Here is a 115,343-nt window from a genome sequence, read left to right as displayed (position 1 = left end):
AGCGCCTTCATCACCTGGTCGGTGATGAGGCCGAGCACACCCAGGAGCAGGATGTAGCCGATGATGGTGTTTGTCTGGAAATAGCGCTGCGACACGGTGATGCGATAGCCGAGCCCCGATGTCGCCGCGACGAGTTCGGCCAGCACCAGCCACGTCCATGCCCAACCCAGGCTGATGCGCAGCGTATCCCAGATACCCGGCAAGGCGCTGGGTACGACGATGCGCGTCAGGATCTTGCGATCCGACAGGCCGAGCGTGCGCCCGAGGCCGATGAAATCTGTGGGAACCCGTTTTACGTTGTCCATGATCATCAGCACCTGCTGGAAAAAGGTACCGATGAAGATGATCAGGAACTTCTGCGTATCGCCGGTCCCGGCCCACAGGATGGAGAGCGGCACGAAGGCGACCACCGGCATGTAGCGGATGAAATCCACCAGCGGCTCGATACCCGCTTCCCAGGAACGGAAACTGCCGATCAGCACGCCGATCGGTATGGACAGTGCCGAGGCGATGAGGAAGCCGATGGAAATCCGGTACATCGAGGCCTTGAGGTCCAGCCACAACGTGCCGTCGGCAGCGAGCTTGGCGATCTGGGTCGCGACGCTGCCCGGCGACGGCAGGAAGATGGGTTTCACCCACTCCAGTCCGGTCGCCGCCCACCAGGCCAGGCCAAGCCCGACAAAGACAGCCACCGCGATCATCAGGAAACGCGACCTGGCGATCGGCACGCCGATCCCGGAGGATGGGCGGCGCCTCGCCTGTTTGGTGACCGGGCCCGGTGCGGCACGAGCCGGGACCGTTTTCGCGGAGGGCTCCCCGGACATCTGTGTCACCACCGCGATCCGGCCTTCGTCATTCCGCCGCCTTGACGAAGGACGGGTCGATCATCTGCTCCGGCGTCACGTCGGCCTGCAGCAGCTTGGCGTTCTTGGCCGCCGCTTCGACATCGGCGAATGTCTTGGTGGTGAAATCGCCGGTGAGCGCGGTCTTGTTTTCGGCGAGAGAGTAGTAGCGCACGCCGTCGAAAGCGGTGTTGAGGTCCTTGACGTCCGAACCGACGGCCTTGGCGATGATGGCGCGGCCACCGGGCGTGTCGGCTTTGTAATCCTTGAGCGCCGCGTCCCAGCTCTTGATCATGGCCAGCACCTGGCCGGGCCGCGACTTGATCACCTCGTCGCGCACCACCAGCACGTCGCTGATCAGGCCGGGATCCTCGCCGGCGGTGAACAGCAGCTTGACGTCCTTGTTCTGCGCCATGGCGACGGTGAGGTACGGCTCGTAGGTGACCGCGACCGGCACGCGGCCCGCGATCAAGGCGCCGCCGGCATCCGCGGCCGGCATCGGAACCGGCTTCACATCGTCGATCGACATGCCGTTCTTGGCGAGCGCGTATTTGAGCAGGATGTCGCTCGTCGTGCCTTCCTCGAAGGCGACCTCCTTGCCCTTGAGGTCCTTGATCGAGGTGATGTCCTTGCCGGCGATCATGGCGTCGGCCGTCATGCTGACGTCGAGCAGCAGCACGATCTTCACCGGCAGGCCGGCCGCGACCATGCCCATCGCCGTGTGGGTGGCGATGTTGGCGGCGTCGAGCTGGCCGCTGGCCAGCGCCGCGTTGATGTCCTTGTCCTCGGCGAAGTTGACGATCTGAACGTCCGTCAGCCCGTTTGCCTTGAACAGCGCCTTGGCGTCGGCGACATGCCATTGGCCATATCCAAGCCAGGGCTCGATGCCGATCTTGAACGCTCCGGCTTCGGGCGTGGTGGGAATGGCCGCATCGGCGGCATAGGCGGCCGGGGCGGCGGCGAGCCCGATGGCGGCAGCCATCACGAGCGCACGAAATTGTCCTGTTAGGTTACGCATCATCCTGTTCCCCTTGATGATCAGACCGCTTTTTTTCAACCAAGCATCCGGTCTGGTGAGACTGCGGGCTTCTGCTCTTGCGGCACTGTGCCTCGGCGTCATACCTGCCACTTCATGGTGAAGTGCAAGGATATTTCAGCGTCAGCGGCAGCGGATGTCAAGGCTAAAATACATACATGCATATACAAGTTGGATTGACTCAATTTTCTGCCTCGATCGGGCCCATCCGACGGCCTTTCCGCGACGATCATTCATGCTCTGTCAGGATCGATCCGGTCGAGGAAATCGGTCACCCGATCGGCCCCTGCATCGGGCTCGCTGCCGACCATGACCGCGACTGAAAAGGCAATGAGCGAGGAGACCGGCGTGTGGCTGCGCGCGCCGGCGCGCAGGTTCATGACCAGCGTCGGCGACAGGAAGAGCCCTAAGCGCAGCACCGCGCGCCAATCCGCCGGCAGCATGCCGCGCCGCTTGAGGTCCAGCAGCAATGGCCGCCACAGCGCCGTCGCCTTGACCTCCAGCAGGTCGCGACGCACCGGGCTCAGGTCCCAGTCCGTGTCGACATGGAGCAGGTTTCCGTCCAGCCGCGCCCGCGCGCGAAAAGCCTCGGTCGCCGTGGCCGGATCGTAGAGCCAGAACGGATGGGCGAAGATGTTGTGGAACGTCGCCTTGACCTCCGCCAGCAGCGTCGGGATATGCGAGCCGGCAAAGGCGGGATCGAAGAAGGACAGTTCAGCCCTCCCCGCCTTCGCCGTGTACCAGACATTGGCGTTGTGGGCGTCGCCATGCGCGACCACGCCGCCGGCATCGGCAAGCCTGTCCGGCCGCAGGCGCACTGCCGCGGCATCGAAAAGCTCGCCGACGCTGTTGCCATAGCGCTGGCCGTTGATGACGAATTTCAGCCGGGAAAACCGATCCCAGCCCAGTTCCACGCCAGGAAAGACGAACGGCTTGCCGACATAGAAATCGGCCAGCCGCCCACCTGGAAACGAGCGTGTATCGGCATCGACCAGGCGCTCGTAGAAGAGCCGGTGGATCGGCTCCGCCTCCACCTGCGCGACGGTGACGGGATGCAGCGTCGCGAGATAGACCTCGAGCAGCCTGGCTGACAGGTCGCGCTCGGCAAGAACGGCCTCGCGCCGTTTGCCGGTATCGTCCTGCGCGTCCAGTGCGAACAGCACATCCGAAAATCTCGGATCGGTGCGGCGGCGATAGACGAGGATCTGCTCGCCGGGCTGGGCGGACATATGCACGGGTTGGTCGACCGGCAGGCCGGCGCGGGACAGGATCTCGGCCCGATAATACTCGCCCGTCATCACCTCTTCCCGTTCCTCCTGATGGAACTTGAAGAAGTAAGCCTTGCCGTCATCCTCGAAGAAGCCGTTCAACGAATTGAGGCTGTATTTGTCGAAATTGATGCGGACATTGGAAGGGCTTATCTCGAACAGGTCCCCCAGCAATGCCGACAGCGCGCGCTGCGCCTCGGCGACATCGTGTTGCGCGAGGGCCCGGATCCGCGCCGTGCGGCTCGGTGTCGGCGTCATCTGTCGTTCCTTCTGGCCAGGCCGTTGCCGTCAGTTGGTCCTGGAAGGGGAATAGCGGCTGCCGAGCGAGTAGCGGCTGCCGGCATAGGTCAGCTTGCTGATCGTGGCGACGACCGCGCCCGTCCACGTCCGGCGGTGCAGAAGCAGGCAGCAGCTGCCGACATCGATGCCCAGATGCCGCGCCGTCTCCTTGTCGGCCGGGATGGCCGAGATGATATGCTCGACCTCGGTCACCGGGGTTTTCTGCATCAGGTAGTCGTAGGTCGCCGTCTTGGTGAAGTCCTGCTTGTCATAGTCGGGTATCAGGCTTGGATTGACGAAACGCTCTTCCAGCTGCACCGGCAGGTCGTTCTCGAAATTGACGACGACGGAATGATAGATCGGGACACGCTTTGCGAACTCGAACGACAGCGCGAGCTCCTTTGTCGGCATGATCGTTTCAAGGACGAGGACTTCGGAGCGATGCCTGTTGCCGCGCTCGACGATCTCCGCCGCGATGTTGTTGATCTCGATCAGCGTCGATTGCGGCCGGGGCGGCGCGATGAATGTACCCACGCCTTGCAGGCGGATCAGGAAGCCCGCCGCGGTCAGTTCCCGCAAAGCCCGGTGAACCGTCATCCGCGACACGCCCAGCGAAGCCACCAACTCATTCTCGGACGGCAGCTTGCGATCCTTGCCCCACCGGCCCGTTCCGATGTTGGTCAGGATGTAATCCTTCACCTTCTCGTAGAGAGGGCTGGCCGTATCGGGCAAATCGATCATCTCAAAAGTCCTTTCCGGCGATTTATCGGAAGTCACCCATGCTCGACAGGTTGCAGCATGCGGATGATTGTTTTCAAGCCGTCGCTCTGTCCCGCCAGCAGCCGCTCATAGGCAGCGGGAACCTCATCCAGGCCGATCTCGCGGTCGATCAGGGCCAGCAGCGGCTCGCTGAGTTCACCCAGCATCCGCACGGCGTCGGGCAGCTCGTCGGCGAAGGCATGGCATCCCAGCAATGCGATTTCGCGTTCGACCAATGTGTTGGGGTCGATGTCGAGGCGGCCGTGGAAGATGCCGACCATCGCCACCGTGCCGCCGGAATCGAGAACGCCGAGCAACTGATTGAATGCCGCGATGCTGCCGGTCGCCTCGACGGCCGACAGCAACGGGGCATTGGCGGTCGCGGCGGCAATGGTATCGCGGTTGAGATCGACGATCGTCGCACCCGTCACCCGCGCCACGCGGGCACAGCGGGCCTGGTTGCGGTCGGCGACGAGCAAGGTGCCGGCGAAGGTTCGGGAGAGCAGCAGCGCGGCAAGACCGCCGATGGGCCCGCAGCCGACGACAAGCACCGAGCCCGCCGTTTTCGGCAGCCGCCGCACCGCGTGCAGCGCCACGGCGAGCGGCTCGGCCATCGCCGCGACCCGCTCGTCGAGCGCGGCATCGATCACATGCAGCAGGCGTGCGGGCAACACCGCCTGTTCGGCAAATCCGCCGTCGCAGATTTCTCCCACGAACCCCAGCGAGCCGCAGAGATGCCGCCTTCCGGCACGGCATTGCGCGCAGTCTCCGCACCAGAAACGGGAATCGGCGACCACCCTGTCGCCGACGCCGACGGTGTCGACGCCCTCGCCGATGGCGGTGACCGTGCCGGTCAGTTCGTGACCCGCCGTCGAAGGCGACCGGCTTATCCATTGACCGGTACGGAAATTGTGCAGGTCCGAACCGCAGATACCGGCGGCATCGACCCTGAGCTTCACCCACCCCGCATCCGGCGCGCCTGGCGCGGCGATATCCTCGACGCGCAGATCGCCGGGTCCATAGAGTCGTGCCGCCTTCATCGCGATCGCTTCCGCTCAGCCGGCGAGATAGCGGTCGCGGATCTCCGAGACCGCGTTCTCATGCGAGCTGAACCCTTCGTAACGGGCGAGCCTGCGGGCATGCAGCGCCAGTTCCGGATAGGCGGCCGACGTGACATAGCCGACCGACGAGCGCTTGACGAAATCCGTCACCGAGAGCGGCCCGTAGGTCCGCGCCCAGCGGCTGGTCGGCAGCACCGCGTTTGGCCCGAGGACGAAGTTGGCAAGGGTCACCGGCGTGTGCGGACCCATCAGGATTTCGGCCGCCTCGGTGATGTGTCCGAGATGCGCGAACGGCTCCTTCGACAGGATCTCGAGGTGTTCGGGCGCATAGTCGTTGATGAAGCGGTAGCTGTCTTCCAGCGACGCGGTCAGCACGATGCCGCCGCGCTTTCCCGTCAGCACCGCGCGCGAAAACTCCACACGCTGTTCGGTCATCCGCGCCCAGTGCTCGGGAAGTGCCGCGAGCGCCTCTTCGGCGACCTTGCGGCTGTGCGTCACCAGATAGGCCGAGGAATCCGGGCCGTGTTCGGCTTCGATCAGGAGGTCGAGCGCGGCAAGGCCGCCGTCGACGCTGTCATCGGCGAAGATGATCGCTTCCGACGGGCCGGCAGGCAGGCCTGTGTTGATGATCGACGACAGCACGCTCTTGGCCGCCACCACCCACGGGCTGCCGGGGCCGACGATCTTGAGCGCCGGCTTCACCGTCTCGGTGCCGTAGGCGACGGCGGCGACGGCTTGCGCACCACCGCATTTGTACACGGTTCCCACACCGGCGAGACGAGCAGCGACGAGGGTGGCCGCGTCCACGGAACCATCCGATGTCGGCGGCGTCACGATGGCGATCTGTGGCACGCCGGCAATCACCGCCGGAACCGACGTCATCATCGTCACCGACGGGAAGGCGCCCTTGCCGCGCGGCACGTAGAGCGCGACGGAAGCGATCGGCGTGTACCGGTCGCCGGCATAGGCGCCCGGCCGGACTTCCTTGAGCCACATCGTTTCCGGCTTCTGCTCTTCATGGAAGCGCCGGATGTTGTCGATGCCGAACTTGATGCTCTCCACGACATCCTTTTCGACCTTGTCGAATGCCGCGTCGAACTCCCGCTCCGACACCTTCAGTTCGCCCTCGGCCACATCGGCCTTGTCGAGTTCCCGCGCGAAGCGGATCAAGGCGGCGTCGCCCTCGTCCTTGACGGCCTGGATGATCGGACGGACTTTTTCGATGAAGACCGTCAGATCGCCCTCGGCGCGCTTCAGCAGGCTGGCGCGCTGGTCGGCGCCGATGGATGACAGGTCGTGGAAGCTGATGTCGGACATGGCTGCTCCTTCTCTTGGAACTCTTGGAAAGCGATGTTGGTTGGCGCTGGTCGGCCACTCTTCTGGAGGTCGACAGGTCGACCGGGACAGGGATCACAGCCATCTCGAGGCTTCTCACGGCCAAAAGTATATACATGTATGTATAATGATCGCCAGCGATTTTTCCGTCATCCTTTCAGCCGAAACTGTCCAGGCAGACCCGCGCATCAGATCGAGGCGAGAAAGCCGCCATCGACCGGAATGGACTGGCCGGTGATGTAGGCCGCCGCATCCGAAGCGAGGAACACCGCGATGCCGTGCAGGTCGCTGAGATCGCCGAAACGGCGCTGCGGGATCTTGGCCAGCATGGATTGCTGCCATGCCTCGCTGCTGTAGAAGACATCCGTCATCGCCGTCCTGAAATAGCCCGGGGCGATGGCGTTGACCCGGATGCCGAGCTCCGCCCACTCCGCCGCGAGCGCCCGGGTCATCCCGAGCAGGCCCGACTTCGACGAGCCATACGGCACCGCCGTGGGAATGCCGACTTCGGATGTCAGCGAACACAGATTGATGATAGCGCCGGGCCGGCCGGCGTCCCGCATTTGCCGCGCGGCGGCCTGGGCGCAGAAGAACGCTCCCTTGAGGTTCGTGTCGACGATCCTGTCCCACAGCGCCTCGTCGACATCGAGCGAGGGCCGAACCTCTTCCATCCCGGCATTGTTGACGAGAACGTCGAGACCGCCAAGCAGGCTGGCGGCCTCGGCAGTCGCCGTCCGGCACCGCTCGACATCGGTGACATCAAGCGCGATGGCGTGCGCCACGCCGCCGGCCGCGCGGATGACTGCCGTGGTCTCCTCCAGCGAGGTCAGCGTGCGCGCGGTGACCGCGACGTCGGCGCCGGCCGCACTCAACGCCTCGGCGATACTGCGCCCGATGCCGCGGCTTGCGCCGGTGACGAGCGCCTTCCTGCCGGAGAGATCGAAGAGAGAAGCGTTGCGCATATGATCCTCCTTGCCGGCGTCGTCTTCGGCGCCGGTTTCGAGATTACCAGATCAAGTTCCATATACAAGCATATACAAACTATTTTGGCTGCGGTAGTGATGACAAATTCCGCCGCACGGACGCGCCCGTCCCGGCCCGCCCCGGGAAAATGCCGCGAAACCCGGTGTTTGAGAACCCGGCCGATGACCTTGTCGGCCCGCCGCAGAGGAGCCCACTTGTGTCGAAAGCCTCGAATATGGTCCGAGCCGAAGTCACGCGTCTGTCACCTTACAATTCCGGGCTGACCATTGACGAGGTCATGCTGCGATACGCGCCAGCCAGGATCGCCAAACTGGGCTCGAACGAAAGCCCGCTCGGTCCGAGCCCAACACTGGCCACGCTGATGCATGCCGGCTCCGAGATGTTCCGGCTCTATCCGGACCCCGCCGGACGCAAGCTCCGCCAGGCGATCGGCGACAGATATGCCGTCGCCGAGGATCAAATCATCCTGGGCAACGGTTCCGAAGACCTGCTCTCAGTCATCAGCCGCGCCGTGTTGCGGCCGGGCGACGCGATCGTCACGCTCTATCCATCGTTCCCGCTGCATGAAGACTACGCGACCTTGATGGGCGCGACCGTCAAGCGCGTTGCCGTCAACGGCGATCTCACCATCAACGTCGGCGCGCTGGTCGAGGCGGTGCGCGAACGGCCCCGCATGCTGTTGTTCTCGAACCCGATGAACCCGGTCGGCAGCTGGCTCTCCGGCGGCGATCTGTCTCGGGTCCTGGATGCGGCGGGCGACGAGACGCTGATCGTCATCGATGAAGCCTATGCAGAGTACGCCGAGGGCGACGGCTATGCGTCGTCCCTGCCCTGCCTCGGCAGCCTCGACCGGTCCTGGATTGTGCTTCGGACATTTTCCAAGGCGTTCGGCCTTGCCGGGTTGCGCATCGGCTTCGGCATCGTCGGCGACCCGGAACTGCGCGCGCTGCTCGACCGTGTCCGCACGCCTTTCAACGCCAACGGCATGGCGCAGGCCGCCGCGCTGGCGGCCCTCGCCGATGAAAAGCACCTCGCCAGGGTCGTCGCGCTGGCCAGGGCGGAGAGAGCGCGTGTCGAGAATTTCCTCGCCAGCAAGGGCCTCGAAGTCGCTCCCTCCAGAGGCAACTTCCTGTTCTTCAACTGCCTGCAAAATGCCTCCGCATTCGCCGAAAGCCTGCTGCGCGAAGGCGTCATCGTCAAACCGTGGAAGCAGGAGGGCTTCGACACCTATGTGCGCGTCAGCATCGGTTCGGCTTCGGAGAACGACCACTTCATGGCCGTTCTGTCCAACCTGCTATGAGCGCACGCCTGCCGGCGCCGAGCCGAGCCACGACGCCGCGTCAGCCAACGAACCGAACTTCCTAGGCTTTCTTCAGGAATTCCGTCCTGAGAACCAGATCCTTGACCTTTTCGGCCCGACACTCGACCTCGTCCTCGTTGCCCGTGAGGCGGATGTTCTTGATCAGCGTTCCACGTTTCAGGGTAACGGAGGTGCCCTTGACTTTGAGATCCTTGATGAGCGTGACGGAATCGCCTTCGTTCAGTGGCGTGCCATTGCTGTCTTTGACCTTCATGATCCTGTTTCCCGCCTTTGTGCGTCGAGTTTGCTGAGAAGATCGGCGATCTCCTCGGCATCCTGCTGATTCATCCCAACGATGGTTCGGCTGCCCATCTCGGCGGGCCGCCCGGTGAGAGCATCGTTGACGGCCCAGGTGCCAGTCGGCTCCCGACAGAGTTTATAGCGTTGAGTCATGCCGGCACCATAATCTCGGGGTCTCGCCATGCCAAGGGAGGATGAATATTTTTTCGGTCTGTATTGATGTTTTGTACATCAATGATACCATCGAGATTATCATTTCTCATACTCAGACACTGATGCCTCGATGATCACAGCCCTCCAGCTTCGTGCCGCCCGCGCCCTCCTCGACATCGACCAGAAGACCCTGGCGGAAATGGCGGGCGTCTCCGTGCCAACCATCCAGCGAATGGAGGCCAGCCGCGGCAATGTGCGAGGCGTTGTCGACAGTCTGATGAAAGTGATCAACGCGCTCAACCGGGCCGGCGTCGAACTGATCAGCGAGCGTGTGCGCAGCGACGACGGCGGCCGCGGCGTCAGGTTCCGGCATCCCGATGCGCTGACAGACACACCAAACTAAGCCGCAAACGCCCACCTTCGCTCACGCCAGCACCAAGCGTTGGCCGATCCCTTGTTTTCGCTTGCAGAACCTGTTGATGAACCCGCCCCGGCACCCCCACTCCTGGTCACGACTTGCCGCATCAAAAGGCAGGATTCGCTCATGATCGTGTATCTGCGCCGGCTGACCGGAAAGGAACGAAGCGAAAGAACCGACCGGCACCTCGCTCGTTTTCTGACGTTCATCGCAGGAGCCGCCAACGCTGGCGGCTTTCTGGCGGTTCAGCAGTACACATCCCACATGTCCGGCATCGTTTCCTCGATGGCCGACCACGTGGCACTCGGCAATATCGGGCTGGCGCTTTCCGGATTGGGGGCCTTGCTGTCATTTGTCGCGGGCGCGGCCTGTTCGGCGGTCCTGGTCAACTGGGGAAGGCGGCAGGGCCTGCAGAGCGAATACGCGTTCCCGCTTGTCCTGGAAGCGGTTTTGCTGATCTGTTTCGGTCTGCTCGGCAGCCATCTCGCACGTCACGAAGCGCTGTTCGTGCCGATGACGGTGATGCTGCTTTGCTTCATCATGGGGTTGCAGAACGCCATCATCACCAAGCTGTCGGAAGCCAGAATCCGGACAACGCATGTCACTGGCCTGGTGACCGACATGGGCATCGAACTCGGCAAGCTGCTTTATTGGAACATCTCGGGGAGTGACTCGGACGAACTGTTCGTGAAGGCGGATCGAAGGAAGCTGAGGCTGCTTGCGTCGCTTGTTGCATTGTTCTTTGTCGGCGGCGTCATCGGCGCCATGGGTTTCAAACATGTCGGCTTTGCGGTGACGTTGTTTCTCGCGGCCATTCTCCTCGTGCTGGCCTCCATGCCGGTCCTGGAGGATGTCTCCGTTCGCATGAGGCGGCTCTGGCAGTAGCCCATGGAGCTGTGATTCTTGCCGCCCGACCACCCGATACGGCGGAAAAATGCCGCCGCGTTCAACAGACCGATCGCATCGGCAGGATCGGGAATTGACTCGCTAACCGACTGCCGGAAGCGTACAATTCCTTGGTCGCCGGCCATGGTTCGGGCGCTTGGGCTTGGAAGAGCCAATTACGCTTTCGCCCATGAGGGAAAAGCAATGTCTTTCGACCATCCAATCAACTCCAGGCAGCTCTCCATGCTCGCCAAGGTTCTCAACGACTACTGTACCGAGGCGGGAATTCCCAAAGGCCACCCGGCGAGAGAACATTTTGGGCGGCGGCTCATGGATCTGTTTCAATCCGGGGTGGATCAGCCGCAGGAGCTAATGTCAAAAATGAACGCCGGCTATGAAGAGTGGCTGGGCGAGACCGGCGCCATCGATCATTTCATACCGCCCAAACTGTCGTCCGAAGACCGTCTTGTGGGCGACGATATCTTGCCAGGATCGGATCGCAGAGGCAGACCAGCCGCCCGCAAGAACAGTGGCGGATAACGACCACTTCCATGTCCCCATGGACAAGTTGAGAATCCATGCCTTTCCGGCAATGAACGTGCCGGCTGCATGAACGCTCCAGGACAAGCCGACGAAGCATTGATTGCTATCTCGGCTTCTCGTGGATGCCGAAGGTCCGCCCCAAGACCAGCTCCCGCGTCCGCAGTTCGCTTGATCGAAATCAAGGACAACTGGTGCATTGCTCATAACTTTATCAAGCAGAAGAGAAGTTGGAGGAATGGATGATGGACAAAGACAGGGTAGTCGGGTCTGCGAAGGTCGTAAAAGGGAAAATAAAGGAAGCCCTTGGCAAAGCAATCGGTGACGCCAAGTTGGAGTCCGAGGGCAAGGCCGACAAATTCGAAGGCAAGATCCAGAACGCCGTCGGCGGCATCAAAGACGTCATCAAGGAGAAATAAGAACTGTTGCTGGCAATTCTCCAGATTGCCAGATCGACAGCGATAAGGCGGGCATCAGCTGCCTGAAGCGATAAAAAGAAGAAGAACCCATGTCGCTTGGAGCCATACTTATCATCTTGCTTATCATTTTCCTGCTCGGCGGATTTAGTGGCCGCTTCGGTGGATACGGCTACGGGTTCGGTCACGGCGGCGTTGGTATTCTTGGCGTGATCCTGATCGTCGTCATCGTCTTGGTTCTCATGGGACGAGTTTGAGCCCATTTCTCAACGAATTTAACACAGGCACAGGCATACCCACTTAATCGCTCACACACACAAGGGGTAACCATCCCCTCCAGGAGAAGATCATGAACAGGATCATGTCGGGCATACTGGCCGGCGTATTGTCGGCGTCGTTCGCGGCTTCCGCCGCCTTGCCGGCGAATGCCATGCAGATGTTCGTACCGCAGGCACCGTCAGCTTCAAGCGACGTTCAAACTGTGGAAGCCCGCAACGGCGACCCGCGCTGGATACCTCGCCACGGCAACCGCCACATTGGCAATCGGGTGCATCGCGGTGTCATACACAACGACGGCATGTACTGGAACGGCCACCGCGGCTACCGCGAGTACCATCGCGGCTATCGCCGGCACGGCGACTTCTGGTTCCCGCTTGCTGCCTTCACCGCCGGCGCACTGATCGGCAGCGCAATCGTCAACAGCGAGAACAACCGTGTCTATTCGGGCAACGCCCATGTGCAGTGGTGCTACGACCACTACAGGTCGTATCGGGCGTCGGACAATACCTTCCAGCCTTACAACGGCCCGCGTCGGCAGTGTCATTCGCCCTACTGAAGTTCCGCCGCCTGCTATTCGTTGGGCTGGTCCTGAAGCACACGAAAGGACCAGCCTCTAACTGGTGCCCCGCCCTGCGCTTTGCGCTGCTCGGCGTGGCACATGCCAGGGCCTGAACGCCAGGAGGCTCAGCTCATGCGCGATCTCGTCAGCGCCAACCGACGGCGGTACCAGCAACGTCGGCTGGACGAGATCACGCACCTTGCCTGCCATGACGAGCGCGTTGCGGTCCGAGGCGCCGCGAGTATCGAGCAGTCTGACATTCGCCCAGATATTGCTGAGTTTCGCGGCAACCCGATCCGGCATGGTGTCAAGGTCGTGGCGAGCATGAACATTCCCGATCAGCATGCCGGATGAGTTTTTGAGACGTGTCTGCGCCAGACCGAAGAATGTCTCGGCGCACAGGTGGTCCGGAATGCGCCGCCCGGAATATGCGTCCAGGACGATGGCGTCGTAGCGATGACGGTCGGCGCGCAAGAAATCCCGCCCGTCGGAAGTGCAGCAGTGAACGCCCCGAGGCAGCCCAAAATATTGCTGGGCGATCTGGAAGGCCTTCGGGTTGATGTCGACGATCGTGACACACACGCCAACCCTGTCCAGCATCGTGCCCAGGCTGCCGCCGCCACAACCTATCATCAGGACGTCGGACACTTCCGCTTGCGCGAGAAGACCAAAGATCGCGTGTATATAGGGCACGACGCTGATGCCATTGGGGTCGCACTCGCTTTGGTAGCAACCGCCTTGGCGATAAATGAACGAGCCGGAATCCTTGGTCCGCAGAACCTCGATGTTGCCGAAATCGGTATGATATTTCGCAACCCGGATCATGACCTGGTCACCACAGCCAAATTCCTAAATCCACCGCTCAACTCGTCTCTCGAACGGCCTTTTGCCAGGGCGTTTCGCGGCCTCCGTCATTGCGGGCCCGCCTTGCACTTGCCGGGCGCCGGGGAGCGTCCAAGGCAATCCCGGCACATGCCGCGCGGTTTCCCATGGCGCATGGATAGATGTGTCACGCATCATTTGTTGAATGCACCGCATTTTAATATATGCTGCAACCGGCAGAGACAATATCTCAAAGTTGACAATGAGGGATGCAACCCGTGATAACTGCTCCACAGTTGCGTGCCGCGAGGGCGCTCCTTGGCGTTGACCAGCGCAGGCTGGCCGAATTGTCCGGCCTTTCGGTGCCGACCATTCAGCGCATGGAAGCCAGCGAGTCGATTATCCGGGGCAACGTCGATTCCCTGATGAAGTTGATCGGGGCCCTTGACCTTGCCGGCGTCGAGCTGATCGCCGAGGGCGCCTCCAGCCAGACCGGTGGACGTGGCGTGCGGCTCAAGGCGGATTTCGACCCCGCCAAGGTTCTGGGCGGGGAGGATGCGGGCACCAAACTCGCTGCGAGGAGCGTGGCGTGATTTCGGACGCCGCGGTCTTTCTGTGGGGCGTTGCTTCGCTCCTGGGGACAGCGGTGCTTGCGATTGCGGTGAGCCGCACGCCGGGCTCGGGAACACGCCTCGTCTACGGCTTGACGCTCGGTATTTCGGCCGCCGCGCTCCTGGTTCTCGCCGGCCGCATCCTCGAAGACCCCGTCACGCCGTCGACTGCCGTATTGCCGGTCGGGCTGCCCTGGATCGGGGCTCATTTCCGCCTGGATGCGCTCTCGACCTTCTTCCTCGTCGTCATCAATTTCGGCGGCGCCATGGCCAGCCTCTACGGTCTCGGCTATGGCAGCCACGAGCCCTCGCCGCACCGGGTGCTGCCGTTCTTCCCCGCCTTCCTCGCCGGAATGAATCTGGTCGTGCTCGCGGATGACGCCTTCACCTTCCTGCTCTCCTGGGAATTCATGTCGCTCTCTTCCTGGGCGCTGGTCATCGTCCACCATCGCGAACGGGAAAACGCGCGGGCCGGTTACATTTATCTGGTGATGGCGAGCTTCGGCACGCTCGCGCTGCTGCTTGCGTTCGGCTTGTTGTCCGGGCCGGGCGGAAATTACACGTTCGAAGCGATGCGTGCCGCGGGGGCCACTCCGCTCGTCGCCACTTTCGTCCTGGCTCTCATGTTGCTGGGCGCCGGCTCCAAGGCTGGTCTCGTTCCGCTGCACGTTTGGCTTCCACTCGCTCACCCGGCCGCGCCAAGCCACGTTTCGGCTCTCATGAGCGGCGTCATGACCAAGGTCGCCGTGTATGGCTTCATCCGCGTTATCTTCGACCTGCTCGGTGAGCCGACGTGGTGGTCGAGCGTCATCGTCCTTTTCTTCGGAGGCCTCACCGCTGTCTTGGGGATCCTTTACGCGTTGATGGAAAAGGACCTCAAGCGGCTGCTTGCCTATAGCACCATCGAGAACATCGGCGTCATCTTCGTAAGCCTCGGTCTCGCGCTCGCCTTCAAGGCGAACGCCATGCCATCGGCCGCGGCGCTGGCGCTTACCGCCGCGCTGTTCCACGCTCTCAACCATTCATTCTTCAAAAGCCTGCTTTTTTTCGGCGCGGGCGCCGTGCTCACGGCAACCGGCGAGCGGGACATGGAGAAGCTGGGCGGTCTTATCCACCGGATGCCGCTGACCAGCTTCGTCTTTCTCGTTGGCTGCGTGGCGATCTCCTCGCTTCCGCCGTTCAACGGCTTCGTCTCCGAATGGCTGGCTTTCCAGGCTGTCCTGCAGAGCCCGGATCTGCCGCAATGGGGCCTGAAGGTGATGGTGCCCGCCGTCGGCGGCCTGCTGGCGCTGTCGGCGGCGCTGGCCGCGGCCTGCTTCGTGAAGGCCTTTGGAATTACGTTCCTGGGCCGACCACGGACCTCGGCGGTGGAACACGCGCACGAAGCCGACCGCTACTCGTTGGCGGCAATGTTCATCCTTGCCGCGCTCTGTCTGCTTGCCGGCATTCTGCCAGGCTTTGTCATAGATGGCCTTTCACCCGTGACGCTTTCGCTCATCGGCAGCCGCATGCCGGTGCAGATGGCCCAGCCTTGGCTTTCGATCGTGCCGATCGCCGAGAGTCGCAGTTCCTACAACGGCCTGCTGGTGTTTGTATTCATCGCCATTTCCGCATCCGCCGCGGTCTATGTCATCCATCGCTTCGCGTCGCACGCACTGCGTCGCGGTCCCGCCTGGGGTTGCGGCTTCGCGGATGTCGTCCCGGGCTCGCAATACACGGGCGTCAGCTTCGCACAGCCTATCCGCCGGGTCTTCGGCACATTCGTGTTCCGCGCGACTGAAAGGGTCGAAATGCCGGCACCCGGCGATACCGGTCCGGCTCGTTTCAATCTGGAAATCCATGATGTGATCTGGGAGGCGCTGTATCTGCCCATCGGCAAGGCCCTCGACTTTGCGACCGACCACCTGAACCATCTGCAGTTCCTGACGATCAGGCGCTACCTGACCCTTGTCTTTCTCTTCCTCATCGTCTTGCTCCTGGTGCTCGCACTATGGCCCTGATCCTCGAGCTGACGGTCCAGGGCGCGCAGATGATGCTGGTGCTTTTGCTGGCACCGCTCCTGACTGGCTTCATCCGCAAGGTGAAGGCAAGACTGTTGCGCCGCCAGGGCCCTCCTCTCGTCCAGCCCTATCGCGATCTCTTGCGGCTCATGCGCAAGGAGGTCGTTCTGGCCGACAATGCATCCTGGCTGTTTCGCGTCATACCGTATCTGATCTTCGCCGCCACATGGGTCGCCGCCGCGCTCGTCCCGACATTCGCCACCGGCCTCAAGTTCAGTTGGACCGCCGATCTCATAGCGATCGTCGCGCTGCTTGGAAGCGCACGCTTCTTCCTGGCGCTGGCGGCGATGGACGTCGGCACGAGCTTTGGCGGCATCGGCGCCAGCCGCGAGGTGATGATTGCCTCTCTGGCCGAGCCCGCCATGCTCCTGATCGTGTTCAGCCTGGCACTCGTTGCCGGAGCGACGCAACTGTCCACGGTGGCGGCTTTCATGGGTTCGCCGCAGGTTGGCCTGCGGGTATCGCTCGGAATGTCGCTGATCGCTCTCGTCATGGTGGCGATCGCGGAAAATGCCCGCGTGCCGGTGGATAACCCGGCGACGCATCTGGAGCTGACCATGATCCACGAGGCGATGGTCCTGGAATATTCCGGTCGCCATCTGGCGATGATCGATTTCGCGGCCTTCCTGAAGCTTCTGCTCTACGTCTCGCTGATTTCCTGTGTTTTCGTTCCCTGGGGGCTCGTGACCGCCGGGGCCGGGCCCTGGTCTTATGTTCTGGGCGTCGTTTTCTACATCTGCAAACTTGCCGCGAGCGGCGTTCTCCTCGCTTTGTTCGAGACTGCCATCGCCAAGATGCGTGTCTTCCGCGTCCCGGATTTCCTCGGAGCAGCGCTCATGCTGGCCCTGCTCGGCACGCTGCTGCTGTTCGTCTCACGGAGCCTCTGATGAACGGCCTCACCTTCGACATCGCTCATTTGCTCGCCGGCGGCTTGGTGCTGGTCAGTTTCATGATGCTGTACCAGGATCGCCTCTTTGCGCTGATCAACGTTTTTGCGGTTCATGCCATCGTGCTCGCCCTGTCGGTGGCCTGGCAGGCCTATATCCAGGACGCGCATCATCTCTACGTCACGGCGGCGATTGCCCTCATTTTCAAGGCGATTGTCATTCCCGTCGGGCTTCATCGCATCATTCAGCGGCTCGGCATCCATCGCGATATCGAGACCGCCGTCGGGATCGGTCCGACCATGCTCGCGGGAATTGGTCTGGTGACCCTGTCCATGGTCCTGATGCTGCGGGTGACTTCCGGCGCCGACCCCCTCGCCCGCGAGGACCTGGCCTTCGCGCTGTCCATCATACTGCTGGGGCTCCTGGTGATGGTCACCCGGCGCAATGCCGTCAGCCAGGTGGTGGGATTCATGTCGCTCGAGAACGGCCTGGTCCTTGCCGCCACCGGGGCCAAGGGCATGCCGCTGGTCGTCGAGATCAGTGTCGCCTTCTCGATCCTCATCGCTTTCATCGTCATCGGAGTGTTCCTGTTCCGCATCCGCGAGAGGTTCGACTCGGTGGATGTCGGCGCGCTCGACGACTACAGGGGAGAACATCGTTGACCGCGTTTTCCCTCGATGCGGTGGCCGCCATTTTGCTGATACCAGTCGTCGCGGCCGCGCTTCTGGCGGCGCTGCCGAATTACCGGCTGGCGGCGGGCCTCAATGTCGCGGCGAGCTTGCTGACCTTGCTCGCCGCACTGTCGCTTTTCGTCACCGAACGGCCACAGCCCGGTCAATACCTGCTCGTCGACGATCTCAACATCGTCTTCATCGTGCTCAATGCATTTGTCGGCTTCACGACCAGCGTCTTCAGCGCCTCCTACATCGCGCACGAACTGGATACCGGACGGCTGACCGCGTCGAACCTGCGGTTCTACCATGCGATGTACCAGATCATGATGTTCGGCATGAACCTGGCGTTCGTGTCGAACAATATCGGCTTGATGTGGGTGGCGGTGGAGCTTGCCACGCTGACCACCGTGCTCATGGTTGGCATCTATCGCACGCATGAAGCGCTGGAAGCCGCCTGGAAATATTTCATCCTGGGCAGCGTCGGCATCGCGCTGGCCCTGTTCGGCACCATCCTCGTCTACATGGCCGCGCAACCAGTTGTTGGCGAGGGCACGAATGCCATGGTGTGGACAGTGCTCATCGCACACGCGGCGCATTTCGACCCGGCTTTGCTGAATGTCGCCTTCGTCTTCCTGCTGCTCGGCTACGGCACGAAGGTTGGCCTTGCGCCCTTGCATGCCTGGCTGCCCGACGCGCACGCGGAGGGCCCGACGCCGATTTCCGCGGTGCTGTCGGGCTTGCTGTTGAACGTCGCGCTCTATGCCGTGCTGCGTTTCAAGATGTTGCTCGCGGCAAGCCCAGAAGCGATCGCGACGGGGCCATTGATGATCACGATGGGGCTGACGTCACTCGTTTTCGCGGCCTTCATGCTCTACCGCCGCCGCGACATCAAACGTCTGTTCGCGTATTCCTCCATCGAGCACATGGGCATCATCGTGTTCGCTTTCGGCATGGGTGGCCCGCTCGCCAACTTTGCCGGCCTGCTGCACATGGTGATGCACAGCCTGACCAAGTCGGCGATCTTCTTCACGGTCGGACACATTGCTCAGGTCAAGGGAACACAGAACATAACCGAGATCAGGGGGCTGACGGAGACGCATCCGGCGCTTGGCTGGGCGCTCGTCATCGGCGTCGTCGCCATTGCCGGCCTCCCTCCATCCGGCATCTTCATGAGCGAATTCCTGGTTGTGAGTTCGACATTTGCAAGGCACCCCTTTCTGGCGGTACCGCTGGTATTCGGGATTCTGCTCGCTTTCGGCGCCCTGCTGCTTCGGCTGACCGGCGTCGCTTTCGGCGAACCGCGCGGCAGCACCGCGCCCGCCGAGGCGTCCTACATTCCGATGTATTCCCACCTGGCGCTGGTGTTTGCCGCCGGCATCTATCTGCCGCCACCACTGGTCACATGGTTCCAGCATGTCGCCAACCTTCTGGGATGAAGGAAGGGAGAAAGAAGCATGCCCGCTCTGATCGACCTCATCCTTGCTGGCCAACGTGTCGACAACCATTTTCCGTGGCCGCGCGCCGTGGTGGCTCCCAAGATATGGAGCTTTGCCGTTGACCAGCTGGTCGAGGGCCACTGGGGCCTGCTCGGTCTCTGGGGTGAGCCGGGCGTCGTCCACATGGCGCTCCTCGATGAAAACGCCAGTGAGATCGGCGTTGTCAGCCTGGTATGTCCGGACGGCCGCTACCCATCGGTCGGCCGGCTGCATCCGCCCGCATTGCGCCTCGAACGTGCGGCCGCCGATTTGTTCGGTCTCTTGCCGCAGGGCGCGCCCGATACACGACGGTGGCTCGATCATGGCCAGTGGGGGCTCAGCTATCCGCTGGGAACCCAGCAGACATCGTCTCCGACGGCGTCCCCCTATCATTTCCTGCCTGCCGAGGGGGAAGGCCTGCACCAGATTCCGGTCGGACCTGTGCATGCCGGCATCATCGAGCCGGGGCATTTTCGATTTACGGCGAGCGGCGAAACGGTTGTCCGGCTGGAAGAGCGCCTCGGATACACGCACAAGGGCATAGAAGGTTTGATGGCTGGATCCGATATCGATCGTGCCGCCAGGCTGGCAGCCAGAACCTCAGGCGACAGCACCGTGGCGTACTCCCTCGCATTCGCCCGCGCGGTCGAAGCGGCGCTCGGTGTCGAGATCCCTCCGCGCGCGCGCTGGCTGCGAGCGCTCATGGCCGAGATGGAACGCCTGGCCAATCATCTGGGCGACATCGGCGCCATCTGCAACGACGCCTCCTTCTCGCTCATGCATGCCCACTGCGGGGTGCTCCGTGAGCGCGTATTGCGGGCAAGCGATGCCGCTTTCGGCCATCGTCTGATGCGCGACTGCATCGTGCCTGGAGGGGTGGCAAGCTTCCTGAGCGACGAGGGCGCGACAGCGGTTCGGTACCTGCTCGCCGAGATCAGGCAGCGGTTCCCCAAGCTGATCGACCTCTACGACAATACGGCGTCGCTGCAGGACCGGACGGTCGCAACCGGCCGGCTCAAGGCAGAGCTCGCCCGACAGTATCGCGCCGGAGGCTTTGTCGGCCGAGCCTCTGGCCGGGACTTCGATGCACGGCGCGGTCTGGCCTATCCGCCCTATGACGAACTCGCCTTTGACGTCCCTCTCCTCCAGGAAGGCGACGTGAACGCGCGCGTCTGGATCCGCATCCACGAGGTAAAGCAGAGCCTGTCGCTGATCGAACAGATCCTGGGAAAACTGCCCGGTGGCCCGATCCGTGTCGATCTCGCGCCGACAGACGGACCGCATGAAGGCATGGCGCTCGTTGAAGGTTTTCGCGGCGACATCCTGGCCTGGCTGCGCATTGGCAGGGGTGGCCTTGTCGAGCGCTGTCACCTGCGTGACCCGTCATGGTTTCAGTGGCCGCTTCTTGAAGCCGCCATCGAGGGCAACATCGTCGCCGACTTTCCGCTCTGCAACAAATCATTCAACTGCTCTTATTCCGGGCACGATCTTTGAAGGCATGCTGTCATGCGCAAGCTCCTCTTCGAAAGCCTGATACGCCCCGCCCTCACCGAGCGACCACCGTTGGCACGCGACTCGGCGGTCGAGGAATTGGCGCGTGCCCTCGACGGGTCCGCTCGCAAAAGGCTGGGCAGAAGCCTGGCCATCCGGGCTGTCGACGCCGGTTCCTGCAATGGCTGCGAACTCGAGATGCATGCGCTCAACAACGCATTCTATGACATCGAGCGTTTCGGAATCCGTTTTGTCGCCTCGCCGCGTCATGCCGATATCTTGCTCGTCACAGGACCGGTGACCAAGAACATGAGCGAAGCGTTGAAGCGAACATACGATGCGACTCCCAACCCCAAGTGGGTGGTTGCACTCGGGGATTGCGCCAGGAACGGCGGCTGTTTCGCTGGCAGCTATGCCGTGGTCGGGGGAGTGTCGGAGGTGCTGCCGGTCGATCTGCACATTCCAGGCTGTCCGCCGCCACCAATCGAAATCCTGAAAGGCTTGCTCGCCTTGCTCGAGGATTCAAGGACTGCTGTCCCCAGGGGTTGAATGTCGATGTGGAGGCTTTTCCAAGCCGGGCTTGTCGCTGCCTCGGAATAGCTTCTGCGAGCGCCCGATTGTCGATTTCACGGCCCGCCGTGCATCGCTGCGGCATTGGTGCTTCGCCCTCGCTCCGCGGGCTCGTCCCGGCGCTCGGCGGTTGACAGGATCGCCACCAATTGAACCCGCACCGCCTGCGCAATCCTCCGCGCCGGCGCAAAGCCGCCGCGGAGCGGACCATTCCCTGTGGGCGACTCCTGAAGGAATGGCAGCGAATTCGTCGTCGCGTGCCGGCTGGCACGCCATCTGATCGAAAGCCGAGCGACACGCTGATGGTGCCGGCGTCGCCGCTGACATCGAGCGGCTTACCGCGACATTGATGTTGTTGTTGCCAATGACGGGATCAGGCCCGCGCCTGCCAGAAACGTGCGAACCGCAGTGCGAACCTGCTGCGCCTGTCCCACCAAAAGATGTCCACCAGTGTCGTAGACGACCAGCATGGCACCGGGGATCTTGCCCGCCGAGAACTCAGCCGCCGGCAGCGTGTTGAACAGGTCGTCACGCGCGGAGATGATCATTGTCGGCGCGGTAATTTCGCCCAACGGCATTTCATGGAGTTCGGGGACGCTGTCGATATTGATGCCGGGGAAGCGCAGCGACAAGGGCTCAACGCTCCGGACGAAGCTCATGACGCGATCCCGCTCGGCCTGAGGCGCAGCCGCTACCAGCGCCGGTCGAACGCCGAGGAAGCGAATGAGTATCGACGGCGCGACTTTCTCGGCGGCCCACCATGCGAAATCGCCGCCAGCATTGACGGCCCAGAATGCGAACCTGTTGCCGCGACCCACTTCGATCGAGATCGGCTTGGTGGGCGAATAGAGGGCTGGGACGATCAGAACAAGAGCGGCGACCTTGTCCGGGTGCCGGAGTGCCAACTCAGCCGCGGAACGCGCGCCTGCCGAAATGCCGACGACCACCGCTTTGGGGACGCCGAGTTTGGAAAGCAACGCCGCGTGCGCATCGGCCTGCGCGGCTGGAGAGGAGTCCGGCGGAACGGGCGTGCGCAGATAGCCGAAGCGTGATGGCGCGATGACCCGAAAACCCTCACCCACGAGATCGGCTGCATTGGCAAGGCCTTGGTCAAAACCGCCGCCGGCACCATGGATCGACAGAAGCGGAATGCCAGCACCGCTGTTGGCGTATTCGATCGGGCCCATGTCGAGGTTGGCGATCAGACTGCCTCGGCTGGCGGTGTCGCGCATGCGACCAAGCTCGTTCTCGTAAAGCAGGAAGGCCACACTGGCCGCGGCCACCATGACGATGAACATGGCCAGCAGGAAACCTCTGGTTCGGCTCATTGCAAAACTCCACCAAATGACCCGCCATTCTGCCGCCAAGCGCCCTAGATCAAGGCAAGCCGCGCAGGTGCCGCCCAGTCATTTGCAGGAACCGATCCCCCGTTCAGTGCGAGACGAACACCGGCAGCGAGAATTGCTCGAGCAGGGATTTGGTCATTCCGCCGAACAAGGCCTCACGGATTCGCGAATGGCTATAAGCGCCGGCCACGATCAGGTCGGCGTCCTCCAAAGCGCGCGAAGCAAACAGCGCCTCGATTGCCGACAAGTCGCCGGTGTCCGTCCAGCGGTCGGTCCCGGCCTTGACGCCATGGGCAAGCAGATGGTCGCGCAGCAAGTCGAGATCCGTATCCTTCAAGTCGGCCGGCGGATCGAAGGCGAACACCGTTACCTTCCGCGCCCGGACCAAAAGGGGCATCGCATCGTGGACGGCACGGGCGGCTTGTCCGCTCGGTGACCAGGCAATCACGACCTCTTCTCCAACGGGTCCCGGCCGCCAGTCCCGCGGCAGCAGGATCATCGGCACGCCTGCCGACGTCAACAAATCCCCCGGCACCTCGGGCGCGATCCTGTCGGAAACCTCACGATAGGGCTGCGTGGCGATCACCAGATCCGCATAGGGCGTATAGTAACGCTTCCATTCCGCAGAGTTGCGGTCCGCGACCTTGAAGCGAACGTCGACGCCGAAGCGATTGGCACTGGCGAACAATGTCTCTTCGAGCGATTTCGCGCGTTCGGACCACTCGCCTGCGAAAGCAGCTGGGGAGTCGATGTCGACGCCAGTCAGCCTCGCGCCGTGTGCCTTTGCCAGCGAAAGGGCGAAATCCACCCGCGCTGCGTTTTCGACGGAACCGTCGAGGAACACCAAGATATCCTTGTAGCTCATGTGACGCTCCTTCCCCGTTTGCCGGCTTTTCGAGCCAGTTCTTATTTAAGCGCAATGGACGCCGCCACGCTTTGCGGCGGATCAAACCGCCCGAGCGGCACCGATTTCGAGCCAGTCTGTTCTATGAACGGCCGGAGCGTTCTTCCCGGACCTAGGAGCCGGCGGAACCGAGAGCCCATGGACCAGACGGTCCATGAGCACCACGCACGGCCGCCAACACGCAAGCCGCCGTTTGGCGGCCCTGTCGTCGAACCGGTCCCCAAATCCTTGATAAACTTCGTCGTCGAGGTCGAGATAGCGGGCGACCGGCCCGAACCTCGGCAAGTCCTCGCTTTATGACAGGTTGATTGCGACGTTGCGCAGCAGCGCAACGGATTTTCGCATGCCTTCCATCGGGGAGAGCATCATGTCCTCGTGCTCGATCGACAGGACATCGTCGTAGCCAACCTGCTTGAGCGCGGTGCAGAACTGCCGCCACCAGGTCTCACCGTGGCCGTAGCCGAGCGTGATGTAGTTCCAGGCGCGTTCGGCATAGAGGTTCGGCGGGCGCGCATCGAGCGTGCCGTCGATGGCCGCGGGAATTGGTTCGATCCGGGTGTCCTTGGCGTGGACATAGTAGATCGCCGAGCCGAGCTTGCGGATGGCGGCAATCGGGTCCGCCCCCATCCACAGGGGATGACTGGGGTCATAATTGGCGCCGACCGTTTCGCCGACGGCGTCACGAAGCTTGAACAGCGTCTGGACGTTGTAGACGGCCTGGTGGCCGTGCAGTTCCAGGCACAGTTTGTGGATGCCGAGCTTGTTTGAAAACGCGACGAGGTCGCGCCAGTACGGGATGATCCGCTCTTCCCACTGGTAGCGCTGGATCTCCAGGCATTCCGGCGGCCAATCGGTGATGATCCAGTTCGGATTGGCGTCACCCGGTCCGCCCGGCAGGCCCGACATCATGACCACGCGATCGATCTCCATCAGGCTGGCCAGCCTTATGGTGTCCTGTGTAACGCTGTGGTGGATCTTGCCCTGCGGCCCGGGATGCAGCGGATTGCCCGAGCAATTGAGCGCCGCGATCGTCATCCCGTGATCCCTGACCTTGGCGACGAATTCCTTGCGCGTGGCCGCGCTCGCCAGCATCGCCTGCAGATCGATATGCGGTGCCGACGACCAGTTGCCGCACGCGAACTCCAGCGTCTCGAGTCCAAGCTCGGCGGAGGCGCGCAACATCTCGTCGAAGGCGAGGTTGCCGAGGCTGTCCGTAATCATGCCGATCTTCATCTGGAAACTCCTCGTTCAATCGCGCTAGAACCGGACGGCCTCGAACCTGCCGGACTTGGCGGAGGCAAGCGCTGCCTCGCACAGGATCATCGCCTTGCGGCCGTCGCTTGCCGTGACATCGGGCCGTTGGCCTGTTTCGACACAGGTGATGAAATGATCGATCTCGGCGGCGTAGGACTCGGCATAGCGCTCGACGAAGAAGTAGTAGGGCTTGTCGCGCGATACCGCCTTTGCACCTGAAACTTCGACCGATGTCGGCACCCTGTTGCCGGCTCGCAGCATCCCATCCGCGCCATGCACCTCGATGCGCTGGTCGTAGCCGTAGGCGGCCCTGACGCTATTGTTGATGTGGCATTGCCGGCCGGACGCCGTGCGCAGCACGAACATCGCCGTATCGTAGTCCCCCAGCTTGGCATATTGCGGCGCGACGAGGGACGACCCGGTCGCGAAGAGTTCCACCGGCTCTTCGCCCAACAGGTTTCGTGCCATGTCGAAGTCGTGAATGGTCATCTCCCGGAAGACGCCCCCTCCTCCGGCGAGCGCTTCCTCGGTTTCCGGTTCCGGATCGCGGCTGGTGATGATGACCTGCTCAACGGCGCCGATCTCGCCTTGCCCAAGGCGCGCCTTGAGCGCCCGAAAACTCGGGTCGAACCGACGGTTGAATCCGATCTGAAAGGGCACGCCTGCCTTCTCGACAGCCGCCAGGCATTGGTCCGTGCGCCTGAGATCAAGATCGATCGGCTTTTCGCAGAAGATCGCCTTGCCCTTGGCGGCCGCGGCCATGGCCAGGTCCGCGTGGGTTCTCGTCGCCGAAGCGATGAACACCATGCGGATCGACGGGTCATTCATCACGGTCTGGGTGTCGGCGATCTCGGCTCCGGTAAGGGCCGAGACCTTCGCGGCGGCCTCGGTGTTCGGATCGACGATGTAGCGCAGGCGCACGCGGGGATGGCGCGCCAGATTGCCTGCATGCACCTGGCCGATGAGGCCCGCTCCAAATAGACAGACATCGATCATGCGTTTGATTTCCCTGAAAGGCCGCGTGGTGTCGGGCGGCCTTGTGCGTGGCCGAGGCGGCGACTTGATTGAGGTGGGTGGCTGCCCCGCCGGATCGTCATTTCACGGCTCCCATGGTCAGCCCGCGAACCAGATGGCGCTGCACCAGGAGCGCGAAGAAGACGATCGGCAACGCGCCGATGACGCCGGCCGCCGACATCGAGGCCCAGTCGGTGTCGATGCGGCCGATCAGCGTGGCGGTGCCGCGCGGCATCGTCATCGCCCGGGGCGTGGCCGTCAGCGCCAGCGCGAACAGGAATTCGTTGAAGGTGACCAGCACGGCAAAGATGGCGGTCGCCGCGAGGCCGGGGGCTGCCAGCGGCAGGGTGATGCGCCGGAACGCACCGAAGCGGGAATCGCCGTCGACCATGGCGGCTTCCTCGAGATCCACGGGGATTTCGCGAAAGAAGCTCTCCATCATCCAGACGCAGAAGGTGATGTTGAACGCGGTGTAGGTGGCGATCAGGCCCAGCCAGCTGTCGAGCAGGCCGAGCTTGAGCATCAGCAGGTAGACCGGGATCAGGATGACGACCGGCGGCACGATGCGCAGCGTCAGCAGGAACAACCCGACCTTGCGCTCCATCGCGAAAGGCAGGCGAAAGCGGGCGATCGCATAGGCGCCCATCGCGCCGGCGACCAGGGCGATCGCCACGGAGAAGAACGTCACCACCAGCGAGTTGGTCAGATAGGCGCCGAACTGCTTCTCCGTGAACAGCCTGATGTAATTGTCCAGTGTCGGGACATGCGGATAGAGCGTGCCTTCCTGGGTGATCTCGCGATTGGACTTCAGTGATGTCGAGACGAGCCAGTAGATGGGCAACAGCACGATGGCCAGCACCACGCTCATCACCCCGATGCGGGCCAGACGACTGTTCATGATGCGTCGACCCTGCGCAAAAGCCGCACGGCGCTGAAGGCTAGCGCAAGCACGACCAGTCCGATGGTGACGAAAAGTGCTGCCGCATAGCCGGTCTGCTGGAACTTGAAGGCGGTGTCGTAGCCATAGATCGAGACCAGCCGCGTCGCCTCGCCCGGTCCGCCCCTTGTGAGCACGAACACCTGGTCGAACGTGCCGAAGGCGTCGATCGTGCGCAGCACGATGGCGATCGCCAGCACCGGCCGCATCATCGGAAAGGTCAGGTCGGCAAACACCCGCCAGTTGCCGGCGCCATCGACGCGGGCGGCCTCGAAGGGTTCGTGCGGCAGCGACTGCAGGCCGGCCAGCAGGATCAGGAACATCAGCGGCGTCCATTCCCAGACATCGAGAACGACGAGGCCGATGAAGGCCTTGACGGGGCTGCCGAGGATCTGCACCTGGCCGCCGCCCATCCACTCGGAGATCGCCGTCAGCATGCCGGCGTCGCTGGCATAGATCAGCCTGAAGACAATGGCGACCACGACCGGCGTTATCACCATCGGGATGATCAGGATGGTCCTGAGCAAGCGGATGCCGCGAAATTCCCGCAGGCAGAACAGCGCCAGGGCAAAGCCCAGGATTGCCTCGAAGGTGACCGACAGGGCGACGAATTCGACCGTCACCCAGAGCGAGTTCAGAAACTGCGGATCGCTCCACAGCTTGATGTAGTTCTGCATGCCGACATCGGCGACGACCGAGCCGTAGCGATAGACCTTGGTGCTGGCGCGCAGGCCGTCCCAGAGCGGATAGACAAGCACGCCAAGCACGATCAGCAGGCCCGGCGCCAGCATGAGATAAGGGAGGGCGAGGTCGAGCCCCGCCCCCTGCAGACGGTATTTGCGGCTCTGCGTCCCGCCGTTTGCCATCAGTAATAGCCGACCGAAGACAGGTAGTCCTTGACCTGCTTGGCGGCATTGTCCAACGCGGCGCCGCCGCCCGAGCCGGCCTGCAGCGCCTTGTTGAGCTCGATGCCGAGCAGTTCCTCGACCTTGGCCCAGTCGGGTGTGCGCGGCCGCGGCAGCGCGCCGGCGTCGAGTTGCTGCAAGGCGACCGGGATCAGCCGGTTGCCGGGCTTGGCGATGCCGAAGGCGCTGCGCTTGACCGGGATGGAGCCTGCTTCCGACAGCTTGGCCTGGATGTCGGCGCTGACATACCACTTCAGGAATTCGACCGAATTGGCCTTGTTGGGCGCCGATTTCGGAATCCCGGCGATGAAGATGCCCATCTGGGCGATCGCCGATGTCTGCTTCGGCACGACGCCGAAATCGAGCTTGCCCGCCACCTTGGTCTGCGCCGGATCGTCGGCCTTCAGCGCGTTGCCGGAATACTGGATGATCGCGCCGGCCTCGCCGCCCAGGATCGCCGCACCTTCCTGATCCGAGTCGAACTCGACGACGCCGCTCGGCGCGTTCTGCTTCATGGTGCCGACGAAGAATTCGGCGGAGGCCTTGCCTTCGGCGGAATTGAAGACCGGGTTCCATTTGTCGTCGAAGAAGGAGCCGCCAAACGACAGGAAGACCGGATACCAGCTGGTCACGATCGGATTTCCGGAAACACCGCGGAACACGACCGGATATTTGATCTTGCCCGCCGCCACGCCTTCCTTGCCCTTGGCGATGACCTCGTCCCAGGTCTTCGGTGCGCCACTCGTGTAGACATCGTTGCGGTAGGTCAGGGTCTGCAGATCGCCGACGAACGGCACGCAGATCAGCGTCGGCGTGGCGGTTTCGAAGCCTTTCACGCGTGCGCCCTTCTGCGGCGGCCAGTAGCCCATGTCGATCATCGAGCCGATCCAGTCCTTGTCGCTGCCGTCGATGCCGGCCGCGCCGAGATCCTCGAGCACATTGGCGGCGCCGAACTGCGGCACCCATGGATCGTCGAGAAGATAGAGGTCGTACTGGCCGGCGCTGTTCTTGGCGTCGGCGAACCACTTCTCCAGCGTCACGCCGTATTCATCCTCGAGGAATTCGATGTCGAAGCCGGCATCCTTGGCGAGCGGGATGATCTTCTGCTTGAACGGCGTCAGGCCGCCATCGGCGAAAGCGCCGATGATCACCTTCTTGCCGGCCGCCCTGGCCGGGACAGGCAGGCCGAGTGCGGTAAGGGCGGTCGTGGCAAGCGCCAGGCCAAGTCCTCCCTTGAGTACGGAGCGGCGAGTAAGTCTGCTTCTGCTGGACTGCGTCATTTCACTCTCCATCACTGTTGACCCTGTGGACGGCCGTCAGGCCGGCCGAATTGAAGAAGCATGCGTTCGACACATCGAAAGTGACCGCGATGTTGGCGCCGACCGCGCCCCTGAAGTCGCGGCCCGCGCGGACCGAAACATTGCCGCCGCCAAGGCGCACGTTGACCAGCGTCTCGTTGCCCATCGGTTCGACGACATAGATCTCGCCGGGCAGTGCGTTGGGCGCGCCCGGCACTGACACGCTCATGTCTTCCGGCCGCAGGCCGATCTCGACCACTTGCGCCGCACGGCACGCCGCCAGCCGGGCGGCGGGAATTGCAATCGGCGTTCCACCGATCGCGATGCCTTGTTCGGCCAGTGTGACCGGAAGGATGTTCATCGGTGGATTGCCGACGAAGGTGGCGACGAACCGGTTGGCCGGACGGTCGTAGATGTCGGCCGGCGGCGCCATCTGCTGCAGCTCGCCGCCGTGCATCACCGCGACGAAGTCGGCCATGGTCAAGGCCTCGACCTGGTCATGGGTGACATAGAGGGTGGTAGCGCCGAGCCGCTGGCAAAGCCGCTTGATCTCGCCGCGCATGGTCAGGCGCAACCTTGCATCCAGGTTCGACAGCGGCTCGTCCATGAGGAAGGCAGCCGGATCGCGAACGATGGCGCGCGCAAGCGCCACGCGCTGCCTCTGGCCACCCGAAAGCTGGCGCGGCCGCCGATCGAGCAGGTGGCCGATCTCGAGAACCGCGGCGACCTCGTCGATCTTGGCGCGACGCTCGGCATCCGGCATGCCGCGAATCCACAGGGGATAGCCGATGTTCTCGCCGACCGTCATCTGCGGATAGAGCGCGTAACTCTGGAAGACCATGGCGATGTCGCGGTCGCGCGGCTGCAGCCGGGTGACGTCGCGCTCGCCGATGAAGAGCTTGCCGGCGCTTGGCATGTCGAGGCCAGCCAGGATACGCAGCGCCGTCGTCTTGCCGCAGCCCGAAGGACCGAGCAGGGCCAGGAACATGTGATCGGGAACGGCAAGGTCAAGCGACCGCAAGACGTTCAGCGCCCCGTAGTTCTTGACCACACCTTGGTACAGGACAGAACTCATTGCCGCTCCCCAGCGCCCCCGAAGGGTATCAGTTCTTCCGTTCCTTGACCTCGAAACCAGCTTTGCGGGCCAGGTCGCGCAGATTGCGGTAGCCCATCGTCGCATAGGTGAGCGGGTGGGCCTTGGCCGGATCCTGTTCGGCCTCGACCACCAGCCAGCCGGCATAGCCATTGTCGGCCAGCACCCGCAAAAGCGTCAAATAGTCGATGGACCCATCTCCGGGCACGGTGAAGATGCCTTCCATCACCGCCCCCATGAAGCTCATGTCCAGCGCGCGAGCGCGCTTCAGCACATCCGGCCGCACATCCTTGCAGTGCACGTGGACGACGCGGCCGACATGCCGCCGCAGCAGCGCCTCGGGATCGCCGCCGGAAAACAGGCAATGGCCGGTGTCATAGAGGAGGCCGACGGCTTCGCCCGAACCGGCCATCAACCTGCCGATCTCGTCATCCGTCTCGACGATGGTTCCCATGTGATGGTGAAAGGCCATGCCGACGCCGAAATCCGCGAACCGTTCGGCCAGTCGCGTGATCTTGTTGCCGTAGGATTTCCACTCGCCGTCGGCAAGTCTGGGACGCTGCGAGATCGGATCGTGAATGGCGCCATGGCGGCCGCGCGACGTATCGGCGTAGACGACGTGTTTGGCGCCGAGGTCGCGCAGAAGCGTCAGATGCGGCAGGATGGCGTCGAATTCCTCCTCGACCTCCTTTTCGCAGATCCGGCCATCATACCAGCCGGAGACCAGTTCGAGGCCATGGGTCGCGAGAACCGCGGCCAGATCCTTGCTGGCGCGCGGGAACTTGCCGCCGAGCTCGGTGCCGGCATAGCCGGCCTGCGCCGTTTCGGAAAGGCAGACCTCGAGCGGTGTATCGCCGCCGAGCTCCGGCACGTCGTCATTGGTCCACGTGATCGGATTTATGCCTATCCGGACTGCCATCATCGCTCCTCACCGGACCAGACCATCGGTCGCGACGCTTCATCCCGACCATTCCCGTCGGTGAAGGCGTTTCGCTTGCGGTCTGTTCTGGCCCGTCGTTCCCTTTTTCTTTTCATCTAAGCGCCGATCTGTCTCCATCGCGAGAGCCAGTTTGCATGGAAGTGAAGGTGCCAGTTTCAATCGGCGCGGCGCTCGTCTAAGCTCTGCTTGTTCTCATGCGGCCGAGGATTTTCGATGCGGATGTCAAGGCGACGGCGCCAGGCCTTTCCGATGGATGCGCTGGTCATCGACCGGACCATCGACGAACCGATCCATCGCCAGCTCTATCGGCAGATTGCCTCGATGATCCGTGACCGCCGCTTGGCGCCAGGCTCGGAACTGCCGTCGACGCGCGCGCTCGCGGAGGATCTGGGCCTCGCGCGTAACACGATCGTCGGTGCGTATGACCAACTGGCCACGGAAGGGTATCTTGCAAGCCGGCAGGGCGCGCGCCCGGTGGTCGTCGACCTGCCCGTGAACTCGACCGATCGAGGCAACAAACCCGCGGCCACGGCACTTCGACGCCCGCTTTCCAGGCGCGGCGAAAGCCTGATGCAGCAACCCTTCCATCATGGATCGCCCGGTCGCTTTGCCTTTCATCCGGGCATGCCGGACTCCCAGAACTTCCCCTTCGGCGTCTGGGGCAGGCTTCTCGCGCGTCGGGCGACCTTTGGCGCCGACATGTTGTTCGGCACCTATCATGTGACCGGTCTGCCGGCGCTCAAGGAGGCGATAGCCGGCTACCTTATCTCGGCCAGGGGCGTGCGATGTTCTCCCAAACAGATCGTCGTGACGACAGGAGCACAGGCGGCGTTCGACCTGCTGGCGCGCCTGCTGCTCGATCCCGGCGACACGGTCTGGCTGGAGGAACCGGGTTACTACGCGGCCAAGGCGACCTTCACGGTCGCGGGCGCCAACATCCTGCCGCTTGTCGTCGACCGCGACGGCTGGCAGATGAACCAGCCGGAGGTTTCGCCGCGCCTGATCTATGTGACGCCCGCCTGCCAGCATCCCCTGGGGATCACGATGCGAATGGACCAGCGGCTGCGCCTGTTCGAAATCGCCGAGCGCAACAATTCGTGGATCATCGAGGATGATTTCGACGGCGAGTACAGGTTTCAGGGAAGGCCGGTCCCCGCCATACAGAGCATGGATTACGCCGACCGCGTCATCTATGTCGGCACCTTCGCGAAATTGCTGTTTCCGGCGCTCAGGCTGGGGTTCATGGTCTTGCCCGCCGCCCTGTGCGAGGGCATTCCGCATGCGCTGAGCACCACCGGACAGTTCGCGCCCCTGGTGCTTCAGGCAGCACTTGCCGATTTCATCGACGAGGGCCACATGAGCCGCCACCTCAAGCGCATGCGCCGCATCTACGCCGAGCGCCGCAAGTTCTTCTACGAATTGTGCGAGACCGAACTGGCCGACCACATGACCCTATCGGCGGCGGAAGCCGGAATCCAGGTCGTTGCCGCGCTTCACGAAAGTTGCGACGACCGGGCGGTCGTGCATTGCGCCGACAAACTCGGTGTCAACGCATCGCCGCTGTCGAAATATTACTGGTCGTCCTCCGGCAATGGCCTGGTGCTTGGCTATGCCGCCTGCAACAAGGCCGAGAGCGAAGCGGGAATCCGACGTCTGCGCCAGGCCATCGAGCAGGTGCGGAGCTTCAAACGAGCACCGCCGCCCAGTGAGGCGCAAGCCTGAGGCTGGATATGGAACTTCCGGCCGCGGCCACGGTTTAGCACCTGGATGTTCGAAGGTTTTCAGCTTAGGCAATCCAGTGCCCGGGGGGACGACGCTTCGGGCAAAGGCAAGGGAGCGTCCAGCGATGGCCTACACTGTGATTTGGTACGGGAAAGCGGGCATCGTTGAAAAGACGCCCTTCGATGCCGAGAAAGACGCGCGAGATCATGCGCTGGCGACATTTCTTGCTCGAAAGCAGAATGACGGGATCGTAGCGGTGGAAGTCCGCAAGGACGACGGCACGGTTGTATTCAGCCAGGCAGGAGGCAGCTAGGTCGTCTGGATCGTTCGTCGCAATGCCTCAGCGGGCAGCCTGGCTACAGGCCGAACAGACCGTCCTGCACCCGACTGGTGCGGGTGCAGGCAAACGAGCAAGCGAGGTCTCTTGCGGGACCTAGTACCAGCGGCCGCGACCGTAAAAACCGCCGCCGCCCAGCAGAATAACAATAAGAACGATGACCAGAATTGTGGTGGTATCCATATGCGCCTCCTGAGCGCGCCCAGCCGGTTCGCCGTTCGCCGCTCTTGCCCTATGGGGCATGAACTGTTCCTGTCACTTTGACATCCACCAACGTTCCGCGCGGCATTCTTGTTCCAATCGACCTGTCAGGCATGACCAGTCCAGCGGAACCGCTGGCCTCACCTCGGCTGGAAAGGTTCCAGAAACCATGTCCGGGTTCACCAGGGAACCAACTGGCCTGACGATTTCTTTAGTTGCATGAAAAAACCTGGCGCACCCCCAACGGAAGATCACGACCACACGGGTTCGGTCGGTACGCCGCCCGAATTGCCATCCCAACAACAGGATGCTGAAGGAGATTTCGGCGGTCGGTTTGGATATGGGCGTCCCGCTCACAAGCCGGATCCTTTTGCCACATACACATTCTCGGCCGGGGCTGTTCGTCCTCTGCCGCTCGATAACAAGAAAAGATGGCGCTAGCCGGCTGTGCAGAAACCCTATGAAACCGCCTATTTCGCCAGGAAGCACGGGATCACACAGGCCCAGGCACGGCGGATCACCAAGGACTTCGGCCCTTCACGTATCAGGTGCGACACAGCCGCCCAGGACCTGAACTTGGCCCTGACAGGCCCATCGCGCCTGCATGAGCGGCGGCCGGCATCTGTGTCTTCGATACCAAAGCAATAGCTGATTTCTGGACGCGGGCGGCCAAAGCCGATGCATTGGCCTTGGCGCAGTCAGCGAAGCCACTTCTTGAACCTCGCGGCTTTGTTCCGCACGAATGCAGCGGCTGCCGCGTCGCACGCCCACAAGCGTTGACGGGCTTGAACCGAGCTACCATGCGGGTGGGAGTGAGCCATGGCTAACCCCAAAACGTCCAAATTTGGAATCACTCATCGGAGCGACCTCGTCCTTTTGAAGCGGGTCTATAACCGCGTTTGCCGCGAGCAGGGAATTGCCGAGGGCAGTCATCGCGCGGCCGAACTGAGAGCAAGCGCAATGGCGCTTGTCTCGATGGGCAAGCTCGACGAAGCATCTCTTTACGAGCGCCTTCGACGGATCGAATACCCCGTTCCTCACCGAGGCTAGAGCATGATCCCGAAAAGTGGAATCCGGTTTTCGGGAAAGATCATGCTCAAACAAAGAGATAGAGCCCCATCCCGATTCCATCGGGATGGAACAGGCTCTAGATAGCGATCTGGCCCGTCGCAACGCTGTAGATCCCAACAAGGCAGCCAGCTGCCGCGGCCGCAAAGACAATCCATTCCGCGCCGACCAACACCGGCTTGTTCTGCTCCCGTCTGACCTGAACAAAAAGCAAGGTACCGGGCGCATAGAGGATGGATGACAGCAAAAGGAATTTCAGGCCGCCTGCGTAGATCATGAAGGCGGCATAAAGCGTTGCGATACCGGCAACGATCAGGTCGCGGGATCGCTCCTGCGGTCTGGTGTCGTAAGTCTCGCGGCGCAGCGCGAGAAGGAGGCCGTATGCGGCAACCAGCAAGTAAGGAACCAGGATCATCGCGCTGCTCAGCTTCACCATCAGCGCGAATGCGTCTTCCGAGAAAAGAGTACTGATCACAAACAACTGAATCACGATGTTGGTCAGCCAGAGGGCGGCGGCGGGCACCTTGTGGCGGTTTTCGTTTGCAAAGATCTTTGGCATGTCTCCGCTCTTTGCGGCTGCGAACAGCACCTCCACACAAATCAGAGACCAGGCCAGATAGGCTCCAAGCACCGAAACAATCAGTCCAATGCTGACGAAGATTCCTCCCCACGGCCCGACAAGGGCCTCCAGCACGGAGGCCATGGATGGCTGCCTCATGGCCGCGACTTCCGTCCGCGCCAGTGCGGCGTAGGGCAGCAGTGTAACCAGGACCAGCAGGCACAGCACGCCGACGAAACCCAAGATCGTGGCGGTGCCGACATCAGAGCGTTTTTGTGCGTAGCGGGAATAGACGCTTGCTCCCTCGATGCCGATGAAGACAAATACGGTGATCAGCATGGTCGCGCGGATTTGCTGGAAGAGACCGACCGGTGACACGGGCTCCGCGTCCCAGAGGTTCGCGGCGAACAGGTCGGCGTTGAAGGCGCTGATCAGAATCACGATGAAGACAAGGATGGGAACGACTTTTGCGACGGTGACAACGGTGTTGATGATGGCAGCTTCTCTGATCCCGCGCAGGATCGTGAAATGGAATAGCCAGAGGCCGAGCGAAGAGACCAGGACGGCGGGAACCGTGTCGCCATTGCCGAAAAATGGGAAGAAAGCGCCAAGCGTCGATTTGATCAGGACCCAGTAAGAGACGTCGGCGATGCAGGCGACCAGCCAGTAGCCGAAGGCGGAGAGAAACCCCGCGTAGTCACCGAAACCGGCCTTGGCGTATGCAAAGATGCCGGCATCGAGTTCGGGCTTGCGCTCCGCGAGTGCCTGGAAGACACGCGCCAGGGTGTACATCCCTGCCCCGGCGATACACCAGGCGATGACGGCGCCGACCGGCCCGGTCGCGTGGGCGAAAGTGCGCGGGAGTGAAAATATTCCCGCGCCGATCATTGATCCGACCACCATGGAGGCTAGCGCGGCCAATGAAAGGGATCGCGGCTTTTCGGATGTCATGGTCGCGTCCTAAGGAGGGCGTCTGCTTACCCCGACTGTGAGCTTTGCTGCCGCATTCCAGACCATCCTTCCGCCCGCTCCAACGCGGCCAGAGAGGCGATGAGATTTCGATGCTGCATCGACGTCATCGCCAAGTCTAGCCGAGGTGACGCTCTGGGACGCCACAAGTCCCAAATAGAGACTTGGTGCCAAGCCATGAGATTCTCAGCTAATTTCACGCCCGTTTCAAAGGCATAGATTTACTCGCCCATCGGTTGCGGGCTCGCTTGGTCGCCCATCGCCGGGAGAGAGACGTGACAAGTAAATCCGAGCAGAAGCTGTCTTTATTCGCATTGACCGCAATGGTCGTCGGATCGATGGTTGGGGCCGGCATCTTCAACCTGCCTGGCCGGTTTGCTACCGCAACCGGCCCGTTCGGCGCCATCATCGCCTGGCTGATCGCCGGTACCGGCATGTACATGCTGGCCCGAGTGTTCCAGGCATTGGCCGAGAAACGGCCGGACATCGATTCCGGCGTTTTCGCCTATGCCAAGGCCGGCTTCGGCGACTATATGGGCTTCCTGTCCGCCTTCGGTTACTGGCTCGGCAGTTGCCTCGGTAACGTGTTCTATTGGGTGCTGATCGGCTCGACGCTGGGACGCTTCTTCCCGGGCCCCTTCGGCGACGGAAGCACCGCGATCGCGATTATCGTGTCGCTGATCGGCATCTGGGCGTTCCACTTTCTGATCCTTCGGGGGGTTGAGCAGGCGACCTTCATCAACACCGTCGTCACCATCGCCAAGATCGTGCCGCTGCTCGTTGCGATCCTCGCCTTCATCTTCTTCTTCAATTATTCGCAATTCTCCGAAAACTTCTTCGGCGGCGTGGGCATGCCCGAGAAGACGCTGGTTGCGCAGGTTCGTGACACCATGCTCATCACGGTCTTCGTGTTCCTCGGCATCGAGGGCGCGAGCGTCTATTCCCGCTTTGCCAAGACGCGGTCGGATGTGGGTTCCGCAACCATCCTCGGGTTCGTGGCCGTGACCGGCCTCATGGTCGCGATCACGTTGCTGCCCTATGCGACCGCGCCTCGCGCGGCGATCGCCGGGGTGCAGAACCCCTCTCTCGCCGGCGCGCTGGAACTGGCCGTCGGCCATTGGGGCGCGGTGCTGATTTCCATCGGCGTTCTGATCTCGGTGCTCGGCGCCTATCTCGCCTGGTCGCTGATCTGCGCCGAGGTGCTGTTCGCCGCCGCCAAGTCGCAGGACATGCCGAAGCTCTTCGCGGCGCAGAACAGCAACCGCGTGCCCGCCAACGCGCTCTGGCTGACCAACATCGTCGTCTCGCTGTTCGTCATCTCGACCTACTGGTCGCGTGACGCCTTCAACTTCATGCTCGACATGACCAGCGTGACGTCGCTGCTGCCCTACCTGCTGGTCGCGGGCTATGGCGTGCTGATCGCCCGCCGTGGCGAGGTCTACCAGACCACGCCCGGTGAGCGCGGACGCGACCAGTTCTTCGCCTGGATCGCTGTCGTCTATACACTGTTCATGTTCGTCGCCGCCGGCCTGAAATACGTGCTGCTGGTGGCGGTCCTCTTTGTGCCTGGCACCATCCTCTATTTCTGGGCCCGGCGTGAACAGAACGCGCGGTTCTTCACATCGGTCGAACTTGTCATCTTCGCCGTCACCCTGGTCGCGGGACTCGCCGGTTTCGTCGGCCTGCTGACCGGCGCCATCACACCTTGACGAGAAAGGCACAAGCCATGGCGATGGAAATGAAATTCGGCGTGCATTCCGAGGTCGGCCAGCTTCGCAAGGTCATGGTCTGTGCGCCCGGCCGCGCCCATCAGCGCCTGACGCCCAGCAATTGCGACGAACTTCTGTTCGACGATGTGCTGTGGGTCGAGAACGCCAAGCGCGACCATTTCGACTTCATGACCAAGATGCGCGACCGCGGCATCGAGGTGGTGGAGATGCATAACCTCCTTGCCGAGACTGTCGCAGTCCCCGAGGCGAAGAAATGGGTACTCGACAATCAGGTGGTGCCGAACCAGGTCGGCCTCGGCCTCGTCGACGAGGTGCGCTCCTATCTGGAGGGGCTCTCCAACCGCGAACTGGCGGAGACGCTGATCGGGGGCCTCTCGACCCATGAATTTCCCGAATCCATCGGCGGCGAACAGCTCGAGTTGATCCGCGACGCGGCCGGGGTGAACGAGTATCTGCTGCCCCCGCTGCCGAACACGCTCTACACCCGCGACACGACCTGCTGGATCTATGGCGGCGTCACGCAGAATCCGCTCTACTGGCCGGCGCGGCATGAGGAGACCATCCTCACCACCTCGATCTACAAGTTCCATCCCGACTTCGCCGGCAAGGTGAACGTGTGGTGGGGCGACCCGACAAAGGATTGGGGCCTCGCCACGCTGGAAGGCGGCGACGTCATGCCGATCGGCAAGGGCAATGTGCTGATCGGCATGAGCGAGCGCACCTCGCGTCAGGCCATCAGCCAGCTCGCGGCGACGTTGTTCGAGAAGGGCGCGGCCGAGCGCGTCATCGTCGCGGCGATGCCGAAGCTGCGCGCGGCGATGCATCTCGACACGGTGTTCACCTTCGCCGACCGCGACTGCGTGTTGCTCTACCCCGACATCGTCAATGGCATCGAGGCATTCTCCTACCGGCCGAACGGCAAGGGCGGCGTCGAGTTGCACAAGGACAAGGGGACTTTCGTCGAGACGGTGCGCGACTCGCTCGGCCTCAAGAAGATGCGCGTGGTGGAGACCGGCGGCAACGCCTATGTGCGCGAGCGCACCCAGTGGGACAGCGGTGCCAACCTCGTCTGTGCGTCGCCGGGCGTCGTCTATGCCTATGACCGCAACACCTACACGAACACGCTGCTGCGCAAAGAGGGCATCGAGGTCATTACCATCATCGGCGCGGAACTGGGCCGCGGTCGTGGTGGCGGCCATTGCATGACCTGTCCGATAGTCCGGGATTCGGTGGACTACTGACGGCGGAGCGCGCTTCCGGAGATCAGAGATGGACGGCGTTCATGCAGGATTTCTGGTTAGGCAATCGACAATGAGCGGCGTTTCCACGAGCGGAACCGATCACCGGCAGCAAGCGGCCTCGCTGCGTTCCAAATGGGGGTGGTTTTTGGCGTTGGGCATTGCCCTGGCGTCGGCTGGAGCCCTGGCCGTCGCCCTGCCCGTGGTTTCCACATTTGCGGCAAGCGTCGTCCTCGGATTCGTCCTTTCGCTCGCGGGCATCGTGAAGATGGTCCAATCCCTGCAGGTCAAGGAGTGGAGCGGGTTCATCTGGCAAGAATTGACCGGCGCGGTCGAGCTGGTTGGCGGTATCCTGATATACTTCAACCCCTTGAAGGGCGCTCTCGCGATCACTCTCCTGATCGCTCTGGTGTTTCTCGTTCAGGGCATTCTACAAGTCGCGCTCGCGGTACGGGTGCGCAAGCAGGCTGGTTGGCAGTGGTTCGGTGTTTCGGGCCTGGTCGCGCTGGCCGCCAGCGCGACGCTCGCATTGAAGCTGCCCTACACCAGCACCTACACGCCAGGTACGATTGCCGGCATTTCCCTCCTTGTCGCCGGCGGCGCGTACATTGCCATATCCCTGTCGATGCGCAGGGCCGGGTCATGACCATCTCACGCGAAACATCCGGGCAACATTGTTCGGTTGAGAAGCGGATGACCAGACATGTCTGCACTTGCTTGATGATCGTTTGTCTGGCCGCCGTCGCGACCCCTTGCATCGATTCCATTTCCTTCGCTCAGCAGCCTGGAGGGAGACAAGGACTTCCACCGCCCGCTGTCGTCATCGAACAGATCAAGGTTCAGGAGGTGAGCAGTCCCGCGCAGTTTACTGCTCGTGTCGAGGCGATCGAAGCAGTGGACATCCGCGCGCGCGTCACCGGCTTTCTGCACGCCGTCGATTTCAAGGATGGGCAGACGGTGAAGGTTGGGGACACGCTGTTTGAAATCGAACCGGATCAGCTTGATGCCTTGGTCACGTCGGCACGGGCGCAGGTGGCGCGTGCCGAGGCGACACGCGGATCGGCCGAACGGACGCTGACGCGCAACCGCGACCTGTTCGCTCGAAGAACGGTCTCGCAGGCCGCCCTGGACGAGGTCCAGGCGGCATTCGATGTCGCTGCCGCCGACGTGCAGGTTGCGGAGGCGGCCCTCCACACCGCCGAGCTCAACCTTGCCTATGCTCGCGTCACGGCGCCGATCTCCGGCAACATCGGCCGTGCGACATTCACGACCGGCAACCTGGTCGGACCGGATTCCGGTTCGCTGGCACGAATAGTCAGCCTGGACACGGTCCGCGTGGCTTTCGCCGTGACCGAAGGGCTGCTTGTGACCATGCGGCAGCAGGAGGCGAGCGGCAGCAACATCGATCCGAAGACGCTGAAGCTTTCACTGCGTCTTGCCAACGGGACGGACTACGACGCGACTGGCCGACTCGAATTTGTCGAGAACGAGATCGACCCGCAGACGGGTACCGTCGCGGCTCGCGCGGTTTTCCCCAATCCTCGTCACATCCTTCTGCCCGGGCAATTCGTCACCCTCTATGTGCAGCGGAAGGAAGCGCCCAGCTTGCCGGTGGTGCCCCAGACGGCGGTGCTGCAGGATAGCGAGGGGCGGTTTGTCTATCTGCTGGGCAAGAACAATGTCGTCTCGCAACGGCGCATCGATACCGGCGCGCGCGTCGGCAATGGATGGGCGGTCAACACCGGCTTGAATGGAGGCGAGCAGGTCGTCGTCCAGGGAATCCAGCGTCTCGCCGAAGGCATGACGGTTCAGCCGAGCGAAGGCCAGCCGGTCGGCGGCGGCTCATGATTTCCGACCTCTTCATAACCAGGACCCGGCTGGCGATCGTCCTTTCAATCGTCATTTCGATTGCTGGCGCGATCGCCGTCTTTTCGCTGCCGGTCCAGCAATACCCCGAGATCACGCCGCCGACGGTCACGGTTTCCGCCACCTATCCCGGCGCCAGCGCGGAAGTGATTGCCGATGTCGTCGGTGGTCCATTGGAGACCGCCATCAATGGCGTCCCCAATATGATGTACATGTCGTCGACCAGTTCGAATGCCGGGCAATATTCGCTGTCCGTGACTTTCGAAGTGGGGACAAATCCCGACATTGCTCAGGTCAATGTGCAGAACAGGGCGCAACTGGCGATTTCCCAGTTGCCGGCCGCGGTCACCCAGCAAGGCGTATCGGTGCGGTCGCGCTCGCCCGATTTCGTGCTCGGCATCGCCTTCTATTCTCCGGACAGCAAGCTCGACGTGCTGCAGATCACCAATTTCACGTCGACGACGATCGCCGATGCGATCTCGCGCGTCGCCGGCGTCGGCGAGGCTTCCGTCGTCGGCGCGTCCGAATACTCGATGCGTGTTTGGATAGATCCGGCGCGCATGGATGCGCTCGGCATAACGGCCGATGACGTGGCGACCGCCATTCAGCGGCAGAACATCCAGGCCTCACTCGGCCAGGCCGGCGCCCCGCCGGCGCGGGAAGGCACCGAGCTACAATATACACTGGTGGCTCGCGGCCGGCTGATGAGCACGGAGGAATTCGGGGACATCGTCGTGCGCACCGGCGGCGCCGGAGCGATCATACGGCTGCGCGACATCGCCCGCATCGAGCTCGGTGCCCGGAACTATTCATCGAGCGCGAGCTTCGCTGGGCATGAAACGGCGATGTTGCAGATAAACCAGGCGCCTGGGGCCAACGCCATCCAGACCGCCAATGCCGTGCTCGCCGAGCTCCAGCGCCTTTCATCCGGGTTCCCGCCCGGCCTCCAATATCAGGTCGTCTACGATGCAACGCGTTTCGTCCGGACGAGCCTTGCGCTGATCGTGCGTATCCTCGGCGAGGCTTTCCTCATCGTGCTCGTCGTCACATACCTGTTCCTGCAGGACTGGCGTGCCACCCTGGTTTCGGCACTGGCGATGCCCGTCTCGATGCTGGGCGCCATCGCCGTCCTGCTGGCGTTTGGATACTCGATAAACTCGATCTCGCTGCTCGCCCTGGTGCTGGCCATCGGACTGGTCGCGGATGACGCGATCCTTGTCGTCGAGAATGTCAAGCATGTCATGGAGGACGACCCCGCGATCGAAACGGCGGCGGCCGCCCGCAAGGCGATGGGGCAGATCACGGGTCCGATCATTTCCACCACGCTCGTGCTCCTCGCCGTGGTGACGCCGACAGCCTTTCTGTCCGGCATAAGCGGGCAGCTCTACCGTCAATTCGCGATCACGTTGTCGGCGGCGCTGGTTCTCTCGTCGCTTGTCGGCCTGACACTCAGTCCCGCACTCAGCGCGATCCTGCTGAGACGCGGACAGCGCGGATATCGGCGCGGTCCCCTTGGCTGGTTCGCGCGCTTCATAGATGCGACGCGCGTCGGCTATGGCCGGATAGTCGGGTTCCTGGTGCGGCTGTGGATCATACCTCTCGGCGCGCTTGCCGCCTGCTTCCTGGCCGCCTACCTGCTGCTCGGCAGCCTGCCTGCCACCTTTCTCCCGGACGAGGACCAGGGCGCCCTGTTTGTGGATATCCAGCTTCCCAACGCAGCCTCCCTTGATCGCACCAGGGCCATTGTAGGCGAGGTTCAAAAGGTGCTGTCGGCGACGAAAGGCGTCGAAAACGTCATTTCGGTCGCCGGCTTCAGCATCGTCCAGGGGACGCAATCTCCCAACGGAGCGATGGTGGTGGCGGCGCTGGATCCCTGGGACCAGCGCAACACGCCGGACCTGCGGCTGGACGCCATCCTCGCAAGATTGCGCGCGCAGTTCTCGACCATTCCGGGCGCAAATGTCGCTGTCTTTTCGCCACCGGCCATTTCCGGCATCGGCGCGGTCGGCGGCCTCGACCTGCGCCTCCAGGCTTTGCAGGGTCAGTCGCCGGAGGAGATCGCTGAGGTGGTGCGCGGATTCGTTGCGGCGATCAACCAGGCCCCGGAAATCGGCGGCGTGGCGACAACCTTCAGCGCCGATGTGCCGCAGATTTACGTCGATGTCGACCGGACCCGCGCGGAAGCGCTTGGCGTGAGCGTGTTCGACATCTATTCGACGATCGGCGCCAGCTTCGGGTCGCGTTACGTGAATGATTTCACGCTGCAGGGGCGGGTCTTCCAGGTCAACCTGCAGGCTGACGCCGAGCATCGTGGGGACGCCGAGGATATCCTCAATCTCCATGTACGCAGCCGGGCGGGTGCAATGGTGCCGCTCAGGGCGGTGGTGTCGACCAGCACCATGCTCGCGCCCTTCGTCATCTCCCGCTACAACCTCTCGGTAGCGGCACAGATCAACGGTCAGGTCGCGCCCGGCGGCAGTTCCGGAGCGGCGATGGACGCCATCGAACGCGTCGCGGCCCACGCGCTGCCGGCCGGCTATGGCTACGAGTGGTCCGGCCTCTCGTTCCAGGAGCGACGCAGCGCCGGACAAGAGACCCTCATCTTCGGACTGGCCTTTCTGTTCGCCTATCTGTTCCTGGTAGCGCAATACGAAAGCTGGATGCTTCCGATCGCCGTCATCCTGTCCCTTGGAGCCGCCTTGTTCGGCGCCACCGGGGCACTCATGCTTTTCGGACTGCAAAACAGCCTTTACGCGCAGATCGCCATCGTGCTGCTGATCGGGCTGGCGTCGAAGAACGCCATCCTGATCGTCGAATTCGCCAAGGAACGCCGCGAGGAGGGGCACCCGGTCGCCGAAGCGGCAAGACTTGGTGCCGAGCAGCGCTTCCGCGCCGTCATGATGACGGCCCTGTCCTTCATTCTGGGCATTATCCCACTGGCGATGTCCACCGGCGCCGGCGCCGGCGCGCGCCAGGCGGTGGGCGTGACGATCTTTGGCGGCATGCTGGCCGCAACGACGATCGGCCTTTTTATCATCCCGACCCTGTTCGCGGTGATCCAGCACGTTGCGGAATGGGCCGCTGTCCGACCGAAGGCAGAATCGAACACCGATGAGATAGTCCCGCAATCGAGGAGGAGAACATGACCACCTATGAGAATGGAACGGCATCGACTGTGCCACCCCCTTCGGTTCGTCTTCTTCTTGGTCTTGTGCTGATTGTCGGAGGGGTGTTCGTTTTGGGTGATATAGCGCTGGCCACGGTAATCAGCGCCATAGTCATTGGTGTCACTGCCATCGTCGTGGGTGCGTTCGAAATGATGCACGCCTTCTGGATGAAAGGATGGGGCGGCTTCGTATGGCAATTCGTGCTTGGCATCCTGTACGTCGTTTTCGGCGCCATGGTGGTGAGCCAGCCTCTGTCTGGTGCGCTTGTCCTGACCTACATCCTCGGACTGCTGCTCACGGCCTCCGGCATCGTGCGCGTTTTTGTCGGCATCAAGCGCTGGAGCGACGTCGGCTGGACAATGGTTCTGTCAGGAGCATTCGGAGTTCTGGCTGGGCTGGTCATCCTGACTGGATGGCCCATGACTGGTCTTTGGGTGCTTGGATTTCTGCTCGGTATTGACCTCATTTCGCATGGCATTGCCTGGCTGACATACGGCTGGCTACCGGCGGCCAAGACAGCCTAATGGCCCGCAGTTGCGGAGACGCCGGCAGGCCTCGCTTGCCCGAAATGCCGCAGGGAGCTGCGCGTGAGCGACGCGGCGATTGTCGGGACTAGCGCGCGCTGCGCCAATTGCCACGCGGAAATGATGGTTTCGCCGCCAGCTGCGTAAGGCCAATCTGGACAGGCCTGCGCTGTCGAACCTTATCGCCGAGCGGCGCGGCCAAATGTCGATCGCGTCCTCGATTGGCCCATGATCATGCTTGCAGTCTGTGAAGAAGTTGGCCCAGCCGTTGGACAGGAACGGCCGCCTGCACCTCGTCTACGTGCCAGTTCGACGGTCCGTTCTTGACCCCGGTTCTCACTTCGCTTGGGCAGTATCCGAACGCGCGCCTGAAAGCGCGGCTGAATTCTGCGCCGTCACAGAAGCCGTATTCGTCGGCAATGTCGAGAATTCGACGGCGGTCATTCGGATCGGCGAGCGCTGCGTGGGCCGCCAGGAGGCGCCGATGCTGGATATAGTGCACGACCCCTCCGGAAGCTTCGAAAATTCGGTAGAGCCGGGAGCGCGATATCCCGAGTTCGCGCGTCATTTGCTCAATGGACAGATCAGGTTCGAAAAGGTGGCGCTGCACGAATCGACGGGCGCGCTCGAGCAAGGTTGCGGAAATCGGGTCATGGGCTTCGGCGAGATGGTCTGAGTACGACGAAATGCAGCCGTGCAGCATCGCTCGGGTCGCACTGAGCAAGCCAGGAAGATCACCAACATCCATAGCAGGAAGCCTCTGGGCGAGGCTGGTCAGATAGTCGGCGAGCAGCCGGCCCATGCCCCCACGAAGCACGGAGAATTCGGCGGCGTCCAGACCCCACCCCATGTCACGGCAGAAGTCGCGGGGCACGAAAAGCAACAGCATTTCGCTGTCTGTAACGCTTCCCTCGAAGACACCGCCAAGCGGATGCACCTGCACCGATCCGGCGCCCGCGTCGAAAGACCTGGAGGGAGTGACCGTCCGCGATCTGCCTTCGCGGACAAGAGTCACCAACCAATGATCGATGGGATCCCGGCGAATGTGACCCGCCAGACTGGTGAAGTCCAAACCATCCGTGCGGACCTGAGCCAGGGCAAGATCGCCCAGGTCCCAGATGACCTGCGTGCCGGCGAAACCCGCCGCTGTGTCGCTCGGCGCGGCAAAGTCGAGCACGGTCGCGAAGCTCTGGCGCCACGCGGCAAATTGATCCTTCGGAGGCAACTCGCGGGTCGAGAATTCGAAGCGGGGAATTGGAGTTCGCAGCGGGACGACGGGCGTGGGACCGGCCGTGATGCGAGCCGCGGGTTCGCGCATCGCATGCGCGTTCAACCCTGCCGGAGCCGATCTCGCCGCATGTGAGATCACGACGGAACCCTCGACGGCGCCAGCAATGAGCATGGGATGAGCAAGCGGTAGAGCGAGACAACTTCTCGACTGGAGTCATTCAACAACCCTGCCGTTGTGACACGGTGTCGAAACCCCATATACATTAGCAATGTATAATATATGTTCTTTACAGCGCAGACGACATGCGCCAGAGACGCAAGAGAACCCATCGGAGATATCTTTCTGCCAAAGAACATCTCCCCGCATACGCACTAATCTAACCTGAATTGACTGAAAGCTCAAGTTTAATTGCCAGATTACTCGCTCTGCCTTGGGGAAGGTATAGTTAACGGCACCGACAGACATCAAGCCGATGAAGATCCCCCGGACAGCAACGTTGCCACCCAGCGTGTTGACTTCTGGTGCGCGCACCATGTGACCACAACAATCAGGATCGGCACGCCGATGAAAGCCCCGGGTACACCCCACATGAAGCTCCAGAAAAACACCGAGAACATAACGGCGAAGGGCGAGATTGCCAGCGATGCGCCGGTCAGGAACGGCTCCAGATAGCTGCCAATGGCAAATTGAATGACATTGAGGCCGACGAACACAAACAGCGCCAGTTGCCAGGACCCCGACTGCGCGATGGCGAAAAGGGTCGGGAAGATCGTAGCCAGCAGCGGCCCGACAAAAGGGATGTAGTTGAGCGCAAAGGCGATTGCCGCCCAGGCGCTGGCGAGCTCGAGCCCGGCAGCAAGCGCAAACACCCACACGACCAAGCCGGTCATGACGCATGCAATGCTGCGCACAACCATGAAGCGGCGAATCTTGCCGCCAATTTCGCGGCCGATATGCAAGAGTGTCTCGCCTTGCGGCTGGGCCGAGGTTGAAAGCAGGCGACATTGCAGCTCGTCGGCTTCCAATAGGCCAAGCATCACGAAGATAAAGGTCACCACGGCAAAGCCGGCGATGCTGTTCAGCCGCATGAGCAGGCTGCGCGTCAGGCCGATCAGCCTGGATATGCTGAAAAGTTCCCCTAACGGGCCGACAATTGCAATCCCATGATTCTCCAGCCAGTCCACCCAGTGAGCGTAGGTCGCCTGCAGCTGGCTGGTATTGTAGAACAGCCATTGCGACAGTTCGCCGAGCCCCCAGACAATCGCCGAGCCCACGACGACGATCACAAGAACGATAAGCAGAAGTGTAATCAGCAAGGCTGCCAACCGCGGGATTCGGCGTTGCAGAGCCGCCTGAATTGGCCATGCCAATGCGATCACGAACAGTGAGAATGCAAGGGGCATGAGAATTGATCTGGCGAAATACAGCGCGGCGAGAACGAGGATGCCGGTCGCAACCGGGTTGACCGCACGGCGGCTGCTCGCTTCTGCCACGTTTGCCTTCTCGCTTTTCGGTCGCCGCGATCTTGTTTCACTCACGCGTGATGGTTCTCCAGCGCGGACTTATGGGAAGCTTTCGCGCCGGAGAAAACCGACCCGCATCCTGTCGATAGGCTCAGCGGCAACGACCGGCATGGACGCGCCGAAAGCCGTCGGCGCGAGCCAGGCATTGGTTGGAAAACGTGCGCGAGCGCCCGCCTCTGATTGCGCAAACCGGAGCATACTGGAGGGTGCAGGCTGCTGGCCGTTTTGGCCGCGACATGCGGCACTCACCATTCCTCACGATCTGGAATCCTTGAGCGCGGGCCATGCACGCGTTGCCAAATGTCCGCAACCTTCCGCCGCGTCGACCGCAAACGGGCGCGTGTACCGAGCTGCAGGCTTGAGGCCGATGCGAAATCGACTGGGACTGCGCGACAGCCCCAGTGCATGCGGACAACAACGAAGCGACCAGCAACCACGTGCTCGGGCGGGCAAATAGACATTGTACCTGCTTCATCCAACCTCTCCTTCGGGTCACTCTCCACGCCTCGCGCCACCCGCGGCAATGGCAATGCTCGCGGTTAGGACGAGGCCGCCTGACAATCCTGCAATGCCAATTCCGACAAGGACTGCCGGGGTAAGGACGCCAACGCCTCGCGCCGTGGCGTCCACTGCGCTCTCCACGTGTCCGACAAAACGGGCGACGCCTGGCAGTTGTCCGGCCAGCCAGGTCAGAGCGAGTCCGCCGGTCGCGCCCGTCAAGGCATCGACCTTTGCGCCCAGACCGAAATCCGTCCATCGCCCCAGGGCGAGACCGGCCGCTGCGCCACAGACGCCCTCCATGGTAAGTACGACAGCGGTCTCGATTGCGCCCATCATTCTTGTCCACATTGCCAGGCGATCGGCTCACGCACTTCCAGAGCGGCGCGAAACCTTCCGGTTTACACAGCCGCGGACGCCTGACTAAGTGCCTCGCGCAGGATCCGCTCCTTCGTCTCGTCCAGCGATGTCTTGAGTACGACGCCCCCAAATCCCTTGATCGCGTTCAGCACCTTGTCGGCGGTCATCCCGTGAACGAGCACGAACAAGGCGGCATTTCCCGGCTGCAGGCTGGCCGCCAGATCCTTCATGAAAGCATCGTTTATTCCGACGTCGGTCAGCGCGCCGCCGAGCGCGCCGGAAGCAGCACCGATCGCCGCTCCGACGACGGGATTGAGGAAAATCACACCTATCAGCATACCCCAGAAGCTGCCCGACACAGCACCAGCGACGGTCGTGTTCATGATCTGATTGAGCTTCACATTGCCGCCTTCCGTCTTGGTCGCAATCACGGCGTCGGTGATGTTGATGAGGTATTCCTTCTGCAATGCAAACAGGCGCTGGCGCACCTCTTCTGCCTTGGCTTCGGTGGGGTAGACTATGGCGATCAGGTCGGACATGGGACCTCCACTGCGAAATTCGATGGGATCGAGATGCGCCCTCAAGATTGCGGGACGGCATTTTAGGTCTCTGCCGCAGCGAAGAAATTAGCCGGGAATCCCGCGCCTTGGCGGTCCGTCCCTTTTTGATTGCAGCCCAGGATGACGGAAGATCTTCGACTTGCGCCGGATCGCGGCACGCGATTACTTCATCTCAACGGTACGCAGCCGCACATCTCCGGAGGTCTGCATGAAGCGGCATTGGCTGATCGGGCTGTGGTATTCGCTCTCGGCCGGCGGCCTTCTTCTCGGAACGCTGTTCTTTGCCGCCTCGCTGACCCCGACGCTGCTTCCGCGGACCTTTCTGACCCAAGGTGTGCTTTCGGGATTCGCCCTGGCCGCAGGCTATGGCATCGGCGTGTTCGGCCAGTGGCTTTGCATCTACCTGGAGTTGCCAGCGCCGCGAGGCCTGAGCACCGCAAGGCTGGTCGCCGCCGTCGGATGCTTGGTCGTCGCGTGCATCTTCCTCTGGTGGGCCGCGCAGTGGCAGAACTCGATCCGGAAGCTGATGGGTCTCGACCTTGTCGAAAGCGCACACCCGCTCAAGGTTGGTCTGCTCGCACTGGTGACGTTCGCTCTCGTCATCGCCGTGGCATGGCTCTTCCAGCGGACGGCCCGCTTCGTTTCGACCAGGGTCAACCGCTTTGCGCCGAGGAGAGTCGCGAACGTCGTCGGCGTGATCGTCTCGGTTGCACTGTTCTGGTCTATCACCAGCGGCGTGCTGTTTCGTGTCGTGCTTCACCTGGCGGACTCGTCCTACAGGCAATACGATGCACTGATCGAACCGGAGACTGCACAGCCAACCGACCCCCAAAAGACCGGTAGCAGCGCCTCATTGCTCGATTGGAACGAGTTGGGACGGGCGGGGCGCGAGTTCGTTGCCAAAGGGCCGACGGGCGAAGAAATACACGCTTTCACCAACAAGGAGGCGCTGCAGCCGATCCGCGTCTATGTCGGGTTGCGATCCGCCGATAGTCCGGAGAACAGAGCTCGGCTGGCGCTGAATGAGCTGATACGGGTCGGCGGTTTCAAGCGTTCGACGCTGGTCGTCGTGACACCCACCGGAAGCGGATGGATCGACCCGGCAGCGATGGACAGCCTGGAGTATCTTCACAACGGCGATGTCGCGAGCGTGGCGGTACAATACTCCTACCTTGCCAGCTGGCTGTCGCTGCTTGTGGAGCCTGATTACGGAGCCGATACTGCGCGGGCCCTCTTCCGGGATGTCTACGATTATTGGATCAGACTTCCCAAGGACAGCCGCCCGCGGCTCTATCTGCACGGTCTCAGTCTTGGGGCGATGAACTCCGAACGATCAACCGACCTGTTCGACGTGGTCGGAGATCCGTTCCAGGGCGCGCTGTGGAGCGGACCGCCCTACCAGAGTAGCCTTTGGCGTTCGTTTACCAGGGACCGCAATCCGGGCTCGCCTGCCTGGCTTCCCCGTTTTCGTGACGGATCGATTGTCCGGTTCATGAATCAGGAGGGCGTGGCAGCGGCTCCGGGCTCCGTTTGGGGGCCAATAAGAATCGTCTATCTCCAATATGCGAGCGACCCGGTGACATTCTTCGACTATCGCGATCTCTACCGCGAGCCGGATTGGATGAAGCCCCCGCGCGGTCCGGACGTCTCGCCTGAACTGCGTTGGTACCCTGTGGTGACACTCCTGCAGCTCACGCTCGACATGGCTATGGCAACGACTGCGCCGATCGGCTACGGACACGTCTATGCGCCAGCCCACTACATAGATGCCTGGATCGAGGTGACGAATGTTCAGGGATGGTCCCCGGCGCAGATAGCGGAATTGAAACGACATCTCGGTCGTTTGCCGCTCACAAACCCTTCATGACGACGGACCAGACCCGGTCCCTGAGTCCTCAGCGGGCCAGATAGTCACGCGTGGTTCGCATCCGGCGAGCTGGGCAAGACGCGAGACGCGATCACCTGCACGGCGCCTCGAAGATTCGCCCGTTCCGATCCCGGAATCGACAGTATCCACGGCGGTCGGCCGCAGCTCCGATCAAGGTGCCCGCAACGGCCCCGATTGCGCCGCCAACGACCGCATTTCGCACGTCGTTGCCGCCAGCTGCCGTGCCGAGCGCGGCGCCGCCAACTCCCCCGATTACAGCGCCCTTTTCCGCGTTGGTGCAGCCTGCCAAACCCGAGGCGACTGCAAGAGCAAAAGCTAATTTCCTCATGATGTTTCCTCCTCGTTACCTCGCAATCGCCAGCAGTGGCCCACCCGGTGGGCGGTAAGCGTCTGCGTGGCCGTCATCTTCTTCATTCGTGGCTATGAGCCCCTTATGAGTGCCCCGACGAAACCGGCCAGCACAATCAGGACAAGACCTCCGAGCAGCCCTGCTATGCCGGCTCCGATCAACATGGTCGGCGTCAGGCCATCGGCGTGGTGGCCGATCAGGGGTCCAACACCCGGAATCCGGGCGGAGGGCCATACGAAGAGCAGACCGCCGATGCCGCCGATTATGCCGTCTGTTATCCTGCCAAGGCTGAAACTTGGCACCCGGCGGCCGAGCGCAATTCCGCTTGCCGCGCCGCAGACAAATTCCACGACCAGCAATGTGCTTGCGACCCCAGACATGGCTAAGCGAACTCCACCATAGAATCCTACGTCGCTGCTTCTGTGGACGCTCTCGCGGGCGCATCGCACAGAGCCTGTTCCTGCAACGTACCGAGTTGTTGCACGCAAGCACTTTATCTGCATGGACGTGCGAAGAAATTAGCCGAAAATCCCGTGGCTGGGCCCTGCGTCTCTTTGTGAATGGCAACAGCCCAGTGGTCATCCAGCCACGCTGATGGTTTTCGAGCAGTCCGCACCGGTGTCGGCTGAAGCCGGAGGTCGCCGCACCCGGTCGCCGGCCGCCGTTTGTTGCAGGGCTGGTCGGTGTCGTAGAAAAACGGCAAAGGCTGCGCTGAACGAGGATGCCTCCGGCTGAAGGTTCCATCGGGGCGAGCTTGCCTCAAAACCACGGGATGACTGGCGTCTAATGTGCTGTCGTCTTGGAGTAGCGGCCGGGCGGCTGGCCGACATAGCGGCTGAAGGCCGTGCTGAAGGTGCTTGCCGAGCCATAGCCGACGCGCTCGGCGACCTGGGCGATGTCGATTTCCTGACGGCGCAGCATGTCTTTGGCCAGGGCCATGCGCCAAGCCAGGAGGTACTCCATCGGCGGCACCCCCACACTGCGGCTGAAGCGGTCAAAAAATGCCGATCGGGAGAGTGCGGCTTCCTTTGCGAGTTGCGCCATCGTCCAGGGACGCGCCGGATCGGCATGCATCTGCCGGATAGCTTCGGCCAGCCGCACATCTCCCAGGCCGCGCAGCAGTCCGGCCGGAGCGTCGGGCGTTTGTGTAAGCCGCAGGGATTCGACCAGAAGGATCTCGATGAGCCGGGTTAGTACAAGGTCGCGTCCGGAATGCCGCTGTGCCGCCTCCTCGATCAAGAGCTTCACCAGGATCGACAGCCGTTCGACGCCGCGGACATGGACCTGCCCAGGCAGCAGCGAAACCAGAAGTTCAGAATCCTCGCTGTCGAAGATGAAATAGCCCCCAAGGATGCGCACGCTGGGCGGCCCATCCTGGGTGCCATGGCGAACTTCGCCTTCCGTCGTCGAGGCAGCGACATGAGGATCGATGAACTCAGGAATGACGGGCTCAAAGCCCGTCATGGTGAATCCCGGCGTCCTCGGCAGCAAGATGAAGTCGCCGGCCTCCAGCGTGAGCGGCGATTGCTCGTCGACGGCTAGCCGGCATGCGCCTTCGAGCACAATGGCGAAGCTCGGGTGGCCAAAATCGTCATAGCGGACGCCCCAGCGTCCGGCACCGCTGATGCCTTTGGTGAACACGGCCTGGGGCCGGAGCAGTTCAATGACTTCGGAGAGAGGGTCGGCCATTTCTGGACTTTAGCTAACAAATAGCACTTTTCAATTGTGTATCGTCCCAAGAAGGACTTGGCTCTGCCAAATCCCTCGGCTGGTCAGGTTGACAGTGCCGTGCCGCTTTTGGCGGTCAAAGAAACCGCCCGGGACAGTCAGCTCACCCAGGTCGCCGCGATCTTTCCCGCTATGAGAGGTGGGTAGCGAAGACAATCGCCAGTCGTCCTTCGGCACTTCCCGCTTTCAACCGGTCCAGTGCGCTGCTCACTTCCGCGAGCGTAACGCGCTCTATTTGTGCCTCGAGAGGCTGCCCCTGATGCAGTTGCATCAGTTCGTGCATCTGCGCGCGCGTTCCGACGCTTGTTCCCGTTATCCAGACGCCGGTGGCCGTGAGCCACTCCTGGCTGAGGGGCACCGTTTGCGAGACCATCGCCGCCGCGACGATCCTGCCACGCGGGCGGATTGCCGCGATCATGGCGCCCCAGGTTGCTGGCGTCGGCGCAAAATTGATGCAGACATGGGCACGCAGGTTCGCCGGCCAGCTGTCGGCCAGACCGGGCGAGGAAAGTAACGTATGCTCGGCGCCAAGCGAGGCTGCGAGCTGGAGCTTGGCCTCGTCCGTGTCAACGGCGACAACCGTTGCGCCGAGCCGCCGGGCGATCTGGATCGCATAAAGACCCAAGCCACCACAGCCGAACACGGCACAAATCTCTCCGGCTTTGACCCCTGCCCGCTGCACGGCGCCAAAAGCGGTCAGGCCAGCGCACATCAGCGGCGCCAGCAAGGCAGCATCGCCATCCTCCGGCACGCGCGCGGCGAAACGTGCATCGGCCACGACGTATTCGGCAAAAGTGCCGGCAACATCGAAGCCATGCGCCCGCTGGTCCTGGCAGAAGGATTCCATTTCGGAATGGCATTCGTCGCAGTGGCCGCAGGTATCGTGAAGCCAGGCGACGCCGGCGCGCTCGCCAAGGCGCCAGCTCGTGACGCCAGTGCCCACCTGTACCACCCTGCCTACGCCCTCATGGCCGAGAATCGTCGCCGGTTGCCCTGACCCCGTCCGCAGATGCCCTTGCCACACATGCACGTCGGTATGGCATATGCCGCTCGCCTCAAGGCGAACCAGTATCTCTCCGCGACCCGGTTCCGGCCGCGGCACATTCATGATGCGCAGCGGCTCACCTGCCTTCTCCAGCACGGCTGCGAGCATGCTGCGGCTCATCTACAGACCCAGCGCGCTTTTCACGGCCGCCAAGCCCGGCTGACCGTCGAAGGTCGAGACGCCGCCCAGCCATTTCGCGAGCTTGTCAGGATTGCGCTTGATCATCTCGCGGGCGGCTTCTTCGGCGGATTTCCCCTCCCCCAGGATCATCCGCATGCCATAGTTTTCATAAGTGAGATCAAAGGCCAGGTTGGCAAACAGCTTGGCTGCGTTAGGGCATTCCGCCGAAAAGCCCTTGCGGGCGATGGTGCGGACGGTGGCGCCGCCGAAATTCGGCCCGAACTCGACGTCGCCACCCGACAGATAGGTGATCTTGTAGTCGAGGTTCATCGGATGCGGTTCCCAGCCGAGGAACACGACCCAGCCCTTGTCCGCCACCGAGTTTGCGACCTGCGTCAGCATTGCCGCCTCGCTGGACTCGATAATCTGCCAGTTTCCCAGCCCGTGCCGGTTGGCCGCCACCATGTCGATCAGCGGCTTGTTCGAACCCGCCTCGATGCCATAGATCTTGCTGCCGAACTTGTCGGCATGCGCGGCAAGATCATCGAAGCTTTTGATCCCCTGGTCCGCCACATATTGCGGAACGGCGAGCGTGTATTTGGCGCCCTCGAGGTTCACGCCCAGCACTTCGACCGATCCCTCATCGAAATAGGATTTGTATTCCTCGTCCTGGACCGGTCGCCAGTTGCCCAGGAAAACATCCATGTCGTTCTCCTTCAGGGCGGAGTAGGCGACACCAAGGCCAAGCAGGGTCTGCGACGCATCGTAGCCCAGGGCATCAAGGATGACTTCGGCGGTGGTGTTGGTCAGGGCGATATCGGTCCAGCCCAAATCCGCCATGCGGACCTTCTGGCACTGCGCCGCATCGGCGGCCATGGCGGGTGAAGCGATCAACCCGGAAAGCAAGGCAAAAACGACTGTCGTGCGCATTTGTGATTCCCCATTTTCTTGGCGAGACGGACTGCCAGCTAACGCTATGGCGTCTTCGCTATATGTCAATATAGAATCTTGTATGAGCGTACAAAATTCTTATTTGGTAGAAAGGGCAATGGCGACTCAGGGCAAGCGAACCAGAATCGAGGACATACGGCGCGTCGAGCTGATCGCGGCCGCGCATCGCGTGTTCCTCGAGCATGGATTGCAAGGCATGACCTCGGCCCGCATATGCCGCGAAGCCGGCATGTCGCCCGGCATTCTCGCCTATTATTTCAAGGGTAAGGACGAAGTCCTGTTCGGCATGGTGCGCTACAACAACCGCCTGCTGATGGAAGATGTCATCGCGCGGCTCAATGCGGCGCCGACCAATTGGGCGCGGCTGGAAGCGATCGTCGAGGGAAACTTTCCCGCCCAGGCTTTCACCCGCGCCATCGCCAGCGCCTGGATGTCCGTCTGCGCCGAGGCCGGCGTGAACGAGCAATATGCCCGGCTCCAGCGGCTGTTCCACCGGCGGCTGCGCTCCAATCTGGCTTCGGTGTTTGACGGGATGTTCGATGCGGCGCGCCTGCACGAAGCGAGCCTTATCATTGCCGCGCTGATCGATGGTCTTTGGCTGCGCAAGGCGGTCGCCGACGACATCGGACGCGACGAAGCCATTATGCTGGTCTTCCGCGGAATTCGCTCCTTGGTGAGCGACAAGGAAGAACAGCAGCTGCGTTACCCCCCAGGTCGAGAGCCCAAGCAGGCCCGGCGACGGCGACCATGATCCTGCGGGTATCGTGCGAAGAGCCTCTGCCGCACCTGACGGCAAATTCACCGGTGCGGCAGACGTGGCGACGGGCCTGGACTAGAGCATGATCCCGAAAAGTGGAATCCGGTTTTCGGGAAAGATCATGCTCAAACAAAAAGATAGAGCCCCATCCCGATTCCATCGGGATGGAACAGGCTCTAGGCAGCCATCGCGTGGCGCGCTTGGCTCATCGCCACCGCGTCGGGTCCGGCGGGAAAGCTGATCGTCGCGGTCTCGTCGTGTGCGACCTGCCAGACAATTTCGGCAACGTCTTCAGGCATGGTGTGCGCCATCGGCCGGGTCATCTCGGCGAAGATCTCGCTGGCATAGCCGGCATAGGCTTCGGGAATGAAGCGCTCGACATAGGAACCCGCATCGCGGGAGAACGCCGTCGTCGGCCCGTAACCCGGCTGAACCATCTTCACGCGGATACCGAAATGATTGAGCTCATTGGCCAGCGACGCGGTGAAGCCGTCGATGGCCATCTTGCTGGCCGTGTAGATGGCGACCAGTGGCATCGGGACCAGCACGGCGCTGGAGGTGACGTTGATGAGGGTGCCCGAACGGCGGGGGCGGAACTGGGGAATCACCGCTTGGGTCATGGCCATGACACCGAATGTGTTGGTCTCAAAGACTTGCCGGGCCGTGTCCATCGACGTCGCCTCGAAGGCGCCGAACATGCCGATGCCGGCATTGTTGACCAACACGTCGATCGGGCCTGCCGCTTCGACCGCTGCCTTGATGCTGTCCGCATTGGTAACGTCGAGCGGGACAATCCGGATGCGGTCGGATTTGGGTAGGACATCGTCACGCGGCGTACGCATGGCGGCGACGACGTTCCAGCCCTTGGCGTGAAAAAGCTTGGCGGTTTCGAGGCCGTAGCCCGACGAGGTTCCAGTGATAAGCGCGGTTTTCATGGCGATCTCCTTTCGTTTGTGATGACGCCAAGATACCCGAGCCGAACCGGACTATATATAATCATAAGTCCATAATTGATTTGCAATAGTCCGAAATGCCGCTCCGCCTGCCAGCCCAGGCGGTGGTACACGCGCTCGCTGTCGCTTCCCCGGGCAGGGTCGAGAGATAGCAGTGAACGATGCAACCCCATTGCTTCGTGTTCCACACCGCGCATCGGGGCAGGACCTATGCGGTGGCGTTCGTGGTTCCGGTCTACCGGCAGCTTGCAGACGCCTTCGGCATCGTGGCTCCGGAAACCGTCTCTGGCCAATTCGCCGCCGTGGCCGCGCCGATCGGCAACAAGCTCACCTCTTGGAGTTCGCGGCCTGCGCCAGTGCACTCAGCAACTGGCTCGTATTGTCTATCGAGAACTGCACGCGCTCGCTGGGCCAGACCGATTCCGAATAGGATCTTCCTGCACGGCCTGCTCCAAGGTCTCAGCCTTGAAGTTTCCGCCGAGCAGGCGCGCCAGCGCACGGCCCAATGGCTCGGCGAAAGACACCTTGCCGCTTGAAACCAGCCTGCTCTGAAAGGCAAGTCTTCCCAGGGCCGGTCTTCATGGAAATGTCATAGAAATCAAAATGGGGCATTCCTCGATGACCGTGACGGACCACTATGCGCGTGAGGCAAACAAGAAGCGGATCGTGAAGTCTGGCAGCTATTGGTCAAGTGCGTGCGGGAGACGTGCCGGGTTGACGTATCGATAACCGGCCTTTGGGACCGTCTGAATGCAATCGCGCCTGGACCCCAGCTTCTTGCGCAACGTCCGCACGACCGTATCGACAACGTTGCTACCGACATGTGTGCGTCGCCAGATGCGTTCGATGAGATCCTCGCGTCGTACCACCGCGGGCGCACGATCGATCAGCTCACCAAGGACCTGCGCCTCCAGACGGGTCAGCTCGACTGCGTGTCCCTCCACAACTACCTCGCGGCGATCGCGCGCGAAATCCAGATTGTCCCTATCGATCATTCCCGTCGGTCCGGCATCGACCAGAGCCGAGACCCATCCAATCATGTCGCCGCCCGGAACTTCGAGCACCATGGTGGCCGGCATGTCGGTTAGTGCTTCTTGCAAGGGGCGAAACCCGAGCCGATGCAGCAGCTCGCGGTCGCCTGCAAAGGTATAACAGTAAATCCGCGCCATTCCCCAACGCTCAATATAGTTGCGTTTCAGGTCGAGAATGCAGGCGATGCGGCTAGCTTCGTGGGCTTCGGTGGCCCTCGCCGAAACTTGGCGGATGAACAGGACTTCCCCATCTACGGGATTCGCAGCCAGATGGCTTTGCCACGCACCAAAGAGAGGATCAAGTGCGCCGAGCCCGTCGTGCGGATCGTCCTGGCGCGTGAACAAGTAGAAAGCCAGCACTTCCCCGCCGGGTCCTCGTGCTACGGAAAACCGGTGCGGCAGACGCTGAATCCATGCCTCGATACGGGTGCGCTCGTCGCCGCCGTCGCGGAGATCGACGATGTCCAGAATTTGCTGGAAATCGTCAGCGCGGGCCGCCTCGACAGGCGGCGCTTCCGCCTCCGGAGGAAAAAACGCATTGCGAAGTGCAGGCTGCTCCAGCAGGTGGAGAAGATCGGCCATCTGCCGCCATCGGCCGGAGCGCCCCGAACTGCGAAGGCGCTTGATGATCCAGTCTGCCGCGATCTTGCGCCACGACTGATAGCGTTCGGCTTCAACACCGGACATCCAGTCGACTATGGCCCGCCGCACCGGCTCCACGATATAGATTCCTTCCGCGTCGCGCGTCGCGAATGGCAGGGCTTCGACCGCCTCGAGCAGCGAAAGCTGTACCGGCTCTTCAGTTTGCAGAATGGCTGACACCAGGGCCCGGTTCGCGCGTCGAACAATGGCGCATGCTTCGACAGCCCGTCGCAACTGGGTGTCTCCGATGGCATGCAGGATGGCGTTGGCGAGTTCGCCGGCGTCGCGTGCGGTGCCGAGCGAGCCGGTGCGCGCGGCGTGGATCGCCATGTGCAGGCCAAGAGGATGACCGCCGGTCAAGGCCCAAATGCGCTCCGCTGTTTCCGGCGACAGGCCCGCCGCAGCAACCACTGCATCGCTTTGGGACCTCGGAAGCGCGCCGAGCTTGATATCAACGAAATACCGTCCGTAGTCCGACGCCCAAGCCGGCGGTGGAACGGCCGTGCCTGCTAAAACGAAACGCGTGCTTGCGGGCAGAGCAGGAAAGAGTTCGGCCCGGAGCCATGAACTCGCCAGGCGCCAAGTATCGACATCGTCGATCATCACGACCGTGATTTCCTTGATGCTTGTCAGCGCATCCGCCAGGTCGGCAACCGTTCGAGTGACTTCGTTGCCAAGCGCTCGGCCCATCGCAGCCAGGATTGTCGAGGGGGTGGGTTCCACTGATCCTGCTGCAATTCTGAGCCGGCGGACTCCGTCATCTTCGCGCAGAATAGCTTCGAGCGCTGAAACGAGCGCCGTCTTGCCGATGCCGGCGGGGCCGTGAAGGTAGACGATGATCGGTCCACCCGGAGCCATTACCTGACGCAGAAGGCGCAATTCCGAATCGCGTCCTGCCAAGGAAGAACGGCGCTCTGCCCGTACCAGGTCGGCGATCGTGGCCGAAGTCATGGAGCAAAGTTCTCATCGATTACTCATCGGCTCATCATGACCTTATCGAACCGCTCAGTCTACTAAGGCCGCGCTGAGAAGGGCCTCCGGCGAGGGAAAGGTCGCCTTCCATGGCAGACGATCCGCATCGAATGGGGCCACGGAAACGGTATCGGTTGTCCTTCAGGCCAAGGCCACGGCGGTCTCGGGAAGGAATCGAACTCAACAAGGAAAGAGATCATGAATGAACTCGACACCAGGATCGGTCGCCGCAGGCCCGTCCCCGGCGATCGCGGTGTGCGGCGCGCAGCCATGCCGACGGCACTGTTGTTTCGTTTTCCTTTCCCCGGGCCTTGGGGAGAGGAACTGGCGCAAGCCTCGCAAGCACTGGCCAGCGACATCGCCAATCAGGAAGGGCTTGTTTGGAAGATCTGGCTGGAAGACCGCGAAACGGAGCAGGCCGGGGGCATCTACCTGTTCGAGGATGCCGCAGCGGCGAGCCGATATCGGGAAAAGCACGAGCGGCGGCTTGCCTCCATGGGGCTTACCGGGGTCGTGGTCGATGCCTTCTCGGTCAATACCGAGCTGTCGGTTCTGACCATGGCGCGGGCCGCGCTCGGCGAACCCAACGCTTCGGAAATTCTTTCGATGGCCACGATGACGATACGGCCATGACGATCAAACCCCGGACGGCGCGATACGCGCAGGCCGCCCTCGATTACATCAAAGGATACAGGCTATGATTTCGACATCTATCATGCGGGACTTCGAGCTCGCGACGCCGATCGTCAATGCAGGCATGGCGATGATCGCCCGTCCCGCTCTCGCGGCCGCTGTGTGCGAATCCGGCGGGCTTGGCACGATCGGCTCCGACATCAACCCGCCCGACGTCCTGCGCGATCTCATCCGGAAGACCAAGGCACTTACGAAGCGGCCCTTCGGCGTCGACCTGATCGGCGACTTCGTCACCGAGGAACACATATCCGTCCTGCTTGAGGAACAGGTGGCGCTCGCGATCTTCTTTTGGACGCTGCCGACCTCGGAGTATGTCGGACGGCTGAAGCACGCCGGCATCAAGGTCTGGATGCAGGTCGGCCGCGTCGCGGAAGCCGAGCAAGCGGTCGCCCTCGGCGCCGAAGCTCTTGTCGTCCAGGGTGCCGAGGCCGGCGGCCACAATCGGGCTGAAGCCTCCACTATGACGCTGTTTCCCCGCATTCGCCGACTTTTCCCGGGCCTGCCGCTGCTTGCCGCGGGCGGCATCGTGGATGGCACGACCATGGCCGCAGCACTCGCTCTCGGCGCTGACGCGGTCTGGTGCGGCAGCCGTTTCCTCGCTTCGCTGGAGGCCGAGGCGCACGATGCCTACAAGGCCCGCGTGCAAGCTGCTGATGTGGGCGATACGGCGATCCTGTCCATCTACGGCCCCGAGTGGCCCGATCAGCCCATGCGGGCCATCGTCAATGACGGCGCACGTGCGGCGCTGGGGCGGGAAGCCGAAGCCACCAAGGATGCAGAAGGCCGGTTCATCGGCTCTACCGTCCTGAACGGCCAGACAATCCCGGTGCCGCGCTACAGCGCCATCCTGCCGACGCCCGATTTCGACGGCGACATCGAGCAGGCATGCCTGACGGCCGGGCAAAGCGCCGGCAACATCGACGAAGTTCTGCCTGCGGGCGAGATAGTCCGGCGCATGACGGCCGAGGCAAAGTCAGTGCTCCGCCGTCTGGCTGGCATGGTCGAAGCCGCCTGACGCGCGGCCTTCACAGATCCATTCGCAACGATCATCCCGGCAGTGCGCGCGCTCCGGCTGAGCGATCAGCCGGAGCGCGCAAACGCGCTGATGCTGTGGGTAATAACCTCGCTGCCGAAGGCGACTGCGATTTTATACAGTGTGCGGCGAAGGCATGCGCGGGCGGCTTCCTCATCGGCCCCGGGCCACAGAGGCGTGGCGGCGACGGCGCGCGCCACGGGGCCGCGGCTTCGGCGAGGGTGACCGGTAGCGCTGCCGCCTTGCGCAGGGCGAGTTCCACCCGCCACCCGTTGAGACGGAATTCCGGAAAACCAAGAAGTCGGAGCTCCAATCGCTCCACCGATCCGTACGCGGGCCGCGGGGGGACGCTGAGGGGACGCCGGCCTTCTATGTACCCCGGCACGTCGGGCCGAACGGGCCCGATCAGGAGACTCCCTTGGAGCGAGAAATGTCACTGATCGATACTCTCCCCCACCATCGTACGGCCGAGCCTGATTTCAGGGATGGCACGCCTTTCGGCGCCGCGAACACCGGGCAAGGAGGCTGAGACATGTGCCAATCCTGCCTTTCCTGGTACGCACGCTGCATTGCTCCCTACCTCGTCGACCCCGGCTGTTCGGCCAACGCATTCGCCCACATGCGAAGGCGCATGATCCCGCGGGCAGAGGGCGTTGTCGTTGAAGTCGGCTTCGGGTCTGGCCTGAACCTTCCCTACTATGACGCCGCCAGGGTGGCGCTGCTGGTCGGCGTCGATCCAGACGGCACTATGCTCGGCCTGGCCGGACCGAAGAGCTGTTCCCTGCCATTCGACGTCGAATGCCTCCGGGCCAGCGGCGAGAGCCTGCCATTGGCCGATGCCTTCGCCGACACGGTCGTCGTGACCTATGCCTTCTGCACCATTCCGGACCCCGAGGCGGCGCTGACTGAAATCCGCCGCATCCTGAAGCCGACGGGCCGGCTGATCTTCATCGAACACGGCCAGGCCGAGGGCCCGCGGCACCGCAGATGGCAGGAGCGCCTGAACCGGCCGTGGGGATCGCTCGCTGGTGGCTGCCACCTCAACCGCGATCCCTTGCGGTTGATCCGCGGGGCGGGCTTCCGCCTGGTTGAAGAGGAGCGCGGGCGGTTCCCCCTGCACTTCTGGCAATTGGGAAGCCACTACGCCGGCGTCGCGGTACCCCCGACAAGTTGACGGAGCTTCGCCGTCGAAACCTGTACTTTCGAAAGGAGGCAGGGAGCCTCGAATGGCTCTTCCGGAAAATGATACCTCACGATCTCGGCCCGCCAATGCCAGGCTGCCGCCGGTACTGCCGCGTCCTCAGTTGTCTGGCGCCGTGGCAGCCTATTTCCTGGTGATGTTTTCCAGGCCGACGATGGCTTGAGCAAAGAAATCCTGGTTCTCATTGGCCAGAACCAGCAAGCGCGAGATGGCCTCCACTCGCCATGTCGAGGGCGCGCGCCGGAGCAGGAACAGAGCTTCTTCCAGCCGATATTCCTGGCTCGACGGCTCGTCGGTGGTGGCGCCTTCCAGCAGCGGGACATCCTCCGCCGCCACGAGGCGGACAGGCAGTTCGAGGGAGATGCCGTTGGCGCCTTTGATCTCGAGTGTGTAGACGCCCGGCGCCACGCCGGACATCGTCAGGTTCGCGTAACGATCGTCGGTGACGTCCAGCACTTTCGCGGCGCCGCCATCGTCCTTGACCATGGAAATCGAATAGGGCGCCGTGCTACCGACCCAGCGGATGGAAAGCGTATGGCTGGAGTCGATCGACTGTTCGCCAACGGCATAGACGCCCGGCATGATCAGATATTGCGCGGGTATCATCTCGCGGGTGTCGCCGACAATGGCAGCTGCCATGTCGCGCGTCTCTTGCCAATCCTTGCCGATGATACCCAGCGCAAAGTCCATGAGGCGCTGAAAACTTCCGGTCACCGCGACCTCGGGTATTTCCACGACATCGGGAAACTTCACCGGACGCACGGTGTTGTCCGGCATGTTGATCTCGGCGCTCACACCGGCGCCTGGGCGCACGATATCGCCCGGCTGCAGGAAACAGCCGGCCTTTGCCGGCTGGACATCGAGGCCCCGTTCGACGCTGAGCCATGTGTCCGCGCCGGCCTGCCGCTCGACCTTGATCACGCTTGCACGGGTGTTGGGGCCACATTCACAAAGAGATGGCTTCTCGTCCTGCCCCCAGGCAGCTTGCGCACAGGACAGGACCACGGCGACCGCCATCGCGGCGCCCAAGGCAGACCGTCCGCACCCCTTCCGTAATTCGAAGCGCCTAACCACCATCGTGCCCCCTAGCGGCCCGTCAGCAGAATTCACTCGCCGGCCGGCGGAACATGCGGGCGGCTTCCAATCGCCTGCGCCCAGGTCAGAGCCGCCGAGAGCGCCTCTCGGATGACCTGCAGGATAGAGGACATTCCTTCGAAGGCAACGGCAATGATCGGCGACATGACGGCTATGGCCGTTCCAGCCGCAAGGCTGGCGAACCCATGAACGGCCCCAAGAATAAATACCGCCAGGATGGTGACGACGATCGAGAGCGCGGCCAGGACGAGTTTGGCGATGTGATTGAAAGGCGATCGCAGCCGCTCATGTGCCTGATGGCCGGCGACGTGGAAGACGGCGCCGATCGAACTGGCAAGGCCGATCAGCAGCAGCTCCCAGCCCCAGCCTTCATACTCGTTGACCAGGGTTCCGGCGGCGATCGCGCGAATTGCATTGGCGTGCACCATCGCGCCCGGCATGCGCAGTCCCAAAGGCGTCGCGTGCAGATCCCCGGAAGCCGCGTAGCTGCCGCCGATGATGACGACAGCCCCATCCAGCAGCGACGGGTTCTCGCCCAGGCGCTGCTGCAACTCGTAGGCTTCGATGGTCTGGAAAACAAATGGCGCATAGGTGTAGGTCGCGGCAACTGCGCTGCCCGGATCCGACGGCAGCGAAAACAGGATCCGCAGGATCGATAAGTCGTCCTTGTCCGATGGCTCGTAAACGTGGTTTGCCAGGTTGAGAGGTTTGGCTTCGCACTTTGCGCTCGAGCCGGGACGCGACGCCGGAAACAGACACGCAAGACCGCTTCGGTCGACTGTTTCGTCCGTCAGCGCGGCGCCAAGCAGTCCAAAGCCGGAAATGCGCTGCGCCGCCGCCGGCGTATTTCCGCGTATGAGATGCCAGGCATAGACCGAGCGCACGACATTGTCCGGATCGGGCTGGAGCAGTGGGGACGCAAACCAGAGATCTGGATGTGACGAGGGCGAGGCATCGGGACTGCATGTGGTGTCGTCGAAAATGGATGGATAGGCTTGGGCAATCGGCCGTGCCGGATTCGAGGCTTCGTTCACCACCGGCCGCACGGCCAATACGGGGATCGACTTCGCGATCGAATATGTCTCGGCGCACAGCAGCTTGTCTTTGTCGCTCGCTTTGTCACCCGCCTGTGGCGCGAGCTCGACGTCGAGCATCACAAGCTTCATCGCAGTTCGGCCGGCATTGGCGCCAGCAAGCGCTTTCAGCATCTCGACGAGTTCGTCGCGAGGTGTCGCGAAGCCGGAAGTGCAAGCCTCACCGCGGGCCTGCGCCCAGAGACGACACGTCGCCTCACCGACATTGACAAAGACGTAGCGCAGGCTCTTTTCCGACGGGGCACCGGCCAGCCGTTCCCGCGCGAGTTCGCGCATGATAACGTCGGTGACGCTGCGGTCGAGCGACCGGAAGGTCTCGAGACGGCCAAGCGCCGTCATGACGAGACTGACAACAAGCGCCAACGCGCAAAGCAATAGCCACTCTATTGCAAATGCCCGAAACAAGTTCTGCCATGGATGCGAGCTTGGTTCGTTGTTCACGTCGATCCGGCATCTTGAATTTGGAGGTCGGCGGCACGTTCAGATCTAACGGCAAATCATCAGTCCGCGCCAACCTTGAGTCAATTGGCCGATAAGGTCGGCTGCCGCCGCAACGTTGCAGGTCTCTGGTCCAACTTGAATCGCACCAATTGCCGTCACGCAGCGAGCTGGTCCTCGCGGGCAGCCGCGATCATCACACTCGCGAGCAACCCGTAGGCTGCCTCCCAGGCCTCGCGGACCGCCGGCGTAAACGCCGTGCCGAGACCTGCCGCCAGCGTCTCGATGAGCGCTTGCCCGACGATCGGGTAATGACGCTCCTGGACGCCGTAGGTCACGTGACGCTTGGCGAGTTCGCGCGCGGTCGGGAGAATGGTGTCGGCACGATCCAGTCCGTGCACGACGAAGCCCAGGCTCGCCATCAGCTTGGCGCCCTGCTTGGTCATGTCTCTCACCGGAAACAGCGCGCGAAGACCTTCGTCGATAGCGAACAGGCGTTCATAGAACAGGGCGGCGGCGGCCACGCGTATCGGGACGACTTCGCGAAAACTATCCTGGACAAGTCGAATCTGGTCGGGTGTCATCGGCGGCGCTCCTCGGTTTTCTGATGAGGCTCGACCATCGCCCCAAAGCGTTTCGCGGGGATGTCGCCCGCCGCATCGATGTGTTTCAATGCGGTTTCGGTTTACGCTCGGTTATTTTCGGATTCTTTCCGGGCCCGGCGGCTCCACGGAAGACGGCGCGGCGGCACGAAGCCCGGTTATCCCGGCGCTCATCGACATGCCCAGGCGCTGGAACAGCCGAGCCCAGGCAATCTGGCCGAGGCTGAAATTCTCCAGCCGGAAGAACTCGTTCGGCGCATGGTAGTCCTCGTCGGAGGTCGAGAACGAGAAGAAGATCGTACCGACACCGAGATGCTCCTTGAAGACGCTGCCGATCGGGATCGTCGCACCCATGGCAACCCGCAGCGCTTTCGCGCCCATCATCTCGCCGAGCAGCGTCTCGGCGATTGCCAGGGCCGGCAGGTCGGGATCGATCGAGAACGCCTTGGTGCCGGGGCCGTGGCGTTTGACGTCAAGCGAATAGCCGGTCGGCAATTGTGCTTCGAGGTGGCGCCGGATCGCCTCGGCAACCTTGCCGGGTTCCTGCCCGGCGACGAGGCGGCACGTGATCTTGACGCCCGCCGACGAAGGAATGACCGTCTTGGTCCCCGGTCCCGAATAGCCGCCGAATATGCCGTTGAATTCAAGCGTTGGCACCAGCCACTGACGCACCAGAAGATCGTGGCCGCGGGGCAGTGGATCTGGCGCCGGAGCGCCGATCGCAGCGAAATAGGCGGCGGTGTCGAAGGCGGCAGCGTCGATCGCGTCGAGAATGGCGGGGTCGGGCGGTGTGACGCCGTCTGTGAAGCCCGGCACGGTGACGACGCCGTCCCTGTCGTGCAGGCTGGCCAGCATGGCGGCGAGCGCGCGAATGGGATTTGGCGCACTGCCGCCGTGGCGGCCAGAGTGAAGGTCCTTCGCCGCGCCCGTCACCACCACGTCCAGCGCAACCATGCCGCGGCTGGCCACCGTCATCGACGGCCGGTCGGCGCGCCACATGGCGCCATCGGCGGAAACAACGAGGTCACAGGCGAGGCGCTGGCGCATTTTCTCGACCAGCGGCGAAAAATGCGGGCTGCCGGATTCCTCCTCGCCTTCGACCAGCATCTTGATGTTGAGCGGCAAGCGCCCGGCGGTCTTCAGGAATGCCTCGACGACCAGGATCGGGATCAGCATCGGGCCCTTGTCGTCCGAGACGCCTCGCCCATAGAGGCGGTTGTCGCGCACAGTCGGCTCGAAGGGCGGCGTCGTCCATTTCTCGACCGGATCCGGCGGCTGCACATCGTAGTGACCGTAGACGAGGATGGTCGGCGCGGCATCGTCGCCGATAATTTCCCCGAACACGGCTGGGTGGCCATCTGTCTCGACGATCTCGACGGTTGGGAACCCGGCCCGCGTCATCCGTTCGGCGACGAAGCTTGCCGCCGAACGGATGCCGTCGCGATAGGCCGGATCGGTGCTGACGCTCGGGATGCGGCAGAACGCCTTCAGGTCTTCCAAGGCTTCGTCGGCGTGGGCGACGAGGTAAGCTTCGACGGCGCTCACTTGCCGCCGTCCACGCTGATCACCTGACCGCTGACCCAGCTGGCAAAATCGGAGGCGAAGAACATCACCATCGCGGCGATGTCGTCGGGTGAGCCAAGCCGCTTCATCGCGATGGTCTGGAGGAGCTTTTGCTGGCCCTCCTCGCCCATCGCTTCCCATTGCCGCTCGGTGGTCGGATTGGAACGCACGAAACCCGGCGCAACGTTGTTGACGGTGATGTTCCACGGTCCGAGTTCATGCGCGAGCTGGCGTGTCAGGCCGATCTGGCCAGCCTTGGCGCTGGCATAGGCCTGTATGCCGGTGAGGCTGATGCCGAGCCCGGCACCGCTGGAAATGTTGATGACGCGTCCATAGCGGCGCTTCTTCATGCCTGGCGCCACGGCCTGCGTCATGAAGAAGGCGCCCGAGAGATTGACGTCGAAAATCGTCTGCCAGTCGGCCGGCGAGATTTCCTCCAGCGGCCGCCCGACCTGACCGCGCACGCCGCCGGCGTTGTTGACGAGAATATCCACTGCGCCCGCATCGGCTTCAATCGCGCCGACGACCGACTGTACGGCATCGCGGTCGCCGACATCGACGACATGCGAACGGCAATTTGCGCCACAGAGCGCGCGTGTCTCGGCCAGGCCGGCTTCGTTGACGTCCAGGATATGGACAGCAGCATTGCGTTCGGCGAAGCCTTGCGCGATGGCGCGGCCAAAACCATGCGCCGCCCCGGTGACGATGACGGTTCGCTTGTCGAAGCTTATGTTCATCGGGCGCTTGCCGGAGTGCTCGGCATGGCTTCGGCCAGTTCATCGAGATTGCTCAGAACGAGCTGCCGCTTGCCGTCCTCGATCTCATGGATCATCTCGACGGTGCGCGCCGTCAGCGGCGTCGCGATACCGAGTTTTCGCCCGATCTCGACGATCGGGAAAATCTGCGCGTCGACCTCGGTCTTGCGCTTGCGAATGGCGAGGTCGCGCCAGATGCCGGTGTGGGACTTGGCCGAACGGCGATTGTGCACGACCATCTCGTCGAAGGAACGGTCGGTGGCGGCGGTGGGCGAACCCGGCGCGAAGGCACTCGGGTCGAAGCCGTCGAACGCCTCCGCCCTGACGCCATTCGCCTTGGCGACGGCGCCGACTTCCAGCCCCACCGCCGCGAGCACCGGGCGGTAGCGGCGATCGGCGAACACATCGGCGATGGCATCGTCGGTCAGTGCCGTGGCAAACAGCAGCGCGCCGTAGATCATCTTGCCCCAGAGAAAACCCCAGATGTTGTCGGTGAGCACCGCTTTCGGCTCGAAATCCTGCATCAGCCGGTGCAGTTCCTCGATGCGCGGAGTGCGCTTGCCATCGAGTTCGCCGATGACCACGGCGCCATGGCCGCTGTAATGGACGACACCCGGCTCCAGATAATCGGCGCCGAAATTGACGAAGCAGCCGATTGTGCGCTCCTTGCCGACGATCTCTGCGATGGTGAGCTCGTTGAGCCCGTTCTGCGCCGAGACGACACAGCCGTGGTCGGCCAGATGCGGCAGCAGCGCCGTCGCGGCTCCGCGCGTATGATGCGCCTTGACGCACAGGAAAATCCGCTCGAAACGGCCGGCAAGCGCGGTCGGCAGAAACGCCGGCGCCTTCACCGTATCCTGAAGGATCGGCCCGACAATCCTCAGCCCCTCGGCGTTGATCGCCTTGACGTGGCCGACATCACTGTCGACGAAGGTGACTGCATGGCCGGCGCGGATGAAGGCCGCGCCGAGCGTGCCGCCGATCGCCCCGGCACCCCAAATCAGGATCGGTCCGGTCATGCCCCCAGCCGTGCCTGCATTCATGACCATGGACCTTCGAGCAGATCGCGCGTTTCCTTGACCGCGATGTCCCAGATCGCCAGCATGTCCTCGTCCGGACGCTCGTAATAACCGCCGAAATTGCCGTCGCCGAGATAGTCGCGAACCGCCTTGGGCGACATCAGCCGCATGCGGGCAAGATCGATCATCGGCTTCTGCTGCGTCGGCAGCTTCACGCCCGCAAGCCGGGTCCAGGGGAAATTCTCCATCCAGGAGGCGTGCGAGGCGACCGGATCGATCTCCAGCACCTTGCCCATCGTTGCGGCGGCGGCCCACCAATTGTGGAATTTAATCGCGGTATCCGGATTGTCGGCCATCCACTCGATCGCCAGGGAACTCGCCGGCTGGTTACCGCCATGGCCGTTGACGATCAGGATGCGCCGGAACCCTTGCGCGCGCATGCCGTCGAGGATGTCCCTCACGAGGCGGATATAGGTTTCGGTGCGCAGGCTGATCGAACCGGGATAGGCCATGAAATAGGGCGTCAGCCCATAGGCTACGACCGGAAACACCGGAATGCCGAGCGGTTCGGCCGCTTCCGCGGCGACCCGCTCGGACAGGATGGAGTCGACTGACAGCGACAGCTGCGCATGCTGTTCGGTGCTGCCCAGCGGAAGGATCGCGCGGTCGTCCTTGCGCAGATACTGTTCAACCTGCGGCCAGTTGCATTCGGAAATCCTCACGACGCCCTCCTCTCCTGGTCCGTTGTGTTGTCGCCGGCCGCTTTGACCAGCGGCACCAGCACCCGCTCGATCTCGGCCGTGTCAGGAGCGTGTCTGTATTCGAACGCCGCGACACCCGCTTGAAGCCTTGCCAAGACGTCCTCGGCGCCGCTGGCAAACACCACGACGTCGGACGCGCCAAGCAGTTCCTCGAGATCCGGCGTCTCGAGCGTAGCGCCGGTCAGGTGCTCGACATGAGGGGCGAAGCGCTGGACGCCGGCCTTCATGATCGGCAGGAAATCCGGAAACCGGGAGATGACGGCGACGCGCGCCAGCGAATCCAGCGCGGCCAGCGCCTTGCGCGTTTCTTCCGAAGGGATGAAGCTGATCGACACCACCTTGGTGTTGGTGACCAGCGACATCACCTCGCGCTGCCGGTTGACGAAAGTGACGGCGAGATCGGCCGAATTGGCGCGGGCACGGGCGGCGGGATCTCGTTCGATGGCCGAGATCGTCAGCGGCTCGACGGTCACGCTATTTCCCAGGCGCGCGGCGATGAAGCGCGAATAGCTGGCGGTGGCGTCCGTGAACAGTCCGATCATGACGATCCTGGTGCGGGCACCTATGCTGTCGCGATAGAAGGCGCGCGCGCTGACCAGCGAAACGAGTTCGGCCGGCCTGATCCCCGCGGCAATCCCGGCATCGATCAGCGCGTCGATCCGCCTGTGCAGCTCCATCGCCTCCGGACGGGCGGCAAGCCGCGCGCGCCCACTGCCGGTGACGAATGAGCCGGACCCCGGACGCGTCTCGATCATGCCTGAAGCCTTGAGGTCGCCATAGACCTGGCTGACCGTCATCGGCGCCACGCCGACGCGCTCGGCCAGTTCCCTGACCGACGGCAGCAACTCTCCCGGCACCAATTCGCCACAGGCGATGCCGTATTCGATCAGCCCCTGCAACTGCGTGCGCAGCGGCACGGGCAGATCGCGGTCAACCGAGAACTCCATTCAGGTTGGTCCAATCAACTGTATCATTCAGCTATAACGCTTAGTCCGGTCGATCTAGGGTGACAAGCACGTTCTTGCGCCAGGAGAGGACTTTTCGTGGGACAATTCCGTTGACAGGATAGGCCACGCGTGAAAACGTTATGGCCAACAAGAACACTTGAAATTTCCCTCTAGAGGTACGGGAGCCGTCATGAACATGCTCGTCAAGGCTGCGTTGAGCGCGGCACTTCTCGTTGGTACCAGCTACGGCGCGCTTGCGGTCGAACGCGGCGGTACGCTGAAATACGGTCGCTATGCCGACAGTCTCTTTCTCGATCCGGTGCTCAACGATGCCAATGTCGACATCTGGGTCCTGTCCAATCTCTACGACACGCTGATCCTGCCCACGGACGACGGCAAGGGCCTGAAGCCGGGGCTGGCGACGGACTGGAAGGTCTCCGACGATGGGCTCACGGTCACGCTGACACTGCGCGATGGTATCAAGTTCTCCGATGGCTCGCCGATCACCCCGGCCGACGTGCAATGGTCGCTGAAGCGTGCCGCCGATCCGAAGAAAGGCATCTGGGGCTTCCTGGTCGGCTCGATCCAGGACGTTACCACCGAAGGCGATCACACCGTCATCATCAAACTCAAGAACACCGATCCGGCGATCCTTGCCGCGCTCACCGTGTTCAACACCGCGATCCTGCCGATGAAGGCGTTCGAGGCGTCGGAAGGGACGACCGACGAGGAAAAGGCGAAGAGCTTCTCGGCGCATCCGATCAGTTCCGGTCCGTTCGTCCTGCAGTCCTGGGACCACGGCCAGTCGATGAAGCTGATCCGCAACGAGAACTACTGGGCCAAGGGCGAGGACGGCAAGCCGCTGCCCTACCTCGACGGCATCGATTTCGAAGTGATCCCCGACGATGCCACGCGCATCCTGAAATTGCAGTCGGGCGAGATCGATGGCGCGGAATTCATCCCCTATGCGCGCGTCGACGAATTGAAGCAGGCCGACGGCATCGACATGAAACTCTACCCGTCGACCCGCGTCGAATACATCACCATGAACGTGCGCCCGAAGATCGGCGACAAGGACAATCCGCTGTCGAACGAAAAAGTACGTCAGGCGATGAATTACGCGACGAACAAGGAGGCGATCATCCAGGTGGTGACCCATGGCGTGGGCTCGCCGATGACCTCGTTCATGTCTACGGCGACGCCGCTGCACACCGGTGACAAGCCGCTCTATCCCTACGATCTCGACAAGGCCAAGCAGCTGATGAAGGACGCCGGCTTCGAGAACGGCTTCCAAACCAGCCTGCTCGTGCTTGCTGGCAATCAGGACGAAATCGGCATCGCCACGGCGCTGCAGCAGATGTGGGGCCAGATTGGCATCAAGCTCGACCTGCAGCAGGTCGACAATCCGAGCCGCACCCAGCAATACCGCGACGGCACGTTCACGATGCGCGAGGCGGCGTGGACCGACGACATCGCCGATCCGAACGAAATCGCTTCGTACTTCGTCTATTCGCCGACCATCGGTGCACTGCACAGCGGCTGGAAGAGCGACGAAGCCGACAAGCTTTTCGAAGCCTCGCAGAAAGAGATCGACGCCGCCAAGCGTGCCGATCAGTATGCCAAGATGCAGGACATCTACAACAGCAGCGGACCGATCGTCCCGCTCTACGAAACGCCCTACCCGGTCGCGTTGAGCAAGAAGGTACAAGGCTTCGTGCAGATCCCGCTCGGCAACAATATCTTTGGCGCCGCGTGGCTGCAGAAGTAGGCTGATCGCCTGAGGCGGCGAGCGTCCCGTCGTTCGCCGCCATCTTGCTCCAATTCAACAAGGTCTGGATCACCTCTTGCCGCTGTTGGGCTTCATTTTCCGACGAGTTCTGCAGACCATTCCGACCATCGCTTTCATTCTGGTGGTCACCTTCATCCTCGTTCGGCTTTTGCCGGGCGATCCGGCCAGCGCCATGCTAGGCGACCGCGCCATCGACGCCGACGTCCAGCGCATCAATGCCAAGCTCGGGCTCGATCAGCCCATCCCCGTGCAGTTCCTCTACTTCACCAGGGCGGTCTTTACCGGCGATCTCGGCAACTCGATCGGCCTGAAGCTGCCGGTGATCGAACTGATCGCGCATCGCCTCCCCGTCACATTGATGCTCACCGGAATGGCCGCCCTGATCGCGCTGCTGGTGGCGGTGCCACTATCCTTCGTCGCGGCGCTCAACCGTGGCGGCGCGCCCGACACCATCATTCGAGGCACTTTCCAGATCGGCCTGTCGATGCCGGTCTTCTATGTCGGACTGGTGCTGCTGACCGTGTTTGCCGCGAAATTGCGCTGGTTTCCGGTCGGCGGCTACGGCGAGAACTTCCTCGACGATCTCTACCATCTCTTCCTTCCCGCCTTGACGCTGGCGCTCAGCCTTTCCGCCGTGCTCATGCGCAATCTGCGCGCCGCCATCATCGGGGTGGTTGGCGCCGACTATGTCGACTTTGCCCGCGCCAAGGGCCTTCGCGCGAGGGTGATCATGACGCGCCATGTCCTGCGCAATGCGCTCATTTCGACAGTCACCCTGTTCGGCCTGTCGATCGGCACGCTGCTCGGCGGCGCGGTCATCACCGAAACGGTGTTCGCCATTCCCGGCGCCGGGCGGCTGATGATCGAGGCCATTTACGGCCGCGACTATCCCGTCATCCAGGGGTTGACGATCGCGCTGGCGCTGCTCGTGTCATTCACCTTTCTCCTCACCGACATCGTCCAGGCATGGCTCGATCCACGGGTGGCGCGATGAGCGCCGGCACCGTCCAGATCGCCCTGCCCGCGAAACGGCGCCGCGCATTGCCGGGCACACTTGTCGGCGCGATCATCGTGCTCGGCGCGAGCCTTGCCATGGCATTCTTTCCGGGTCTCTTCGCGCCCTACGATCCGACCGCCTTCGACTACAACGCCATCATGCAGGCGCCGAGCGCTGCGCACCCGTTCGGCACCGACAATTTCGGCCGCGACATGCTGTCCCGCGTCATCCACGCCTATCGCATCGATATGCAGATCGCGGTGTTCGCAACCACCGCGCCCTTTGTCTTCGGTACCATTGTCGGTGCCCTGGTCGGCTATGTCGGCGGCTGGGCGGAAGCCTTGTTTGGCCGTGTGGTTGATGCGGTCATCACCTTTCCGTTCCTGGTGCTGGTCATCGCCATCGTCTCGGTGCTCGGTCCCGGTCTGGGAAACATGTACATCGCCGTCGGCGTCATCGGCTGGGTGTTCTATGCCCGGCTGGTCGCGGCGGAGATCAAGATCCAGCGCCGGCTCGATTATGCCGACGCGGCGCGGGGCATGGGGTATGGCCACATGCGCATCATATTCCGCCATCTCCTGCCCAATGCGATAACGCCGGCCGTCGTCTACTGGATGACCGACATGGCGCTCGCCATCCTGCTCGGCTCCAGCCTCGGCTATCTCGGCCTTGGCGCGCAGCCGCCAGCCGCCGAGTGGGGCGTGCTGATCGCTGACGGCAAGAATTTCATGACCACCGCATGGTGGGTGACCGTATTCCCCGGCATCGCCATCGTCGTCACCGGCCTCGGCTTCAGCCTCGCCGGTGACGCGCTGGCGGATCTTCTGAGGGTCAACCGATGACGGTGCCAATGCCTGGCGGCGGTCTCAAGGTGCGCGGCCTCACCACCACTTTCGTCACACCGCGAGGCCCGGCCACCGTCGTCGACGGCATCAGTCTCGATGTCGCGCCAGGCGAGATCGTTGGCCTGGTCGGCGAGTCCGGATCGGGCAAGAGCATCACACTGCGCTCGATCGTGCGGCTGGTGCGCGAACCGGGCAAGGTGAGCGGTCAGGTCGAATGGCAGGGCCGCGACCTGATGGCGATGAGCGAGGCGGACCTGCGCAAGGTGCGCGGGGCCGAGATCGCGATGATTTTTCAAGAGCCGATGACGGCGCTCAACCCGGTTCTGCCGGTCCGCCTGCAGATCGAGGAAAATCTCAGCGCCCACACAACGCTCGACCGCCGCGCCCGCCGTCAACGCGCGTTGGAACTGATGAACATCGTCGGCATTCCAGCCGCCGAGCGGCGGCTCGACGAATACCCGCACCAGTTTTCCGGCGGCATGCGCCAACGGGTGATGATCGCGATCGCGCTGGCCAGTTCGCCGAAACTGCTGCTCGCCGACGAGCCGACAACGGCGCTCGACGTGACCATCCAGGACCAAATCCTGAAGCTTATCCTCGACCTGCGCGACCGCTTCGGCATGAGCGTGGTGTTTGTCACCCACGATCTCGGCGTCGTCGCGGCGACCTGCGACCGCATGGCGGTGATGTATGCCGGGCGTATCGTCGAGACCGGCACGGTGGCGCAGGTGTTCGCCGAGCCGCACCATCCCTATACGCGTGGACTGCTTGGTTCCGTGCCGCGCATCGGCGCCGAGCGCAGCATGCTTTTATCGATCGAGGGCGCGCCGCCGGGCCTGACCGATCTGCCGGAGGGATGCGCCTTTCACCCACGTTGTTCCTTTGCCACAAATCGCTGCCGTGCCGAGCGGCCGCCGCTCGAAAGCTTCGCCGCCGGCAGAGAGGTCGCCTGCTTCCATCATCGAACGGTGGCCGCGATGGCGGAGGCGGCCTGATGCGGGAAATGCCGCTGATCTCCGTCGAAGGCGTCTCCAAGCGGTTTCGCTTTCCCCGGACCGCGTCCGACATACTTACCGGCAGACCGCCTGCCGCTGTCCATGCGTTGAACAATGTCGATCTGCAGGTGCATCGCGGCGAGACGCTCGGCATCGTTGGCGAATCCGGCTGCGGAAAATCCACGCTGGCGCGTTGTCTCGTGCGGCTCTTGGAGCCGGACGAAGGGCTGGTGCGTTTCGACGGCAAGGACATCAGTTTGCTGCGCCCGTGGGAACGGCGCGCCTTCAACCGCCGCGTCCAGATGATCTTTCAGGATCCCTACAGTTCGCTCAATCCGCGCATGTCGGTGCGACAGGTTCTGTCCGAAGCGTTGAGCGTGCATGCGATGCGGCCGAAGGCCGATATTCCGACGCGCATCACCGAGCTGCTGGGCCTTGTCCGGCTCCCGGCGGACGCCGCCGACCGCTATCCGCACGAGTTCTCCGGCGGGCAGCGCCAGCGCATCGGCATCGCGCGCGCTCTTGCCGTCGAGCCGGATGTGCTGGTCGCCGACGAACTGGTCTCCGCGCTCGATGTCTCGGTGCAGGCACAGGTCATCAACCTTCTGCTGGATCTCCAGGAACGGCTGAAGCTCACCGTCGTCTTCGTCGCGCATGACCTCAGGCTGGTGCGCCACATCTCGCACCGTGTCGCGGTGATGTATCTCGGCAAAGTGGTTGAGATCAGCCCAACGGAAGCGCTGTTTGCAGCGCCCCGCCACCCCTATTCGAAAGCGCTGCTCGATGCTGCGCCCGAACTCGACCCGTCACGGCGGACGCGCGTTGCGGCAGCACGCGGCGAGCTCCCCAACCCTCTTGATCTGCCCGCCGGCTGCCTGTTCAACACGCGGTGTCCGTTCGCGTTCGAGCGTTGCTTTGCCGAGCGACCCCAACTGTCGGCTCGCGGACCGGCTCACTTTGCTGCCTGTCACCTGACTGAGTTCGGCAAACCGGCATCCGTATCAATCACTGCACAATGACCTGCGGAAGACCCGAAATTTCCGACCAGACAGCTGTGAGACGCCGATGAGCTACGCCGCATTCGAAGCCGAGGTCGCCAAGGTCAACGACATCTTGTGCGCGGTGAACGTGCTTGTCTGGGATTCGCGTACCATGATGCCCCCGGCTGCAGCCGAGGCGCGCGGCAAGCAATTGGGCACGCTGGTGGCGGTCGCACGCGAAATCGCTACCGGCGACAGCATGCAGAAGGCCCTCGACGCTGCGCGCATGGAACTCACGGGAATGCCCGGCGATCAACTTCGAAGGCGGGCACTCGACGACGCGGCGGGCGCGATCGCCACACTCGGCCGCATCCCGGCCCGGCTGGTGCAGGAAGCAGCAGAGCGGCGGACCGAGGGCCAGGCGATATGGATCAAGGCGCGTGCCGAGAACGATTTCGCCGCCTTCGCGCCGGTGCTCGAGCGAACCGTCGCGCTGCAGCGCGAGATCGGCGAGCATATCGGTTATGCCGGCCACCCCTACGATGCGGCGTGCGGCACCTTCGAGCCCGACATAAGCTGGGCGCAGCTCAAGGATCTATACGCCGAACTGAAAGGTGCGATCGGACCGCTGCTCCAGGCTGCGCTGCAAGCCCGGCCGGCGCGCGTCGATGTTCTGGAACGCACCTATCCGATCGAAAAGCAGAAAGCATTCTCGAAGGCGGTGGCCGCTCGCATGGGGTACGACTTCGAGCGCGGCCGGCTCGACGACACGGTTCATCCGTTCGAGATTTCCTTCACGCGTACCGATGTACGCATCACTGGCCGCTTCCGTGAGAATTGGCTGCCAGGCGGCCTCTTCGCTGTCTGGCACGAAGCCGGCCACGGCATCTACGAGCAGGGCGTTGCGCCCGAGTTCACGCGTTCGGTCTTCACCACCGACTTCCTCAATCTCTACGCGGTGGGCGGCACCAGCTTCGGCATGCATGAATCGCAATCACGCCTGTGGGAGAACCGCGTCGGCCGCTCTCGGCGCTTCTGGGACCAGAATTTCGGGGCATTGCAAGCCGAGTTTCCCGATCAACTCGCCGATGTCTCGGTCGCCGAGTTCTGGCGCGCGGTGAATGCGCCACGCCCTAGCCTGATCCGGGTGGAGGCCGACGAACTCACCTACGACCTGCACATCATCTTGCGTTCGGAGATCGAGGCCGGATTGATGGACGGCAGCCTGCGTGTCGCCGACCTTCCTGATGTCTGGGCGGACAAGGTCGGCAGCTATCTTGGCCTCGATGTGCCAACCAACACGCTGGGCGTTTTGCAGGATGCACATTGGTCGGCGGGCATGATCGGATCCTTCCCGACCTACACGATGGGCAATATAATGTCCTCGCAACTGTTCAAGGCGGCGACCAAGGTGCCCGAGATTGAGCGCGGCCTCGAGGACGGCGACTATGCGCCGCTGAGGTCGTGGCTGGCAGACAAGGTGCATCGTCACGGCCGCTCGCTGGCTCCAGCCGAAATCATGAAGGCCGCAACCGGAAAGGTGCTCGGGGCCGACGACTACATCGACGATCTCCGCCGCAAGGTGGCCGAGCTGAATGGTTCGCCAGCTTAGGTGAGGTTTCAAAGTGATGAAAATCCTGGCGAAGTTCATCTCTCCCTTTCCACTGTAAATCAAAAGCCGGGCGATATCGGGCTGACGTTGCGGGCAACTTTTCGCAACAATCCGAAGAGCTTTGTCGGCACGCCGCCATCCCGGGACACTTCGGTTTGGCACCCGGGTCTCCACACGAACAAACTGCACAGCGCATCAGAAAATCGAAATTGCCCCTGCCGCCTCGAGCCGCAATGGTCTTCGGGGAGGCAGCCGGCTTGGGCTGTGGAGGAACGCCGGAGTGGCTAGGCCGCTCAGGTTATGCTGTCGCTTGAGGCTGGCAGCGAGGGAGGAATGGAATTGGCTGGTTCGGGCAAATCCGACGGCGCGCGCATGGGCATCAAAATGTCCCAGGAGCTGGTCGTCGTCGCGATCTCGGTCATCCTCTTCATCGTTTTCTCCGCGACGCTCAACAATTTCCTGAGCCAGGGCAACATCGTTGCCATCCTCAAGAACGTTTCGATCCTCGGCACGCTCGCCGTCGGCATGGGCTTCATCGTCGTCGGCCGCGGCATCGACCTGACCATGGTGGCGGTGATGGTGGTCGGCGTCGCCTTCAGCATCTGGATTTCCACCTGGGGCGTCGATTTCACGCTGGCCGTTGTCTGCGGCGCCCTTCTCGCCGCGGCAATCGGCCTGTTCACCGGCATTATGGTGGCGGTGGCCGAAATCCCGCCGATCTTCGCCACGCTTGCCATCGCCTCCTCGGTCTACGGCTCCGGCCGCATCGTCTTTGCCTCCGACGTGCTCTATGCCCCGTCGAACATCGGCTGGCTGAAATTCGTCGGCAGCGGCACCGTCCTCGGCATCCCGATGGTCGTGGTCATCTTCGCGGCGGTCGCAGCATTGATGGGCTTCTTCCTGAAAAAGACCCGCTTCGGCCGGCTGGTTTATGCAACGGGCGACAATCCTGACGCGGCCCGCACCACCGGCCTGCCGACGCGCCCGATCATCGTGACCCAATACGTCATCAGCGCGCTCATCGCCTTTACCGCCGGTATCATCATGCTGGGGCTGGTCACCGGCATCGACACCCGCCTGTACAATTCCAGCCTGATCTACGACGTGCTTTTGGTCGTGGTGCTGGGCGGCATCGGCCTTTCCGGCGGCCAGGGCGGCGTGCGCAACGTCATCGTCGGCACCATCCTGGTCGGCATCCTGACCAACGGCATGACGATCCTGAACTTCAGCTACACCAGCCAGAACCTGATCAAGAGCGTGATCCTGCTGGGCGCGCTGGCGATCGACGCCATCATCAATCCGCGCGACGAGCAAACCTCGCAGAGCGGCGACATCTGAAACAACAACCCGAGACATCAATCAGGGAGGAAACCATGAAGTTACTCAAGACCAGCCTGTTCGCGGGCCTGACGGCGCTTTCGCTGCTGGGCGCCGCCAACGTCACCACCGCGCAGGAGACCGACCAGGTCGGGCGCGCGCCCTATCTGGAAGCGCTCAAGGGCAAGAAGGTCATCTTCGTGCCGATCTCGCAAGGCATGGACCTCAACCAGTCCTGGGTCGTGGTGTGGCAGCGGCACGCCGCCCGTTACGGCTTCAGCCTCGAAGTGCGCGATCCCAACGGCGACACCAATGCCGGCATCCGCGCCATGCAGGGCGCCATCGCCGAGAAGCCGGACCTGATCATCGTGCAGAATCCGGACGTGCAAACCTACGCACGCCTGCTGAAGCAGGCGCAGGCCGCCGGCATCAAGGTGCTGCAGGTCAACATGCAGTCGGCGACCCAGACCGACTCCTATGTCGGCAATGACTGGATCGAGATGGGCCGCCTCGAAATGGGCGAACTGGCCAAGCACTGCACCGGGCCGAACGCCGTCTCGCACAAGGTGGTCTGGCTTGCCGGCGTGCAGACGGGTGCTGCCAACATCTACATGCGCACCGGCATCGATGAGGTCCTCAAGGCCAATCCAGAACTGCAGCTCGTCTCCGACCAGCCGGCCGACTACATGAGCGAAAAGGCCCGCCAGATCACCGAGACGGTCCTCCAGCAGCATCCGGACCTGTGCGGCATCATGGGCATCTGGGACAACGCCGAAGTCGGCGCCGGTGCCGCTGTCGCGGCTGCCGGCAAGCAGGACCAGGTCACCATCGTCACCAATGGCGCAGGCAGCGCCACGGGCTGCGAGAGCATCAAGAACGGCCTGCTCGATGTGATCTTCAACTTCAATTCGCCCATCCAGGCAGAGATAGCCGCGCAGCAGATTTCGGAATTGCTGCAGCACCCCGAGCGGCAGGCGGGAAGCGAGAAGACCATATTCTTCGGTCCGATCACCCGCGTCGACAAGACCAACGCCACCGGCAGGAACTGCTGGAAACTGGACGAGCTCAAGTAACGGACTGTCTTGATGAGCATGGCCGAAAGCCTTGTGCGCTGGCGCTACCGCCTGCTCCCCGACCACGTGGTCGGGGAGATCCTGAGCAAGAAGTGGATCGACAGCGTCATCCCCTTCACGGCGCTGGTCATTCTGTGCGCGATCTTCGGCTCGATCGTGCCGGGCTTCTTCAGCGTGGCGACGCTGACCAATCTCAGCGGCCAGACCGCCGAGCTCGGTCTGGTCGTGCTCGGCATGACCATCGTCATGGTCTCGGGCGGCATCGACCTGTCGGTCGGTTCGACCTTCGCGCTGGCCGTGCTGGTAACGCTCTACGGCATGAATGTCGGGCAATGGAGTTTCGGCACCGGCCTGGTGGCCTGCCTCGGGCTCGGCATCGTCTGCGGCGCCATCAACGGCTTCCTGGTCGGCTTCCTGCGCATGCGGGCATTCCTGACCACGCTGGTGACGCTCATCATCTACCGTTCGACCTTCGACGTCATCTTCCCGCAGGTCTCGACACCGATCGTCACGAGCGGGCCGGATTCCCCGACCTATGATTTTCTCGGCTTCGGCACGATCTGGGGCGTGCCGACCTCCTTCGTCGTCTTCGTGGTCATCGCACTGGTGATCCACCTCATGCTGTCGCGCGCCCGCTATGGCTGGCGGCTGTTCGCTGTCGGTGGCGCGCGCCGCTCCGCGTACAATGCCGGCATCAATGTGCGCTTTACCCTGTTCAGCGCCTACGTTCTTTGCTCGGTGCTGGTCGCGCTCTCCGGCTTCTTCTTCTCGGCCCGCATCGGCAGCGCTGCTTCCGATATCGGCACCGGGCTCGAACTGCAGGTCCTGACCGCGACCGTGCTCGGCGGCATCTCGCTTGGCGGCGGGCGCGGCTCGGTGGCCAAGGCTCTGATGGGGACGATCTTCGTGCTCGTCCTGTCGAACAGCCTGCTCGCTCTGGCCGTGTCTGGCCCGGTCAACTATCTGATCCTCGGTCTCGTGCTGCTTTTCTCGGTCCTGCTCGACGTGCGCTGGGTGAAGAACCGCCACAAGATCCTGCGCAGCGTCTACATCTCGCCGACCTTCGCCAAGATGCGCGAGCCGATCTCGACCGCGCCAGGCACGCCGATCGCGGTGAACGACCGGCTCAAGGATGTCGGCGTGATCGGCCTTGGCGTCCTCGACGGCGCCGAAGATGTGATCTTCGACCGCCAGGACCGGCTCTACACCGGCACCCGCCAGGGCGACATACTGCGCTTCAAGCCGCCGCACTACACCGAGAGCGAAGTGTTCGCCCACATTGGCGGCTCGCCGCTCGGCATGGCCTTCGACCGCGACGACAATCTGGTCATCTGCGTCGCCGGCATGGGCCTTTACCGGGTCGCGCCGAACGGTGAGGTGAAGCTGCTTACCGCCGAGACCAACCGCTCGCTGACTTCGGTCGTCGACGACAGCACGATGAAGCTCGCCGACGACTGCGACATCCTTCCGGATGGGCGCATCGTGTTTTCCGAAGCCACCGTGCGTTTCGAGATGCACGACTGGTACGCCGATGCGCTGGAAAGCCGTGGCAACGGACGCATCATCGTCCATGATCCGAAATCCGGTTCGACGCGCACGCTCCTGTCGAACCTGGTCTTCCCCAATGGCATCTGCACGGCATTCGACGGCCAGTCCGTGCTGTTCGCCGAAAGCTGGGCCTGCCGCATCAGCCGCTACTATTTCGACGGCCCGAAGAAGGGAAAGGTCGAACGCGTCATCGAGGGATTGCCCGGCTATCCCGACAACATCAACCGCGCTTCGGACGGAACCTACTGGCTCGCCTTGATGGGCATGCGCACGCCGGCACTCGACCTGTCGCTGGAAATGCCGGGTTTCCGCCGCCGCATGGCGCGGCGCGTTTCTGAAGATGCCTGGCTGATGCCCAACCTCAACACCGGCTGCGTGCTGCGCTTCGACGAGAAGGGCCAGATCCTCGAAAGCCTGTGGGACCGGGCGGGCGAGAAACATCCGATGATCACCTCGATGCGCGAGCACAAGGGCGTGCTCTATCTCTGCGGCATCTTCAACAACCGCATGGGAACCCTGCCGCTGACGGGTGTCGATCCCGACTGGTTCAGCTCGGATTCCTACTGGGGCAACAAGGCATGAGCGCCGTGAGCCAGCTTTTCGACCGCTTTCTCGGCCGTGGCGACTGGGCGGTGACGGTGCCGACGCTCGACGGGCCCTTGCTGCCCAACCAGGGGTTGGAGGAAGCCGAGACCTTCGCCAGCCTCGCCGATGCCGATAATCTCGTGCGCACCGACAAAGGCGTGCTGGCCAGCAGCACCGCCTCGCTGGTGCGTTTCGGCGTTGATGGCCACGCAGAAGTGCTACAGCAATTCCCTGGCGAGATCACAGCACTTGCCCATGCCCGCGGCATGACCGCCCTGGCGGTCGACGGCAAGGGCGTGGTCATCCGAGGCGGTCTCCATGACGGGCGCGAAGCAACAGGCGACGAGGCCCGCTGCCTCACCTGCATCACCGCCCTCACCTTCCTCGACAGCAACACCGTGCTGATCGCCAACGGCTCGGCCTCGGTGCCGGCGGGCGGCTGGCGCCGCGATCTGATGCAGAAGAACGCTTCTGGTTCGCTCTGGCGCCTCGATCTGAAAAGCGGCCGTCTGGAATTGATCAGGGACGGACTGGCCTGGCCGGCCGGCATAGCCACCACCGGCTCCAACCGCATCTATGTCACGGAGGCCTGGCGCCACCGTGTGCTGGCGATCGACCTTGCCACCAAAACGACGACGGCGGTGCTGCAACATCTGCCGGCCTACCCCGCTCGTATCGCGCCTGCCTTCAACGCCGGCTACTGGCTGACCTTCTATTCCGTCCGCAACCAGCTGGTGGAGTTCATCCTGCGCGAGGAGACCTATCGCAAGCGCATGCTGGCCGAAGTCCCTGAACAGTTCTGGATGGCGCCGTCGCTCAGCTCATGGCGCGATTACCGCGAGCCGATGCAAGGCAGCCAGTTGAAGCAGATGAATGTGCTCAAGCCCTATGCCGTCACCCGGTCATACGGGCTGGTGGTGCACTGCGACCAGAACATGAAGCCGCTGTCGAGCTTCCATTCGCGCGCCGACGGCAAGGTGCACGGCACGGTCAGCGCCTGCGAGTCTGGCGACGATCTGCTGGTCGCCTCGCGCGGCGGCTCGAGGGTCGTGCGCGTGGCCGGCGCTGCCGGCGGCAAGCGAGGTTAAGCGATGTCGGACGCCAACATCATCGAGCTCAGGAACGCGACCAAGGCGTTCTCGCGCATCCCTGCCTTCAAGAACGTCGATTTCGACCTGCGCAAGGGCGAGATCCATGCGCTGCTCGGCGAAAACGGCGCGGGCAAATCCACCCTGACCAAGGTCATGGCGGGCGTGTTCAAGCTGACCGAGGGCAAGATGAGCTTCGACGGCAAGGACGTCTCCTTCTCGACGCCCGCCGAGGCACTGCGCGCCGGCATAGCCATGGTGTTCCAGGAAACCAATCTGGTGCCGGCCATGACAGTGGCGCAGAACCTGTATCTCGGCGAAGAGAAGATGTTCAACCGGCTGCGCGGCCTCTACATCCAGGCGCGGCAATTCCTGGCCGGCATGGGCTTCCAGGTCGATCCGACCGCGCAGGTCAGCACGCTGGGCGCCGCGCACAAGCAGATGGTGGAGATCGCGCGCGCCGTCCACCACAAGGCCCGCGTCATCATCTTCGACGAGCCGACCGCGACATTGACCCCGGAAGAGAAGAGCCACTTCTTCAACCTGCTCCATCGCCTGGTCAAGGAAGGCATTGCCATCATCTTCATCAGCCATGCGCTCGAAGAGGCGCTTGCCGTCGCCGACCGCATCACCGTCATGCGCGATGGCGAGATCGTGGCGTCGGGTGACGCCAAGGGTTTTACGCGCGCAACCGTCGTGCAGGCCATGGTCGGACGGACATTGACCGAGACGCTGCACGGCGAGGTCAAGCGCGTGGCACGACCCTATGGCGACAAGGTACTTTCCGTCGAGAACCTGTCCTGCGCAGGCCTGGTGCGCAACTCCTCATTCTCGGTCTTTTCAGGCCAGGTCACCGGCATGTTCGGCCTCGTCGGCGCCGGGCGCACCGAGATGGCCAAGGTCGTTGCCGGCCTGTTGAAGCGCGACATCTTCCATGGCGGCGAAATCCGCCTGCTCGGCAAATCGGTGCGCTACCGCGTGCCGAGGCCCGCGGTGCGCGACGGCATCGTCTACGTCACCGAAGACCGCAAGTTCGACGGCTTCTTCGAAACCATGACGGCGGGCGAGAACCTGCAGATGGGCGAGTTGACCGAGGGAGCCAACCCGGTCTCGATGGTGTCGCTGGCGCGTGCCAGGCAGCTTGCCCGGGAATGGGGCGAGCGCCTGAGTCTGCGGCAGATCAGCGACCGCGCCCGGATGATCGAACTCTCCGGCGGCAATCAGCAAAAGGTCGTGATCGCCAAGTCGCTGATCCAGAAGCCGAAGCTGGTGATCTTCGACGAGCCGACGCGCGGAGTCGACGTCGGCGCCATCGTCGAAATCCACCAGCTCATCAGCGATCTCGCCGACCAGGGCATGGCTGTCGTCGTGATCTCTTCCTATCTGCCTGAAATCCTTGCCGTTTCCGATCGTATCCTGGTCGTGAAGCGCGGCCGCGTGGTCGAGGAGATGATGCTGTCCGAAGCGACCGAAGAACGTGTCATGTTCGCCGCGGTCCACTGATCCGAGTTCGAAGAGGGATATCTTTGCTGGCAAAAGTAATTCCAGGAAAAGTGCGTAGCGGTTTTCCGTCCGGAATTACGTGAAAATAAAGAGTTAGATCGGTCGATTATTCTACCAATCATCCAACCGATCTAAGCCAGGAGCAATGCCTGGCCCGGTCCTATTGCCTTGCAATCAGTTCCGCGTCTGAATAGGTCAGGAGGTCTGACCACCTGCCCGAGCGGAAATGTCCAGCATCAACCTCAAACTTCTGCAGACGTTCCTGCTTGCGGCCGAAAACGGCAGCTTCCGCCGTGCTGCCGAAGAGAGCAACCGCTCGCCATCGGCGGTCTCGATGCAGATCCGCGACCTCGAGGAGCAGATCGGCATCTCGCTCTTCATCCGCACCGCGCAGCGTGCCAGCCTGACGCCGGAAGGCCAAGTCCTGTTCGAGGAGATCGCAAATGCGATGTCGCAGGTGCAGACCAGCCTCGACCGGCTGACCGAGATCGCCGCGCGCCGCAAGGGCAAGGTCCAGATCGCCTGCGCGCCGACGCTTGCGGCGAGCCGGCTGGGCGACATCCTCGCGACGTTCAAGCTGCGCTATCCCCGCAGCATCGTCGAGGTCATCGAGACCCCGCCCCAGGCGGCCCTTGGCCTTTTGCAGCAGCAGGAGGTCGAGTTCTACATCGGCCCCGAACTGCCGAACCTCACCGACTTTCAGTTCGAATCGATCCTCGACGATCCGCTGATGGCTTGTGTCCCCACGGAAATATACGGCGGCGAAAAGAAACTGCTGCTCGCCGACCTGCTGCGCTATCCGCTGATCCTGCTCAACCGCAAGACGGCGGTGCGCGGCCTTGTCGACAGGCTGACGGCGGCGGAAGGCATCGAACTCAAGCCGCAATATGAAGTCGAAAGCGCGCAGACCGCCGTGGCGCTCGTGTCCTCCGGACTGGGCGTCTGCGTCGTGCCCGGCATTGCCATCTCGCGCAATGACGAGCGCATGCGCGTCGTGCCGATAGACCATCGCGACGCCCACCGCTCGGTCGGCATCATCACCGCCCGCGGCTACGTGCACCACAGCTTTTCCGAACAGCTGATGAACCTGATCCGCACCAATCTGCGCGAACTGGCGCACTGACCACCGCCACGCTTCGTCATCCTAGGGCGAAGCAAGGAGCGAAGCGACGCGGCGCAGACCCTAGGATGACGAAGTGGTGGACACAGCCTAGTCGGTCTGGATCCAGACCGACTTGGTCTCCAGATACTCATGCAGGTGTTCGATGCCGCCCTCGCGGCCGTATCCGGACATCTTCATACCGCCGAACGGCACGGCGGGATCGATGGCATGGTACATGTTGACCCAGACCGAGCCGGCCTTGACGCGGCGCGCGAGCTTGTGCGCGGTGCCGAGATGGGTGGTGAAGATGCCGGCCGCCAGACCATAGGGCGTCGCATTGGCGCGCGCCACCGCTTCATCGAGCGTATCGAAGGGCATGGCGGAAATGACCGGTCCGAAGATTTCCTCCCGCGCGATGGTCATCTGGTCCGACACCTCGCCAAAGACAGTCGGCGCGATGAAGTTGCCGCTGTCATAGAGTTCGCCCGTCAGCCGCGATCCGCCGGCAACCAGCTCCGCGCCCTCATCGTTACCGGCCTTGATATAGTCCTCGACCTTACCGGCCTGCCTGGCATTGATCAGCGGCCCGATCTCCGTCTCCGCCTCGATGCCATGGCCGATGCGCAGCTTGCCGGCGAACGCGGCGACCCGGCGCACGAACTCGTCATGGATTTCGCGCGCCACGAACAGCCGCGAGCCGGCAATGCAGATCTGGCCCGAATGCACGAACACCGCCATCGCCGCGACCGGAACGGCCTTGTCGATGTCGGCGTCGCGGCAGACGATGATCGGCGACTTGCCGCCAAGCTCGAGTGAAACGCGCTTGAGATTGGCGACACCCGCCCGTGCGATGGCCTGCCCGGTCAGCGTCGAGCCGGTGAAGACGATCTTGTTGACGTCGGGATGTTCGGCCAGCCGCGCGCCGGCCTCGGCCCCGGTTCCGGTAACGATGTTGACCACGCCGTCGGGCACGCCGGCCTCCTGCATCAGCCGCGCGATCAGCAGCGGCGTCAGCGATGCCTCCTCGGAAGGTTTCAGCACGATGGTGCAGCCCGTGGCGAGCGCCGGCGCGATCTTCCAGATCGAGGCGGCGGTCGGCGCATTCCAGGGAATGATCGCGCCGACGACCCCCACCGGCTCGCGCCTTGTGAAGCTGACGATCTCGCCGGGAATGGAATTGTCGATCGCCTCGCCGTGCAGCGCCGTCGCCATGCCGGCATAGAAGCGCAGCATGCCGATGACACGGCGCCGGTTGGCCAGCGTGCGCGTGATGGGCAGGCCCATGTCGAGCGTGTCCGAGACGCTGAGCTCCTCCCAATGCGTCTCGAACAGATCGGCGATGCGCAGCAGCACGCACTGCCGCTCATAGGGCGAGAATCTGGACCATGGGCCTTCGAAGGCCGCGCGCGCCGCTGCCACCGCCGCATCGACATCCGCGGCTCCCCCGCGCGGCACTGTCGCCAGCACCTCACCTGTCGCCGGGTTGAGCGCTTGCATCTCCTGCCCGGACTGGGCCGGAACCCATTTGCCGCCGATGAACATCGGCCGGAATTCGCCGTGGTAGAGCGTCGTGGCCTTCGCCCTCGGGTCGAAATTCACTGTCATCTCTTCCTCCTCACGAATTCCGTGGCGACTATTACTCCCGCCGCCGACGACCTCAAACAAGGAAAGCTAAAAGGGCGTTCAGATAATCGGACTGTGCAATGCGAGCGACTTCCCCGATGGTGCCGGCAACGGAGGAACAGATATGAGACTTGCTGGCAAGGTCGCCATCGTCACCGGTGGCGGTTCGGGTTTTGGCGAAGGCATCGTCAGGAAATTCGTCACCGAGGGCGCGCTGGTCGTGCTGATGGACCGCGACGAAGGGGCTGCTTCGCGGGTCGCCAGCGAGGTCGGTCAGAATGTGCGGCCGATCGTCGGCGACGTTTCGACACCGGAGAGCTTCGTAGCGGCCGCCGATTTCGCCCGCTCGGCCTTTGGCGGCCTCGACATACTGGTCAACAATGCCGGCGTCGCCCAGCCGCCCTTGCCGCTGGAGACGATGGACGAAGGCCTGTTCGACCGCATCGCCAACGTCAACATGCGCTCAATCTATAACGGCGCCCGCGCGGTCGTTCCGCATTTCAAATCCATCAGATCGGGCGCCATCCTCAATGTCGCCTCCACCGGCGGCGTCTCACCGCGCCCGAACCTCACCTGGTACAACGCCTCCAAGGGCTGGGCGATCGCCGCCACCCGCGCGATGGCGGTGGAGCTCGCGCCCTTCGGCATCCGCGTCAACGCAATCAATCCGGTCGCCGGCGACACGCCGCTGCTATCCACCTTCATCGGCTCCGGTGAGGAGAACCGCGCCCGCGTCGTCGCCACCATTCCGATCGGTCGGCTGTCGACGCCGGCGGATATGGGCAATGCCGCCGCCTTCCTGTGCTCCGACGAGGCCAGCATGATCACCGGCGTCGACCTCAACGTCGATGGCGGCAAGTGCATCTGAGCGTCTGTTTCCGAGGGGCCGGCTATGAAGGATATCTATGAAATCGCGGTGGTGCATGGCGACGGCATCGGCCCGGAAGTCTGCGCCGCCGCGGTCGAGGTGGTGAAGGCCGCATTCGGCCCCGTCAACCCGCTGCGGTTCAGCGAGTATCCGGCCGGTGCGGAGCACTTCCTGAAGACCGGCCAGAGTTTTCCGGAGCCGACTTTCCAGGCCTGCCGGGCGGCGGATGCGATCCTGCATGGCGCGGGCGGCCTGCCCGGCGTGGTCCACCCGGACGGCACCGAAGCAGGGCTGGATTTCACGCTCAGGCTTCGCTTCGAACTCGACCTCTACGCCAACATCCGCCCCATCCGGCTCTTCGAAGGCGTGCCGAGCCCGTTGAGCGGGGTGAAGGCAGGCGACATCGACTACATCATCCTGCGTGAGAACAGCGAAGGGCTTTACGCCGCGCGCGGCTCGGGTGCGCTGTTGCGCGGCGAGGTCGCTGTGGACACGCTGGTGCAGACGCGCCCCGGCATCGAGCGCATCGTGCGCAAGGCCTTCGAACTGGCGCGCAAGTCCAGTGGCGCCCCTCTCGACGGTGTGCGCCGCGTCACCTGCTGCGACAAGGCCAACGTGCTGCGCAGCTATGCCTTCTTCCGCTCCGTCTTCGACGAGGTGGCGAAGGGCTATCCCGACATCGCGACCGAGCACGCGCTGGTCGACGCCATGGCGATGCATCTCGTGCTGAAGCCCGGCCATTTCAACGTCATCGTCAGCGAGAACATGTTCGGCGACATCCTGTCTGACCTGGCCGCCGCGACGGTCGGCGGAATGGGGATGGCGCCCTCCGCCGAGATCGGCGAGACGAACGGCTTCTTCCAGGCCGCGCACGGTTCCGCCCCCGACATTGCCGGCAAGGGTATTGCCAATCCCTATGGGACGATCCTGTCGGCGGCATTGATGCTGGATTGGCTTGGCCACAAGCATGGCGACGAGAAGCTCAGTCGGGCCGCCGATCGCATCCGCCGTGTGACGAAAGACTGCCTGGCTGGCGGCTTTCTCAGCGCCGACCTGAAAGGCAGCGCGTCGACCCATAAGATAACCCATGCCGTCTGTAACGGGCTCGCGACGGTCCCGGGATGAAGCCGTCATGACCAGGCCGGCGATGACGGCGGGAGAGGCGTGAGGTGACAGCGCTCCATCGCAAGGTCTCGGCAGAGGATTTCCGCAACCTTACCCACCGCCGCCCGCCGAAATCGGTCTTCGAATTCGTCGATGGCAGGGCAGGACAGGAACTCCCCCTCATTGCGCTAGCGTCCGCCCCGGCGACGCTGAAGAGCAGGTGACAGCGAAAATTTGCAACCCCACGCGAAACGCGTCTATTTGAGTCCAAGAAATATTGGCGACAGCCCAGACTTGTCTGGCAACAAGCAGATAATGGTGGGCCCGGAGGGCATCCTCACAACATTGATATCATTAGCTTTTTCGTGGGCTAAAATCGGAAATCATTCCGTATCGTTCCGTAACGCTGCACCGTCGAAACTTAGCTACGTCCATGACCCACATTGATCCGCGCCCGCCTCAAGCGATTTGGAAGGCGGTGAGACTTCTAGTCTAGCCTCCTGCGTTCGATCCGACATAGCTGCAAAAACCGTACTTACCTCGATGTCGGTTTTCCCAGTTAGCGCCGCAAGAGTGCCGGCGGGGCGAGGCCAACCGCGACGGCCCGCGTCCCGGAATTAACTACCCGAGAGTTTGACTGGCGAGTGCGTAGGTCACCGGTGCAACTGCGGCGCCGACGGCAAAATCGGAAAGGCGTTTGCCCATCGACATGGTGAGCACCGTGTCGAAAATAGGCATTCCGCTGTGCGACAGAAAGGCGGCGAACTCGCCATGGTCCATATGGGTGTCGACCCGCAGGAAAGAGCCCGAATGGTCGGCCACGTGCGGCCGCACCACCGCCATGGCGTCGGCGTCGCTTTGCGCCACGACCGGCCCCACGACATGGCCCCGCCCGAACGGCCGGCAGAGCGCGAAAGCGGTCAGCGAATCCCCCTTGAAAAGCCCATAGCCGGTCGAGTTCGCGAAAAGCCTTTCGATGAGCGCCGCCCGCCTCACACCAAATCCCACCGCGTCGAGCGCGATCGTCGCCGGAATATCCCTTGCGTCCAAGATCCGGACATCGCCTCGCGTATTTGCCGGCCTACCCGTCGTCTGCAAGCTGGCGATGCCCTGGCATTGATAGACGGTCTTCTCCGGCTGGAAGTCGAGCGAGAGATAGAGCCGCCTTGCCGCGCGCGTTGCATTAAGGCGCAGATCGCGCCCGGCGACCTTCTCGAAAACCCGCTTCGTCAGCCATTGCCCCGCCCCCAGCGTCTGCAGTCGCGGCGAGGTGATGACCATCCCCACCGTGGCGAAATCGGCACCATGCGCGAACCACATGGCCGAACCGAGAACCCGGCCGATCTCGTCGAGCGCCACGAACCCCTCTCCCGATTCACGCAGGAATTGCCAGTCCACCGCGCGATGCGGCCATCCCACGGAGAGCGAGAGTGCGTGCAACCGGTCCAGATCGACGCCTTCTATGTCGCCGATGCGCATCGAGAAGGTATCGATTTTCAAGCTTTCGGAAGGCTTCAAGTCCATGCCCCTGAAAGATTACCACGAGGGAGGGCGACCTACCCTACCGGCGACCGCCCACTGTCCCACCAACGCTAAACAAGCAGCCCGGTACGATTAGCTCGAAAGCCGTGCAGCAACGCAAGATTCAACTGAAACATTTCCGCTTTCGGCATGCAATCGCGAAAGAATGCACACACTCTCTCTGGAAATCTAGCAGCATATGGTCGACGGCACCGATCCCGGCGAACCCGAAATGTTTTGAGGGCTGGAATGGACGTCTTCGACATCCTCGACCGTCTCGTCGCCTTTCCATCGGTCGCCGGCAGGGCGAACGCTGATATCGCCGGCTGGATCGCAGCCTATCTCGCGGAACACGGAACTCAGGTCACCATGCTTCCAGGGCCAGAAGGCGACCGTTCCAATCTTTTCGCGACGATCGGCCCCGCCGACATCCCGGGCTACATCCTGTCCGGTCACATGGACGTCGTCCCCGCCGGCGAACCGCAATGGAGTTCGGCCCCTTTCACGCTGCGCCGGGAGGAAGAACGGCTCTACGGACGTGGCACCACGGACATGAAGGGGTTTCTGGCCGCAGTGCTTGCGGCTGTGCCCACGCTGGCGGGACTGCCCCTCGCCAGACCGATCCATCTCGCCTTCTCCTACGATGAGGAAGTGGGATGCCGCGGCGTGCCGCATCTGATCGCCCGCCTTGCCAAACTTTGCGCGAAACCGCTCGGCGTCATCGTCGGCGAGCCGAGCGGCATGCGCGCCGTGCGCGGCCACAAGGGCAAGGCGGCCGCCCGCGTGACCATCAAAGGGCGCTCCGGCCATTCCTCGCGGCCCGATCTCGGGCTCAACGCAATCCACGCCATGGCCGGTGCGCTGAGCGCGGCGGTGAGCGAAGCCGAGCGGCTGACGCGCGGTCCGCTCAATCCTGCCTTCGAGCCGCCCTACTCCTCGCTGCAGGCGGGCGTGATCATGGGTGGACAGTCGGTCAACATCATCCCCGACAGTTGCACGCTGGACCTGGAGGCTCGCGCCATACCCGGTGTCGACCCGGCGAGCCTGCTCGCACCGGTAAAGGAGCGGGCAGAGGCCCTTGCGGCCGAAGGGTTTCAGATCGAGTGGACACCGATGAGCGCCTATCCGGCGCTGTCGCTGCCGCAAGACGCGGCACTGGCGGGACTGCTGCGCGAATTGACAGGCGAGGTGCCGCTAGCCGCCGTCAGCTTCGGTACGGAGGCCGGACTTTACCAGGCCGCCGGGCTCGATGCGATCATCTGCGGCCCCGGCGACATCGGTCGTGCCCACAAGCCGGACGAATATATTCTTGCCAGCGAACTCACCGCTTGCCAGCGGATGATCGAAGCGCTGGGCGCACGTTGCGCGGCTTGAAGGAGAACCGGGATGACATTCCTGTTCAATTCCGATGCCCGCCGCGGCGCGGTCTTCGCCGATGCCTTTGCGAGAGAACTGCCGGACGTCCCCTTCACGATGGATGCCGCAACGGTCGATCCCGACGCCGTGCGTTATCTGATCAGCTGGACCGTTCCGGATAACCTCGCCCGCTACAGGAACCTGGAAATCCTGTTTTCCATCGGCGCCGGCGTCGACCAGCTTCGCCTCGATTCGGTGCCTGCGAAGGTGAAGATCGTGCGCATGATCGAGGAAGGCATCGTGCGCATGATGCAGGAATACGTGACGCTGGCCGTGCTCGCGCTCCACCGCAACCTGCCTGCCTATCTGGCACAGCAACGCGCCGGCGAATGGCACGACATCGCGCAACTCCAGGCCGGGGCGCGACGGCTCGGCGTGCTCGGCCTCGGACAACTCGGCCAGGCCGTCCTCGACCGGCTGAAGCCCTTCGGCTTTCCGCTCGCCGGATGGAGCCGCTCGCCGCGGCGGATCGAAGGCGTGACCTGCCATCATGGCAAGCTCGGGCTGGAGGAGATGATCGCGGTCAGCGACATTTTGATTTGCCTGCTGCCGCTGACCGAGGAGACGCGCGGTTTCCTCGATGCCGACCTGTTTGCGAAACTGCCTGAGGGCGCGGCGCTCGTCCACACGGGCCGGGGGCCGCAACTCGACCACGAAGCGCTTGTCGCCGCGCTCGACAGCGGTCACCTTTCAGCGGCGATGATCGACGTGACCGATCCTGAACCGCTGCCCGCGGGCCATCCGTTTTGGTCGCATCCGAAGATCATCCTGACGCCGCATGTCGCCAGCGTTACCCAACCTGCGACCGCTGCACGCGCCGTCATCGACAACATCAGGCGCCACCGCGCGGGTCTCGATCCCATCGGGCTCATCGACCGGTCGCGCGGCTATTGAAGTCCAACCCGAAAGGCCATCCTTTGTCCCTGCTCAAAAGCGTCGATACCAATCCAGCCTTCCCGCCGCGCGAATCCAAGGCGCAGCCCGAACGGCTGATTGCCGGCAACCCCGCCTTCAAGACCTGGGCGCAGGACGCCGCCAAGGACGATCTCGTCCACACCGGCGTCTGGGAGGCCACGCCCGGCGAGACGCGCTCGATCAAGGGCGAGACTTTCGAATTCTGCCATATCCTCACCGGCGTGATTGAAATCACGCCCGATGGCGGCGAGGCGGTGACCTACCGCGCCGGCGACAGCTTCGTGATGAAGCCTGGCTTCACCGGTGTCTGGAAGACCATCGAAACGGTACGCAAGATCTACGTGACCGTAGGGTAACGGGAGCGCGAGGCGCCGGCCTCCGCAACAGATTTTGCCGTCTGTCATCGCCGGCACACAACAATCGTCCGCGACCGATCGTCGAACGGTGCATGCTGCGCTGCTGCCCGCGCTAGGCTCCTGCGGAATATTCCAGAGTGGGTGCAATGGGCCTGAGCTTCGACCCGGATACCGTCTCCCTTCCCATCGGCCACTTCATCGGCGGCGAACTGGTCGCGGCCGAGGGTGAGATCGAGATGCGCCGCCCGTCGGATGGCAGAGCATACACCACCTGCCCCGTGGCCGGCGTCGATGTGGTCGGCCGCGCAGTGGAAAGCGCCAAGGCGGCGCTGAAGATCAGCAACTGGGGCGGCGTCCGGCCGCGCGAGCGCACCAGGGCGCTCCAGGCCTGGGCCGGCCTGATCGAGGCGGAAGCCGAAACGCTGGCCAGGATCGAGGCGCTGTGCTCGACGCGGCCCGTAGGCCAGCTCATCGCCGGCGACATCGCCATAACCGCCGAGCAGATCCGCTTCTTTGCCGAGTTCGCCGACAAGGAAGGCAGTGAGCTGGTGCCGACCGACGACGTCAGTCTCGGCATGATCATCAGCGAGCCCTATGGCGTGGTCGGCGCAATCACGCCTTGGAACTTCCCTGTCTCCATGGCCGGATGGAAGCTCGGCCCGGCGCTGGCCGCGGGCAATGCGGTCGTGCTGAAGCCCTCGGAAATGACGCCCTTCTCGGCGGTCTGCATGGCGCAACTCGCCGTCAGGGCGGGTCTGCCGGCAGGGCTCATAAACGTGGTGCTCGGCGACGGTCCGACGACCGGCACGGCGCTGACAGGCCATCCTGAGATCGCCAAGATCAGCTTTACGGGCTCGACCCGCGCCGGCTCGGCCATCATGGAGAACGTCGCCTGCACCGGCGTCAAGCCGATGACGCTGGAACTCGGCGGCAAGAGCCCGCAGATCGTCTTTGCCGATGCCGATCTCGAAAAGGCAGCAATGGCGATCGCCGGCAGCGTCACCTTCAATGCCGGCCAGGCCTGTGTGGCCGGCACGCGCCTGATCGTCGAGAAGAGGGTCGCCGACCGGGTGACGGCCGCTATCCTGGAGCGGATGAAGGCGGTACGCCCCGGCCCGACCTGGGACGAGGCGACGCATTATTCACCTGTTATCTCGGAACGGCAGCGGGCGCGTATCGACGGCATCGTGCGAGCCGCGGTCGAGGCCGGCGGCGAATGCCTGACCGGCGGCGGCGCCATGGACAGCCCCGGCTATTTCTACCAGCCGACGCTGATTGCCAATGTCGATCAGGCGAATCCGGCGATCGTCGAGGAAATCTTCGGCCCGGTCCTGACCGTCCAGACCTTCGAGACCGAGGAAGAGGCGCTGACGCTGTCCAGCCATCCGACCTATGGACTGGCTTCCGGCCTGTTCACCTCCGACTTGTCCCGCACGATCCGCTTCGCGCGCAAGCTCGAAGCGGGCACCGTCTGGGTCAACCGCTACAGCCGCTCGCGCGACCATATCCTGCCGACCGGCGGCTACAAGCGCTCCGGCATCGGCAAGGACCTCGGCCGCGAGGCCTATCTCGCCAACCGCAGGACCAAGAGCGTCCTGATCAGCCTTTGAAGGGATGCCGATGAAGTCCTACTCGATCGCCCTGATCCCCGGTGATGGCATCGGACGCGATGTGACCGCCGCCGCCTGGACGGTGCTGGAAACGGCGGCCGGAAACTTCGGCTTTGCGCTGGTGGGAACCGAGTTCCCCTGGTCCTGCCGCTTCTTCAAGGACACTGGCCACATGATGCCCGAGGACGGCATCGAGACCTTGCGCGGCTTCGACGCCATCCTTCTCGGCGCCGTCGGCTGGCCGGCGGAGGTGGCGGATTCCGTTTCGCTGCACGGTCTCCTGCTGCCAATCCGCAAGGCATTCGTGCAATATGCCAACATCCGGCCGCACCGCCTGCTGCCGGGGGTGACGGGCCCGCTGCGGGCCGAGCGCTTCGACATATTGTGCATCCGCGAGAATACCGAAGGCGAATATTCGGGCGCCGGCGGGCGCGTGCATCAAGGCACATTGGACGAGGTCGCGGTGGAGACCTCGATCTTCACCCGCGCCGGCGTCGAGCGCATCCTGCGCTTCGGCTTCGAGCAGGCGCGGTCTCGTCGGGGCAAGCTGGCCTCCGTCACGAAGTCCAATGCGCAGAAATACTCGATGGTCTTCTGGGACGAGATCACGCGAAAGCTGGCCGCAGACTATCCGGACGTCGAAGTCACCAGCTATCATGTCGATGCGCTCGCCGCCCGCATGATCATGGCGCCCGAGAGCCTCGACGTGGTCGTCGCCTCCAACCTCTTCGGCGACATCCTGACCGACATCGGCGCGGCGATCCAGGGTGGGCTCGGCTACGCCGCCTCCGCCAACATCAACCCCGACCGCTCGGCGCCGTCCATGTTCGAGCCGGTGCACGGCTCCGCCCCCGACATCGCCCATCTCGGCATCGCCAATCCGATTGCCGCCATCTGGTCCGGCGCCATGATGCTCGATCATCTCCGTGAAAAGGCTGCGGCCGAGCAGGTCATGAAGGCGGTCGAGGCCACAACCGCCAGTGGCATAGGCACCATTCCCGGCAAGGACAGCACGGAAGCCATCACGGCCGCCATCGTCGCGGCCCTCACCTGATTGCAAGGTCGTTTTCGATGAAAAACCTCAGAGACAAAAGCCTCTTCCGCGAAGCCGGGCTGATCGGCGGCGAATGGGTCGCTGCCGGCTCCGGGAGGACGGTGGATGTCATCGATCCGGCGACACAGGGAGCGATCGGCACAGTCCCCGATATGGCCGGCCCGGAGACCCGCGCGGCCATAGAGGCTGCGGCTTCCGCCTACGGCGACTGGAAGAAGAAGACCAATGCCGAACGCGCTAGCCTCCTGGAAGCCTGGCATGGCCTGATGCTTGCGCATCTGGACGATCTCGCGCTGATCCTGACGACTGAACAGGGCAAGCCGCTGGACGAGGCCAAGGGCGAGATCCGCTACGGCGCGTCCTTCGTCAAATGGTTCGCGGAGGAGGCTCGCCGCATCAATGGCCACACCATCCCCTCGCCGACGCCCGACCGCCGCATCATCGTCTTGAAGGAGCCGGTCGGGGTGTGCGGCATCATCACGCCATGGAACTTCCCCACCGCGATGATCACTCGCAAGGTCGCGCCGGCGTTGGCGGCCGGGTGCACGGTGGTGATCAAGCCATCCGAGTTCACGCCCTATTCGGCGCTGGCGCTCGGCGTGCTCGCCGAACGGGCGGGCATTCCCGCCGGCGTTGTCAACATCGTCACAGGCATGCCCACAGGGATCGGCAACGAGATCATGGCGAACGAGACCGTTCGCAAGATCTCCTTCACCGGCTCGACGCGGGTCGGTTCGCTGCTGATGCGCGGGGCGGCCGACAGCGTGAAGCGGCTGAGCCTCGAACTCGGCGGCAACGCCCCCTTCATCGTCTTCGACGACGCCGATCTCGATCTTGCCGTCGAGGGCGCGCTCGTCTCGAAATTCCGCAATGGCGGCCAGACCTGCGTCTGCGCCAATCGCATCCTCGTCCAGGCCGGTGTCTACGAAACCTTCGCCGCCAAGCTCACCGCCCGCGTCAACGCCATGAAGGTCGGGCCCGGCACCCAGCCCGGCGTCGCCATCGGGCCGATGATCAACATGGCGGCGGTCGAGAAGATCAACCGCCACGTCGAGGACGCGCTCGCCAAGGGTGCCGCGATCATCACCGAGAACTCGACGCTGCCGGAGGGCCCTCAGTATGTCGCGCCGCTGGTGTTGACCGGCGCCACAAAGGACATGCAACTTGCCGGTGAGGAGACGTTCGGCCCGGTCGCACCGCTTTTCCGCTTCGAGACGGAAGAGGAAGCGATCGCCCTTGCCAACGGCACGCCCTACGGGCTTGCTTCCTACTTCTACACCGAAAACCTGAAACGCGCCTGGCGCGTCGGCGAGGCGCTGGAGTTCGGCATGGTGGGTCTCAACACCGGCTCGGTCTCGATCGAGGTCGCCCCCTTCGGCGGCGTCAAGCTGTCCGGCCTCGGCCGAGAGGGAGCGCAGGCCGGCATCGAGGAATATCTCGAGATGAAGAGTTTCCATATCGGCGGGCTGGGCTGAGGCGGTTTTGCCGAAGCCACGCCGGATCGACGATCACTGAATCCGATCGAGCACCTTGTAGTAGAGGCCGACCATTGGCAGGAACCACGGCTTGCCGGAATAGCCGGGAATGGCAGGCCACTCGAGCCCCTTCAGCGGATTGCGGTCCTCGCGGCCGAGCATGGCATCGGCCATGATCATGCCGAGATGGGTGGAAAGTTGCGCACCGTGGCCGGAATAGCCCATCGCGTACCAGACCCCATCATGATAGCCGGCTCGCGGGAAGCGGTCCTTGGTCATGTCGACCAGCCCTCCCCAGCAATAATCGATCTCGACCTTGGCGAGTTGCGGGAAGATCGCCGCGAGGCCTGCCTGCAAGATCTGTCCGCTCCGGGCATCGGAGCGCTGGTCCGATGTCGCCGAAAAGCGTGCGCGGCCGCCGAAGATCAGGCGCCTGTCGGGCGAAAGCCGAAAGTAATTGCCGATGTTCATCGAGGTCACGCATGTCCGGTTGCCGGGCATGGTCGCGGCGATCTCGGCATCGCTCAACGGCCGCGTGGCGATGATGAAGCTGCCGACGGAGATGATCCGGCGGCGGAAGTAGCCGAAGTCAGGCGTGGTGTAGGCGCCGGTCGCCACCAGCACATTGTCGGCGCTGATCCGGCCGCGCGAGGTGGTCAGCTCATGCCTGCCTCCGACCTGATTGCTGTCGGTCACCGCCGCGTTCTCGTGGATCACGGCGCCGTGGCGGGCGGCGGCCGTGGCCAGGCCCGCCACATAGCGGCCCATATGCATCATGGCGCTCTTCTTCGACAGCATCGCGCCGTGGAAGGATGAGCCTATCTCGGACTTGAGATCAGCCGCCGAGAGCAGCGCCGTATCCGGATCCACTTCGGCGTGAAGGGCTTCGAAATTGCGGGCGATTGATTCAAAATGCTGCGGCTTGGAGGCGAGCTTCAGCTTGCCGGCGCGGCGGAAGTTGCAGTCGATGCCTTCCTCCGCGACCAGCGCCTCGATGGTGTCGACGGAGTCGTCCAGCGCCCGGTAGAGCGCAATTGCGCGGTCCTTGCCGAGTTCCGCCTTGGCCGAAAGATAGCTGTGGGCGAGGCCGTTGTTCAGGTGGCCGCCATTGCGGCCCGATGCGCCCCAGCCCACCCGCTCCGCTTCCAGCACCACCACTTTCGCGCCGGCCTTCGCCAGTTGGCGCGCCGCGGCGAGACCGGTGAAGCCGCCACCAATGATGGCCGCATCGTAATGCCCCTCGACCGGGCCTTGCGCCCCGTCGGAAAAGACGGGAGCTGTATCGTGCCAGTAGGAGACGAACTTCATCGGCAATCCGCCTGTTTCAGAGACCGACCACGCCCGGAAGGCCCGAAATGGCTGATATCTCGACATAGCCATAATACGGGTTGGCCGGCTCGTGGCCGCGGTTGACCCAGACCTTGTTCTTGATGCCGAGATCGTGGGCCGACATCAGGTCGTAGCGGAACGACGACGAGCAGTGAAGGATGTCTTCCGGGCCGCAGCCCAGCATGTCGAGCATGTATTCGAAGGCCTTGAAGCGAGGCTTGTAAGCCTGCGCCTGCTCTGCCGTGTAGACCGCATGGAAAGGCGCGCCGAGCTTCTCGACATTGGACATGATCTGCGCGTTCATGGCGTTGGAGAGGATCACCAGCGGGATTTCCTTGGCGACCTTGGCGAGGCCCGCCGGAACGTCGGCATGAGGGCCCCAGGTTGGTACGCGCTCATAGACCATGCTGGCGTCGTCGGCGCTGAAGACGACGCCGTTGCGCTTGCAGGCGCGCTCGAGCGCATTGTAGATCACGTCGGCATAGGGCTTCCAGTCGCCCAGGATCTCGTCCAGCCGATAGGCGGCGAAGTTCTTGATGAACTCCTGCATGCGTGGCTCGTCGAGCCGGCGGCCATAGAGATCGCGCGCCGCTTCCGCCATCTGGAAAAAAGTCAACGTGCCGTAGCAGTCGAAGGTGATGTATTTGGGCCTGAAGGAAGCCATGTCCGTCGATCTCCGGTGGAAGCACATCCGCGTTGGATGTATTTCATCATAGGCCCGCCGAAAGCGAGCCACCTGACCGAAATGGGGCTCCTGAAAGCAGAAAGTTCCGTATCCACCATCCGGTTTGGCACGCTGTAGCATCAGGTGTGCCGAACGCGGCGGCGCGCGCGACGTGAAGCGCGTCCGCCGTGGAGGGTGCCAGCACAAGATGCGGCGCACGCCCCATGCAACGGCGAATGATACTGCCGAAGCCGAAACCTTCAGACGATCTGCGGCGCGCCGATGGCCGAGACTTGAGGCCAGACGGAAAGGTGCCTCATGCAGCAGGGCGAAATCGCAATCCAGGACTTCGGGCCGGACCATATCGAAGGCGCAGTGGCGCTTTCTCGCCAGGAGAATTGGCCGCATCGCCCGCAGGATTGGCAGATGGCGCTGCAGCTCTCCAGCGGCGCGGTCGCGCTCGACGACCAGGGCCGTGTCGCCGGAACCATCCTGGTAACGCCCTACGGCGCGGATTGCGCCATGATCAATATGGTGATCGTCGACAGGAACGTGCGGGGCAAAGGGCTCGGGCGCCGCCTCATGGAACAGGCTTTTGACTTGGCAGGAGACCGCCCATTGCGGCTCGTTGCGACGACCGACGGCATGCCTCTCTATGAGAAACTGGGCTTTGTGCCCTCCGGCACGATCCTGCAGCATCAGGGCAAGGTTGCAGAGCTTGGTGCGCTCGACGGCGTGGAAGTCGCGAGCGCCGACGATCTGCCGGACATCAAGGCGCTGGACCGCGATGCCTATGGCGCCGACCGTGAAGCTCTGATCGATGCGCTGGCGGAACGCGGCCAATTCGCGGTCATCCGCCGCAACGGTGCCATCGAGGCCTATGCCGCGATCCGCCCGTTCGGGCGCGGCGAGGTGATCGGTCCGGTCATTGCGGGAAGCTATGACGAGGCGAAGGCCCTGATCGCCTTCTTTGCCTCAACCCGTCCCGGCGCCTTCCTGCGCGTGGATACCGACAGCAGGACCGGCATTGCCGGCTGGCTCGAGGAAATCGGCCTCGCCCATGCCGGCGGAGGCGTGGCCATGCACCGTCCGCCCAAGAACGGCGCGGAACAGATCAGACCGAAAGTTTACGCCCTCGCCAACCAGGCGCTCGGCTAGTGCGGAGGACAACAATGCTCGCCAATTCCTTGATCGAACTCGACCGCGCCCATCTCATCCATCCGGTTTCCTCATATCGCGGCCACGAGGCGCTTGGCGTGCGCGTGCTGAAATCGGCGAAGGGCGCGACCGTGACCGATGCGTCCGGCCGGCAACTCGTCGACGGCTTCGCGGGGCTGTGGTGCGTCAATGCCGGCTACGGCCACGACAGCATCGTCGAGGCGGCGGCCCGGCAGATGCGCGAGCTTCCCTACGCCACCGCCTATTTCGACCTCGGCTCGGAGCCGGCCATCCGGCTCGCCTCGGAGCTGGCCGAGCGCGCGCCGGGAGATCTCAATCACGTCTTTTTCACGCTTGGCGGGTCGGACGCGGTCGACAGCACGATCCGTTTCGTTCGCTACTACTGGAACGCCAGGGGCGAGCCGAAGCGCGACCAGTTCATTTCCATCGAACAGGGCTATCACGGGTCGTCGGTGGTCGGCGCGGGCCTGACCGCGCTCCCCGCCTTTCACGCCGGTTTCGGCATTCCCTTTGAATGGCAGCACAAGATCCCCTCCCCCTATCCCTATCGCAACCCGGTCGGCGAGGACGGCAACGCCATCATCGCCGCTTCGCGCGCCGTGCTGAAGGCCAGGATCGAGGAGATCGGACCGGAGCGGGTCGCCGCCTTCTATGCCGAGCCGATCCAAGGCTCGGGTGGCGTCATTGTTCCGCCGAAAGGCTGGATCAAGGCCATGCGCGAGCTCTGCCGGGAGTACGGCATCCTGTTCATCGCCGACGAGGTTATCACCGGCTTCGGACGCACGGGGCCTTTGTTCGCCTGCACGGACGAGGACATCGTTCCCGACTTCATGACGACGGCGAAGGGGCTGACCTCGGGCTATGTTCCAATGGGTGCCGTGTTCATGGCCGATCATGTCTACGATGTCATCGCTGATGGCGCGGGGGCCTCGGCCGTCGGCCACGGCTACACCTATTCCGCCCATCCCGTCAGTGCCGCCGTCGCGCTCGAGGTGTTGAAACTCTATGAAGACGGCCTGCTGGAGAACGGGATCAAGGCCGGCGCCCGCCTGATGGCGGGACTGGCAAGCCTGAGCGACCACCCTCTCGTCGGCGACGTGCGCGGCCGCGGCATGCTTGCCGCGATCGAACTGGTGGTCGACAAGCAGAACAAGACACCGCTTCCCGCCTCGGCGATGCCGGCGCGGCGGGTCTTCGACAGGGCGTGGGACAACAACCTCATCATCCGTGCCTTCGCAAACGGGGTTATCGGCTATGCCCCCCCGCTCTGCTGCACCGACGGCGACATCGACGCGATCATCGAGCGCACGCGCCGGACGCTCGACCAGACGCTGGACGATCCCGACGTCCGCCAGGCCCTGGCATGACGGCGGTGAAATATGTCTCGTCTCGAAATATCGCCGGGGCAGACGATTTCGCAATTTTGTGCCGCTCCCTCACGCCTTTTCGGCGAATCCAGCGCGGGGGAAGTGCCAGACTGCTTTTAAGACAAGGCCAGAAGGCCCGAACTTCCGGACTTTTGAAAAGGCCGACGCCCCGGACAGCACGGAATTTTGTTCTGTTCAGCACCATGCAACACGGCCGCGCGCAGAGGAGAGCCAGTCTTGGCCAGGGGCTTTAGCGAATTCAAATACATGACCTTCGATGTCGTCGGCACGCTGATCGACTTCGAAGGCGGCATCACCACCTGCCTGGCCGGGATTGCCGACGAAGCCGGCGTTTCCATCGACGGCGAAGCAGCGCTCACTCTCTACCGGCAAGCCCGCTACATGCCCGATGCAGGCCTGTTTCCCGACGATCTCGTACGCGTCTACATGGTGATCGCACCGCGGCTCGGCCTGCCGGCCGAGGAGAAATACGGCGTCCGCCTGAGGGACTCCGCCGGGGCCTGGCAAGGTTTCCCCGACAGCGCGGCGGCATTGGCCGAGCTTGCGAAATCCCAAAAGCTGATTGCCATGACCAATGCCCGGCGCTGGGCGCTCGACCATTTCGAGAAGCAACTGGGATCGCCCTTCTTCGCCACCTTCACGGCCGACGACACCGGCACGGAAAAACCAGACCCGGCCTTTTTCCAGAAGGTCTTCGATTTCGTAGCATCCCGGGGCGACAGCAAGAATGACATCCTGCATGTCGCGCAAAGCCAGTATCACGACATCGGCATATCCCGGGTCCTTGGAATGACCAATTGCTGGATCGAGCGCCGGCACGCCCAGAAGGGCTATGGCGGCACGATCGAGCCCGAGCGCTTCACCGCGCCGGACTACCATTTCACCTCAATGGCCGCGTTGGCGGCGGCCGTGCGGGAAAGCCTGAAGGAACGAACCTGAGCCCAAGCCCGGAAAGCCGCAGCAAGACGAGCAACCCGGAAAACAAACAGAAAGGGGAATGATATGACCGACAAGATCACGAACTGGACCAGCGCAGACGATGCCATGGTCGAAAATGCCATTCGGCGGGGCGCGAGCCGCCGCGAACTCCTCAAGATGCTGTTGGCCGGCGGCGCCGCGGTTGCGGCGGGCAGCGTCGTGCTTGGCCGTGCCACCAATGCCGTCGCCGCCACGCCGGTTTCCGGCGGGAGCTTCAAGGCCGCCGGCTGGTCGTCCTCGACCGCCGACACACTCGATCCGGCAAAGGCGTCGCTCTCGACCGATTATGTCCGCTGCTGCTCGCTCTACAACCGCCTGACTTTCCTCGACAAGGATGGCGTCACGCAGATGGAGCTGGCTGAAAGCTTCGACAGCAAGGACGCCAAGACCTGGACCGTGAAGCTGCGCAAGGGCGTCACCTTCCATGACGGTAAGGACCTCACCGCCGACGACGTCGTCTTCTCGCTGAAGCGTCACCTTGATCCGGCGGTCGGCTCCAAGGTCGCCAAGATCGCCGCGCAGATGTCCGGCTTCAAGGCGGTCGACAAATCGACCGTCGAAATCACGCTGGCCGACCCGAATGCCGACCTCCCGACTATCCTGGCGCTGCATCACTTCATGATCGTGGCGGATGGAACGACCGACTTCTCCAAGGGCAATGGCACCGGCGCCTTCGTGCTGCAAACGTTCGAACCGGGCGTGCGGTCGGTCGTCACCAAGAACAAGAACTACTGGAAGTCGGGCAAGCCCTACCTCGACTCTTTCGAATTCATCGCCATCAGCGACGACAGCGCTCGCGTCAACGCCCTGCTTTCCGGTGACATCAATTTCGCCGCCTCGATCAATCCGCGCGCGATGAAGCTCATCGGCGGCCAGCAGGGTTTCGAATTGTCGAAGACGACCTCGGGCAATTACACGGACCTCAACATCCGGCTCGACATGGATCCGGGCAACAAGGCCGACTTCGTGGCCGGCATGAAATATCTCGTCAACCGCGAGCAGATCGTCAAATCGGCATTGCGCGGCCTTGGCGAAATCGGCAACGACCAGCCCGTCTCGCCAGCGAATATCTTCCATAATGCCGACCTCAAGCCAAAGGCTTTCGACCCGGACAAGGCGAAGTTCCACTTCCAGAAGGCAGGCCTGCTCGGCCAGTCCATTCCGGTGATCGCTTCCGACGCCGCGACCTCGTCGATCGACATGGCGGTGATCATCCAGGCCGCCGGCGCGGATATCGGCATGAAGCTCGACGTCCAGCGCGTCCCGGCCGACGGCTATTGGGACAATTACTGGCTCAAGGCGCCAATCCATTTCGGCAACATCAATCCGCGCCCGACGCCGGACATCCTGTTCTCGCTCCTCTACGCTTCCAACGCGCCCTGGAACGAAAGCCAGTACAAGTCCGAGAAGTTCGACAAGATGCTCATCGAGGCGCGCGGCTCGCTCGATCAGGCCAAGCGCAAGGAGATCTACGGCCAGATGCAGGCTATGGTCTCCGAGGAGGCCGGCACCATCATCCCGGCCTACATTTCCAACGTGGATGCCCTCTCCAGCAAGGTGAAGGGTTTGGAGGCGAACCCGCTCGGTGGCATGATGGGCTACGCAATGGCGGAATACCTCTGGCTCGAAGCCTGAGAGGTGCCTGCCGGGGGCCGGTCAGCCGGTCCCCGGTATTGCCTTGCGCAAGATTGTTGGCCGTACGCAACCGCGAGGAGCGCTTCCATGACGTCTCGGGTTCTCAACCTGGTGCTGAAGCGGCTGGGGATTGCGGCCGTCACCCTTTTGATCGTGCTGTTCGCCGTGTTTTTCGCCACCAGCATGCTGCCCGGCGACACCGCGTCGATCCTGCTCGGCCAGGCGGCGACTCCGGAAGCCGTCGCCGGCCTGCGCGAGGCCATGCATCTCAACGATCCGGCGATCCTCCGCTTCCTGCTCTGGCTTGTCGGACTGCTCCACGGCGACCTCGGCACCTCCTATGCCAACGAGATGCCAGTCGCGACACTGATCGGCGGGCGCCTGGTCAACACCATGAAGCTCGCCGGCATCACCACGCTGCTCTCGGTGCCACTGGCGCTGACGCTCGGCATCACCGCCGCGATGCTGCGCGGCTCTGTCTATGACCGCACCGTCACTATTGTTTCGATCGGCGTCATCTCCGTGCCGGAATTCATGGTCGCGACCCTCGCGGTCCTGCTTTTCGCCGTTTATCTCAAATGGCTGCCGGCGCTGTCCTCGGTCAATGAGGCGCATTCGCTGACCGACCTCGTGCGCATCTATGCAATGCCCGTGATCACGCTCACCTTCGTCATCTCCGCCCAGATGGTCCGCATGACCCGCGCCGCGGTGATCGAAACGCTCTCCACGCCTTATGTGGAGATGGCGCTGCTCAAGGGTGCTTCGCGCAGCCGCATGGTGCTGAGGCATGCGCTGCCCAACGCGCTCGGGCCGATCGTCAACGCAGTCGCGCTCTCTTTGTCCTACCTGGTCGGCGGCGTCATCATCGTCGAGACGATCTTCAACTATCCCGGCATTGCCAAGCTGATGGTCGATGCGGTCGCCACCCGCGACCTGCCGCTGATCCAGAGCTGCGCGATGATCTTCTGCCTCGGCTACCTCTTCCTTATCACCGCCGCCGACATCGTCGCCATCATGTCCAACCCGAGGCTCAGATGACGATAGCGCGCGCGACAACCTCCCGACGGTCCTTCCTGGGCCACAGCTACAGCCTCGTCGGCGTCGTGGCCGCGCTGGTCATCCTGGCGTGGACGCTCGTCGCGATCTTGGCACCCTACGTCATTCCGCATTCGATCGGCGACATTGTCGACGACGACTATTTCGGCCCGATGCGCCAGGGACTTTGGCTCGGCTCGGACTATCTGGGGCGCGACATGCTCTCGCGGGTTCTGATGGGTGCCCGCTACACCGTCGGCATATCGCTCGCCGCCGTCTCCATCGCCTGTTTTTCGGGCGTCATGCTGGGGATGATCGCGGCCGTCACCGGCGGCTGGCTCGACACCTGCCTCAGCCGCTTCCTGGACGCCATGAACTCCATCCCCAGCAAGCTGTTCGGCCTTGTGGTCGTCGCCGCGGTCGGCTCGTCGATCCCGGTGCTGATCCTGACGCTCGCCGTCATCTACATTCCCGGCGCCTACCGTTTCGCTCGCGCGCTCGCCGTCAACATCAACAGCATGGACTTCATCACCGTCGCCCGTGTCCGGGGCGAGAGCACCTTCTACCTCATCGGGTCCGAGATCCTGCCCAACATCATCCGCCCGGTGCTGGCCGACTTCGGCCTTCGCTTCGTCTTCATCGTGCTTTTGCTCTCCGGCCTGTCCTTCCTGGGACTCGGTCTGCAGCCGCCGCTCGCCGACTGGGGGGCGCTGGTGCGCGAGAACATCGGCGGCCTGCCCTTCGCGGCTCCAGCCGTCATCGTGCCGTCGCTGGCGATCGCCAGCCTCACCATCAGCGTCAACCTGCTGATCGACAACCTGCCGCAGAAGATCAGGGACCGGGACGCATGACCAATCTCGTCGAGGTCAGGAACCTGCGGATCGAGGCGAAGACCGACGCCGGACGGCTTGTCGAAATCATCAAGGGCGTCAGCCTCGACATCGCCGACGGCGAGATCGTCGCCCTGATCGGCGAAAGCGGCTCCGGCAAGACGACGATCGCGCTCTCGCTGATGGGCTATGCGCGGCCGGGCTGCCGGATCACCGGCGGCGAGATCAACGTCAACGGCAAGAACATGGCGGCACTTTCCGAAAAGCAGCGCGCCAGGCTGCGCGGCACCGACATTGCCTATGTCCCGCAAAGTGCCGCCGCCTCCTTCAACCCCTCATCCACCATCATGGAGCAGGTGATCGAGGTCACGCGCATCCACGGCCTGATGCCGCCCGAGCAGGCGCGAAAGCGCGCGGTCGAGTTGTTCCGGGCCTTGTCGCTGCCGGATCCGGAAGAGATAGGCGCGCGTTATCCGCACCAGGTTTCGGGCGGGCAATTGCAGCGGCTGTCGGCGGCCATGGCGCTCATCGGCGATCCCAAGCTGATGATCTTCGACGAGCCGACGACGGCACTCGACGTGACGACGCAGATCGACGTGCTGAAGGCATTCAAGTCGGTCATGCGGGCTGGCGGGATAGCGGGTGTCTACGTTTCGCACGACCTCGCCGTGGTCGCCCAGATCGCCGACCGCATCGTTGTGCTGAAGAGCGGCAAAGTGCAGGAGACCGGCACCACGGCGGCAATCCTTTCGGCTGCCCAGCACCCCTATACGCGCGAACTGCTGGCTGCCTTCGAGCCGAAGCCGCGGCAAGCGCATGCGGACGCGGATGCCGGCGCGAAGCCGTTGCTGCGCATCGACAATGTGACGGCCGGCTATGGCGCGGTGCGGGCCGACGGACTGCCGCTTATCCGCGCCGTCGATACCGTCAGCCTGGTCGTCGAGAAGGGGCGCAACCTCGGTGTCATCGGCGAATCCGGCTGCGGAAAATCAACGCTGGCGCGCGTCATCGCCGGCATCCATCCGGCGGCGGCCGGCGACATCATATTCGACGGCAAGCAACTGGAGCGCGCCGCAGGGAAACGCAGCCAGGACCAGCTGCGCGAGATGCAGATCGTTTTCCAGTATGCCGATACCGCGCTCAACCCGGCCAAGCCGGTGGAGGACATCATTTCCCGCCCGCTGGCCTTCTATCATGGGCTCGACAGGCAGGCGCGCTCGAAGCGCGTCGACGAACTGCTCGACATGGTTCGCCTGCCCAGGACGCTGCGCTATCGTCGCCCGTCGGAGCTCTCGGGCGGCCAGAAGCAGCGCGTGAATTTCGCGCGCGCGCTGGCGGCCGACCCCAAGCTCATCATCTGCGACGAAATCACCTCGGCGCTCGACACGGTGGTGGCGGCCGCGGTGATAGAGCTGCTCAAGGAGCTGCAGCGCGAGTTGGGTCTTTCCTACATTTTCATCAGCCACGACCTCTCCGTCGTGGAAGCGATCTGCGACGAAATCATGGTCATGTACAATGGCGAGCGGGTGGAGCAGATCACGCCCGACAAGCTGAAGGCGCCCACCCACCCCTATTCCAAGCTTCTGTTCTCCTCCGTGCCGAAGCTCGATCCGACGTGGCTCGATAGCCTCGTCCGCGACCCCGAACTGGTCAGCCAGTACGGCCATCGCTGATTACAAGGGAAAAGGCTGGGCAACAGGACGGAGGACCGAAGGTTTGCGGCAAATTCTTCAGCCATTATTGTTTCACCGATCAATCTTCGAACGCGTCGGCCCCTGAGGGCACGTTCTCGCAGATCGCGGGCTGCTTGCACCAACGCCATTGGCAGGCCAAACGCACCGTCAGTCAAGCAAATGCTCGAAATCGATTGGCATGGAAAACCCAACCTTCACTCGATCCATGACAACCATCGTCTTGAACCCCTTGATGTCATGATTCTCGTAGAAAAATTTCCGGGTAAAAGCTTCATAATCTTCCATGCTTCGGGAAGTGACGATGAGAACGAAATCTGATTCACCCGTGACATAGTAGCCGTTCATCACTTCCGGGGTCTGGCGGATCGATTGTTTGAACCGGTCGACGATGTCAGCCCTTTCGCGCTCGAGAGAAACCAGCACGAGCATCGCAATAGGCCGGCCGACAGTCTTGGGCTTCACTATCGAGACGTCAGCTTCGATTACACCCCCTTCACGAAGCCGTTTGAGACGACGCTGGACCGCCGTTGCCGACAGGCCGACCATTTGGCCAAGCTCGTCTGTGCCATAGCGATTATGGGTCTGCAGAATGTTGAGGAGGCGCAAATCCAATCGATCGAGCTTCATTTCGCCATATCTGCTTATTTTCCTCTTTTAAGCTAAAGATTGGCAGGATTCCTGCAGACATTCAACGGAATAAGACGAAATTACCTGCATGTCAGCACATACCGTGGAATGCAAATTGTAACCCTTGAGAGCGGAATGAAACAGGCGGCATCTCGAGCGCAAACAACACTCGGCAATCGCAAAGAATGTGGCCTTCGACGGAGGGATCGGATGCGGTCTGCAGGATTCCGTTGAGCTGAAATACGTCTGTTTTGGCGGTTGGCCGCCTGAGGATCCCAGAATGACGCCTAGCGCAGATATCGCCGAATTGGACCGTCGTTCGGTTCTGCATCCCTTCACATATTTGAAAGATTTCGCTTCTGGCATGATTGAGCCGACAATCGTGGAAACCGGCAAAGGGGTCCGCATCCAAGACGCTAGCGGGCGGGAATATATCGATGGCTTCGCGGGGCTCTACTGCGTCAACATCGGCTATGGCCGTACCGAAGTCGCGGAAGCGATTGCGCGCCAAGCCTATAAGCTGGCTTACTATCATTCTTATGCTGCACACACGACCGAAGAACTCGCCCGCCTGTCAGATCGGCTTGTCAGAATGGCGCCGGGCAAGATGTCGAAAGTCTTCTACGGGCTTTCTGGCTCCGATGCGAACGAGACGCAGGCCAAGATCGTTTGGTATTTCAACAATCTGCGCGGAAGGCCCAAGAAGAAGAAGATCATAGCCCGCGAGCGCGGCTATCACGGCTGCTCGGTGGTGTCCGGCTCGATGACAGGAATGAGTTTTTATCACGATCATATGGATCTGCCTGTTTCCGGCATCCTCCGCACGGGTGTGCCGCATTTCTATCGCGGCGCCCTCCCTGGCGAAACGGAGGAGACATTCTCGCAGCGCCGCGCGGATCAGTTGGAGGCGCTGATCGTTGCCGAAGGGCCCGACACCGTTGCCGCTTTCATAGCCGAGCCTGTGCTCGGGACTGGCGGGCTCACGCCCCCACCGGCGGGCTATTGGGCCAAGATACAGGTCGTATTGAAGAAATACGACGTGCTTCTGATCGCCGACGAGGTGATTTGCGGTTTTGGCCGAACCGGGGCCATGTTCGGCTCGGACCTCTACGGGATGGAACCGGATCTGGTTACCGTCGCCAAGGGGCTGACTTCCGCCTACGCGCCGTTGTCGGCGTCGATCATCTCCGAGGAAATCTACCAAGTCATGGAGGAGGCGACGCCTAGGGTCGGCCCCTTCTCGCATGGCTATACCTATTCGGGGCATCCGATCGGGGCGGCGGCGGCGAATGCCGTACTGGACATTGTCGAGCGTGAGGATCTCCCCGGACAGGCCGCAAGCAGGGGCGCCTACCTTCTCAATAGCCTTAAAGCGGCCTTCGAGCAGAATCCGATTGTTGGGGAAGTGCGTGGCGTCGGCATGATGGCCGCCGTTGAATTCGTCGCGGACCGCGGGACCAAAGAGGCATTCGACCCAGCCCTGAAGGTCGGGGCCCGCATCTCTCAGGCGGCGCGTGACCGCAATCTCATTGCCCGTGCCATGCCGCATGGAGACATTCTAGGGTTTGCGCCGCCCCTTGTTATGACGGAATCCGAAATCGATGAGATGGTCTCGATCGCCAGGGCGGCCGTGAACGAGATCGCCCAAACGATCGAAGGTTGAAGTGGCGGAGCAACGGTGGAGTGGATGGAAACGGCGTGGCCCCTGTTCTGAAAATTCACGAACTTCGCAAAGCCTTCGGCGCAACCAGCGTTCTCAACGGGGTGAGCTTCCAGATGCAGCAGGGCGAGGTCATTTCCCTCGTTGGTTCTTCCGGCTCAGGAAAGAGCACCGCGCTCCGATGCATTAATTTCCTCGAAACTCCGAGCTCGGGCGAGATCGAGGTGATGGGCGAAGCGATTTCCGCCGTCCAGAACGAACGCCACGAAACGGAAATCGTCAACGCGGCCAACATCAGGGTTTTTCGCCGCCACATCGGCATGGTGTTTCAGAGCTTCAATTTGTGGCCGCATCGGACCGTGCTCGGAAATGTGACCGAAGCGCTGATCTACGTGCTGCGGAAGGACAAGCGGGAAGCGGAAGAAACAGCGCTCTCCGCGCTCTCGAAGGTAGGCATGGCCGACTTCCGCCACCGATACCCAAGCCAGCTTTCCGGCGGCCAGCAGCAGCGTGTCGCAATCGCGCGTGTCCTGGCGATGCGGCCCAAACTGATGCTTTTTGATGAACCAACCTCCGCGCTTGATCCCGAGCTGGTCGGCGAGGTCTTGAAGGTCATCAGAACGCTTGCCAGCGAGGGGGCGACCATTCTCCTCGTCACGCATGAAATGAGGTTCGCCCGGGAGGTGTCGAACCGAATGATATTCCTGCACAAAGGTACCGTTGAGCAGGATGCCGTGCCGGAAGAACTGTTTTCCAATCCCGCATCCGCGGCGGTGAACCAGTTCCTTTCCAGCGTTATTTCAACCGCCGCCTGATAGCGGCAAGCAACCAAAAAAGCAAAAAAGGGGAAATTACATGCTCGCAAAGAACGCACTTCGCTCAGTCTTCGCATCTTGCCTTATCCTGACGACAACAATGGGAATTGCACGGGCTGAGGACGGCGTTTTGCGCGTCGGCACCGAAGGCGATGCGCCGCAATTCAGCATGGCAGATGCCAACGGCAACGTCACCGGGTTCGACGCAGATATCGCCAACGGCATCTGCGCTGAACTTAAGGTCAAGTGCAAATTCGTGGTTCAGACGTTCAGTTCGCTGGTTCCGTCGATGGACAAGGATCGCTTCGATGTCATCATTTCGGGTCTAGGCATCACCAATGAGAGAATGAAGAAGATCGACTACTCCACCCCATACGCAACCACGCCCCAATACTTTGTGGTCCCCAAGGATTCTCCGTTCGTCGGGCTGAAGACCCTTCCGGAAATTGAAAAAGCACTGGCTGGAAAGACCATTGGTGTAGTGAACGGCACCACCTACGCTCAGTTCATCAAGAAACATATTCCGACTGCGGATTTGAAGACCTACGACGCCACTACCCAGCAGAATTCCGATCTTGCGACAGGCCGGCTCGACGCCGCCTTTGGCGATTCCCCGACCTGGGTTGACTTTCTCGGCTCGCCGGACGGAGCCAACTTTGCCCGCATCGACGTCAAGGTTACCGGGGCGGATGACCACGAAGCACTGGGCTATGGCATGGGTGTCGGCCTGCGCAAGGGCAATACCGAGCTCAAAGCCAAGCTGGACGCCGCGCTCTGCGACATGATCAACAACGGCACCGTAAAGGCGGCCTCAGAAAACTGGTTCAAGGACGACTACACCATCCCGTGCAAGAAGTGATCCTTCGAGAGGCAACAGGTCGTCGCGGCAGTGCCGCGACGATCCCGGGATGATTTTCATGCTGAACGATATCTGGGTGCTGATGGTGGACAAGGGCTGGGCCCTTGCGCTGCTGCGCGGCGCCGGCATTACGGTTCTGATCGGTTTTCTCGGCGTGGTCCTGGGGCTGGCGGCGGCAATACCGCTTGCCATCCTTCGTTGGCGCCGGCTGCCTGTCCTGTCGCTGCTTGTCGATACTTACAGCATCGTCATTCGCGGCGTTCCGGGACTGCTGGTTATCTATCTCCTGTTTTTCGGCTCGGTCGATTGGGTACAGAAAATTGCCTCCGCGTTCGGCTATGCGAACAGTGCGGAAAACGCCTATCCGCTTATTGTCGGCATCATCGCGATCGCCGCCATCTCATGCGCCTACTCGATAGAAGTCATACGAGGCGCACTGCAAGCCGTACCCGCTGGCCTGCTGGAAGCGGCTCGATCGCTTTCGTTGACGCCGCGCTTGACCTTCTTTCGCGTGACGCTGCCGCTAGCCCTCAGGCTGGCTTTGGGCGGGATCAACAACGTATGGCAGATGACGATCAAGGATACGTCGCTGGTATCCGTCGTCGGCATGCAGGAGCTGATGCGCACAGCAGCGGTCGCCGCCGGCATCACCCGTTCGCCACTTCTGTTCTATTGCCTTGCGGCCGCAATGTTTTTTGCCATGACCGCGGTGAGCCAAGTTCTGTTCAACCGCGCCGAAAAATACTTCAATCGCGGCTTCGCTAGAGGGTAAAATGGATCTCGGCATCATCACCTATGCGGTTCCATTTCTCCTCGTTGGCGCCAAGACAACCCTGCTGATTGCAATTTTCGGGATCGGCATTGGATTGCCGTTCGGCATTCTGTTGGCAACAGCCCGCACGTCTCAAGTCAGCATGATCCGGAGATGCGCCGATTTCTATTGCGCGGTTTTCAGGGGCACCCCGATGCTCGTGCAGATATTCGTTATTTATTACGGCCTCGCTCAGATAGGTTTCATACGCCATAACGCGATACTCTGGTGGCTGATCGGCGACAGTCTGCATGCTGCCATCCTCGCCGTCATTCTCAACACGGGTGCCTATACGGCGGAAATTTTCCGCACTGCTCTCCTCTCGCTGCCGCGTGGGCTCATCGAAGCGGCGGAGGCTTGCGGCATGTCTCCGTGGGTGATCTTCCAGCGTATAAAATTCCCCCTGGCGCTGCGGCAGGCCTTGCCTTCCTACAGCACTGAGGTCGCCGTTATCGTCAAGGAATCTAGTCTTGCTTCCACCATAACGGTCCTTGAAATCACCGGCTATGCCAAGCGGCTGATGAGCGAGACATTCGCTATCATGGAAATCTTCGTCATCACCGCCGTCTTTTATCTCGTGATCAACGTCGTCTGTCTGACTGCTCTAAATGTCATCGAAAGGCGCTTGTCTTTCGAGACGCGCTCCGCACGCTGAAAGGTCCTCCATGTCAAAGCTTACCTTCGTCGACCATGACAATCTCCCCGAACCTAGGAGAGGCGAACCGCTGCCGGAACGACGTGTGGAAGGCGATCCGCGTTTTCTGACTTGGGATATCGCGCAAACCGCCGATGGACAGGTGCAGGCCGGCGTATGGGAGGTCACGCCTGGCGCCTATCGTTCCATAAAAGGCGGAACCTTCGAATTCTGCTACATCCTTTCGGGGGTTTCGGAACTCATCGAGGATGGGTTTGAGCCGCGCCAAATTACAGCAGGAGATGCCTTCGTCATGCACCCCGGATTCACGGGGGTCTGGAAGGTGATCGAGACTACCCGAAAGCTCTGGGTCTCGCGCGATTGAGCGGAACTACGTCTGAACTTACTCACCCACAGGCACACAATGAGTACCGAAGCTTCCGCACGCCCTTTCAAATCCATGCCGTACTGGTGGGACGACTGCTCTTTTGCTCCCTTGCCGGTGCGGCCGGTGGTCCCTCGATGCGACGTCGCCATCGTCGGGGGCGGCTATGCGGGCCTGTCCGCAGCCATCGAGCTTGCGAGGGCCGGGCGCAGCGTTCAGCTTTTCGACCGGCTACCTATAGGACAGGCCGCATCAAGTCGAAACGGCGGCATGGCGAGCGGTAGTATAAGGCCGAGCCGCAAACAATTGATCCGGAGATTTGGAGAAGCTCGCGCCAACGGCATCTTGATGGAGGGAAAGGCCGCTCGAGAGGATCTTTGGACTTTTCTTGAAGAGGAAAAGGTGGAGTGTGACTTTTTCCTATCTGGCCTTTTCGATGGAGCGATAAATCAGCACGAATGTGATGAATTGAGCCGCTACGCCGAACTATTGCAACGTTTCCTCGGGATTGAAGCATATTCAGTGGCACGCGCGGACGTATCGCAATACGTCGGAACCGACTTCTACGCTGGTGGCTTCGTGCGCATGGATATTGGTGGGCTTCACCCCGCCAAGCTGCTTTCCGGCATACTGCGGGTCGCCCAGGCGACAGATGCGGTCATGCATGAGAACACCGCGGTTCTGGGGACGAGTGCTGAGGTTGGTGGGGTACGCGTGGCCACATCGCGCGGCGAGGTGTTTGCGAAGAAGATGCTGGTATGCACCAACGCATATACTGACGGCTTCGATCCCTGGCTTCGCCGTCGACTCGTACCGGTGCGCAGCCGCATCGTCGCCACGGAGCCCCTGGGTGACGGTGCCATGGAACGCCTGATGCCGAAGCGGATGATGTACGGCGACACGAGGCAACTCAGCTACTACTACCGTCCATCGCCAGACGGCTCGCGCATTCTCTTTGGCGGGCGCGACGGCACGACAGAAGGTGACCCGCTTGCCCCCACCACACACCTGCGCTCCGAACTTGGCCGCATATTCCCCGAACTCGCGGGTATTGGTCTTACGCATAGCTGGTTCGGCCAGGTCGCAATGAACCGTGACATGGTTCCACGCATGTTTACTGTGGGAGACACCGTTTACGCCACCAGCTTCTGCGGCTCAGGCGTGGTTTGGGCGCGCTGGCTCGGCAAGAAGGCTGCTTTCAAACTTCTTGGCGAGACAGAGAAGGCCCGATCGGCTTTCGACTTCGATCCAGGGCCCAAGGCAGTGCCCTTCTACCGGGGGAGGCCGTGGTTTATCCCGATCGTCTATTCGCTCTACGAATGGAGGGACACGCGGGCAATGCGCCGCAAGAATGAAAATGAGAAACGGTGATCTTTTTCAATGGTCGCGCGCATGCTGGTAAGGATGCCTTCGCGATCATGATAGACCCGCAAGCGGCCAATCACCTCGGCGCGCATTCCTATCACGTCCGACAAGGTGAAAGCACCCACCAAGCCCTCCTCGCCTAGAGCGTTTCCTGTTTTGAGAGAATCGTAGGATTCCCAAATCAGGTTGTTTGT

General features: G+C 62.8%; 106 protein-coding genes and 1 pseudogene (1 of these 107 running past the window's edge). 63 read left to right on the top strand and 44 right to left on the bottom strand.

The genetic code is table 11. The features are described 5' to 3' along the window. From NR193_RS18395 to NR193_RS18365, 7 genes are all read right to left on the bottom strand, one after another. Positions 1-824 carry the 5' portion of an ABC transporter permease gene (locus tag NR193_RS18395; RefSeq protein ID WP_256752199.1) on the bottom strand. Its footprint begins 40 nt before the window's first position, so 824 of the gene's 864 nt are visible here — the first part of the coding sequence; it begins with the start codon at positions 822-824; its stop codon lies beyond the left edge, outside the window. Positions 825-852: 28 nt separating this feature from the next. Further along, the gene (locus NR193_RS18390) at positions 853-1,860 is read right to left on the bottom strand and encodes an ABC transporter substrate-binding protein (RefSeq protein WP_256752198.1); all 1,008 of its coding nucleotides are present in this window, start codon (positions 1,858-1,860) and stop codon (positions 853-855) included. A gap of 251 nt (positions 1,861-2,111) precedes the next feature. Further along, positions 2,112-3,404 (bottom strand): hypothetical protein, encoded by a 1,293-nt coding sequence (locus tag NR193_RS18385; RefSeq protein WP_256752197.1) that lies wholly within the window; start codon positions 3,402-3,404, stop codon positions 2,112-2,114. A 30-nt stretch (positions 3,405-3,434) separates the two neighbouring features. After that, the gene (gene hutC, locus NR193_RS18380; RefSeq protein ID WP_091581982.1) at positions 3,435-4,166 is read right to left on the bottom strand and encodes a histidine utilization repressor; all 732 of its coding nucleotides are present in this window, start codon (positions 4,164-4,166) and stop codon (positions 3,435-3,437) included. 32 nt (positions 4,167-4,198) lie between these two features. Further along, complete coding sequence (locus NR193_RS18375; protein WP_256752196.1) at positions 4,199-5,224, bottom strand: zinc-binding dehydrogenase; 1,026 nt, start codon at positions 5,222-5,224, stop codon at positions 4,199-4,201. Between the two features lie 15 nt (positions 5,225-5,239). Beyond that, positions 5,240-6,562, bottom strand: coding sequence for a histidinol dehydrogenase (gene hisD, locus NR193_RS18370; RefSeq protein ID WP_256752195.1), 1,323 nt, complete (start codon positions 6,560-6,562; stop codon positions 5,240-5,242). A gap of 206 nt (positions 6,563-6,768) precedes the next feature. Then, positions 6,769-7,542 (bottom strand): SDR family NAD(P)-dependent oxidoreductase, encoded by a 774-nt coding sequence (locus NR193_RS18365; protein WP_256752194.1) that lies wholly within the window; start codon positions 7,540-7,542, stop codon positions 6,769-6,771. A 218-nt stretch (positions 7,543-7,760) separates the two neighbouring features. Here NR193_RS18365 and NR193_RS18360 point away from each other — a divergent pair, with 218 nt between their 5' ends. Then, positions 7,761-8,864: a histidinol-phosphate transaminase gene (locus NR193_RS18360; protein WP_256752193.1), complete on the top strand. Its 1,104-nt coding sequence runs from the start codon at positions 7,761-7,763 to the stop codon at positions 8,862-8,864. A 61-nt stretch (positions 8,865-8,925) separates the two neighbouring features. Here NR193_RS18360 and NR193_RS18355 read toward each other — a convergent pair whose 3' ends face one another. Next, positions 8,926-9,138 carry an alkylphosphonate utilization protein gene (locus NR193_RS18355; protein WP_091581971.1) on the bottom strand — a complete coding sequence of 71 codons (213 nt, stop codon included), beginning with the start codon at positions 9,136-9,138 and terminating at the stop codon, positions 8,926-8,928. Beyond that, positions 9,135-9,317 carry a hypothetical protein gene (locus NR193_RS18350; protein ID WP_256752192.1) on the bottom strand — a complete coding sequence of 61 codons (183 nt, stop codon included), beginning with the start codon at positions 9,315-9,317 and terminating at the stop codon, positions 9,135-9,137. Before NR193_RS18350 ends, NR193_RS18355 begins: the two co-directional genes overlap by 4 nt. Positions 9,318-9,447: 130 nt before the next feature. On the opposite strand from NR193_RS18350, the gene NR193_RS18345 reads away from it, so the two are divergent. From NR193_RS18345 to NR193_RS18320, 6 genes and pseudogenes are all read left to right on the top strand, one after another. Further along, complete coding sequence (locus tag NR193_RS18345; protein WP_256752191.1) at positions 9,448-9,720, top strand: helix-turn-helix domain-containing protein; 273 nt, start codon at positions 9,448-9,450, stop codon at positions 9,718-9,720. A 141-nt stretch (positions 9,721-9,861) separates the two neighbouring features. Next, a pseudogene (locus tag NR193_RS18340) lies at positions 9,862-10,608 on the top strand (YoaK family protein); the annotation flags it as partial. A 216-nt stretch (positions 10,609-10,824) separates the two neighbouring features. Beyond that, positions 10,825-11,160, top strand: a complete 336-nt coding sequence (locus NR193_RS18335; RefSeq protein WP_256752190.1) for a hypothetical protein — start codon at positions 10,825-10,827, stop codon at positions 11,158-11,160. Positions 11,161-11,405: 245 nt separating this feature from the next. Beyond that, positions 11,406-11,579, top strand: coding sequence for a CsbD family protein (locus tag NR193_RS18330; RefSeq protein WP_256752344.1), 174 nt, complete (start codon positions 11,406-11,408; stop codon positions 11,577-11,579). A gap of 89 nt (positions 11,580-11,668) precedes the next feature. Next, on the top strand, positions 11,669-11,833 hold the full coding sequence (locus tag NR193_RS18325; protein WP_256752189.1) for a DUF3309 family protein: 165 nt from the start codon (positions 11,669-11,671) through the stop codon (positions 11,831-11,833). A 92-nt stretch (positions 11,834-11,925) separates the two neighbouring features. Then, on the top strand, positions 11,926-12,411 hold the full coding sequence (locus NR193_RS18320; protein WP_256752188.1) for a BA14K family protein: 486 nt from the start codon (positions 11,926-11,928) through the stop codon (positions 12,409-12,411). A gap of 57 nt (positions 12,412-12,468) precedes the next feature. Here the strand turns inward: NR193_RS18320 and NR193_RS18315 are convergent, their stop codons facing one another. Then, positions 12,469-13,239, bottom strand: a complete 771-nt coding sequence (locus NR193_RS18315; RefSeq protein ID WP_256752187.1) for a spermidine synthase — start codon at positions 13,237-13,239, stop codon at positions 12,469-12,471. A 275-nt stretch (positions 13,240-13,514) separates the two neighbouring features. Between NR193_RS18315 and NR193_RS18310 the strand changes: the two genes are divergently transcribed. From NR193_RS18310 to NR193_RS18280, 7 genes are read left to right on the top strand one after another with little or no spacing between them, the layout of a single operon-like run. Beyond that, on the top strand, positions 13,515-13,829 hold the full coding sequence (locus tag NR193_RS18310) for a helix-turn-helix transcriptional regulator (RefSeq protein WP_256752186.1): 315 nt from the start codon (positions 13,515-13,517) through the stop codon (positions 13,827-13,829). Continuing rightward, positions 13,826-15,847, top strand: coding sequence for a hydrogenase 4 subunit B (gene hyfB / locus NR193_RS18305; RefSeq protein ID WP_375162711.1), 2,022 nt, complete (start codon positions 13,826-13,828; stop codon positions 15,845-15,847). The genes NR193_RS18310 and hyfB overlap by 4 nt, the downstream gene beginning before the upstream one ends. Continuing rightward, positions 15,838-16,794 (top strand): respiratory chain complex I subunit 1 family protein, encoded by a 957-nt coding sequence (locus NR193_RS18300; protein WP_256752185.1) that lies wholly within the window; start codon positions 15,838-15,840, stop codon positions 16,792-16,794. Before hyfB ends, NR193_RS18300 begins: the two co-directional genes overlap by 10 nt. After that, complete coding sequence (locus tag NR193_RS18295) at positions 16,794-17,456, top strand: hydrogenase-4 component E (RefSeq protein WP_091581941.1); 663 nt, start codon at positions 16,794-16,796, stop codon at positions 17,454-17,456. Before NR193_RS18300 ends, NR193_RS18295 begins: the two co-directional genes overlap by 1 nt. Further along, the gene (locus NR193_RS18290; protein ID WP_256752184.1) at positions 17,453-18,904 is read left to right on the top strand and encodes a hydrogenase 4 subunit F; all 1,452 of its coding nucleotides are present in this window, start codon (positions 17,453-17,455) and stop codon (positions 18,902-18,904) included. The genes NR193_RS18295 and NR193_RS18290 overlap by 4 nt, the downstream gene beginning before the upstream one ends. Before the next feature lie 18 nt (positions 18,905-18,922). After that, positions 18,923-20,437 carry a nickel-dependent hydrogenase large subunit gene (locus tag NR193_RS18285; protein WP_256752183.1) on the top strand — a complete coding sequence of 505 codons (1,515 nt, stop codon included), beginning with the start codon at positions 18,923-18,925 and terminating at the stop codon, positions 20,435-20,437. 12 nt (positions 20,438-20,449) lie between these two features. Further along, positions 20,450-20,983 carry an NADH-quinone oxidoreductase subunit B family protein gene (locus NR193_RS18280; protein ID WP_256752182.1) on the top strand — a complete coding sequence of 178 codons (534 nt, stop codon included), beginning with the start codon at positions 20,450-20,452 and terminating at the stop codon, positions 20,981-20,983. Between the two features lie 356 nt (positions 20,984-21,339). Here NR193_RS18280 and NR193_RS18275 read toward each other — a convergent pair whose 3' ends face one another. The 9 genes from NR193_RS18275 to iolE form a co-directional block, all read right to left on the bottom strand. Beyond that, entirely contained in the window at positions 21,340-22,302 is a 963-nt protein-coding gene (locus NR193_RS18275) for an alpha/beta fold hydrolase (RefSeq protein WP_306280227.1), read from the bottom strand. A gap of 133 nt (positions 22,303-22,435) precedes the next feature. Continuing rightward, positions 22,436-23,215, bottom strand: coding sequence for a universal stress protein (locus NR193_RS18270; RefSeq protein ID WP_256752181.1), 780 nt, complete (start codon positions 23,213-23,215; stop codon positions 22,436-22,438). Positions 23,216-23,548: 333 nt separating this feature from the next. Then, on the bottom strand, positions 23,549-24,487 hold the full coding sequence (locus tag NR193_RS18265; protein ID WP_256752180.1) for a sugar phosphate isomerase/epimerase: 939 nt from the start codon (positions 24,485-24,487) through the stop codon (positions 23,549-23,551). Between the two features lie 24 nt (positions 24,488-24,511). Next, positions 24,512-25,504 (bottom strand): inositol 2-dehydrogenase, encoded by a 993-nt coding sequence (gene iolG / locus NR193_RS18260; protein ID WP_256752179.1) that lies wholly within the window; start codon positions 25,502-25,504, stop codon positions 24,512-24,514. Between the two features lie 97 nt (positions 25,505-25,601). Beyond that, on the bottom strand, positions 25,602-26,420 hold the full coding sequence (locus NR193_RS18255) for a carbohydrate ABC transporter permease (RefSeq protein WP_256752178.1): 819 nt from the start codon (positions 26,418-26,420) through the stop codon (positions 25,602-25,604). Continuing rightward, positions 26,417-27,325 carry a carbohydrate ABC transporter permease gene (locus NR193_RS18250; RefSeq protein WP_256752177.1) on the bottom strand — a complete coding sequence of 303 codons (909 nt, stop codon included), beginning with the start codon at positions 27,323-27,325 and terminating at the stop codon, positions 26,417-26,419. Before NR193_RS18250 ends, NR193_RS18255 begins: the two co-directional genes overlap by 4 nt. After that, positions 27,325-28,644, bottom strand: coding sequence for an extracellular solute-binding protein (locus tag NR193_RS18245; protein WP_256752176.1), 1,320 nt, complete (start codon positions 28,642-28,644; stop codon positions 27,325-27,327). Before NR193_RS18245 ends, NR193_RS18250 begins: the two co-directional genes overlap by 1 nt. Before the next feature lies 1 nt (position 28,645). After that, entirely contained in the window at positions 28,646-29,737 is a 1,092-nt protein-coding gene (locus NR193_RS18240; RefSeq protein ID WP_256752175.1) for an ABC transporter ATP-binding protein, read from the bottom strand. Between the two features lie 28 nt (positions 29,738-29,765). Further along, positions 29,766-30,674 carry a myo-inosose-2 dehydratase gene (iolE, locus tag NR193_RS18235; protein WP_256752174.1) on the bottom strand — a complete coding sequence of 303 codons (909 nt, stop codon included), beginning with the start codon at positions 30,672-30,674 and terminating at the stop codon, positions 29,766-29,768. A gap of 240 nt (positions 30,675-30,914) precedes the next feature. Here iolE and NR193_RS18230 point away from each other — a divergent pair, with 240 nt between their 5' ends. From NR193_RS18230 to NR193_RS18220, 3 genes are all read left to right on the top strand, one after another. Next, on the top strand, positions 30,915-32,417 hold the full coding sequence (locus NR193_RS18230) for a PLP-dependent aminotransferase family protein (RefSeq protein WP_256752173.1): 1,503 nt from the start codon (positions 30,915-30,917) through the stop codon (positions 32,415-32,417). Between the two features lie 124 nt (positions 32,418-32,541). Beyond that, positions 32,542-32,730: a hypothetical protein gene (locus NR193_RS18225; protein WP_256752172.1), complete on the top strand. Its 189-nt coding sequence runs from the start codon at positions 32,542-32,544 to the stop codon at positions 32,728-32,730. Between the two features lie 1,044 nt (positions 32,731-33,774). Beyond that, entirely contained in the window at positions 33,775-34,005 is a 231-nt protein-coding gene (locus NR193_RS18220; protein WP_256752171.1) for a hypothetical protein, read from the top strand. A gap of 97 nt (positions 34,006-34,102) precedes the next feature. Here the strand turns inward: NR193_RS18220 and NR193_RS18215 are convergent, their stop codons facing one another. Beyond that, the gene (locus NR193_RS18215) at positions 34,103-35,533 is read right to left on the bottom strand and encodes a basic amino acid/polyamine antiporter (RefSeq protein ID WP_256752170.1); all 1,431 of its coding nucleotides are present in this window, start codon (positions 35,531-35,533) and stop codon (positions 34,103-34,105) included. Between the two features lie 293 nt (positions 35,534-35,826). Between NR193_RS18215 and NR193_RS18210 the strand changes: the two genes are divergently transcribed. From NR193_RS18210 to NR193_RS18185, 6 genes are all read left to right on the top strand, one after another. Continuing rightward, complete coding sequence (locus tag NR193_RS18210) at positions 35,827-37,260, top strand: basic amino acid/polyamine antiporter (protein ID WP_256752169.1); 1,434 nt, start codon at positions 35,827-35,829, stop codon at positions 37,258-37,260. A 23-nt stretch (positions 37,261-37,283) separates the two neighbouring features. Continuing rightward, on the top strand, positions 37,284-38,522 hold the full coding sequence (arcA, locus tag NR193_RS18205; protein ID WP_375162713.1) for an arginine deiminase: 1,239 nt from the start codon (positions 37,284-37,286) through the stop codon (positions 38,520-38,522). A gap of 70 nt (positions 38,523-38,592) precedes the next feature. Continuing rightward, positions 38,593-39,165, top strand: a complete 573-nt coding sequence (locus NR193_RS18200) for an HdeD family acid-resistance protein (protein WP_256752167.1) — start codon at positions 38,593-38,595, stop codon at positions 39,163-39,165. Beyond that, on the top strand, positions 39,162-40,367 hold the full coding sequence (locus tag NR193_RS18195) for an efflux RND transporter periplasmic adaptor subunit (protein ID WP_256752166.1): 1,206 nt from the start codon (positions 39,162-39,164) through the stop codon (positions 40,365-40,367). Before NR193_RS18200 ends, NR193_RS18195 begins: the two co-directional genes overlap by 4 nt. After that, entirely contained in the window at positions 40,364-43,531 is a 3,168-nt protein-coding gene (locus NR193_RS18190; protein WP_256752165.1) for an efflux RND transporter permease subunit, read from the top strand. The genes NR193_RS18195 and NR193_RS18190 overlap by 4 nt, the downstream gene beginning before the upstream one ends. Beyond that, entirely contained in the window at positions 43,528-44,076 is a 549-nt protein-coding gene (locus NR193_RS18185; protein ID WP_256752164.1) for an HdeD family acid-resistance protein, read from the top strand. The genes NR193_RS18190 and NR193_RS18185 overlap by 4 nt, the downstream gene beginning before the upstream one ends. Before the next feature lie 232 nt (positions 44,077-44,308). Here the strand turns inward: NR193_RS18185 and NR193_RS18180 are convergent, their stop codons facing one another. The 3 genes from NR193_RS18180 to NR193_RS18170 form a co-directional block, all read right to left on the bottom strand. Continuing rightward, a complete protein-coding gene (locus NR193_RS18180; protein ID WP_256752163.1) occupies positions 44,309-45,478 on the bottom strand; it encodes a helix-turn-helix domain-containing protein in 1,170 nt (389 codons plus the stop codon). A 293-nt stretch (positions 45,479-45,771) separates the two neighbouring features. Then, positions 45,772-46,800, bottom strand: a complete 1,029-nt coding sequence (locus tag NR193_RS18175) for an AI-2E family transporter (protein ID WP_256752162.1) — start codon at positions 46,798-46,800, stop codon at positions 45,772-45,774. Between the two features lie 929 nt (positions 46,801-47,729). Continuing rightward, positions 47,730-48,227: a DUF1269 domain-containing protein gene (locus NR193_RS18170; RefSeq protein WP_256752161.1), complete on the bottom strand. Its 498-nt coding sequence runs from the start codon at positions 48,225-48,227 to the stop codon at positions 47,730-47,732. 229 nt (positions 48,228-48,456) lie between these two features. Here NR193_RS18170 and NR193_RS18165 point away from each other — a divergent pair, with 229 nt between their 5' ends. Beyond that, positions 48,457-50,115: an alpha/beta-hydrolase family protein gene (locus NR193_RS18165; protein WP_256752160.1), complete on the top strand. Its 1,659-nt coding sequence runs from the start codon at positions 48,457-48,459 to the stop codon at positions 50,113-50,115. Between the two features lie 91 nt (positions 50,116-50,206). Here the strand turns inward: NR193_RS18165 and NR193_RS18160 are convergent, their stop codons facing one another. The 5 genes from NR193_RS18160 to choX all read right to left on the bottom strand — a co-directional run bounded on the left by NR193_RS18160 (position 50,207) and on the right by choX (position 54,308). Beyond that, positions 50,207-50,464 carry a YMGG-like glycine zipper-containing protein gene (locus NR193_RS18160; RefSeq protein ID WP_256752159.1) on the bottom strand — a complete coding sequence of 86 codons (258 nt, stop codon included), beginning with the start codon at positions 50,462-50,464 and terminating at the stop codon, positions 50,207-50,209. Positions 50,465-50,556: 92 nt separating this feature from the next. Next, on the bottom strand, positions 50,557-50,865 hold the full coding sequence (locus NR193_RS18155) for a hypothetical protein (RefSeq protein ID WP_256752158.1): 309 nt from the start codon (positions 50,863-50,865) through the stop codon (positions 50,557-50,559). A gap of 403 nt (positions 50,866-51,268) precedes the next feature. Next, the gene (locus NR193_RS18150) at positions 51,269-52,174 is read right to left on the bottom strand and encodes an AraC family transcriptional regulator (RefSeq protein WP_256752157.1); all 906 of its coding nucleotides are present in this window, start codon (positions 52,172-52,174) and stop codon (positions 51,269-51,271) included. Between the two features lie 169 nt (positions 52,175-52,343). Next, positions 52,344-53,378 carry an alcohol dehydrogenase catalytic domain-containing protein gene (locus NR193_RS18145; RefSeq protein ID WP_256752156.1) on the bottom strand — a complete coding sequence of 345 codons (1,035 nt, stop codon included), beginning with the start codon at positions 53,376-53,378 and terminating at the stop codon, positions 52,344-52,346. After that, a complete protein-coding gene (gene choX, locus NR193_RS18140) occupies positions 53,379-54,308 on the bottom strand; it encodes a choline ABC transporter substrate-binding protein (protein ID WP_256752155.1) in 930 nt (309 codons plus the stop codon). It abuts the gene before it with no gap. Here choX and betI point away from each other — a divergent pair. Beyond that, complete coding sequence (gene betI, locus NR193_RS18135; RefSeq protein ID WP_256752154.1) at positions 54,217-55,080, top strand: transcriptional regulator BetI; 864 nt, start codon at positions 54,217-54,219, stop codon at positions 55,078-55,080. The genes choX and betI overlap by 92 nt on opposite strands. Positions 55,081-55,262: 182 nt before the next feature. Here the strand turns inward: betI and NR193_RS18130 are convergent, their stop codons facing one another. Together NR193_RS18130 and NR193_RS18125 are read right to left on the bottom strand one after the other, a co-directional pair. Continuing rightward, positions 55,263-56,021, bottom strand: coding sequence for an SDR family oxidoreductase (locus NR193_RS18130; protein ID WP_256752153.1), 759 nt, complete (start codon positions 56,019-56,021; stop codon positions 55,263-55,265). A 698-nt stretch (positions 56,022-56,719) separates the two neighbouring features. After that, on the bottom strand, positions 56,720-58,663 hold the full coding sequence (locus NR193_RS18125) for a winged helix-turn-helix domain-containing protein (RefSeq protein ID WP_256752152.1): 1,944 nt from the start codon (positions 58,661-58,663) through the stop codon (positions 56,720-56,722). Positions 58,664-58,882: 219 nt separating this feature from the next. On the opposite strand from NR193_RS18125, the gene NR193_RS18120 reads away from it, so the two are divergent. The 3 genes from NR193_RS18120 (at position 58,883) to NR193_RS18110 (ending at position 61,584) form a co-directional block, all read left to right on the top strand. Beyond that, positions 58,883-59,317: a monooxygenase gene (locus NR193_RS18120; protein WP_256752151.1), complete on the top strand. Its 435-nt coding sequence runs from the start codon at positions 58,883-58,885 to the stop codon at positions 59,315-59,317. 64 nt (positions 59,318-59,381) lie between these two features. Next, the gene (locus NR193_RS18115) at positions 59,382-60,392 is read left to right on the top strand and encodes a nitronate monooxygenase family protein (RefSeq protein ID WP_256752150.1); all 1,011 of its coding nucleotides are present in this window, start codon (positions 59,382-59,384) and stop codon (positions 60,390-60,392) included. A 550-nt stretch (positions 60,393-60,942) separates the two neighbouring features. Then, the gene (locus NR193_RS18110) at positions 60,943-61,584 is read left to right on the top strand and encodes a class I SAM-dependent methyltransferase (protein WP_256752149.1); all 642 of its coding nucleotides are present in this window, start codon (positions 60,943-60,945) and stop codon (positions 61,582-61,584) included. A 150-nt stretch (positions 61,585-61,734) separates the two neighbouring features. Here the strand turns inward: NR193_RS18110 and NR193_RS18105 are convergent, their stop codons facing one another. The 8 genes from NR193_RS18105 to NR193_RS18070 form a co-directional block, all read right to left on the bottom strand. Beyond that, positions 61,735-62,628 carry a hypothetical protein gene (locus NR193_RS18105; RefSeq protein ID WP_256752148.1) on the bottom strand — a complete coding sequence of 298 codons (894 nt, stop codon included), beginning with the start codon at positions 62,626-62,628 and terminating at the stop codon, positions 61,735-61,737. Between the two features lie 89 nt (positions 62,629-62,717). Then, positions 62,718-64,163 carry a CHASE2 domain-containing protein gene (locus NR193_RS18100; RefSeq protein ID WP_256752147.1) on the bottom strand — a complete coding sequence of 482 codons (1,446 nt, stop codon included), beginning with the start codon at positions 64,161-64,163 and terminating at the stop codon, positions 62,718-62,720. Positions 64,164-64,396: 233 nt separating this feature from the next. Further along, complete coding sequence (locus tag NR193_RS18095; RefSeq protein WP_256752146.1) at positions 64,397-64,822, bottom strand: globin family protein; 426 nt, start codon at positions 64,820-64,822, stop codon at positions 64,397-64,399. Between the two features lie 111 nt (positions 64,823-64,933). Then, positions 64,934-66,385, bottom strand: a complete 1,452-nt coding sequence (locus NR193_RS18090) for a dipeptidase (RefSeq protein WP_256752145.1) — start codon at positions 66,383-66,385, stop codon at positions 64,934-64,936. Further along, positions 66,382-67,140, bottom strand: coding sequence for an SDR family NAD(P)-dependent oxidoreductase (locus tag NR193_RS18085; protein WP_256752144.1), 759 nt, complete (start codon positions 67,138-67,140; stop codon positions 66,382-66,384). Before NR193_RS18085 ends, NR193_RS18090 begins: the two co-directional genes overlap by 4 nt. Beyond that, a complete protein-coding gene (locus NR193_RS18080) occupies positions 67,137-68,207 on the bottom strand; it encodes a ketopantoate reductase family protein (RefSeq protein ID WP_256752143.1) in 1,071 nt (356 codons plus the stop codon). Before NR193_RS18080 ends, NR193_RS18085 begins: the two co-directional genes overlap by 4 nt. Further along, a complete protein-coding gene (locus tag NR193_RS18075) occupies positions 68,198-68,899 on the bottom strand; it encodes a creatininase family protein (protein WP_091585199.1) in 702 nt (233 codons plus the stop codon). The genes NR193_RS18080 and NR193_RS18075 overlap by 10 nt, the downstream gene beginning before the upstream one ends. Next, positions 68,896-69,885, bottom strand: coding sequence for a GntR family transcriptional regulator (locus NR193_RS18070; protein WP_256752142.1), 990 nt, complete (start codon positions 69,883-69,885; stop codon positions 68,896-68,898). Before NR193_RS18070 ends, NR193_RS18075 begins: the two co-directional genes overlap by 4 nt. Before the next feature lie 190 nt (positions 69,886-70,075). On the opposite strand from NR193_RS18070, the gene NR193_RS18065 reads away from it, so the two are divergent. The 12 genes from NR193_RS18065 to NR193_RS18010 all read left to right on the top strand — a co-directional run bounded on the left by NR193_RS18065 (position 70,076) and on the right by NR193_RS18010 (position 85,340). After that, positions 70,076-71,653 carry an ABC transporter substrate-binding protein gene (locus tag NR193_RS18065; RefSeq protein ID WP_256752141.1) on the top strand — a complete coding sequence of 526 codons (1,578 nt, stop codon included), beginning with the start codon at positions 70,076-70,078 and terminating at the stop codon, positions 71,651-71,653. Between the two features lie 76 nt (positions 71,654-71,729). Then, positions 71,730-72,668, top strand: coding sequence for an ABC transporter permease (locus NR193_RS18060; protein ID WP_256752140.1), 939 nt, complete (start codon positions 71,730-71,732; stop codon positions 72,666-72,668). Further along, complete coding sequence (locus NR193_RS18055; protein ID WP_256752139.1) at positions 72,665-73,513, top strand: ABC transporter permease; 849 nt, start codon at positions 72,665-72,667, stop codon at positions 73,511-73,513. The genes NR193_RS18060 and NR193_RS18055 overlap by 4 nt, the downstream gene beginning before the upstream one ends. Next, positions 73,510-74,511 carry an ABC transporter ATP-binding protein gene (locus tag NR193_RS18050; RefSeq protein WP_256752138.1) on the top strand — a complete coding sequence of 334 codons (1,002 nt, stop codon included), beginning with the start codon at positions 73,510-73,512 and terminating at the stop codon, positions 74,509-74,511. Before NR193_RS18055 ends, NR193_RS18050 begins: the two co-directional genes overlap by 4 nt. Further along, positions 74,511-75,530 (top strand): ABC transporter ATP-binding protein, encoded by a 1,020-nt coding sequence (locus tag NR193_RS18045; protein ID WP_256752137.1) that lies wholly within the window; start codon positions 74,511-74,513, stop codon positions 75,528-75,530. Before NR193_RS18050 ends, NR193_RS18045 begins: the two co-directional genes overlap by 1 nt. A 46-nt stretch (positions 75,531-75,576) precedes the next feature. Next, complete coding sequence (locus tag NR193_RS18040; RefSeq protein ID WP_256752136.1) at positions 75,577-77,103, top strand: carboxypeptidase M32; 1,527 nt, start codon at positions 75,577-75,579, stop codon at positions 77,101-77,103. 333 nt (positions 77,104-77,436) lie between these two features. Further along, positions 77,437-78,441, top strand: a complete 1,005-nt coding sequence (locus NR193_RS18035) for an ABC transporter permease (protein WP_256752135.1) — start codon at positions 77,437-77,439, stop codon at positions 78,439-78,441. A 35-nt stretch (positions 78,442-78,476) separates the two neighbouring features. Continuing rightward, positions 78,477-79,493, top strand: a complete 1,017-nt coding sequence (locus NR193_RS18030) for a sugar ABC transporter substrate-binding protein (protein WP_256752134.1) — start codon at positions 78,477-78,479, stop codon at positions 79,491-79,493. 12 nt (positions 79,494-79,505) lie between these two features. Beyond that, a complete protein-coding gene (locus tag NR193_RS18025; protein WP_256752133.1) occupies positions 79,506-81,623 on the top strand; it encodes an SMP-30/gluconolactonase/LRE family protein in 2,118 nt (705 codons plus the stop codon). Next, positions 81,620-82,714: a strictosidine synthase gene (locus NR193_RS18020; protein WP_256752132.1), complete on the top strand. Its 1,095-nt coding sequence runs from the start codon at positions 81,620-81,622 to the stop codon at positions 82,712-82,714. The genes NR193_RS18025 and NR193_RS18020 overlap by 4 nt, the downstream gene beginning before the upstream one ends. A gap of 3 nt (positions 82,715-82,717) precedes the next feature. Then, entirely contained in the window at positions 82,718-84,217 is a 1,500-nt protein-coding gene (locus NR193_RS18015; protein WP_256752131.1) for a sugar ABC transporter ATP-binding protein, read from the top strand. A 226-nt stretch (positions 84,218-84,443) separates the two neighbouring features. Continuing rightward, positions 84,444-85,340 carry a LysR family transcriptional regulator gene (locus NR193_RS18010; protein ID WP_256752130.1) on the top strand — a complete coding sequence of 299 codons (897 nt, stop codon included), beginning with the start codon at positions 84,444-84,446 and terminating at the stop codon, positions 85,338-85,340. 87 nt (positions 85,341-85,427) lie between these two features. Here NR193_RS18010 and NR193_RS18005 read toward each other — a convergent pair whose 3' ends face one another. Then, entirely contained in the window at positions 85,428-86,924 is a 1,497-nt protein-coding gene (locus NR193_RS18005; protein WP_256752129.1) for an aldehyde dehydrogenase, read from the bottom strand. Between the two features lie 142 nt (positions 86,925-87,066). Between NR193_RS18005 and NR193_RS18000 the strand changes: the two genes are divergently transcribed. From NR193_RS18000 to NR193_RS17990, 3 genes are read left to right on the top strand one after another with little or no spacing between them, the layout of a single operon-like run. Further along, complete coding sequence (locus tag NR193_RS18000; RefSeq protein WP_256752128.1) at positions 87,067-87,810, top strand: glucose 1-dehydrogenase; 744 nt, start codon at positions 87,067-87,069, stop codon at positions 87,808-87,810. Positions 87,811-87,834: 24 nt separating this feature from the next. Then, complete coding sequence (locus tag NR193_RS17995; RefSeq protein ID WP_256752127.1) at positions 87,835-88,935, top strand: isocitrate/isopropylmalate dehydrogenase family protein; 1,101 nt, start codon at positions 87,835-87,837, stop codon at positions 88,933-88,935. A 44-nt stretch (positions 88,936-88,979) separates the two neighbouring features. Next, positions 88,980-89,138, top strand: coding sequence for a hypothetical protein (locus NR193_RS17990; protein WP_256752126.1), 159 nt, complete (start codon positions 88,980-88,982; stop codon positions 89,136-89,138). A gap of 397 nt (positions 89,139-89,535) precedes the next feature. Here NR193_RS17990 and NR193_RS17985 read toward each other — a convergent pair whose 3' ends face one another. Beyond that, entirely contained in the window at positions 89,536-90,438 is a 903-nt protein-coding gene (locus tag NR193_RS17985) for a GNAT family N-acetyltransferase (protein WP_256752125.1), read from the bottom strand. Positions 90,439-90,684: 246 nt separating this feature from the next. On the opposite strand from NR193_RS17985, the gene argE reads away from it, so the two are divergent. The 6 genes from argE (at position 90,685) to NR193_RS17955 (ending at position 97,261) form a co-directional block, all read left to right on the top strand. Continuing rightward, positions 90,685-91,809 carry an acetylornithine deacetylase gene (gene argE / locus NR193_RS17980; RefSeq protein WP_256752124.1) on the top strand — a complete coding sequence of 375 codons (1,125 nt, stop codon included), beginning with the start codon at positions 90,685-90,687 and terminating at the stop codon, positions 91,807-91,809. A 12-nt stretch (positions 91,810-91,821) separates the two neighbouring features. Next, the gene (locus NR193_RS17975) at positions 91,822-92,745 is read left to right on the top strand and encodes a glyoxylate/hydroxypyruvate reductase A (RefSeq protein WP_256752123.1); all 924 of its coding nucleotides are present in this window, start codon (positions 91,822-91,824) and stop codon (positions 92,743-92,745) included. Between the two features lie 23 nt (positions 92,746-92,768). Then, positions 92,769-93,122, top strand: a complete 354-nt coding sequence (locus NR193_RS17970) for a cupin domain-containing protein (protein WP_256752122.1) — start codon at positions 92,769-92,771, stop codon at positions 93,120-93,122. 146 nt (positions 93,123-93,268) lie between these two features. Then, positions 93,269-94,732: an aldehyde dehydrogenase gene (locus NR193_RS17965; RefSeq protein ID WP_256752341.1), complete on the top strand. Its 1,464-nt coding sequence runs from the start codon at positions 93,269-93,271 to the stop codon at positions 94,730-94,732. 10 nt (positions 94,733-94,742) lie between these two features. Next, positions 94,743-95,786: a tartrate dehydrogenase gene (locus NR193_RS17960; RefSeq protein WP_256752121.1), complete on the top strand. Its 1,044-nt coding sequence runs from the start codon at positions 94,743-94,745 to the stop codon at positions 95,784-95,786. Between the two features lie 17 nt (positions 95,787-95,803). After that, positions 95,804-97,261 carry an NAD-dependent succinate-semialdehyde dehydrogenase gene (locus NR193_RS17955; protein ID WP_256752120.1) on the top strand — a complete coding sequence of 486 codons (1,458 nt, stop codon included), beginning with the start codon at positions 95,804-95,806 and terminating at the stop codon, positions 97,259-97,261. A 33-nt stretch (positions 97,262-97,294) separates the two neighbouring features. Here the strand turns inward: NR193_RS17955 and NR193_RS17950 are convergent, their stop codons facing one another. Together NR193_RS17950 and NR193_RS17945 are read right to left on the bottom strand one after the other, a co-directional pair. Further along, complete coding sequence (locus tag NR193_RS17950; RefSeq protein WP_256752119.1) at positions 97,295-98,569, bottom strand: FAD-binding oxidoreductase; 1,275 nt, start codon at positions 98,567-98,569, stop codon at positions 97,295-97,297. Positions 98,570-98,585: 16 nt separating this feature from the next. Then, positions 98,586-99,254, bottom strand: coding sequence for a haloacid dehalogenase type II (locus NR193_RS17945; RefSeq protein WP_256752118.1), 669 nt, complete (start codon positions 99,252-99,254; stop codon positions 98,586-98,588). A gap of 318 nt (positions 99,255-99,572) precedes the next feature. Between NR193_RS17945 and NR193_RS17940 the strand changes: the two genes are divergently transcribed. The 7 genes from NR193_RS17940 to NR193_RS17910 all read left to right on the top strand — a co-directional run bounded on the left by NR193_RS17940 (position 99,573) and on the right by NR193_RS17910 (position 107,972). Next, positions 99,573-100,412, top strand: a complete 840-nt coding sequence (locus NR193_RS17940) for a GNAT family N-acetyltransferase (RefSeq protein WP_256752117.1) — start codon at positions 99,573-99,575, stop codon at positions 100,410-100,412. Positions 100,413-100,426: 14 nt separating this feature from the next. Continuing rightward, positions 100,427-101,800 (top strand): aspartate aminotransferase family protein, encoded by a 1,374-nt coding sequence (locus NR193_RS17935; protein WP_256752116.1) that lies wholly within the window; start codon positions 100,427-100,429, stop codon positions 101,798-101,800. A 267-nt stretch (positions 101,801-102,067) separates the two neighbouring features. Next, positions 102,068-102,760, top strand: coding sequence for an HAD-IA family hydrolase (locus tag NR193_RS17930; protein ID WP_375162712.1), 693 nt, complete (start codon positions 102,068-102,070; stop codon positions 102,758-102,760). Positions 102,761-102,823: 63 nt separating this feature from the next. Further along, positions 102,824-104,434, top strand: a complete 1,611-nt coding sequence (locus NR193_RS17925) for an ABC transporter substrate-binding protein (RefSeq protein ID WP_256752114.1) — start codon at positions 102,824-102,826, stop codon at positions 104,432-104,434. A gap of 87 nt (positions 104,435-104,521) precedes the next feature. Next, entirely contained in the window at positions 104,522-105,472 is a 951-nt protein-coding gene (locus NR193_RS17920; RefSeq protein WP_256752113.1) for an ABC transporter permease, read from the top strand. After that, the gene (locus NR193_RS17915; protein ID WP_256752112.1) at positions 105,469-106,320 is read left to right on the top strand and encodes an ABC transporter permease; all 852 of its coding nucleotides are present in this window, start codon (positions 105,469-105,471) and stop codon (positions 106,318-106,320) included. The genes NR193_RS17920 and NR193_RS17915 overlap by 4 nt, the downstream gene beginning before the upstream one ends. Further along, positions 106,317-107,972 (top strand): ABC transporter ATP-binding protein, encoded by a 1,656-nt coding sequence (locus NR193_RS17910; RefSeq protein WP_256752111.1) that lies wholly within the window; start codon positions 106,317-106,319, stop codon positions 107,970-107,972. Before NR193_RS17915 ends, NR193_RS17910 begins: the two co-directional genes overlap by 4 nt. 168 nt (positions 107,973-108,140) lie before the next feature. Here the strand turns inward: NR193_RS17910 and NR193_RS17905 are convergent, their stop codons facing one another. Then, positions 108,141-108,620 carry an Lrp/AsnC family transcriptional regulator gene (locus tag NR193_RS17905; protein WP_256752110.1) on the bottom strand — a complete coding sequence of 160 codons (480 nt, stop codon included), beginning with the start codon at positions 108,618-108,620 and terminating at the stop codon, positions 108,141-108,143. 280 nt (positions 108,621-108,900) lie between these two features. Between NR193_RS17905 and NR193_RS17900 the strand changes: the two genes are divergently transcribed. From NR193_RS17900 to NR193_RS17870, 7 genes are read left to right on the top strand one after another with little or no spacing between them, the layout of a single operon-like run. Beyond that, on the top strand, positions 108,901-110,283 hold the full coding sequence (locus NR193_RS17900) for an aspartate aminotransferase family protein (protein ID WP_256752109.1): 1,383 nt from the start codon (positions 108,901-108,903) through the stop codon (positions 110,281-110,283). Positions 110,284-110,318: 35 nt separating this feature from the next. Next, the gene (locus NR193_RS17895; RefSeq protein WP_256752108.1) at positions 110,319-111,095 is read left to right on the top strand and encodes an amino acid ABC transporter ATP-binding protein; all 777 of its coding nucleotides are present in this window, start codon (positions 110,319-110,321) and stop codon (positions 111,093-111,095) included. Positions 111,096-111,135: 40 nt separating this feature from the next. Next, positions 111,136-111,954: a transporter substrate-binding domain-containing protein gene (locus NR193_RS17890; protein ID WP_256752107.1), complete on the top strand. Its 819-nt coding sequence runs from the start codon at positions 111,136-111,138 to the stop codon at positions 111,952-111,954. A 58-nt stretch (positions 111,955-112,012) separates the two neighbouring features. After that, complete coding sequence (locus NR193_RS17885) at positions 112,013-112,726, top strand: ABC transporter permease subunit (protein WP_256752106.1); 714 nt, start codon at positions 112,013-112,015, stop codon at positions 112,724-112,726. A 1-nt stretch (position 112,727) separates the two neighbouring features. After that, positions 112,728-113,420 carry an ABC transporter permease gene (locus NR193_RS17880; protein ID WP_256752105.1) on the top strand — a complete coding sequence of 231 codons (693 nt, stop codon included), beginning with the start codon at positions 112,728-112,730 and terminating at the stop codon, positions 113,418-113,420. A gap of 10 nt (positions 113,421-113,430) precedes the next feature. After that, positions 113,431-113,784, top strand: a complete 354-nt coding sequence (locus NR193_RS17875) for a cupin domain-containing protein (RefSeq protein WP_256752104.1) — start codon at positions 113,431-113,433, stop codon at positions 113,782-113,784. A gap of 39 nt (positions 113,785-113,823) precedes the next feature. Next, positions 113,824-115,155, top strand: coding sequence for an FAD-binding oxidoreductase (locus tag NR193_RS17870; protein ID WP_256752103.1), 1,332 nt, complete (start codon positions 113,824-113,826; stop codon positions 115,153-115,155). Here NR193_RS17870 and NR193_RS17865 read toward each other — a convergent pair. Next, positions 115,098-115,343 (bottom strand): hypothetical protein (locus tag NR193_RS17865; RefSeq protein WP_256752102.1); only part of this gene is annotated, 246 nt, incomplete at its 5' end. The genes NR193_RS17870 and NR193_RS17865 overlap by 58 nt on opposite strands.

It is taken from the genome of Mesorhizobium sp. Mes31 (assembly GCF_024519675.1).
Taxonomy (GTDB): Bacteria; Pseudomonadota; Alphaproteobacteria; order Rhizobiales; family Rhizobiaceae; genus Mesorhizobium.
Note: the sequence above shows the minus strand (reverse complement) of the source record. Positions and strands in the feature narration are given on the sequence as shown.

Coding starts and splice junctions, on each gene's coding strand:
- NR193_RS18390 (WP_256752198.1), bottom strand. CDS start 1,860: ATGCGTAACCTAACAGGACAATTTCGTGCGCTCGTGATGGCTGCCGCC.
- NR193_RS18385 (WP_256752197.1), bottom strand. CDS start 3,404: ATGACGCCGACACCGAGCCGCACGGCGCGGATCCGGGCCCTCGCGCAA.
- hutC (WP_091581982.1), bottom strand. CDS start 4,166: ATGATCGATTTGCCCGATACGGCCAGCCCTCTCTACGAGAAGGTGAAG.
- NR193_RS18375 (WP_256752196.1), bottom strand. CDS start 5,224: ATGAAGGCGGCACGACTCTATGGACCCGGCGATCTGCGCGTCGAGGAT.
- hisD (WP_256752195.1), bottom strand. CDS start 6,562: ATGTCCGACATCAGCTTCCACGACCTGTCATCCATCGGCGCCGACCAG.
- NR193_RS18365 (WP_256752194.1), bottom strand. CDS start 7,542: ATGCGCAACGCTTCTCTCTTCGATCTCTCCGGCAGGAAGGCGCTCGTC.
- NR193_RS18355 (WP_091581971.1), bottom strand. CDS start 9,138: ATGAAGGTCAAAGACAGCAATGGCACGCCACTGAACGAAGGCGATTCC.
- NR193_RS18350 (WP_256752192.1), bottom strand. CDS start 9,317: ATGACTCAACGCTATAAACTCTGTCGGGAGCCGACTGGCACCTGGGCC.
- NR193_RS18345 (WP_256752191.1), top strand. CDS start 9,448: ATGATCACAGCCCTCCAGCTTCGTGCCGCCCGCGCCCTCCTCGACATC.
- NR193_RS18335 (WP_256752190.1), top strand. CDS start 10,825: ATGTCTTTCGACCATCCAATCAACTCCAGGCAGCTCTCCATGCTCGCC.
- NR193_RS18330 (WP_256752344.1), top strand. CDS start 11,406: ATGGACAAAGACAGGGTAGTCGGGTCTGCGAAGGTCGTAAAAGGGAAA.
- NR193_RS18325 (WP_256752189.1), top strand. CDS start 11,669: ATGTCGCTTGGAGCCATACTTATCATCTTGCTTATCATTTTCCTGCTC.
- NR193_RS18320 (WP_256752188.1), top strand. CDS start 11,926: ATGAACAGGATCATGTCGGGCATACTGGCCGGCGTATTGTCGGCGTCG.
- NR193_RS18315 (WP_256752187.1), bottom strand. CDS start 13,239: ATGATCCGGGTTGCGAAATATCATACCGATTTCGGCAACATCGAGGTT.
- NR193_RS18300 (WP_256752185.1), top strand. CDS start 15,838: ATGGCCCTGATCCTCGAGCTGACGGTCCAGGGCGCGCAGATGATGCTG.
- NR193_RS18295 (WP_091581941.1), top strand. CDS start 16,794: ATGAACGGCCTCACCTTCGACATCGCTCATTTGCTCGCCGGCGGCTTG.
- NR193_RS18285 (WP_256752183.1), top strand. CDS start 18,923: ATGCCCGCTCTGATCGACCTCATCCTTGCTGGCCAACGTGTCGACAAC.
- NR193_RS18280 (WP_256752182.1), top strand. CDS start 20,450: ATGCGCAAGCTCCTCTTCGAAAGCCTGATACGCCCCGCCCTCACCGAG.
- NR193_RS18275 (WP_306280227.1), bottom strand. CDS start 22,302: ATGTTCATCGTCATGGTGGCCGCGGCCAGTGTGGCCTTCCTGCTTTAC.
- NR193_RS18270 (WP_256752181.1), bottom strand. CDS start 23,215: ATGAGCTACAAGGATATCTTGGTGTTCCTCGACGGTTCCGTCGAAAAC.
- NR193_RS18265 (WP_256752180.1), bottom strand. CDS start 24,487: ATGAAGATCGGCATGATTACGGACAGCCTCGGCAACCTCGCCTTCGAC.
- iolG (WP_256752179.1), bottom strand. CDS start 25,504: ATGATCGATGTCTGTCTATTTGGAGCGGGCCTCATCGGCCAGGTGCAT.
- NR193_RS18255 (WP_256752178.1), bottom strand. CDS start 26,420: ATGAACAGTCGTCTGGCCCGCATCGGGGTGATGAGCGTGGTGCTGGCC.
- NR193_RS18250 (WP_256752177.1), bottom strand. CDS start 27,325: ATGGCAAACGGCGGGACGCAGAGCCGCAAATACCGTCTGCAGGGGGCG.
- NR193_RS18245 (WP_256752176.1), bottom strand. CDS start 28,644: ATGACGCAGTCCAGCAGAAGCAGACTTACTCGCCGCTCCGTACTCAAG.
- NR193_RS18240 (WP_256752175.1), bottom strand. CDS start 29,737: ATGAGTTCTGTCCTGTACCAAGGTGTGGTCAAGAACTACGGGGCGCTG.
- iolE (WP_256752174.1), bottom strand. CDS start 30,674: ATGGCAGTCCGGATAGGCATAAATCCGATCACGTGGACCAATGACGAC.
- NR193_RS18230 (WP_256752173.1), top strand. CDS start 30,915: ATGTCAAGGCGACGGCGCCAGGCCTTTCCGATGGATGCGCTGGTCATC.
- NR193_RS18225 (WP_256752172.1), top strand. CDS start 32,542: ATGGCCTACACTGTGATTTGGTACGGGAAAGCGGGCATCGTTGAAAAG.
- NR193_RS18220 (WP_256752171.1), top strand. CDS start 33,775: ATGGCTAACCCCAAAACGTCCAAATTTGGAATCACTCATCGGAGCGAC.
- NR193_RS18215 (WP_256752170.1), bottom strand. CDS start 35,533: ATGACATCCGAAAAGCCGCGATCCCTTTCATTGGCCGCGCTAGCCTCC.
- arcA (WP_375162713.1), top strand. CDS start 37,284: ATGGAAATGAAATTCGGCGTGCATTCCGAGGTCGGCCAGCTTCGCAAG.
- NR193_RS18200 (WP_256752167.1), top strand. CDS start 38,593: ATGAGCGGCGTTTCCACGAGCGGAACCGATCACCGGCAGCAAGCGGCC.
- NR193_RS18195 (WP_256752166.1), top strand. CDS start 39,162: ATGACCATCTCACGCGAAACATCCGGGCAACATTGTTCGGTTGAGAAG.
- NR193_RS18190 (WP_256752165.1), top strand. CDS start 40,364: ATGATTTCCGACCTCTTCATAACCAGGACCCGGCTGGCGATCGTCCTT.
- NR193_RS18185 (WP_256752164.1), top strand. CDS start 43,528: ATGACCACCTATGAGAATGGAACGGCATCGACTGTGCCACCCCCTTCG.
- NR193_RS18180 (WP_256752163.1), bottom strand. CDS start 45,478: ATGCTCATTGCTGGCGCCGTCGAGGGTTCCGTCGTGATCTCACATGCG.
- NR193_RS18170 (WP_256752161.1), bottom strand. CDS start 48,227: ATGTCCGACCTGATCGCCATAGTCTACCCCACCGAAGCCAAGGCAGAA.
- NR193_RS18165 (WP_256752160.1), top strand. CDS start 48,457: ATGAAGCGGCATTGGCTGATCGGGCTGTGGTATTCGCTCTCGGCCGGC.
- NR193_RS18160 (WP_256752159.1), bottom strand. CDS start 50,464: ATGAGGAAATTAGCTTTTGCTCTTGCAGTCGCCTCGGGTTTGGCAGGC.
- NR193_RS18155 (WP_256752158.1), bottom strand. CDS start 50,865: ATGTCTGGGGTCGCAAGCACATTGCTGGTCGTGGAATTTGTCTGCGGC.
- NR193_RS18150 (WP_256752157.1), bottom strand. CDS start 52,174: ATGGCCGACCCTCTCTCCGAAGTCATTGAACTGCTCCGGCCCCAGGCC.
- NR193_RS18145 (WP_256752156.1), bottom strand. CDS start 53,378: ATGAGCCGCAGCATGCTCGCAGCCGTGCTGGAGAAGGCAGGTGAGCCG.
- betI (WP_256752154.1), top strand. CDS start 54,217: ATGCGGACCTTCTGGCACTGCGCCGCATCGGCGGCCATGGCGGGTGAA.
- choX (WP_256752155.1), bottom strand. CDS start 54,308: ATGCGCACGACAGTCGTTTTTGCCTTGCTTTCCGGGTTGATCGCTTCA.
- NR193_RS18130 (WP_256752153.1), bottom strand. CDS start 56,021: ATGAAAACCGCGCTTATCACTGGAACCTCGTCGGGCTACGGCCTCGAA.
- NR193_RS18125 (WP_256752152.1), bottom strand. CDS start 58,663: ATGACTTCGGCCACGATCGCCGACCTGGTACGGGCAGAGCGCCGTTCT.
- NR193_RS18120 (WP_256752151.1), top strand. CDS start 58,883: ATGAATGAACTCGACACCAGGATCGGTCGCCGCAGGCCCGTCCCCGGC.
- NR193_RS18115 (WP_256752150.1), top strand. CDS start 59,382: ATGATTTCGACATCTATCATGCGGGACTTCGAGCTCGCGACGCCGATC.
- NR193_RS18110 (WP_256752149.1), top strand. CDS start 60,943: ATGTGCCAATCCTGCCTTTCCTGGTACGCACGCTGCATTGCTCCCTAC.
- NR193_RS18105 (WP_256752148.1), bottom strand. CDS start 62,628: ATGGCGGTCGCCGTGGTCCTGTCCTGTGCGCAAGCTGCCTGGGGGCAG.
- NR193_RS18095 (WP_256752146.1), bottom strand. CDS start 64,822: ATGACACCCGACCAGATTCGACTTGTCCAGGATAGTTTTCGCGAAGTC.
- NR193_RS18085 (WP_256752144.1), bottom strand. CDS start 67,140: ATGAACATAAGCTTCGACAAGCGAACCGTCATCGTCACCGGGGCGGCG.
- NR193_RS18080 (WP_256752143.1), bottom strand. CDS start 68,207: ATGGTCATGAATGCAGGCACGGCTGGGGGCATGACCGGACCGATCCTG.
- NR193_RS18070 (WP_256752142.1), bottom strand. CDS start 69,885: ATGGAGTTCTCGGTTGACCGCGATCTGCCCGTGCCGCTGCGCACGCAG.
- NR193_RS18065 (WP_256752141.1), top strand. CDS start 70,076: ATGAACATGCTCGTCAAGGCTGCGTTGAGCGCGGCACTTCTCGTTGGT.
- NR193_RS18055 (WP_256752139.1), top strand. CDS start 72,665: ATGAGCGCCGGCACCGTCCAGATCGCCCTGCCCGCGAAACGGCGCCGC.
- NR193_RS18050 (WP_256752138.1), top strand. CDS start 73,510: ATGACGGTGCCAATGCCTGGCGGCGGTCTCAAGGTGCGCGGCCTCACC.
- NR193_RS18045 (WP_256752137.1), top strand. CDS start 74,511: ATGCGGGAAATGCCGCTGATCTCCGTCGAAGGCGTCTCCAAGCGGTTT.
- NR193_RS18040 (WP_256752136.1), top strand. CDS start 75,577: ATGAGCTACGCCGCATTCGAAGCCGAGGTCGCCAAGGTCAACGACATC.
- NR193_RS18035 (WP_256752135.1), top strand. CDS start 77,437: ATGGAATTGGCTGGTTCGGGCAAATCCGACGGCGCGCGCATGGGCATC.
- NR193_RS18030 (WP_256752134.1), top strand. CDS start 78,477: ATGAAGTTACTCAAGACCAGCCTGTTCGCGGGCCTGACGGCGCTTTCG.
- NR193_RS18025 (WP_256752133.1), top strand. CDS start 79,506: ATGAGCATGGCCGAAAGCCTTGTGCGCTGGCGCTACCGCCTGCTCCCC.
- NR193_RS18020 (WP_256752132.1), top strand. CDS start 81,620: ATGAGCGCCGTGAGCCAGCTTTTCGACCGCTTTCTCGGCCGTGGCGAC.
- NR193_RS18015 (WP_256752131.1), top strand. CDS start 82,718: ATGTCGGACGCCAACATCATCGAGCTCAGGAACGCGACCAAGGCGTTC.
- NR193_RS18010 (WP_256752130.1), top strand. CDS start 84,444: ATGTCCAGCATCAACCTCAAACTTCTGCAGACGTTCCTGCTTGCGGCC.
- NR193_RS18005 (WP_256752129.1), bottom strand. CDS start 86,924: ATGACAGTGAATTTCGACCCGAGGGCGAAGGCCACGACGCTCTACCAC.
- NR193_RS18000 (WP_256752128.1), top strand. CDS start 87,067: ATGAGACTTGCTGGCAAGGTCGCCATCGTCACCGGTGGCGGTTCGGGT.
- NR193_RS17995 (WP_256752127.1), top strand. CDS start 87,835: ATGAAGGATATCTATGAAATCGCGGTGGTGCATGGCGACGGCATCGGC.
- NR193_RS17985 (WP_256752125.1), bottom strand. CDS start 90,438: ATGGACTTGAAGCCTTCCGAAAGCTTGAAAATCGATACCTTCTCGATG.
- argE (WP_256752124.1), top strand. CDS start 90,685: ATGGACGTCTTCGACATCCTCGACCGTCTCGTCGCCTTTCCATCGGTC.
- NR193_RS17975 (WP_256752123.1), top strand. CDS start 91,822: ATGACATTCCTGTTCAATTCCGATGCCCGCCGCGGCGCGGTCTTCGCC.
- NR193_RS17965 (WP_256752341.1), top strand. CDS start 93,269: ATGGGCCTGAGCTTCGACCCGGATACCGTCTCCCTTCCCATCGGCCAC.
- NR193_RS17960 (WP_256752121.1), top strand. CDS start 94,743: ATGAAGTCCTACTCGATCGCCCTGATCCCCGGTGATGGCATCGGACGC.
- NR193_RS17955 (WP_256752120.1), top strand. CDS start 95,804: ATGAAAAACCTCAGAGACAAAAGCCTCTTCCGCGAAGCCGGGCTGATC.
- NR193_RS17950 (WP_256752119.1), bottom strand. CDS start 98,569: ATGAAGTTCGTCTCCTACTGGCACGATACAGCTCCCGTCTTTTCCGAC.
- NR193_RS17945 (WP_256752118.1), bottom strand. CDS start 99,254: ATGGCTTCCTTCAGGCCCAAATACATCACCTTCGACTGCTACGGCACG.
- NR193_RS17940 (WP_256752117.1), top strand. CDS start 99,573: ATGCAGCAGGGCGAAATCGCAATCCAGGACTTCGGGCCGGACCATATC.
- NR193_RS17935 (WP_256752116.1), top strand. CDS start 100,427: ATGCTCGCCAATTCCTTGATCGAACTCGACCGCGCCCATCTCATCCAT.
- NR193_RS17930 (WP_375162712.1), top strand. CDS start 102,068: ATGACCTTCGATGTCGTCGGCACGCTGATCGACTTCGAAGGCGGCATC.
- NR193_RS17925 (WP_256752114.1), top strand. CDS start 102,824: ATGACCGACAAGATCACGAACTGGACCAGCGCAGACGATGCCATGGTC.
- NR193_RS17920 (WP_256752113.1), top strand. CDS start 104,522: ATGACGTCTCGGGTTCTCAACCTGGTGCTGAAGCGGCTGGGGATTGCG.
- NR193_RS17915 (WP_256752112.1), top strand. CDS start 105,469: ATGACGATAGCGCGCGCGACAACCTCCCGACGGTCCTTCCTGGGCCAC.
- NR193_RS17910 (WP_256752111.1), top strand. CDS start 106,317: ATGACCAATCTCGTCGAGGTCAGGAACCTGCGGATCGAGGCGAAGACC.
- NR193_RS17905 (WP_256752110.1), bottom strand. CDS start 108,620: ATGAAGCTCGATCGATTGGATTTGCGCCTCCTCAACATTCTGCAGACC.
- NR193_RS17900 (WP_256752109.1), top strand. CDS start 108,901: ATGACGCCTAGCGCAGATATCGCCGAATTGGACCGTCGTTCGGTTCTG.
- NR193_RS17890 (WP_256752107.1), top strand. CDS start 111,136: ATGCTCGCAAAGAACGCACTTCGCTCAGTCTTCGCATCTTGCCTTATC.
- NR193_RS17885 (WP_256752106.1), top strand. CDS start 112,013: ATGCTGAACGATATCTGGGTGCTGATGGTGGACAAGGGCTGGGCCCTT.
- NR193_RS17880 (WP_256752105.1), top strand. CDS start 112,728: ATGGATCTCGGCATCATCACCTATGCGGTTCCATTTCTCCTCGTTGGC.
- NR193_RS17875 (WP_256752104.1), top strand. CDS start 113,431: ATGTCAAAGCTTACCTTCGTCGACCATGACAATCTCCCCGAACCTAGG.
- NR193_RS17870 (WP_256752103.1), top strand. CDS start 113,824: ATGAGTACCGAAGCTTCCGCACGCCCTTTCAAATCCATGCCGTACTGG.